This is a genomic window from Subtercola sp. PAMC28395 (genome assembly GCF_018889995.1).
Classification (GTDB): domain Bacteria; phylum Actinomycetota; class Actinomycetes; order Actinomycetales; family Microbacteriaceae; genus Subtercola.
This window is the reverse complement of sequence record NZ_CP076547.1, coordinates 1,545,019-1,657,058: the sequence shown is the minus strand read 5'-3', so window position 1 is coordinate 1,657,058 and position 112,040 is coordinate 1,545,019. Positions and strand designations below refer to the sequence as shown.

At 63.9% G+C, this 112,040-nt stretch carries 114 protein-coding genes and 1 tRNA gene (2 of these 115 only partly in view); 66 read left to right on the top strand and 49 right to left on the bottom strand.

Translation table 11 applies throughout. The annotated features are described in order from the left end of the window. On the bottom strand, nt 1-148 hold the 5' end (the start) of the coding sequence (locus KPL76_RS07690; RefSeq protein ID WP_216331911.1) for an MFS transporter. The gene continues 1,463 nt to the left of window position 1, outside the view; 148 of the gene's 1,611 nt are visible here — the first part of the coding sequence; its start codon is at nt 146-148; its stop codon lies beyond the left edge, outside the window. 138 nt (nt 149-286) lie between these two features. Between KPL76_RS07690 and KPL76_RS07685 the strand changes: the two genes are divergently transcribed. Then, nucleotides 287-1,537: an amidohydrolase gene (locus tag KPL76_RS07685; RefSeq protein WP_216331909.1), complete on the top strand. Its 1,251-nt coding sequence runs from the start codon at nt 287-289 to the stop codon at nt 1,535-1,537. A 24-nt stretch (nt 1,538-1,561) separates the two neighbouring features. Here KPL76_RS07685 and KPL76_RS07680 read toward each other — a convergent pair whose 3' ends face one another. From KPL76_RS07680 to KPL76_RS07670, 3 genes are all read right to left on the bottom strand, one after another. Further along, entirely contained in the window at nt 1,562-4,060 is a 2,499-nt protein-coding gene (locus tag KPL76_RS07680; RefSeq protein WP_371733879.1) for a glycoside hydrolase family 65 protein, read from the bottom strand. 5 nt (nt 4,061-4,065) lie between these two features. Then, nucleotides 4,066-4,917, bottom strand: coding sequence for an HAD family phosphatase (locus KPL76_RS07675; protein WP_216331906.1), 852 nt, complete (start codon nt 4,915-4,917; stop codon nt 4,066-4,068). Between the two features lie 118 nt (nt 4,918-5,035). Further along, entirely contained in the window at nt 5,036-6,055 is a 1,020-nt protein-coding gene (locus tag KPL76_RS07670; protein ID WP_216331904.1) for an alpha/beta hydrolase, read from the bottom strand. Nucleotides 6,056-6,218: 163 nt separating this feature from the next. Here KPL76_RS07670 and KPL76_RS07665 point away from each other — a divergent pair, with 163 nt between their 5' ends. Next, nucleotides 6,219-7,667, top strand: coding sequence for an MFS transporter (locus KPL76_RS07665; protein WP_216331902.1), 1,449 nt, complete (start codon nt 6,219-6,221; stop codon nt 7,665-7,667). 47 nt (nt 7,668-7,714) lie between these two features. Next, complete coding sequence (locus tag KPL76_RS07660; protein WP_216331900.1) at nt 7,715-8,110, top strand: VOC family protein; 396 nt, start codon at nt 7,715-7,717, stop codon at nt 8,108-8,110. A gap of 28 nt (nt 8,111-8,138) precedes the next feature. Here the strand turns inward: KPL76_RS07660 and KPL76_RS07655 are convergent, their stop codons facing one another. From KPL76_RS07655 to KPL76_RS07645, 3 genes are all read right to left on the bottom strand, one after another. Beyond that, a complete protein-coding gene (locus KPL76_RS07655) occupies nt 8,139-8,531 on the bottom strand; it encodes a hypothetical protein (RefSeq protein ID WP_216331891.1) in 393 nt (130 codons plus the stop codon). A gap of 36 nt (nt 8,532-8,567) precedes the next feature. Next, complete coding sequence (locus KPL76_RS07650) at nt 8,568-9,563, bottom strand: GDSL-type esterase/lipase family protein (protein ID WP_216331889.1); 996 nt, start codon at nt 9,561-9,563, stop codon at nt 8,568-8,570. 209 nt (nt 9,564-9,772) lie between these two features. Beyond that, nucleotides 9,773-11,272 carry an MFS transporter gene (locus KPL76_RS07645; RefSeq protein WP_216331886.1) on the bottom strand — a complete coding sequence of 500 codons (1,500 nt, stop codon included), beginning with the start codon at nt 11,270-11,272 and terminating at the stop codon, nt 9,773-9,775. 124 nt (nt 11,273-11,396) lie between these two features. On the opposite strand from KPL76_RS07645, the gene KPL76_RS07640 reads away from it, so the two are divergent. Together KPL76_RS07640 and KPL76_RS07635 are read left to right on the top strand one after the other, a co-directional pair. Next, nucleotides 11,397-12,053: a TetR/AcrR family transcriptional regulator gene (locus tag KPL76_RS07640; protein ID WP_216331884.1), complete on the top strand. Its 657-nt coding sequence runs from the start codon at nt 11,397-11,399 to the stop codon at nt 12,051-12,053. A gap of 237 nt (nt 12,054-12,290) precedes the next feature. Beyond that, complete coding sequence (locus KPL76_RS07635; protein WP_216331882.1) at nt 12,291-13,127, top strand: undecaprenyl-diphosphate phosphatase; 837 nt, start codon at nt 12,291-12,293, stop codon at nt 13,125-13,127. Nucleotides 13,128-13,177: 50 nt separating this feature from the next. Here KPL76_RS07635 and KPL76_RS07630 read toward each other — a convergent pair whose 3' ends face one another. Further along, a complete protein-coding gene (locus tag KPL76_RS07630) occupies nt 13,178-14,569 on the bottom strand; it encodes an NtaA/DmoA family FMN-dependent monooxygenase (RefSeq protein WP_216331880.1) in 1,392 nt (463 codons plus the stop codon). 102 nt (nt 14,570-14,671) lie between these two features. Here KPL76_RS07630 and KPL76_RS07625 point away from each other — a divergent pair, with 102 nt between their 5' ends. Next, nucleotides 14,672-15,817 (top strand): NAD(P)-binding domain-containing protein, encoded by a 1,146-nt coding sequence (locus KPL76_RS07625; protein ID WP_216331878.1) that lies wholly within the window; start codon nt 14,672-14,674, stop codon nt 15,815-15,817. Here KPL76_RS07625 and KPL76_RS07620 read toward each other — a convergent pair. Next, nucleotides 15,768-16,400: a TMEM175 family protein gene (locus KPL76_RS07620; protein ID WP_253201944.1), complete on the bottom strand. Its 633-nt coding sequence runs from the start codon at nt 16,398-16,400 to the stop codon at nt 15,768-15,770. The genes KPL76_RS07625 and KPL76_RS07620 overlap by 50 nt on opposite strands. Nucleotides 16,401-16,495: 95 nt before the next feature. Then, nucleotides 16,496-17,521: an LLM class flavin-dependent oxidoreductase gene (locus tag KPL76_RS07615; RefSeq protein ID WP_216331870.1), complete on the bottom strand. Its 1,026-nt coding sequence runs from the start codon at nt 17,519-17,521 to the stop codon at nt 16,496-16,498. A gap of 62 nt (nt 17,522-17,583) precedes the next feature. Between KPL76_RS07615 and KPL76_RS07610 the strand changes: the two genes are divergently transcribed. Continuing rightward, on the top strand, nt 17,584-18,009 hold the full coding sequence (locus KPL76_RS07610) for a nitroreductase/quinone reductase family protein (protein WP_216331868.1): 426 nt from the start codon (nt 17,584-17,586) through the stop codon (nt 18,007-18,009). Nucleotides 18,010-18,041: 32 nt separating this feature from the next. Here the strand turns inward: KPL76_RS07610 and KPL76_RS07605 are convergent, their stop codons facing one another. The 3 genes from KPL76_RS07605 to KPL76_RS07595 form a co-directional block, all read right to left on the bottom strand. Beyond that, nucleotides 18,042-18,806 carry a hypothetical protein gene (locus KPL76_RS07605; RefSeq protein ID WP_216331867.1) on the bottom strand — a complete coding sequence of 255 codons (765 nt, stop codon included), beginning with the start codon at nt 18,804-18,806 and terminating at the stop codon, nt 18,042-18,044. After that, the gene (locus KPL76_RS07600) at nt 18,803-19,357 is read right to left on the bottom strand and encodes a DUF6114 domain-containing protein (RefSeq protein WP_216331865.1); all 555 of its coding nucleotides are present in this window, start codon (nt 19,355-19,357) and stop codon (nt 18,803-18,805) included. Before KPL76_RS07600 ends, KPL76_RS07605 begins: the two co-directional genes overlap by 4 nt. A 133-nt stretch (nt 19,358-19,490) precedes the next feature. Then, a complete protein-coding gene (locus KPL76_RS07595) occupies nt 19,491-20,084 on the bottom strand; it encodes a DUF6230 family protein (protein WP_216331863.1) in 594 nt (197 codons plus the stop codon). A 194-nt stretch (nt 20,085-20,278) separates the two neighbouring features. On the opposite strand from KPL76_RS07595, the gene KPL76_RS07590 reads away from it, so the two are divergent. Then, complete coding sequence (locus KPL76_RS07590; RefSeq protein WP_253201943.1) at nt 20,279-20,959, top strand: TetR/AcrR family transcriptional regulator; 681 nt, start codon at nt 20,279-20,281, stop codon at nt 20,957-20,959. 57 nt (nt 20,960-21,016) lie between these two features. On the opposite strand, the gene KPL76_RS07585 is transcribed toward KPL76_RS07590, so the two are convergent. Beyond that, nucleotides 21,017-21,472 (bottom strand): SRPBCC family protein, encoded by a 456-nt coding sequence (locus tag KPL76_RS07585; RefSeq protein ID WP_216331861.1) that lies wholly within the window; start codon nt 21,470-21,472, stop codon nt 21,017-21,019. Nucleotides 21,473-21,729: 257 nt separating this feature from the next. On the opposite strand from KPL76_RS07585, the gene KPL76_RS07580 reads away from it, so the two are divergent. From KPL76_RS07580 to KPL76_RS07565, 4 genes are read left to right on the top strand one after another with little or no spacing between them, the layout of a single operon-like run. After that, nucleotides 21,730-23,190 (top strand): MFS transporter, encoded by a 1,461-nt coding sequence (locus tag KPL76_RS07580; protein WP_371733878.1) that lies wholly within the window; start codon nt 21,730-21,732, stop codon nt 23,188-23,190. A 52-nt stretch (nt 23,191-23,242) separates the two neighbouring features. Further along, nucleotides 23,243-23,764 carry an MmcQ/YjbR family DNA-binding protein gene (locus KPL76_RS07575; RefSeq protein ID WP_216331859.1) on the top strand — a complete coding sequence of 174 codons (522 nt, stop codon included), beginning with the start codon at nt 23,243-23,245 and terminating at the stop codon, nt 23,762-23,764. Next, the gene (locus tag KPL76_RS07570; RefSeq protein WP_216331857.1) at nt 23,761-24,519 is read left to right on the top strand and encodes an SDR family oxidoreductase; all 759 of its coding nucleotides are present in this window, start codon (nt 23,761-23,763) and stop codon (nt 24,517-24,519) included. The genes KPL76_RS07575 and KPL76_RS07570 overlap by 4 nt, the downstream gene beginning before the upstream one ends. Continuing rightward, on the top strand, nt 24,516-24,872 hold the full coding sequence (locus KPL76_RS07565) for a hypothetical protein (protein WP_216331855.1): 357 nt from the start codon (nt 24,516-24,518) through the stop codon (nt 24,870-24,872). The genes KPL76_RS07570 and KPL76_RS07565 overlap by 4 nt, the downstream gene beginning before the upstream one ends. A gap of 213 nt (nt 24,873-25,085) precedes the next feature. Here KPL76_RS07565 and KPL76_RS07560 read toward each other — a convergent pair whose 3' ends face one another. Next, nucleotides 25,086-25,439, bottom strand: coding sequence for a hypothetical protein (locus KPL76_RS07560; RefSeq protein WP_216331853.1), 354 nt, complete (start codon nt 25,437-25,439; stop codon nt 25,086-25,088). 137 nt (nt 25,440-25,576) lie between these two features. Here KPL76_RS07560 and KPL76_RS07555 point away from each other — a divergent pair, with 137 nt between their 5' ends. From KPL76_RS07555 to KPL76_RS07540, 4 genes are all read left to right on the top strand, one after another. Then, nucleotides 25,577-26,806, top strand: coding sequence for an HNH endonuclease signature motif containing protein (locus tag KPL76_RS07555; protein WP_216331851.1), 1,230 nt, complete (start codon nt 25,577-25,579; stop codon nt 26,804-26,806). Between the two features lie 252 nt (nt 26,807-27,058). Continuing rightward, a complete protein-coding gene (locus tag KPL76_RS07550) occupies nt 27,059-27,586 on the top strand; it encodes an RNase H family protein (protein WP_216331849.1) in 528 nt (175 codons plus the stop codon). A 105-nt stretch (nt 27,587-27,691) separates the two neighbouring features. Beyond that, complete coding sequence (locus KPL76_RS07545) at nt 27,692-28,864, top strand: acyl-CoA dehydrogenase family protein (protein ID WP_216331847.1); 1,173 nt, start codon at nt 27,692-27,694, stop codon at nt 28,862-28,864. A 24-nt stretch (nt 28,865-28,888) separates the two neighbouring features. Continuing rightward, a complete protein-coding gene (locus KPL76_RS07540) occupies nt 28,889-30,250 on the top strand; it encodes an LLM class flavin-dependent oxidoreductase (protein ID WP_216331845.1) in 1,362 nt (453 codons plus the stop codon). Between the two features lie 27 nt (nt 30,251-30,277). On the opposite strand, the gene KPL76_RS07535 is transcribed toward KPL76_RS07540, so the two are convergent. From KPL76_RS07535 to glsA, 3 genes are all read right to left on the bottom strand, one after another. Then, nucleotides 30,278-32,350, bottom strand: a complete 2,073-nt coding sequence (locus KPL76_RS07535) for a VWA domain-containing protein (RefSeq protein ID WP_253201942.1) — start codon at nt 32,348-32,350, stop codon at nt 30,278-30,280. Beyond that, nucleotides 32,343-33,743 carry an AAA family ATPase gene (locus tag KPL76_RS07530; protein ID WP_253201941.1) on the bottom strand — a complete coding sequence of 467 codons (1,401 nt, stop codon included), beginning with the start codon at nt 33,741-33,743 and terminating at the stop codon, nt 32,343-32,345. Before KPL76_RS07530 ends, KPL76_RS07535 begins: the two co-directional genes overlap by 8 nt. 75 nt (nt 33,744-33,818) lie before the next feature. After that, nucleotides 33,819-34,814, bottom strand: a complete 996-nt coding sequence (gene glsA / locus KPL76_RS07525) for a glutaminase A (RefSeq protein ID WP_216331843.1) — start codon at nt 34,812-34,814, stop codon at nt 33,819-33,821. Between the two features lie 115 nt (nt 34,815-34,929). Here glsA and KPL76_RS07520 point away from each other — a divergent pair, with 115 nt between their 5' ends. Both KPL76_RS07520 and KPL76_RS07515 read left to right on the top strand, forming a co-directional pair. Then, nucleotides 34,930-35,934: a ring-cleaving dioxygenase gene (locus KPL76_RS07520; RefSeq protein WP_216331841.1), complete on the top strand. Its 1,005-nt coding sequence runs from the start codon at nt 34,930-34,932 to the stop codon at nt 35,932-35,934. Between the two features lie 5 nt (nt 35,935-35,939). Continuing rightward, nucleotides 35,940-36,593 (top strand): alpha/beta hydrolase, encoded by a 654-nt coding sequence (locus tag KPL76_RS07515; protein WP_216331840.1) that lies wholly within the window; start codon nt 35,940-35,942, stop codon nt 36,591-36,593. Nucleotides 36,594-36,624: 31 nt separating this feature from the next. Here the strand turns inward: KPL76_RS07515 and KPL76_RS07510 are convergent, their stop codons facing one another. Beyond that, the gene (locus tag KPL76_RS07510) at nt 36,625-37,053 is read right to left on the bottom strand and encodes a YchJ family protein (RefSeq protein WP_216336195.1); all 429 of its coding nucleotides are present in this window, start codon (nt 37,051-37,053) and stop codon (nt 36,625-36,627) included. Nucleotides 37,054-37,198: 145 nt separating this feature from the next. Between KPL76_RS07510 and KPL76_RS07505 the strand changes: the two genes are divergently transcribed. Continuing rightward, the gene (locus tag KPL76_RS07505) at nt 37,199-37,972 is read left to right on the top strand and encodes a ParA family protein (protein ID WP_216331838.1); all 774 of its coding nucleotides are present in this window, start codon (nt 37,199-37,201) and stop codon (nt 37,970-37,972) included. 50 nt (nt 37,973-38,022) lie between these two features. Here the strand turns inward: KPL76_RS07505 and KPL76_RS07500 are convergent, their stop codons facing one another. Beyond that, complete coding sequence (locus KPL76_RS07500) at nt 38,023-38,280, bottom strand: DUF6458 family protein (protein ID WP_216331836.1); 258 nt, start codon at nt 38,278-38,280, stop codon at nt 38,023-38,025. Nucleotides 38,281-38,564: 284 nt separating this feature from the next. On the opposite strand from KPL76_RS07500, the gene KPL76_RS07495 reads away from it, so the two are divergent. Beyond that, nucleotides 38,565-39,989 carry a serine/threonine-protein kinase gene (locus tag KPL76_RS07495; RefSeq protein WP_216331834.1) on the top strand — a complete coding sequence of 475 codons (1,425 nt, stop codon included), beginning with the start codon at nt 38,565-38,567 and terminating at the stop codon, nt 39,987-39,989. A 67-nt stretch (nt 39,990-40,056) separates the two neighbouring features. Here KPL76_RS07495 and KPL76_RS07490 read toward each other — a convergent pair whose 3' ends face one another. After that, the gene (locus tag KPL76_RS07490) at nt 40,057-41,574 is read right to left on the bottom strand and encodes an MFS transporter (RefSeq protein WP_216331832.1); all 1,518 of its coding nucleotides are present in this window, start codon (nt 41,572-41,574) and stop codon (nt 40,057-40,059) included. Between the two features lie 131 nt (nt 41,575-41,705). On the opposite strand from KPL76_RS07490, the gene KPL76_RS07485 reads away from it, so the two are divergent. After that, the gene (locus KPL76_RS07485) at nt 41,706-42,371 is read left to right on the top strand and encodes a TetR/AcrR family transcriptional regulator (RefSeq protein ID WP_216331830.1); all 666 of its coding nucleotides are present in this window, start codon (nt 41,706-41,708) and stop codon (nt 42,369-42,371) included. Nucleotides 42,372-42,405: 34 nt separating this feature from the next. On the opposite strand, the gene KPL76_RS07480 is transcribed toward KPL76_RS07485, so the two are convergent. The 4 genes from KPL76_RS07480 to KPL76_RS07465 all read right to left on the bottom strand — a co-directional run bounded on the left by KPL76_RS07480 (nt 42,406) and on the right by KPL76_RS07465 (nt 45,603). After that, complete coding sequence (locus KPL76_RS07480; RefSeq protein WP_216331828.1) at nt 42,406-43,065, bottom strand: hypothetical protein; 660 nt, start codon at nt 43,063-43,065, stop codon at nt 42,406-42,408. A gap of 186 nt (nt 43,066-43,251) precedes the next feature. Next, the gene (locus KPL76_RS07475) at nt 43,252-44,106 is read right to left on the bottom strand and encodes a patatin-like phospholipase family protein (RefSeq protein ID WP_216331826.1); all 855 of its coding nucleotides are present in this window, start codon (nt 44,104-44,106) and stop codon (nt 43,252-43,254) included. A gap of 73 nt (nt 44,107-44,179) precedes the next feature. After that, on the bottom strand, nt 44,180-45,163 hold the full coding sequence (locus tag KPL76_RS07470) for an SRPBCC family protein (RefSeq protein WP_216331824.1): 984 nt from the start codon (nt 45,161-45,163) through the stop codon (nt 44,180-44,182). 2 nt (nt 45,164-45,165) lie between these two features. Next, a complete protein-coding gene (locus KPL76_RS07465; RefSeq protein WP_216331813.1) occupies nt 45,166-45,603 on the bottom strand; it encodes a helix-turn-helix transcriptional regulator in 438 nt (145 codons plus the stop codon). A gap of 145 nt (nt 45,604-45,748) precedes the next feature. Here KPL76_RS07465 and KPL76_RS07460 point away from each other — a divergent pair, with 145 nt between their 5' ends. Genes KPL76_RS07460 through KPL76_RS07450 form a run of 3 tightly spaced genes read left to right on the top strand, consistent with a single transcriptional unit; the run spans nt 45,749 to nt 48,355 of the window. Continuing rightward, complete coding sequence (locus tag KPL76_RS07460) at nt 45,749-46,711, top strand: VOC family protein (protein WP_216331804.1); 963 nt, start codon at nt 45,749-45,751, stop codon at nt 46,709-46,711. Between the two features lie 55 nt (nt 46,712-46,766). Continuing rightward, nucleotides 46,767-47,654 carry a dioxygenase gene (locus KPL76_RS07455; protein ID WP_216331801.1) on the top strand — a complete coding sequence of 296 codons (888 nt, stop codon included), beginning with the start codon at nt 46,767-46,769 and terminating at the stop codon, nt 47,652-47,654. Further along, the gene (locus KPL76_RS07450; protein WP_253201940.1) at nt 47,651-48,355 is read left to right on the top strand and encodes an alpha/beta hydrolase; all 705 of its coding nucleotides are present in this window, start codon (nt 47,651-47,653) and stop codon (nt 48,353-48,355) included. Before KPL76_RS07455 ends, KPL76_RS07450 begins: the two co-directional genes overlap by 4 nt. 104 nt (nt 48,356-48,459) lie before the next feature. On the opposite strand, the gene KPL76_RS07445 is transcribed toward KPL76_RS07450, so the two are convergent. From KPL76_RS07445 to KPL76_RS07435, 3 genes are all read right to left on the bottom strand, one after another. Then, nucleotides 48,460-50,253, bottom strand: a complete 1,794-nt coding sequence (locus KPL76_RS07445) for an FAD-dependent monooxygenase (RefSeq protein ID WP_216335808.1) — start codon at nt 50,251-50,253, stop codon at nt 48,460-48,462. A 65-nt stretch (nt 50,254-50,318) separates the two neighbouring features. Then, nucleotides 50,319-51,380, bottom strand: a complete 1,062-nt coding sequence (locus KPL76_RS07440; protein WP_216335807.1) for a maleylacetate reductase — start codon at nt 51,378-51,380, stop codon at nt 50,319-50,321. Nucleotides 51,381-51,491: 111 nt separating this feature from the next. Next, complete coding sequence (locus KPL76_RS07435; protein WP_216335806.1) at nt 51,492-52,742, bottom strand: GNAT family N-acetyltransferase; 1,251 nt, start codon at nt 52,740-52,742, stop codon at nt 51,492-51,494. 198 nt (nt 52,743-52,940) lie between these two features. Here KPL76_RS07435 and KPL76_RS07430 point away from each other — a divergent pair, with 198 nt between their 5' ends. Next, on the top strand, nt 52,941-54,185 hold the full coding sequence (locus KPL76_RS07430; protein WP_216335755.1) for an IS256 family transposase: 1,245 nt from the start codon (nt 52,941-52,943) through the stop codon (nt 54,183-54,185). 169 nt (nt 54,186-54,354) lie between these two features. Here KPL76_RS07430 and KPL76_RS07425 read toward each other — a convergent pair whose 3' ends face one another. Further along, nucleotides 54,355-54,687, bottom strand: a complete 333-nt coding sequence (locus KPL76_RS07425; RefSeq protein WP_216335805.1) for a winged helix-turn-helix domain-containing protein — start codon at nt 54,685-54,687, stop codon at nt 54,355-54,357. Between the two features lie 77 nt (nt 54,688-54,764). On the opposite strand from KPL76_RS07425, the gene KPL76_RS07420 reads away from it, so the two are divergent. The 6 genes from KPL76_RS07420 (at nt 54,765) to KPL76_RS07395 (ending at nt 58,866) form a co-directional block, all read left to right on the top strand. After that, the gene (locus KPL76_RS07420; protein WP_216335804.1) at nt 54,765-55,124 is read left to right on the top strand and encodes a single-stranded DNA-binding protein; all 360 of its coding nucleotides are present in this window, start codon (nt 54,765-54,767) and stop codon (nt 55,122-55,124) included. Nucleotides 55,125-55,190: 66 nt separating this feature from the next. Continuing rightward, nucleotides 55,191-55,481: a BrnT family toxin gene (locus KPL76_RS07415; RefSeq protein WP_216335803.1), complete on the top strand. Its 291-nt coding sequence runs from the start codon at nt 55,191-55,193 to the stop codon at nt 55,479-55,481. Then, the gene (locus KPL76_RS07410) at nt 55,474-55,800 is read left to right on the top strand and encodes a hypothetical protein (protein ID WP_216335802.1); all 327 of its coding nucleotides are present in this window, start codon (nt 55,474-55,476) and stop codon (nt 55,798-55,800) included. The genes KPL76_RS07415 and KPL76_RS07410 overlap by 8 nt, the downstream gene beginning before the upstream one ends. 157 nt (nt 55,801-55,957) lie before the next feature. Continuing rightward, a complete protein-coding gene (locus tag KPL76_RS07405; protein WP_216335801.1) occupies nt 55,958-57,052 on the top strand; it encodes a type I restriction endonuclease in 1,095 nt (364 codons plus the stop codon). 30 nt (nt 57,053-57,082) lie between these two features. Continuing rightward, entirely contained in the window at nt 57,083-57,754 is a 672-nt protein-coding gene (locus KPL76_RS07400) for an HIRAN domain-containing protein (protein ID WP_216335800.1), read from the top strand. 236 nt (nt 57,755-57,990) lie between these two features. Then, complete coding sequence (locus KPL76_RS07395) at nt 57,991-58,866, top strand: hypothetical protein (RefSeq protein ID WP_216335799.1); 876 nt, start codon at nt 57,991-57,993, stop codon at nt 58,864-58,866. Here KPL76_RS07395 and KPL76_RS14740 read toward each other — a convergent pair. Next, nucleotides 58,832-59,233 (bottom strand): (deoxy)nucleoside triphosphate pyrophosphohydrolase, encoded by a 402-nt coding sequence (locus KPL76_RS14740; protein ID WP_253202218.1) that lies wholly within the window; start codon nt 59,231-59,233, stop codon nt 58,832-58,834. The genes KPL76_RS07395 and KPL76_RS14740 overlap by 35 nt on opposite strands. Before the next feature lie 22 nt (nt 59,234-59,255). Continuing rightward, complete coding sequence (locus KPL76_RS14735; RefSeq protein ID WP_253202217.1) at nt 59,256-59,597, bottom strand: ribbon-helix-helix domain-containing protein; 342 nt, start codon at nt 59,595-59,597, stop codon at nt 59,256-59,258. A gap of 483 nt (nt 59,598-60,080) precedes the next feature. On the opposite strand from KPL76_RS14735, the gene KPL76_RS07385 reads away from it, so the two are divergent. The 4 genes from KPL76_RS07385 (at nt 60,081) to KPL76_RS14970 (ending at nt 61,087) form a co-directional block, all read left to right on the top strand. After that, complete coding sequence (locus tag KPL76_RS07385; protein ID WP_216335797.1) at nt 60,081-60,356, top strand: hypothetical protein; 276 nt, start codon at nt 60,081-60,083, stop codon at nt 60,354-60,356. A gap of 111 nt (nt 60,357-60,467) precedes the next feature. Next, nucleotides 60,468-60,779 (top strand): nucleotidyltransferase family protein, encoded by a 312-nt coding sequence (locus tag KPL76_RS07380; RefSeq protein ID WP_216335796.1) that lies wholly within the window; start codon nt 60,468-60,470, stop codon nt 60,777-60,779. An 18-nt stretch (nt 60,780-60,797) separates the two neighbouring features. Further along, nucleotides 60,798-60,992, top strand: a complete 195-nt coding sequence (locus tag KPL76_RS07375) for a HigA family addiction module antitoxin (protein ID WP_256438731.1) — start codon at nt 60,798-60,800, stop codon at nt 60,990-60,992. Next, nucleotides 60,962-61,087: a DUF427 domain-containing protein gene (locus KPL76_RS14970; RefSeq protein ID WP_216335794.1), complete on the top strand. Its 126-nt coding sequence runs from the start codon at nt 60,962-60,964 to the stop codon at nt 61,085-61,087. Before KPL76_RS07375 ends, KPL76_RS14970 begins: the two co-directional genes overlap by 31 nt. 45 nt (nt 61,088-61,132) lie before the next feature. Here the strand turns inward: KPL76_RS14970 and KPL76_RS07365 are convergent, their stop codons facing one another. Continuing rightward, nucleotides 61,133-61,360, bottom strand: a complete 228-nt coding sequence (locus tag KPL76_RS07365; RefSeq protein WP_216335793.1) for a hypothetical protein — start codon at nt 61,358-61,360, stop codon at nt 61,133-61,135. A gap of 442 nt (nt 61,361-61,802) precedes the next feature. Between KPL76_RS07365 and KPL76_RS07360 the strand changes: the two genes are divergently transcribed. After that, on the top strand, nt 61,803-62,423 hold the full coding sequence (locus KPL76_RS07360; protein ID WP_216335792.1) for an N-acyl homoserine lactonase family protein: 621 nt from the start codon (nt 61,803-61,805) through the stop codon (nt 62,421-62,423). Nucleotides 62,424-62,531: 108 nt separating this feature from the next. Here the strand turns inward: KPL76_RS07360 and KPL76_RS07355 are convergent, their stop codons facing one another. Then, a complete protein-coding gene (locus tag KPL76_RS07355) occupies nt 62,532-64,439 on the bottom strand; it encodes a potassium transporter Kup (RefSeq protein ID WP_216335791.1) in 1,908 nt (635 codons plus the stop codon). A gap of 277 nt (nt 64,440-64,716) precedes the next feature. On the opposite strand from KPL76_RS07355, the gene KPL76_RS07350 reads away from it, so the two are divergent. The 7 genes from KPL76_RS07350 (at nt 64,717) to KPL76_RS07320 (ending at nt 72,431) form a co-directional block, all read left to right on the top strand. After that, nucleotides 64,717-66,357, top strand: coding sequence for an ABC transporter substrate-binding protein (locus KPL76_RS07350; protein ID WP_216335790.1), 1,641 nt, complete (start codon nt 64,717-64,719; stop codon nt 66,355-66,357). Further along, nucleotides 66,335-67,357, top strand: a complete 1,023-nt coding sequence (locus KPL76_RS07345; protein ID WP_216335789.1) for an ABC transporter permease — start codon at nt 66,335-66,337, stop codon at nt 67,355-67,357. The genes KPL76_RS07350 and KPL76_RS07345 overlap by 23 nt, the downstream gene beginning before the upstream one ends. Next, complete coding sequence (locus KPL76_RS07340; RefSeq protein WP_216335788.1) at nt 67,354-68,214, top strand: ABC transporter permease; 861 nt, start codon at nt 67,354-67,356, stop codon at nt 68,212-68,214. The genes KPL76_RS07345 and KPL76_RS07340 overlap by 4 nt, the downstream gene beginning before the upstream one ends. Beyond that, the gene (locus tag KPL76_RS07335; RefSeq protein ID WP_216335787.1) at nt 68,211-69,917 is read left to right on the top strand and encodes an ABC transporter ATP-binding protein; all 1,707 of its coding nucleotides are present in this window, start codon (nt 68,211-68,213) and stop codon (nt 69,915-69,917) included. The genes KPL76_RS07340 and KPL76_RS07335 overlap by 4 nt, the downstream gene beginning before the upstream one ends. Nucleotides 69,918-70,005: 88 nt before the next feature. Next, the gene (locus KPL76_RS07330; protein ID WP_216335786.1) at nt 70,006-71,394 is read left to right on the top strand and encodes an NtaA/DmoA family FMN-dependent monooxygenase; all 1,389 of its coding nucleotides are present in this window, start codon (nt 70,006-70,008) and stop codon (nt 71,392-71,394) included. A 7-nt stretch (nt 71,395-71,401) separates the two neighbouring features. After that, nucleotides 71,402-71,797 carry a winged helix-turn-helix domain-containing protein gene (locus KPL76_RS07325; protein ID WP_216335785.1) on the top strand — a complete coding sequence of 132 codons (396 nt, stop codon included), beginning with the start codon at nt 71,402-71,404 and terminating at the stop codon, nt 71,795-71,797. 55 nt (nt 71,798-71,852) lie between these two features. Beyond that, a complete protein-coding gene (locus KPL76_RS07320; RefSeq protein WP_216335784.1) occupies nt 71,853-72,431 on the top strand; it encodes a GrpB family protein in 579 nt (192 codons plus the stop codon). Here the strand turns inward: KPL76_RS07320 and KPL76_RS07315 are convergent. After that, nucleotides 72,418-73,113 carry a response regulator gene (locus KPL76_RS07315; protein ID WP_216335783.1) on the bottom strand — a complete coding sequence of 232 codons (696 nt, stop codon included), beginning with the start codon at nt 73,111-73,113 and terminating at the stop codon, nt 72,418-72,420. The genes KPL76_RS07320 and KPL76_RS07315 overlap by 14 nt on opposite strands. Then, nucleotides 73,110-74,720: a sensor histidine kinase gene (locus KPL76_RS07310; protein WP_216335782.1), complete on the bottom strand. Its 1,611-nt coding sequence runs from the start codon at nt 74,718-74,720 to the stop codon at nt 73,110-73,112. Before KPL76_RS07310 ends, KPL76_RS07315 begins: the two co-directional genes overlap by 4 nt. A gap of 161 nt (nt 74,721-74,881) precedes the next feature. Between KPL76_RS07310 and KPL76_RS07305 the strand changes: the two genes are divergently transcribed. The 8 genes from KPL76_RS07305 to KPL76_RS07270 all read left to right on the top strand — a co-directional run bounded on the left by KPL76_RS07305 (nt 74,882) and on the right by KPL76_RS07270 (nt 81,388). Next, nucleotides 74,882-75,745 carry an ABC transporter ATP-binding protein gene (locus tag KPL76_RS07305; protein WP_216335781.1) on the top strand — a complete coding sequence of 288 codons (864 nt, stop codon included), beginning with the start codon at nt 74,882-74,884 and terminating at the stop codon, nt 75,743-75,745. Then, complete coding sequence (locus KPL76_RS07300; protein WP_216335780.1) at nt 75,742-76,650, top strand: ABC transporter permease; 909 nt, start codon at nt 75,742-75,744, stop codon at nt 76,648-76,650. The genes KPL76_RS07305 and KPL76_RS07300 overlap by 4 nt, the downstream gene beginning before the upstream one ends. Nucleotides 76,651-76,772: 122 nt before the next feature. Further along, nucleotides 76,773-77,867 carry an ABC transporter substrate-binding protein gene (locus KPL76_RS07295; protein WP_216335779.1) on the top strand — a complete coding sequence of 365 codons (1,095 nt, stop codon included), beginning with the start codon at nt 76,773-76,775 and terminating at the stop codon, nt 77,865-77,867. A gap of 187 nt (nt 77,868-78,054) precedes the next feature. Further along, on the top strand, nt 78,055-78,627 hold the full coding sequence (locus KPL76_RS07290; RefSeq protein WP_216335778.1) for a hypothetical protein: 573 nt from the start codon (nt 78,055-78,057) through the stop codon (nt 78,625-78,627). 134 nt (nt 78,628-78,761) lie between these two features. Beyond that, complete coding sequence (locus tag KPL76_RS07285) at nt 78,762-79,928, top strand: RtcB family protein (RefSeq protein WP_216335777.1); 1,167 nt, start codon at nt 78,762-78,764, stop codon at nt 79,926-79,928. 8 nt (nt 79,929-79,936) lie between these two features. Continuing rightward, the gene (locus KPL76_RS07280; RefSeq protein ID WP_216335776.1) at nt 79,937-80,413 is read left to right on the top strand and encodes a hypothetical protein; all 477 of its coding nucleotides are present in this window, start codon (nt 79,937-79,939) and stop codon (nt 80,411-80,413) included. Nucleotides 80,414-80,554: 141 nt separating this feature from the next. Beyond that, nucleotides 80,555-81,040 carry a pyridoxamine 5'-phosphate oxidase family protein gene (locus KPL76_RS07275; RefSeq protein ID WP_216335775.1) on the top strand — a complete coding sequence of 162 codons (486 nt, stop codon included), beginning with the start codon at nt 80,555-80,557 and terminating at the stop codon, nt 81,038-81,040. 120 nt (nt 81,041-81,160) lie between these two features. Then, the gene (locus KPL76_RS07270) at nt 81,161-81,388 is read left to right on the top strand and encodes a hypothetical protein (RefSeq protein WP_216335774.1); all 228 of its coding nucleotides are present in this window, start codon (nt 81,161-81,163) and stop codon (nt 81,386-81,388) included. Nucleotides 81,389-81,428: 40 nt separating this feature from the next. Here the strand turns inward: KPL76_RS07270 and KPL76_RS07265 are convergent, their stop codons facing one another. From KPL76_RS07265 to KPL76_RS07235, 7 genes are all read right to left on the bottom strand, one after another. After that, nucleotides 81,429-82,124 carry an HAD family hydrolase gene (locus KPL76_RS07265; protein WP_216335773.1) on the bottom strand — a complete coding sequence of 232 codons (696 nt, stop codon included), beginning with the start codon at nt 82,122-82,124 and terminating at the stop codon, nt 81,429-81,431. An 83-nt stretch (nt 82,125-82,207) separates the two neighbouring features. After that, nucleotides 82,208-82,834, bottom strand: coding sequence for a DUF2461 domain-containing protein (locus KPL76_RS07260; RefSeq protein WP_216335772.1), 627 nt, complete (start codon nt 82,832-82,834; stop codon nt 82,208-82,210). A gap of 100 nt (nt 82,835-82,934) precedes the next feature. After that, nucleotides 82,935-83,711 (bottom strand): 5-oxoprolinase subunit PxpA, encoded by a 777-nt coding sequence (gene pxpA / locus KPL76_RS07255; protein WP_253202216.1) that lies wholly within the window; start codon nt 83,709-83,711, stop codon nt 82,935-82,937. Then, nucleotides 83,708-85,207 (bottom strand): amidase, encoded by a 1,500-nt coding sequence (locus KPL76_RS07250; RefSeq protein WP_216335771.1) that lies wholly within the window; start codon nt 85,205-85,207, stop codon nt 83,708-83,710. The genes pxpA and KPL76_RS07250 overlap by 4 nt, the downstream gene beginning before the upstream one ends. 12 nt (nt 85,208-85,219) lie before the next feature. Next, nucleotides 85,220-86,266 (bottom strand): ABC transporter permease, encoded by a 1,047-nt coding sequence (locus KPL76_RS07245; RefSeq protein WP_216335770.1) that lies wholly within the window; start codon nt 86,264-86,266, stop codon nt 85,220-85,222. A gap of 2 nt (nt 86,267-86,268) precedes the next feature. Further along, complete coding sequence (locus KPL76_RS07240; RefSeq protein WP_216335769.1) at nt 86,269-87,813, bottom strand: sugar ABC transporter ATP-binding protein; 1,545 nt, start codon at nt 87,811-87,813, stop codon at nt 86,269-86,271. A 3-nt stretch (nt 87,814-87,816) separates the two neighbouring features. Beyond that, nucleotides 87,817-88,902 (bottom strand): sugar ABC transporter substrate-binding protein, encoded by a 1,086-nt coding sequence (locus tag KPL76_RS07235; RefSeq protein WP_216335768.1) that lies wholly within the window; start codon nt 88,900-88,902, stop codon nt 87,817-87,819. A 148-nt stretch (nt 88,903-89,050) separates the two neighbouring features. Between KPL76_RS07235 and KPL76_RS07230 the strand changes: the two genes are divergently transcribed. Beyond that, nucleotides 89,051-89,860: a FadR/GntR family transcriptional regulator gene (locus tag KPL76_RS07230; RefSeq protein WP_216335767.1), complete on the top strand. Its 810-nt coding sequence runs from the start codon at nt 89,051-89,053 to the stop codon at nt 89,858-89,860. A 190-nt stretch (nt 89,861-90,050) separates the two neighbouring features. Here KPL76_RS07230 and KPL76_RS07225 read toward each other — a convergent pair whose 3' ends face one another. Both KPL76_RS07225 and KPL76_RS07220 read right to left on the bottom strand, forming a co-directional pair. Beyond that, nucleotides 90,051-90,869: a hypothetical protein gene (locus KPL76_RS07225; protein ID WP_216335766.1), complete on the bottom strand. Its 819-nt coding sequence runs from the start codon at nt 90,867-90,869 to the stop codon at nt 90,051-90,053. A gap of 602 nt (nt 90,870-91,471) precedes the next feature. Further along, nucleotides 91,472-91,544, bottom strand: a tRNA-Glu gene (locus tag KPL76_RS07220). A gap of 206 nt (nt 91,545-91,750) precedes the next feature. On the opposite strand from KPL76_RS07220, the gene KPL76_RS07215 reads away from it, so the two are divergent. Next, the gene (locus KPL76_RS07215) at nt 91,751-92,176 is read left to right on the top strand and encodes a hypothetical protein (protein ID WP_216335765.1); all 426 of its coding nucleotides are present in this window, start codon (nt 91,751-91,753) and stop codon (nt 92,174-92,176) included. Nucleotides 92,177-92,366: 190 nt separating this feature from the next. Here the strand turns inward: KPL76_RS07215 and KPL76_RS07210 are convergent, their stop codons facing one another. Next, nucleotides 92,367-93,305 carry a diacylglycerol kinase family protein gene (locus tag KPL76_RS07210; protein ID WP_216335764.1) on the bottom strand — a complete coding sequence of 313 codons (939 nt, stop codon included), beginning with the start codon at nt 93,303-93,305 and terminating at the stop codon, nt 92,367-92,369. Between the two features lie 149 nt (nt 93,306-93,454). On the opposite strand from KPL76_RS07210, the gene KPL76_RS07205 reads away from it, so the two are divergent. The 5 genes from KPL76_RS07205 (at nt 93,455) to KPL76_RS07185 (ending at nt 97,691) form a co-directional block, all read left to right on the top strand. Next, nucleotides 93,455-94,132, top strand: a complete 678-nt coding sequence (locus KPL76_RS07205) for an MBL fold metallo-hydrolase (protein ID WP_216336189.1) — start codon at nt 93,455-93,457, stop codon at nt 94,130-94,132. Nucleotides 94,133-94,356: 224 nt separating this feature from the next. After that, complete coding sequence (locus KPL76_RS07200) at nt 94,357-94,689, top strand: hypothetical protein (protein ID WP_216335763.1); 333 nt, start codon at nt 94,357-94,359, stop codon at nt 94,687-94,689. 191 nt (nt 94,690-94,880) lie between these two features. Next, entirely contained in the window at nt 94,881-95,675 is a 795-nt protein-coding gene (locus KPL76_RS07195) for an META domain-containing protein (protein WP_216335762.1), read from the top strand. 198 nt (nt 95,676-95,873) lie between these two features. Then, entirely contained in the window at nt 95,874-96,533 is a 660-nt protein-coding gene (locus KPL76_RS14965; protein ID WP_216335761.1) for a lytic transglycosylase domain-containing protein, read from the top strand. Nucleotides 96,534-96,725: 192 nt separating this feature from the next. After that, entirely contained in the window at nt 96,726-97,691 is a 966-nt protein-coding gene (locus KPL76_RS07185) for an intradiol ring-cleavage dioxygenase (RefSeq protein WP_216335760.1), read from the top strand. A 366-nt stretch (nt 97,692-98,057) separates the two neighbouring features. Here KPL76_RS07185 and KPL76_RS07180 read toward each other — a convergent pair whose 3' ends face one another. Beyond that, nucleotides 98,058-98,831, bottom strand: a complete 774-nt coding sequence (locus KPL76_RS07180) for a hypothetical protein (RefSeq protein WP_216335759.1) — start codon at nt 98,829-98,831, stop codon at nt 98,058-98,060. Between the two features lie 294 nt (nt 98,832-99,125). Here KPL76_RS07180 and KPL76_RS07175 point away from each other — a divergent pair, with 294 nt between their 5' ends. Continuing rightward, nucleotides 99,126-101,360 carry a DUF262 domain-containing protein gene (locus KPL76_RS07175; protein WP_216335758.1) on the top strand — a complete coding sequence of 745 codons (2,235 nt, stop codon included), beginning with the start codon at nt 99,126-99,128 and terminating at the stop codon, nt 101,358-101,360. A 151-nt stretch (nt 101,361-101,511) separates the two neighbouring features. Here the strand turns inward: KPL76_RS07175 and bsh are convergent, their stop codons facing one another. Continuing rightward, nucleotides 101,512-102,459: a choloylglycine hydrolase gene (gene bsh / locus KPL76_RS07170; protein WP_216335757.1), complete on the bottom strand. Its 948-nt coding sequence runs from the start codon at nt 102,457-102,459 to the stop codon at nt 101,512-101,514. A gap of 822 nt (nt 102,460-103,281) precedes the next feature. On the opposite strand from bsh, the gene KPL76_RS07165 reads away from it, so the two are divergent. Both KPL76_RS07165 and KPL76_RS07160 read left to right on the top strand, forming a co-directional pair. Then, the gene (locus KPL76_RS07165) at nt 103,282-104,667 is read left to right on the top strand and encodes an IS1380 family transposase (protein WP_216333735.1); all 1,386 of its coding nucleotides are present in this window, start codon (nt 103,282-103,284) and stop codon (nt 104,665-104,667) included. 907 nt (nt 104,668-105,574) lie between these two features. Further along, a complete protein-coding gene (locus KPL76_RS07160) occupies nt 105,575-105,883 on the top strand; it encodes a hypothetical protein (protein ID WP_216335756.1) in 309 nt (102 codons plus the stop codon). Between the two features lie 266 nt (nt 105,884-106,149). Here the strand turns inward: KPL76_RS07160 and KPL76_RS07155 are convergent, their stop codons facing one another. Beyond that, nucleotides 106,150-107,394, bottom strand: a complete 1,245-nt coding sequence (locus tag KPL76_RS07155; protein ID WP_216335755.1) for an IS256 family transposase — start codon at nt 107,392-107,394, stop codon at nt 106,150-106,152. 192 nt (nt 107,395-107,586) lie between these two features. Between KPL76_RS07155 and KPL76_RS07150 the strand changes: the two genes are divergently transcribed. The 5 genes from KPL76_RS07150 (at nt 107,587) to KPL76_RS07130 (ending at nt 111,147) form a co-directional block, all read left to right on the top strand. Beyond that, nucleotides 107,587-108,390 (top strand): hypothetical protein, encoded by an 804-nt coding sequence (locus tag KPL76_RS07150; protein ID WP_216335754.1) that lies wholly within the window; start codon nt 107,587-107,589, stop codon nt 108,388-108,390. A gap of 415 nt (nt 108,391-108,805) precedes the next feature. Further along, on the top strand, nt 108,806-109,489 hold the full coding sequence (locus tag KPL76_RS07145; protein ID WP_216335753.1) for a hypothetical protein: 684 nt from the start codon (nt 108,806-108,808) through the stop codon (nt 109,487-109,489). A gap of 27 nt (nt 109,490-109,516) precedes the next feature. Continuing rightward, a complete protein-coding gene (locus tag KPL76_RS07140; RefSeq protein WP_216335752.1) occupies nt 109,517-109,978 on the top strand; it encodes a hypothetical protein in 462 nt (153 codons plus the stop codon). Nucleotides 109,979-110,014: 36 nt separating this feature from the next. Beyond that, on the top strand, nt 110,015-110,251 hold the full coding sequence (locus tag KPL76_RS07135; RefSeq protein WP_216335751.1) for a hypothetical protein: 237 nt from the start codon (nt 110,015-110,017) through the stop codon (nt 110,249-110,251). A gap of 419 nt (nt 110,252-110,670) precedes the next feature. Further along, the gene (locus tag KPL76_RS07130; protein ID WP_216335750.1) at nt 110,671-111,147 is read left to right on the top strand and encodes a nuclease-related domain-containing protein; all 477 of its coding nucleotides are present in this window, start codon (nt 110,671-110,673) and stop codon (nt 111,145-111,147) included. Nucleotides 111,148-111,810: 663 nt separating this feature from the next. Here the strand turns inward: KPL76_RS07130 and istB are convergent. Further along, nucleotides 111,811-112,040, bottom strand: partial view of an IS21-like element helper ATPase IstB gene (gene istB / locus KPL76_RS07125; RefSeq protein WP_216333198.1) — the end only. Its footprint extends 553 nt past the window's final position; 230 of the gene's 783 nt are visible here — the last part of the coding sequence; its start codon lies beyond the right edge, outside the window — the gene reads right to left on this strand; the stop codon is at nt 111,811-111,813.

Below are 112,040 nucleotides of genomic sequence, written 5' to 3'. Positions count from 1 at the left end.
GCGACGAAATCAACGGGTCGGCAACCTGGATCGCGCCCAGCAGGCCGAGCAGGATGACCGGGCCGCGCTTGAACCCGGTTGCCGGTGCTGAGTCATAAGGAGCCGGAGACGCAGACGGAGCGGATTCAGGGGGGTCTGCAGCTGACATCGGGCTCCTTTGACGAATCGGTCGCCCATTCTTAGCAGCAAACCACCCCCGAGCGGGGGATTTTTTCGAAGATCACGTGCCGATCCGATCTTCACGGCACCGATGCGCACGCTGGGCTCAGACCCTATGCTCAGCAGCATGAACGAGTCGCTCGAAGCGGTCTACCGCGATCTGCACGCACACCCCGAGCTCGGCATGGCCGAACACCGCACAGCGGCAATCATTGCGCAGCTGATGACAGAGGCCGGCCTCGAAGTGACGACCGGCGTCGGCGGCACAGGGGTCGTTGCTGTACTTCGAAACAACGTCGACGGTGATGACGGCCCCGTCGTGGGCCTCCGCGCTGACATGGATGCCCTCCCGATCCTGGAGCAGACCGGGCTCGACTACGCCAGCAGGGCGACCGTACGCGGCGACGATGGCGTCGAAATCCCTGTCATGCACGCGTGCGGCCACGACATGCACGTCACCTGTCTGGTCGGTGCCGTGCAACACCTGGTCGCCTGCCGGCACGAATGGCGAGGAACAGTCGTCGCGATCTTCCAGCCCGCCGAAGAGACTCTCGCAGGTGCCCAGGCCATGGTCGTCGACGGCATTGCAGACCGCTTCCCGCGACCGGAGATCCTGCTGGGGCAGCATGTTGCTCCCCTGCCGGCCGGCGTAGTGTCGCTGCACTCGGGTACCACCCTGGCCAGCGTCGACAGTTTCGACATCACCTTCACCGGCCGGGGAGGGCACGGTTCGAGGCCGCAGACCACGATCGACCCGATCGTCGCAGCGTCGGCCACGGTGATGCGGTTGCAGACCGTGGTGGCGCGCGAAGTGGAGCCCGGCACCCTCGCCGTGGTCACCGTCGGCACGTTCCACGCCGGAACGAAGAACAACGTGATTCCTGCTACCGCGAAGATCGGTGTGAACGTGCGCGCACTCGACGCCGACACGCGGGCGAAGGTGGTCGGGGCGATCCGCCGCATCGCCTCGGCCGAGGCGCTGGCCTCCGGAATGGTGGTCGAGCCGATCTTCACCATCGGGGAGAGCGGCGATGCCACGGTGAATGACGCGGTCTCGACAGAGCGGCTCCGCGCACGGTTCGCGCGTGAATTCGAGCCTGACGGTGAATCAGGAGCGCGCACCGTACTCGACATCGGCGCGGCGTCGGGCAGCGAAGACGTCGGAGAACTGGCCAACGCTTTCGGAGTGCCGCTGGTGTTCTGGTTCTTCGGCGGCAGCGACCCCCAAGCGTTCGCCGCGGCAGTGGCGGCGGGCCGGGTCGACGCCGATGTTCCCAGCAATCACTCGCCGTACTTCGCCCCGGTCATCCGGCCGACCATCGACGCCGGAGTGCAGTACCTGACCGTCGCGGCGCTCGAATGGCTCGCGCCCGTGTGAGGCCTCGCGGCCACCCGCGCGCGCTCACTCCGTCTGGATGTACTCCCCCGGCAGGTCGATGACGTCGGTCGGCATGGTGGCCACGATGACTGACCCGTCTGCGCGGAGGCTGCCCTCGATGTCGCTCGTGCTCGGTGCGCCTTCGAGCGCAGGAGGCTCGTTGGTGAGGGTGACTGTCACTGCCTTCTCGGCGGTCACGACCACTCGTCGGCCACGCACGTAGACTTCGACGCCGTCGCCCGATTGCACGGTGAAGGTCATGTCCTCGGGCGTCAGGGCCACCAGCAGCCTCGAACCGCGGATCGTCACCCGGAAGACGAGCGACTCCCATTCCTCCGGCAAGCGGGGATCGAAGGTGAAGGTCCCGAGGTAGTCCCGCATTCCACCGAACCCGAAGGCCAGCGCACTCCACACGCCACCCGTCGACGCGACGTGCACGCCGTCTGAGGAGTTGTGGTGCAGGTCGCCGAGGTCGACAAAGAGGGCTGCCTGAAAGTACTCCAGCGCCAGGTCGCGGTAGCCGACCTCCGCCGCGACGATCGACTGGGTCGAGGCCGAGAGGGTCGAATCCCCGGTGGTCAATGCGTCGTAGTACTCGAAGTTGCGGCGCTTCTCCTCCTGGCTGAACTCGTCGCCCTGAAGCAGCAGGGCAAGCACGACGTCAGCCTGCTTGATGACCTGGAAACGGTAGATCACGAGCGGGTGATAGTGCAGCAGAAGCGGGTGTTTCGACGCCGGAGTGTTCTCCAGATCCCACAGCTCCTTCTCGAGGAACTGCGAATCCTGCGGGTGGATGCCCAGTTCTTCGTCGTACAGGATATGCATGGCCTCGGCAGCGGCCGCCCACTCGACGACCTCCTCGTCGCGAAGCTCGAGCCGGAAGGCGATGCGAGCGTACTCGTCGGGCGACGTCTCGCGGATGCCGGTGCACCGGCGCACAGCAGCCCGCAGGTTCGCCCGGGCCATGACGTTGGTGAAGAGATTGTCGTTCACGACCGTGGTGTACTCGTCGGGCCCGGTCACCCCGTGGATATGGAACGACTGCTTGCCGTTGCTGCGCCAGAACCCGAGGTCGGCCCACATGCGAGCCGTCTCGATCAGAATGTCGATGGCGCCCCCGGCGATGAGGAAGTCCTCGTCACCGGTGGCAGAGACGTACTGCGAGAGCGCATGGGAGATGTCGGCGTCGATGTGGTACTGGGCGGTACCGGCCGCGTAGTACGCCGAGGACTCGAGCCCGTTGATGGTGCGCCACGGGAACAGGGCGCCCAGCTGGTTGAGCTCTCTCGCGCGGTCTCTCGCCGCGTCGAGCATGCCGTGCCTGAACCGGAGGGCGTTCCGGGCGACAGTCGGCGAGGTGTAGGTCAGAAAGGGCAGCACGTAGATCTCGGTGTCCCAGAAGTAGTGGCCGCCGTACCCCGAACCCGAGACACCCTTGGCCGCGATTCCGCCGCCGTCGGTTCGCGCGGTCGCCTGGGCCAGCTGGAAGATGTTCCAGCGCACCGCCTGCTGGATCGCGGGCTGGCCCTTCACCTCGACATCGGAGCGCTGCCAGAACGCATCGAGCCACTCGCGCTGGCGGTCGAAGACCTCCTCGATCGGCGCTTCAGCGATGCGGTCGAGGGTGCGGTCGCAGCGATCGGCCAGCTCACGCGTAGGCACGGCCTGGGTCGTGTAGTACGTGATCGTCTTCACCAGCCTGATCGGCTGGCCCTTCTTGGCCCGGATGCTGTACACGTGTTTGGCCAGATCGTCGTCGATCTGCGAGCTTTCAATATACTCGTTCCCGGTTTCGAGACGATGGTCGGTGCCACAGGCGATGGTCATGCCTGAATTCGCGGCACGGTAGCCCAGAATGTACCGGCCACCCTCTGCCTTCTTGAACCGTGGCAGCAGCACCCGGTCGGCGAACGCAGCCGCGCGCCGCGGGTCGTCGATCGGATGCTCGGAGTTCGCTGTCGCCGCGTACTCGTCGACCCAATCCTGCCTGTTCAGGGTCTGGCTCGACAAGACGACGGACGCGTCGCTGTCGAGGAGGGTGACCTCATAGTCGACGACGGCCAGGTGGCGGTCGGTGAACGAGGTCAGTCGCTTCGAGTGCACGAGCACCCGCTTGCCTGACGGCGTGCGCCACTCGATCTCACGGTGGAGCACCCCGGTACGGAAGTCGAGGCGACGCTCGTACGAGATGCAGTCCGCCTCGCCGATGATGAAGGGTTCATCATCCACATAGAGCCGGATCAGCTTGGCATCGGGCACGTTGACGATCGTCTGGCCGACCCGCGCGAAGCCGAAGGCCTCTTCGGCGTGCTTGATGGCCCAGGTGTCATGAAAACCGTTGATGAAAGTGCCGTTGGAGTGGCCGCCGTAGCCGCCCTCTGCATTGCCGCGCATGCCCAGGTAGCCATTGCCGACAGCGAAGAGCGTCTCGGTGTGCCCCTGGCTGGCGGACTCAAAGCTCGACTCGGTCAGCGCCCATTCATCGATCGGGAATCGATAGCGGTCGAGTGGATCGGAGGTCACGGTGTTCACTGTCTGGGACCTTCCGGGTACGTCGGGGTGCTGTGGGCGGGTTGAGTGAGTGCGGGTTCTGAGCGTGCGGGTTCTGAGAGTGCGGGTTCTGAGATTTCAGGTTCTGAGAGTGCAGTGACCAATTCCGCCAGATCGCTCACGACGATGTCTGCGCCGGAGTCATAGAGGCCCTGCGCACCGACACCACGGTCGACACCGACCACGAGACCGAAATCGCCTGCTCGTGCGGCCTGCACTCCGGAATGGGCGTCTTCGATGACGGCGCATTCCGCGACAGTGAACCCCAGAAGTTCCGCGGCGTAGACGAAGGTGTCGGGTGCGGGCTTGCCGGGCAGGCCGGTCGCGTCGGCGACCATTCCGTCGACGACTATGGCGAAGTGCTCGCTGAGCTGCGCCGCGATCAGCACGCTCACCGCGTTGCGTGAGCTGGAAACGACAGCAACTGCACGACCGGAGGCGATGGTGGCATCGAGGAAAGCGACGGAGCCCGGGTAGGGAACCACGCCGACGGTGTCGAGAATCCGGAAGAACTCGTCGTTCTTGCGGAGCCCCAGTCCCCAGACGGTCTCGTCGAGCGGTGAATCGTCGGGGGTTCCCTCCGGCAACACGATGCCGCGCGAGGCGAGAAGTGCGCGCACACCGTCAATTCGCGGTCGCCCGTCGATGTACCGGTAGTAGTCGTCGTCACTGTACGAAGGCACGACTCCGCGGGCGGCCAGAAACGGCTCGAAGAGCTTCGACCAGGCAACGACGTGGATGTCGACGGTGGGGGTCAGCACACCGTCGAGGTCGAACAGAACGGCCCGGATCTCGCCGAACCGCGAATGTTGCCCAACCTCGGCCGTCATGCAACTCCCTCGGGTCAAATGAACAGGCTGACGTCACCCGCCGGCTGGGCCTTCACCCATCGACGGGCACAGCCCACTGATTGACAGAATAGTGTCAAACTGCAAGCGCGTTCACGCCCTATTTGTCGAAGCCGTCGACGAACGCCACACTCGCCTCTGAGATGGTCGTTCTGGCGTCGTCGTGCGTCGTCGTGGGCTGGCCGTCTCCGGACTGTGGCCCGTAGTCGCCGAAGAAGGCGTGCACCCCCCCTTCGACCACGACGAACGTCGTATCGGCCGGCAGCAGCTTCTTCGATTCGGCGATCTTCGCCGGTGTTGCGAGGCCGTCGTTCGAACCGGAGATGGACAGCACCTTCGCGTTGAGCGACGTGCTCATGTCGGTCGCGGGGTAGGAGGCGAAGAGCAGCAGGCCGACGACGGGAGGTGACGTGGGAGCCGAGCTGGTGGATGCTGCGCCTGCCGTTGCTGGAGGCGGGGCTGAGGCTGAGACACTGAACGATTGCGCATCGATCGCCGCAACCGTGCCGCCGAGGGAGTGCCCGCCGACCACCCAGCGCGTGACGGCCGGATAGGAGGTGCGGGCCGATCCGAAGGCCGTGATCGCCAGGAACGCGATGCCGAGGGGCTGCTTCGGGATCACCACGATGTGACCGGCTTCGGCCAGCGGCCGGAGCACCGCGGCGTAGGCCCGGGCATCCACCCGCGCACCCGGCTGGAAGAACACTCCCGTCGGGCTCACCGCGCCAGTTGGCGTCAACACGATCTGCAGGGCGTTCTCCGACACGCTGACGCCTGTACCAGACACAGCGCTATCGGAATTCATCGCCGTGAGCGCGGGCTCGACAGCAGACGACGGCACCAGCCATGCTGCGACCGCGATCACCGCCGCCCCCGCGACGATTCCGATGCCGCGCAGAACAACGGCCCTGCGTCGCTGCGGCCGCGCCTTTCTCCGCCAGGACCGGAACGCGACGAGGAACGACACGACGAAGACCACGACCAGGAGGATCGTGTACGCCGGATGACCGTGGATGAGCATTGCCCCGGTCGCCACCGCGGCCCACAGCGACACGATCACGCCCAGCGTCGAAACCACCCGTATTGCCCACAACCCGACACTGTCGACTCTGCTCACCATGCACACATTCTGTACCAGCGGCAGCGCGATACGACACGCAGTGCGACACTCCGCCGAACCTGGCTTTTCATCTGCCGTTTCAAGACGGGTAGGCTCGTCACGCCGAGGACGCGAGACACCCCCCGTTCGAGCGCGGCAGTCGTCTCAACAGAGAGAAGTATTCGTGCCACATCGGCTCGTAGTCGTCGTCATCCTGATCGTCGCTTCGTTCATGGATCTTCTCGACACGACGATCGTGAACGTCGCGCTGCCGTCGATCCAGGAAGACCTCTCGGCCTCGGCCGCCCAGCTCGAATGGATCGTCAGCGGGTACGTGCTCGCCTACGCGGTGCTGCTCATCACCGGCGGCCGGCTCGGTGACATCTTCGGGCGCAAACGGCTCTTCCTCCTCGGTGTGGCGGGCTTCACGCTGGCGTCGGCCGCGAGCGCTGCCGCGGGCACGGGCGACGCACTCGTCACCTTCCGGATCGTGCAGGGGCTGTTCGCGGCCCTGATGACGCCGCAGGTACTGTCGGTCATCCAGGTGCTCTTCTCACCGAAGGAGCGGGCACCTGTCTTCGGAGCACTCGGGGCCATCTCGGGCCTCGCGGCCGTTGCGGGCCCGCTCGTCGGCGGGGTGCTGGTCTCCGGCGACGTGTTCGGTCTGGGCTGGCGCACGGTCTTCCTGATCAATGTTCCCGTCGGGATCGTGCTCTTCATTGCGGCTCTCATCGTGGTACCCGAATCCCGGTCGGCCGACTCTCCACGGCTGGATCTGCCCGGGGTGTTCCTGGTGTCACTCGGGTTGTTCCTGGCGGTCTTCGCTCTCATCGAGGGGCGTGAGCAGGACTGGGCCCTGTGGATCTGGATGATGCTCGGAGCCAGCCCCGTCATCCTGGCCATCTTCGTGGTCTACCAGTCGTGGCGGGACAAACGCGACGGCTCTGCCCTCGTGCCCCCGAGTCTGTTCAACAACCGGGGCTACAGCGCCGGAGTCATCACCCAGTTCGCCCTCTCGTCGTCGATCGGTGCCTTCTTCCTGATTCTCGTTCTGTACCTGCAGGTCGGCCTGCACTTCTCGGCCATCGATGCCGCCCTCGCGGCACTGCCATTCAGCATCGGTGCACTCGTGGGCAGCTTCATCTCGGTGCCCCTCGGGCCGCGGCTCGGCAAAGGACTCATCGCCATGGGCGGGGTGGCGCAGATCATCGGACTCATGTGGATCTCGGCCATTGTCAGAGATACCGGTGACGCGCTGGTCGGCCCCGACCTCATCATTCCGATGGCCCTGGCCGGAATCGGACTGACGCTGGAGATCGTTCCCCTCACCGACGTTGCGCTGGCCAACACCACGATCACCAATGCCGGCGCGGCATCCGGTGTCTTCGGAATGGTGCAGCAGGTCGCCGGAGCCCTCGGCGTCGCCATCGTCGGCGTCGTCTTCTTCGGGCTGATCGGCACCACGTTCACCTCTGCAGTGATACGCGACGCGTTCCTCGGAGGCATCTGGGTGCCGATGATCGCGCTCGCGCTCTCGGCGATAGCCGCCATCTTCCTGCCCAGCGTCGCAGCGGTCCGCCGTCACAAGGCAGACGCCGAACTCGCGATGATGGACGCAGCCGACGTGGCCTGAGACGCCTCAGCCTGAGGCGCACGCGCGCCACCCGGTACCGTTGGTGCATGCAGATACTCGGGGTTCACCACGTTGCCGTCATCGCCAGCGACTACGAAGCCTCGAAGGCGTTCTACACCGATGTCGTGGGCTTCACGCTCGAAGCGGAGTACTTTCGGGCAGAGCGTGACTCCTGGATGGGCAAACTCGCTCTGAACGGCACTTACATACTCGAGCTTTTCAGCTTCGGCGCGAAGCCAGGGCCACCTGCGCGACCCAGCAACCCCGAAGCCCTCGGCCTACGCCACCTCGCCTTTGCCGTCAGCGACGTCGATGCGGCTCACGCAGAACTGCGCGCACGAGGCGTCGACTGCGAAGAGCTGCGTACCGACCCGAACACCCTGAAGAAGATGTTCTTCTTTCGCGACCCGGATGACCTGCCGCTCGAGATCTACGAGGCCTGAACGGCATCCAGTCGCGAGACTGGCACCGTCAGGCTGCCGCCCGGATGTCTGACAATTCGAACACGGCGGGTTCGAGCTTCGTGATCTTGTAGCGCATCCTGATGATCACACCGAAGACGACCGGGTGCTTCTTGCGGATGAGCGACAGCCCGGCCTCGGCATCGGGGCCTTCGAGTCGTCTGGCGGTCGCCAGACGTTCAGGCCCGGTGGTCTTGCCCGAGTTCGTTCCCGCAGCAACCTTCACACCCGGAAAGTTACGGATGCGCTTCGCCTTTCCGGAGTTTGCAGCCGTCAGCAGCAGGATTCGTTCGCCGGTGAGCGTCGGGGTGACCGGTGTGGCCACCCAGCTGCCGTCGCGCTTCTGGGTCTGCAGGATGATCGCCGCACCTGCAGCGACGATCTTCGCGTCGGTCTCAGCCATGTGGTGTCGTCTCCTGACTCAGCCCGCTCGCCGACCTTACCGGCCGAGCGCTGCGGCGATGAGCGGCTGCGCGGTGTCGGCCATGAAATCCATGCCCTTGTAGTTGAGGTGCAGCGAAGCGGGGTCGATCACGGGAACACCGGTCGGCGCCAGGGTCGCGTTCACACCGTTGACGTAGGGGTGGCGAACGCAGAGGCTGTCGTCGCTTGACTGCTCGAACGTCGGCACGTAGGTGAAACCGGCGTTGGTCGCCTCTGTCTTGATCGCATTGGCGAACAGGGTCTCGACGCCGTGCAGGAACGGAGTGTCACTGGTGGTGAACGGGTAGCTGTTCGCCGTGGTGATGGGCGAGAAGCAGGTCGGCGTCGGGGCAGAGGGCGCGATCGTCGGGAAGCCGAGCACGAACACCTTGGCGTTCGGCGCTGCCGCCTTGATGGCTGCGTAGGTGGCGCGCAGATCAGGGATGACGCTGAAGTTCACGACGTTCGCAAAGTTGGTGTGCGCGAACGCGAAGTACGACTGGCAGTTCGAGAACGCCGAGAGCGGGGGGAGCACGAGCGGCCCGGTCGGCGACTTCGCGGCGCAGACGGCTGCGATGTCGGTGAACTTGAGTCCGTTGCCACCCACGGTGATGGTGACGAGGTCGGTGCTCGCGCTCAGCGCGGAGGTCTGGATGGGAACGGTGCTGCCGCCGGCCAGGGTCTCCGGCGTCTTCCAGATGTTGTCTGCAGCAGCGCCATCGCAGGTCACGTCGGTGAGCTTGAGCTTCAGGCTGTTCGCAATGTGGTTCGCGTAGTTGTTACTCGAGCGGGCACAGCCGGCCGGGCCGGTGAAGTTCTTCAGCCCGAGACCCGAGGAGTAGGAGTCACCGAGGGCGACGTAGTTGACGATCGTCTTGTTCGACTTGGTCGAGAGCGGGGCGGCGGAGGCAGAACCCGCAGCACCGACAGCGAACAGCGATGCAACCGCCACCGCCGCGAGAACGGTGATCGCCCTCGCGGAGTTTCGGGAACGGAATCGGGTGAGCTTCATGACATACCTTCCGGGCTGCGGGCATCGCCAGCCAACACTGCGTTGTTGAAAAGAGGCGTACTTGCGTAGCGCTCGTCCGGCTTGTCAGCGGTCGCTCAAGCTTGAGAGAACCCTATCGAAGAACTGACCGTTGACCCTGAAAAAATCGGGTGAAATCCGCAGAAACACGGGCCAGAGAGACGATTCCGGCCATTTGTCCCCCGCACGGGTTACACCGCCAGCGCCCCTGTGGAGGCTTCCGCGGGAGCCTCCGCGTGGGCACCCGAGCGGCCCGCCGGCAGGAGCAGCCCGAACAGCGCGGCGAGCGCCAGGGCAGAGGCTCCCACGAACACCGCCGGAACGGCGGCATCCACATAGCCCGTCGGTGTCAGCTGGCCACCGTGACCAGTGAAGACGGCGGTGAGCACCGCGATGCCGAGCGCCACCCCGATCTCACGCACTGTCGAGTTGGTGCCCGACGCCTTTGCCTGGTCTGCGGGCGCCATGTTCACGAGAACAGCAGACGAACTCGGCGCGAACACCAGGCCCATACCGATTCCCGTGAGCAGGAACGGGCCGACCATGCTGCCATAGCTTGCCGTGGGCGAGAGGATGGCCGCGAGCCAGAAGATGCCCACCGACTGCAGCGCGAGCCCCGCGATGATCAGGATGCGCGTGCCCACCCTCGGCGTGATGAACCCGGTCAGCGGTGCGATCACGAGGGGTGCCATGGTCCACGGCATCGTCATGAGCCCGGCTTCGAGCGGTGAGTGCCCCTGCACGATCTGCAGGAACTGGATCAGAATGAAGATCGAACCGAAGATACCGAAGCTGAAGGTGATGCCGATGATGTTCGCCACGGTGAAACTACGGTCGCGAAAGAGTCGCAACGGCAGCAGCGGGGCCGGCGTGCGCGACTCCCAGAGCACGAAGGCAACGAGCAGAACGGCTCCGAGCGCAATCGACCCTGCCACCTCGAGGCTGCCCCAGCCGGCGTCGTTGCCGCGGACGATTCCGTACACCACACCCAGCACACCGAGCCCCACGAGCACGAGGCCGATGAAGTCGGCACGAACCCGGGCCCCGAAGGTGTTGGGCAGTGCGAACAACGCGAGGGGAATCGACAGGATGCCCACCGGCACGTTGATCCAGAAGATGGCCTGCCAGCTCCAGCCTTCGATGACAGCCCCGCCGATCAGCGGGCCGAGAGCAACCCCGAGGCCCGAGATGCCGCCCCAGATGCCGATGGCGAGCGGGCGCAGTCGGGTACTGACCGAGCCGACGAGAAGGGTCAGCGAGAGCGGCATGAGCGCTGCAGCACCGACGCCCTGGAACGCGCGGCCGACGATGAGCATCCACGGCTCGGTGCTCAGCGCAGAGAAAGCCGAGGCCAGCGTGAAGAGGGCGATGCCGAACACGAAGACACGGCGGCGCCCGAGGCGGTCGCCCAGCGCAACGGCCATCAGCATGAACGTCGCGAACGAGAGCGTGTAGGCGTTGATGAACCACTGCAGCTCGGTGATCGACGCGTCGAGGCTGACCCGGATGACCGGCAGCGCACTGGTCATGATCAGGTTGTCGAGCGTGGCCATGAACATGGGCACACTTGCGGCGACGATGGCGAGCCAGATCGGGATGCGGCGGCGGCCGGGCACGGTGGAGTCGGTTGGCTCATCGGGCGAGGTGAGCGATTCTCTGGTGGGCTCGCTGGTGCGAGGTGCGGTGGCCATGATCGTCTCGATTCATCGGGAAGACGGAGAAAAACGGGGAGCAGAGCAGGAAGGAGAGCGGGAAGGAACGTTAGGTTATCGCGCGATAACTTAGACTTTAGTTATCAACTGATACCATGTCAACATGACGATTTCTGCTCAGCACAACGAAGTGCCGCAAGCAGGTTCTCCCGGCGCGACGCGCATGAAGGCCGGCGAGCGCCGGGAGCAGATCCTCCGAGCAGCCACAGAGACGTTCGGCAAGTACGGCTACTACGGCTCGAGCACGGCGCAGGTCGCCGCAGCGGCCGGCGTGAGCCAACCGTACGTCGTGCGCACCTTCGGCACGAAGGAACAGCTGTTCCTCGAGGTCATCCAGCGCGCACTCACGTTGCTCATGAACGCCTTCAGGGAGGCCGTCGCCGACACCGACTCCCCCATTCCTCTCGACAACCGCCTGGGCCTTGCCTATGTGAACCAGCTCTCGGAGCACGGCACCCTGCTGTCGCTGATGCACGGCTTCATTCTGGGTCGCGAACCCGTCATCGGCATGGCAGGGCGCCGCGGCTTCATGGAGGTCTACCGCTACCTGCGCGACGAAGCGGGATTCAGCGTTCCGGAGGTGCAGAACTTCCTGGCACAGGGCATGCTGATCAACACGATGATCGGGCTGCGCATGACGGAGGAGTTCGAGACCGACGCCGACGTCAGGGAACTGATGGAGTGCGCCTTTCCCAACAAGCTCGACCTCGTGCGAGCTGTCGCGGCCGCCGACTCGCTCGACGCTCCTGAAACCGAATAATCCACGGGCGGCCGACTTCGCCCCGATTTCACGCAATCCCGGGGCGCGTCATCCCGAGGCGCGTCATCCTGAGGCGCGTCATCCTGAGGCGCGTCATCCTGAAGGTGTACGACGGGGATGGTCCGCGCGACTGATTCGCCCGGGGAGCACCGGCCGGTAGCGTTGAGCGCGCGCCTGTGTGTGCCGTGAGCAAACTCCGCGGTCGCAGTGCCTCGAGCGAAACGGACACCACACCTCATGAACATCATCCAGGCGATCATCCTCGGAATCGTCGAAGGAATCACTGAGTTCCTGCCGATCTCGAGCACAGGGCACCTCACGATCTTCGAGAAGCTCTTCGGACTGCAGATCGACGACGCCGGAGTGACGGCCTTCACGGCGATCATCCAGGTCGGCGCGATCGTCGCCGTCTTCGTCTACTTTCGCAAAGACATCGCGCGGCTGTTCCTGGCGTGGATTCGCGGGCTCTTCAACGCCGAAGCCCGCGCAGACCACGACTACCGCTTCGCCTGGTACATCATCATCGGCTCGATCCCCATCGGCATCATCGGTTTCGCCGCCAAGGGATTCATCGCCGGCGGGCTCCGCAACCTCTGGGTCGTCGTCGCAGCGCTGGTGCTCTGGAGCATCGTGATGTACGTGGCCGAGCGAGTCGGCAAGCAGCTGAAGGATGAGAAGTCGCTCACCGTGAAGTCGGCGCTCATCATCGGTCTCATGCAGTGCATCGCCCTGATTCCCGGGGTCTCCCGCTCAGGCGCGACCATCAGCGCGGGCCTCTTCCAGGGCTTCAACCGGGTTGCCGCCACCCGGATCTCGTTCTTCCTCTCCATCCCCGCACTCACGGCCGCAGGCGCCTACGAAGCGGCGACCAGTGCCAGTGATGTGAGCGCCTCGGTCGGCTGGATACCCACAATCGTGGCGACGATCGTCAGCTTCCTCGTCGCCTACGTCGCCATCGCGTGGTTGCTGCGCCTCGTCGCCAAGCACCCGATCACGGTCTTCATCTGGTACCGCATCGCCCTCGCCATTGTCGTGTCAGCCCTCATCGTGACCGGCGTGATCTCGGCGACCTGAGCCCGGTTTGCTGGGCTGGGCGGCCGGGAGCTTGGTGACCCGGGCGTAGCCTACTGGCCCGCGATCGCGGGAACCCCGGCCAGGTACTGGGCACCCGGATGATCGTGAGGCAGTCTCTTCTGCCCGACACCGAAGATCCGTTCCCGCAGTGTCGTTCCCCTCTGGTCAGAGGCCGCGTGGTCTGAATTGATGAGCCCGCGCTCCCGCATCACCGGCATCAGCATGTCGATGAAGTCGTCGTAGGTTCCGTCAGGCCCCGGCTGCACCAGGAAGCCGTCGGCACCGGTCTGAGCGATCACGGCCTCCGCCTGGTCGACGACCCGGCCGGGAGTGCCGATGAAGGGCTGGCCCATCACGCCGTTGCGGCGGAACTCCTCGAGGATCTCCCGCACGGTCGGTGCGGGCTTGCCGTTCTCCCCGGCGAACCGCTCGACGTTCGTGCGGCCCTGCTCGGTCTTCACCGTGGAGAGGGGCTTGTCGAGCTCCATCGACAGCAGGTCGAGACCGGTGAAGAACGCATAGGCGGCGGCGGCCCCCTCGAGGGTGTTGAATCCGATCATCCGTTCCCGGAGCGCGAGTGCTTCTTCTTCGGTTTCGGCGGTGATGAAGGTGCCTGCAATCAAAAACTTGATCGCATCGGGAGCGCGGCCGTGCGAGACGGCCCTCGCGCGCAGGTCGGCGATCTGTTCGGCCATCATCTCGGGTTCGGCAGCAAGGAAGACCGCCTCCGCGTAGCGTGACGCGAGATCCCTGCCCTTCGCCGAGGTGCCGGCCTGGAAGAGCACGGGGGTTCGCTGCGGAGATGGCGGCACCGTGAGCAGACCGTGAGCCTGGAAGTACGGGCCGTCGTGTTCGATCTCGTGCACCATCGACGGGTCAGCGTACATGTTGTTCTCTTTGTCGACCTTGAGTGCGCCGTCTTCCCAGGAGCCCTGCCACAGCTTCAGCGCGAGCTGGAGGTGATCTTCAGCGAGCGCATACCGCTCGTCATGCGGGATCATCTTCTCGCCGAAGAGCTTGGCCGAGGAGTTCTGGCCGGCTCCGGTAACGACATTCCAGCCGATGCGGCCCTTGGAGAGGTGGTCGAGGGTGGCGAATCTCTTGGCGAGAGCCTGTGGCTTCTCGATCGTCGTCGAGGAGGTGACGACGAGCCCCAGTTTCGTGGTCACAGCAGCGAGAGCTGAGAGCAGGGTCACCGGGTCGGCCTTCGGAAACAGAAGCGCCTCCTTGATGGCGACGTCGATGACCTGGCCATTCATGATCGGGTACGCGTAGTCGTCCGCGAAGAAGAGGAAGTCGACTCCGGCCTCGTCGAGACGCTTCGCCATGGTGATCCAGTGGTCGAGGTCGAGAAACTCCGTCGAGGTGTTGCCGGGCAGGCGCCAGGCGCCACCGAGGCCCATAGCCTGGAACATGCCGAGCATGATCGTCTTGTCTGTCATGGCTGAACCCCTCTTGGTGAAGAAAGTGAACTGTTTGGTACAACGTACGCTCCGAGTATTTCAGCGGCGTTTCGGCGAACGGTTCCTGCGTAGATTGGTGGAGTGACCCCACCCGCAGAGACCCGGTCAGCAGAGACCCGGTCGGCAGAGCCGAGAGACGTCGACGTCGTCGTCATCGGTGCCGGGCAGGCCGGACTCTCGGCCGGTTACCATCTGAGACGGCGTGGGTTCGACTCCTCTGACTTCGTCATTCTCGACTCCGAAGACGCTGCCGGTGGAGCTTGGCGACATCGCTGGCAGTCCCTCCGGATGGCGACGGTCAACGGCATCTACGACCTGCCTGGCATGCAGAAACCTCCCTTCGCCCCCCAGGAGCCAGCTGCAGAGGTGTTGCCCCGGTACTTCGCCGAGTACGAACGCGCGCAGCAGCTGCCGATCATCCGGCCCGTCACTGTGACGTCGGTTCGACGGGCCGACGCAGACCCGGGCGGCCGGCTGCTGGTCGAGACGCGCGGTGCTGATTCCGAGGGAACCCCGGGAGAGACCTGGTCGGCGGCAGGCATCATCAACGCGACCGGTACCTGGACAAAGCCCTTCTGGCCGAGCTACCCCGGTCGTTTCGACTTCACGGGTCGCCAGTTGCATGTGGCCCAGTACGTCGCCGCAGAGGAATTCGCCGGCCTCCACGTTGCCGTGGTCGGTGGTGGAATCTCTGCCGTTCAATTGCTCGACGAGATCTCACACGTCGCGACGACAAGCTGGTTCACCCGGCGCGAACCGGTCTGGCGCGGCGCGCTGTTCGATTCACGGGCCGGCCACGACGCCGTCGCCCTGGTCGAGCAGCGGGTGCGTGAGGGGCTCCCGCCGCAGAGCGTGGTGTCGGTCACGGGGCTCATCTGGACGCCGTCACTCCGCGCCGCGGCAGAGCGCGGAGTGCTCGACCGGCACCCGATGTTCACGCGGATGGAACCAAGCGGTGTGCAGATGGCCGACGGCACATTTCTACCGGTCGACGTCATACTCTGGGCAACCGGGTTCCGCCCGGCCCTTGATCACCTGGCGCCGCTGAAACTCCGCAACCACAGCGGTGGCATCGAAATGGATGGCACGGCAGTCGCCTCCGAACCGCGCGTGCACCTGATCGGCTACGGCCCGTCAGCATCGACCGTGGGAGCAAACCGCGCCGGCCGGGAGGCTGTCACTCGCCTGACGGCGACGATTCTGCCTCGAACCACTCCTCGGGGATGACCCCCGAACTGCCCACCAGGTAGTACAGAGCGAGCACGATGAGCCCCACCATCATGACAATCGGCGAGAACAGCCCGATGACCGTGGCCACCGGATAGAGCACCAGCCCCACGCCGAAGCGCCGCAGGGCATCCCGTTGCCTGCGTTTGTCGATGTGCTGCCTGATCAGATTCCTGCTGAGGATGCGCTGCAACAGCAGGGTGAAGCACACGCTCATGGCGAACGAAACGGAACCGTACAGAATCACGGCAACCCGGGCATCCGGGCCGCCGTCCTGGATGAACTCGGCGAGCGTCGAGGTGGTGAAGGGAATCGTGCTGATGAAGAGCAACAACAGCAGGTTGTAGAGCATGATGAGTCGATCGACCACGACCACCCGGCGGAACATCATGTGGTGGTTGACCCAGATCGTGCCGATCACGAAGAAACTCAGAACGTAGGCGAGGAACGACGGCCATTCGTCGACCAGCTGCTGGCCGAGCGGAACACCAGTGGTTGCGCTGGTGTGCAGATCGAGCACAAGCAGCGTGATTGCGACCGCCATGACGCCGTCACTGAAGGCCTCGAGTCTCGCTTTTCCCACGGCAACAGCGTAAAGCCCTGGCTGGCAACGGTCCAGCGTGTCACGTGAACCGTCAGGGCGAGCCCACCTATCGGCTCTGTGCTATCGGCTCCGTGCTATCGGCTCTGTGGCGACCAGCCCAGCAGCGGGCCGAGCGTGCCGGCGATGTCGGTGAGAATCTGCAGGTAATCCGACTGCCCGAAGGTGAACGGCAACGCGAACACCACCTCGTCGACAGCCTGGTACCCCGCGTGCGCCTGAAGCGTCTCTGCGATCGCTGCCGAGGGTCCGACCAGGTCGGGCGCGAACAGCATCCGCGCCGGACCCTGCGGAATCAGTGTTCGCGCAAACCGGCTCTCTGCGTAGGCGTGGTACTTCGCCGACTGCTCGCTCGTCGCACTGTCGGTGGGGATCACGACGAGCCCCTGCGATGCGCGTGCTGAAGCACCGAGCGGGTGCTTGGCGCGGAACAGGTCGATCTGGGCACGCTGGATGCGGGCGAAGTCGTCGTCATCTTCGGCCCGCACCACGCTGCTGCTCAAGAGGCTGAGCCCCTGGTCTCCGGCCCACGCGGCCGACGCGAGACTGCCCGCTCCGTACCAGACCCGGTCGATCAGGCCCGGCGAGTGCGGCTGGATGATCGGCGAATACGCCTCGATCCCCTCCGTTCCCTCGAAGGTGCTCACCGTGTCACCCCGTAGTGCCGCGAGCAACCGGGTGGCGCGCTCGTAGCCGAAGTTCTCGGAGTCTGACGAATCCGGATAGAGGGCCCCTTTGACGTCGTCGAAATGTGTGGGCGTTCCCGTGCTGATGCCGGGGTTCAGCCTGCCGTGCGAGAGCACATCGACCGTTGCGAGGTCTTCGGCCAGCCGGAACGGGTTCTCGAAACCGAGCGGAGTAACAGCGGTGCCGAGTTCGATGTAGTTGGTGCGTTGGCTTGCCGCAGCGAGCACCGCGACCGGCGAGGAGATGCCGTACTGCAGGTGCCTGTTGCGAAGCCACGCGCTGTCGAAACCCAGCTGCTCGCCGAATTCGATGAGCTGCAGAGTGTTCTCGTGCCCGGTGAAGGGGTCGCTCTCGTCGAACGTGCCGATGGTCAGGAACCCGAGCTTCGAAAGGGGCCGCCCGCTGATCTCGCTCATGGTCCATCACACTATCGCCGATGACAGTGGCCCAGCGTGCACCAACGTCATACGCTGAAACCATGACCGACTTCAACGAACAGATCATCGAGGAATTCCGCGCCAACAACGGCAACGTGCAGACTGCAGGTTTCGGGTCGAACCTGATCCTCGTGCACTCCATCGGGGCCAAATCCGGCACCGAACGGGTTCACCCCCTGATGGGAATCGCCCAGCCCGACGGCTCGTGGTTCATCGCCGCGTCGAAGGGTGGTGCACCCGAGAACCCTGCCTGGTTCGCCAACCTGCTCGCGCACCCCGAGACCACAGTCGAAACGCCGGCAGAGAACGGCACGGCGACCGTCGAGGTCGTCGCCTCCGTGCTCGGCGCCGACGAACGCGACAGCGCCTGGGCCCAGTTCACCTCTCGCTCCCCCGGATTCGCCGAGTACGAGGCAAAGGCAGGCGGCCGCACGATCCCCGTGGTGAAACTCACGCCACGAAGCTGACAACTCGGCGCTGAACCCTCGGCGCTGAATCATCAGTGCAGTTCTTCGTGCGACCCCGTGAGAGTGTCGACATCGGCAGAGAGCCCGTAGAGGTCGAGCGTCAGCGCCGTGAGGCCGCCCAGATCGGATGCTGTGGGAGGGGTCACTGCGTCGAACACCGCTGAAGCACCACTGCCGAGCAGCCCGGCGATCGAATCGAGATAGACCACGACCGAGCCATCTGCCGTCATGTTCGTCGCATGGGTCAGCACGCCGTGGCCATCGGGGCCGGCCGCGTCGAGAACAAATCCATCGATCGAGACATGGTCTGCTTCGAGCTTGATCACGCGCATGCTGGAGCCATCGGGCAGGGTCACCGTTACGACGCCCAGGCCCTTCAGCCCTGAGATCGACAGCGTCGAACCCGAAAGTTTGGCCGGGTTCCGCGTGAGCGGCATGGCACCGGGATCAGCCGGGGCGAGCACCGGGATGGGTGACGGAGACGGTGACGGTGTTGGTGTTGGTGACAACACCGGAGCAAGCTGTGGGGCGACCGGCGGCAGCGGATTCGCGAGTGGCGTGGGAAGGGCCGTCGGCAGCGGCAGCACGGGCAGTCCAGACGTAGCGCTGGGCGTCGGGGTCGGCAGAGCCGTCGGAGCCGGGGCCGGCGAACACCCGATGAACCCCAGGAAGCACGTGTCCTGTGGTACGAGCGTCGCCTGCGTCACGCCGGCAGGCGCAGCGCCGAGACCCGAAAAGGCACCGACGGCGACGACGGCAAGCAGAGCAGCACTGCGAATGCCCGAAGCGAACCTCATTCCTTTGTGGCGATGTCGACCGTGGCGACGTCGACTGTGGCGATGTCGACGAGGGCAGGTCGCCGGGGCATCCACGACACGACCATGACTCCCCCGATCATCCCGAGCAGCATGCCGATGAAGAACCCGCCGAGGTTCACGCCGACCAGCGAGTACACAGCCACGACGAGCGAGATGATGCCGTAGAACACGCGGTGCGCTGGCATGACGATGGCCAGCGTGCCGAGCAGCACCATCAGAATCGGCAGAATGGTCGCCTGCAACCCCTCGATGCCCACCTGGATGTGCATGTTGCCGAGGTCGAGCTGGCTCGACAGGAACATCTCGAATCCCGCGAGAATCGTCAGCAGCCCACCGACGAGCGGGCGCTGCCGATACCAGGCAGCGAAGCGAGCGCGTCGGCCAATGGATGCCCGGGGCTGGGCAGTCTCGCCGGCAACCCTGCCAGCGCCGACAGCGACGCCAGCGCCGACAGCTACGGCAGAACCTGCCATAACGCCTGCCACGGCGGCCCGTGTACTCCGGCGGTTCGGAACGATCTCTGTACTCATCGGTGAGCTCCTCGTCTTTCAATCAACTGTTCATGCGATGCCCGGGGGCCGGTGCGCAACGCCGGAGCACAACGCTGCGGGCGCGCGCAGCCACCGGCACCCCGGGCATCCGTGATCTGAATGGGCCGAACTGCTAGAAGCAGGTCGTCCCACCGGTGATCGACATGTGCAGCCCGGTGAGGGTGAACACCGACGCCTGCGTGCTCCAGGCGGTCTGCTGCAGGTTCTTGATGGTGAGCGAGTCCGCGTCCTGCGAGAAGTCGCCCACCGAACCCTTGGCCGAGGTGTTCACCTTCGACGCGTCGACACCGATGCGCATGTTGTTGAAGGTGGCGTCACCCTTGAGGTCCGTCATGCCGAGCTGCAGCCCGGTTGCCGTCGCGGGGTTTCCGCCGCCGCCCGCATTGATGAGCAGGCCCAGCTTGCCGAGGGGTGTGTCTGCGACGACCGACTGGCAGAGGTCGGCGAGGCTGGCCGAGGCGATGTTGGCGATCGCAACGGGGTGCGGCGCACCCTTTGCATCGACCGCGACGCCGGAATACTGCGAGAAACCGGTGCCATCGAGCTGTGATGCACCGATCTGGAACTGGCTGCCCGAGATGGCGAACGACACGGGAACGGCGCCATTTGCCACACTTCCCATCAGCAGGGTTGCGGCGATCGTGACGGGCACAGCGGCGAGGGCGATACGGCCGGGCCTCGAGCGCGTGAGTGAACGGAACTTCATGGATCCTCCTTGATACGAATGAAGTGGTGCGACAGAGCGAGGTTATTCAACCTATTGACCACTTGTCAATAGTTAACTGTGCACTGGTCAGTAGCAGCTGCCCGCTGGTCAGCAGTTTATTGTCCAGCAGTCAGTAGTCGAAGTGGGGTGTCATCGAAGATGCCGGGCGTGCCCGGCGAGCTACGCTGGCTGGTATGGCCCTGCCTGACCACGCAACACAGCCCAAGCCCGCGGCAGAACCCGAGCAGGCGATCCAGGCTGAGCGGCGCACCCGGCTTCTCCCCGACGCGCGCCGGGCGCAGCTCGTCGCCCTCGGCGTTGCCGCGCTGGCCGACCGCACCCTCGAATCCCTGCCGCTCGAGGAGCTCTCGAAGCAGGCCGGCGTCTCCAAAGGCCTGCTCTTCTACTACTTCGGCTCAAAGCAGGGATTTCACCGCGAGATCGTGAGTGCTGCCTTCAACAGCATGCTCCATGCGACAGAGCCGCTCCTCGAACTTCCGCCCGCCGAACGGCTCTGGTCGACGCTACGCAGAACAGTGCGATTCGCACGTGAGCACGAGAGCACCTTCTATTCGCTCGTACGGGGTACAGCAAGTGGCGACGTCGAAGTGCGCGAGGTGATCGAACACGCCCGTGCAACGCAGGCCGAACGCGTTCTGGTCTTGTTCCAGGAACTCGGCATCCCCGATTCAGGCCTTCTGCGCATTGCGCTGCGTTCGTGGGTCGCATTCGCCGAGCAGACGCTCGTGGATGCTGCACTCAACACTGACATGAGTGACGCCGACATCGTGCAGCTCCTGACAAACAGCCTCGTGGCCATCGCCACAGCGATCGACCCCGCTCACCGGGAATCGCTGAGCGGGGTCGTTCTCTAGCCCTGGTTGAGGTGGTGCGTTGGCGGCGGGACTGCTCCGGCGGCAACGCTGAACGGGTTACGCCTGTACGTCACCCCGCCAGGCGCCGTCTGCGGTGCCCTGCGCTTCGATGTACTTCTTGAAGTTCGCCAGATCCTTCTTGATCGCGTGGTTGTCTGCGCCCAGCGCACCGCCCAGCTTCTCCAGCAGCCCTTTGGCTTCCCAGTCGATCTGCACGGTCACGCGGCTCTTGTCTTCGGCGAGCTTGTGGAAGGTCACGACGCCTGCGTGGTCGACCTCGCCACCGGTGCTGTTCCAGGCGACACGTTCGTCGGGGTGCTGCTCAGTGATCTTCGCTTCGAACTCCCGTTCGACGGGGCCGATCTTGACCTTCCAGTGCGTGACGGTGTCGCTCGACTGGGTGATCGACTCGACCTCGTCGAGAAAACGGGGGAACTCCTCGAACTGCGTCCACTGGTTGTAAGCGACGGACACCGGTACGTCGACGTCGATGGTTTCAATGGCCTGAGGCATGAACTGCTCCAATGGTTTCATTTGTAGAACGGATGATCGTTCGAGCCTAAGCTTCGAAATTCTGGGGTCCCAGCCCCTTACCGTCACGCGATCGAGGTGCTAGGCCATCACGTTCGAGAGGGCCCCAGCCCGGAACGAGGCGCACAATACGCCTGTCGCCCGCATTTGTCACCGCCCCCTCGCATCAGGAAATGCGGGGTTAATCTCGAAACTGGAAATTTCGCGACACGCTTTTCGACGAAGAGATGAGGGCTCCCATGACGACCACGAATACATCGTCGGGAGGAAACACCGCCGCAGTGAAGAGCCTGGTGCCTGCACGCATGGATCGCCTCCCCTGGACTCGATTCCACTGGTCGATCGTGGTCGGCCTCGGGTTCTCCTGGGTTCTCGACGGGCTCGAGATCCAGATCGTGGCGTCTGCCGGATACCAGTCTTCGCTCGGCATGTCGTCTGCCGAAGTGGGCGCGGCGGGTACGGTCTACCTCCTCGGCCAGATCGCTGGTGCCCTCTTCTTCGGGCGTCTCGCCGACAAGCTGGGTCGTAAGAAGCTGTTCATCCTGACCCTCGCCATCTATCTGGTCGCGAGTGCCATCGCCGGTCTCTCGTTCAGCATCTGGTTCTTCTACATCTTCCGGTTCTTCGCAGGTATGGGAATCGGCGGCGAGTACGCGGCGATCAACTCGGCCATCGACGAGCTGATTCCCTCCAAGTACCGTGGTCGCGTCGACATCGCCATCAACGGCACCTATTGGGGTGGGGCGGCTCTCGGTTCTTTCGCCAACATCTTCCTGCTGAACCCCGACATCTTCGCCGAGAACATCGGGTGGCGCATCGGCTTCTTCCTCGGCCCGATCCTCGGTCTCGGGGTCATATTCCTGCGGCGGCATATCCCCGAGAGTCCTCGCTGGCTCATGACGCATGGCCGCGAGAAGGAGGCCGAAGAGACCGTCGACGACATCGAAGCGCGGGTCGAACGCGAGGGTGGTGAACTGACGCCCGTTGACGACTCGCAGGCCATCACGGTGAAGGCGACCGGAAGCATCCCCTTCAGGCAGATAGCCCACGTTCTCCTCAAGCAGTACCCGAAGCGCACCCTGGTCGGTGCCACCATGATGATCACGCAGTCGTTCCTCTACAACGCCATCTTCTTCACCTATGCACTGGTGCTGCAGAACTTCTACGGCACCAGCCCGAGTTCGACCCAGTACTTCTTCTTCCCCTTTGCAATCGGCAACCTTCTCGGGCCGCTCCTGCTCGGGCATCTGTTCGACGTGTGGGGTCGTCGCAAGATGATCTTCCTGACCTACGGCCTCGCCGGGGTTGTGCTTGCCGTCTCCGCGGTGCTGTTCCAGGCCGGGGTGCTGAACGCAACGACCCAGACGATCTTCTGGTGCGTGTCGTTCTTCTTCGCAAGCGCCGGCGCATCGAGTGCCTACCTCACGGTCAGTGAGATCTTCCCGCTCGAACTGCGCAGCCAGGCGATCTCGTACTTCTTCGCCCTCGGCCAGATTGCCGGGGCAGGCGCCCCACTGCTCTACGGAATCCTCGTCGGCGACGGCAGCGACCGTGGTCCACTCTCGATCGGGTATTTCGTCGGTGCCGGGGTCATGATCATCGGAGGCGTGGTCGCCCTCATCTTCGGCGTGGATGCTGAACGCAAGTCGCTCGAAACGGTGACCGCCCCGCTGTCACTCGTCACAGCCGACAAAACTTAGGGCAGCAATCACGGCGTAGGCAGTTCCGGCGACTGACGCCTACATTGGATTCATGGAACGAGAGGCACTCACCGAACTCGCGATTCGCGTCGCCGGCAGTTTCCCGGCAGTAACACGCGGCCAGCCCTTCGGCGAGGGAACAGAGGTCTTCAAAGTCGTCGGCAAAGTCTTCGCACTGGTCAACCTCGGTGACCGTCCTGCCTGTCTCACTCTCAAATGCGCCCCGCCCCATGCGCGGTCGCTGGTGGCAGGCTACGAGAGCATCATCCCCGGCTACCACGTGAACAAACAGCACTGGATCTCGATTGTTGCGGGCGAGCCTGAACATCCGGCGGCAGGGCCCGACCCTGCCCCAGACATCGACGAGACCCTCGTCGAAGACCTGATCGGCAATTCGTACGACATCGTCGTCTCACTGTTGCCGCGGGACCGGCGGCCGGTTGATCCCCATGCCGCACCCAGTACCGGTACCGATACCGGTGCAAGTGCCAGTACAGATGCAAGTGCCAGTACAGGTGCAAGTGAAAGTGAAAGTGAAAGTGCACGTGCCGATGAGGGGTTGAAGTCACGATGAAGATCGCCGTTGCTGGGGCGACCGGCACCGTCGGGCGCCACGTTGTGGCCGTCGCTCATGAGCGCGGTCACGAGGTCCTTGCCCTGTCGCGCGCTGCCGGCGTCGACCTCACCTCAGGGCTGGGTCTCGCCGAAATGCTCTCGGGGTGCCAGACGGTCATCGATGTCACTTCGCTCTCGACACAGTCCGCCGACGAATCGAAGCGATTCTTCACTCTCGTCACCTCTCACCTGTTGGCCGCCGAAGTGCAGGCGGGCGTCACCCACCACATCGCACTCTCCATCGTCGGCAGCGACCGAGCACCATTCGGGTACTACGCAGGAAAGGCCGCGCAGGAAAGCCTGGTGACCGAGGCGGCAGTGCCGTGGACCATTCTGCGGGCCACCCAGTTCCATGAATTCGCTCGGCAGATCTACGGCCAGGTGACGATCGGCCCTTTCACGGTCATCCCGACAATGATTTCGCAACCGGTCGCGGCGCGCGAGGTTGCCGAACGCCTCGTCTTCCACGCAGAGTCGGGGCCGAACGGCCTCGCCACTGACCTCGCTGGGCCCGAAGTGCTCCGGATGGCAGACATGGTGTGGCGCTATTCGCAAGCCATCGGCGGCACCGCACGCGTTCTCGAGGTCCCGCTGCCTGGCGGATTCGGCAGGGCCCTGCGCAACTCCACACTGGTCGCAAGCCCGTCGGCCAATCACGGCAAGCAGACGTTCTCCGAGTGGGTCGATTCAGTCGAGCGGCTGTCGTGGCGATGAGGTGGTGGTTTCGACGCAATGCACGCCGGAGTGACATCGAGGTAGCGGAGTACTGCGCCACGATCATCCTGTACCAGGCGATCTCGAAGCTCGACACCCTCGCAGTGATCTCGCTGGTCGTCGATGCGCCCGTCGAGAATGCAAAACTGGGGCGGCCGGTCATCCGACTCGCCGATCAGGCGTGGGTCGAAGTCGAGCTGCCGAAACTCGGAGAGCCACCACCGCTGGCGATCGACGTCTACAGCACGGTCAGCACTGATCAGGCACGGCTCGAGGCTCTGACCCTGGTCGCGGCGTTGCGGCGGCAGACCGCGTGGGATGTTCGGCCCGACTTCGGCGAGAGCGACGACTGAGGGCTGACGGCTGACGGCAGACGGCAGACGGCAGACGGCTGACGGCTGACGGCAGGAGACTTGACTTCTCCTCCACAGGCGTTCGTTCGTGCGAGTTATCCACTGATCAGGAGTTTTGGTCCATCGGTGTCGGGGGTGGGTGGTTGACTGTTCACATGACACGAGCATTACTCACTGAAGACGAGGTGGATCCCGTCCTGGCTGGTTCCACCTTCAGCGGCCCCGACTACTGCGGCTCAGAGGCCGCAGGATCGGTGACCGATGACCCTGCCGCTGATATTGCGTCGTCACCGTCACCGACGTCACCAGCGTCAGGTTCAACTCCACCAGGATCAGACTCGTCACGATCACCGTCGTCAGGATCGCCGTCGCCAGGACCTGCCTCATCAGGATCGGCGTCGTCGGGATCGCCTTCGTCGGGATCGGCTTCGTCAGGACCACCGTCGTCAGGACCACCGTCGTTAGGACCAGCCTCATCAGGACCGGCGTCGTCGGGATCGCCGTCGTCAGGATCACTGTCGTCAGGACAAGCCCCATCAGGATCGCCGTCGTCAGGATCTGCCTCATCAGGATCGGCGTCGTCGGGGTCGTCGTCGTCGTTGCGTCGGGAGCGTTTTGCGGCGGCGGTCGCTGCGGTGCTCGTGTCGCATCGGGCGATCGCAGCGGCGTACGCCTCTCATGCTCTCCTGGTCGAGGAGGCCCGGGTGGCGGGGTTCGCACTTCACACCCAGGACAGTTTCGCCAGCAGCGGGGGCGGGGGCCCGCAGTGGTCCTCTGACCAGATCGTGCAACGCCAAGTCGTCCTCGAGCTCGCCGTCGCCCTGCAGCTCACTGAGGTTGACGCGCGCCGGCTGGTCGATACCTGCGAAGGACTCGCCGGCCCGTTCACCGCCACCCGTGACGCGTTGGCGGCCGGGCGGGTGTCGTACCGGCACACCGAAACCCTCGTTCACCGTTCGCACCCGCTCCCCCGGGAAGCGCTCGGAGCGTACGAGAAGACGGTACTGCCCTGGGCGCGGAAAGTGACCGTGCAACGCCTCGACAAGATCGCCCGCGCCTGTGTGGAAGAAGTGCAACCCCGCACCGACAGCCAACGCCACACCGACGCCGTCACTGGGAGGCGTACGTATCTGGAGCCCGGGTCTGACGGGATGGCGTACCTGACCCTGTACACCGCCGCCGTCGAAGCTGCTGCCATCCACAACCGGGCCACCGACATGGCCAGGTCCGCGAAACACAACGGCGACCCCCGCACCCTCAGCCAACTGAAAGTCGACGTCCTGACCGACCTGATGCTCAACGGTGACACCCACACCCCACGGGTTGCCCCCGGTATCCGGGCCCGCGTGAACGTCACCGTCCCCGCCCTCACACTGCTGGGCCGCGACCACCACGGGAATCCCGACCCCGATCAGTCGTCTGGGCCAGCGAACCTGGAGGGGTTCGGGCCGATCGACCGGCACACCGCCCTCACCATCACCCGCCACGCACACTCGTTCACCCGGATCCTCACCGACCCCGCCACCGGTGCTGTGCTCAGCTACGGCCGGCAACGATACAAACCCCCCACCGACCTTGACGAGCTGATCCGGCTCACCCACACCGAATGCACCTTCCCGACACCCTGCGAACCATCAACCACCGCAGACCTTGACCACACCATCGCCTGGGGCGACGGCGGTGAAACCAGCTACGACAACCTCAGCCCCCTCTGTGCTTCGCACCACAAAGTCAAACACCACACCGAATGGACCATCCTGCAAACCCCGAACACCAACGGGCGACCACCAACCATCACCTGGACCTCACCCGCCGGATACGAATACACCATCGACCCCACACCACTCGCCAAACCCATCGTCCGCTTCGCGAACGCGACAGTTGATGGAGACAACTCAGACCATCGAGACAACTCAGACGATCCGCCTTTCTAACCTCGACCTGCGGGGTGATCGTTCCATCGGACATGAGCACTCCGCCAGAGATCGTCTACCTCTTCGCCGCCACTTCTTCTGTGCCCCTTCGTTTTCTTCTTCTGCGCCTCCTCATCTGCCTCCGCTTCTGCGCCTCCGCTTCTGCGCCTCCTCTTCCGCGCCTGCCTATTCTGGGTCTCCACTACAGCGCCTGCCTCTTGTGCCTCTTCACAGGTCACCGACCGCATTCCTTCGACGGGTACCCTTGATCAGATGACTATCACCGCTTCTGCTGACGGCTCAGCGCTAGGAAATCCAGGTCCGGCAGGTTGGGCCTGGTACATCGACGAGAACACCTGGGGCGCTGGCGGCTGGCCACACGGAACGAACAATATGGGTGAGCTCAAGGCCGTTCTCGAACTCTTCCGGGCGACCGCGCACGTCGACGACGACCTTCACATCCTGTGCGACAGCCAGTACGTCATCAACACAGTGACGAAGTGGATGCCCGGCTGGAAGCGCAAGGGATGGCGCAAGGGTGACGGCAAACCGGTCATGAATCTCGATCTCATCAAAGAGATCGACGACGCCATCGTCGGGCGCCGTTACCGATTCGAATGGGTCAAGGGCCACGTCGGGCACGAGCTGAACGAGGCGGCAGATGTCCGCGCCCGCGGCGCCGCCGAAGCCTTCGCTCGTGGGCGCACTCCAGACAGCGGGCCGGGCTTTCCCGGCGGCCTCGCTCCGGTGACAGAGCCAGTATCCGCGCCCGCCGACGCTTCAGCTGAAACGCTCTTCTAGCGGGCTTGGCCCCACCGCAAGCGGGCGGTCCGAATCCGGCCGGTGTTTACACGCTGGCCACGAAATGGAAAAGAAGCGCGTCACATCACCCCGGATGATCGGACTGTGCCAAGTTCCGACAACCAGCCCGCACTCAGCCCCACGATCGCCCTCGCTGAGACACCCTTTGCCGTTGCCTCGTGGGAGAACGACCTCATCGACGCAGTAGGAGCTTTGTGCGCCGGCTTCGCCACCACGGCAGCCGAGTATGACGACAAGGCCGAAATCGCGGTCGACAATCTGAAGGCGCTTCACGACGCAGGTCTCTCCGAGGCAGTTCTTCCGAAGAATCTCGGCGGTCGAGGGCTGAGCTACCAGGCCTTCGGCGAGATCGTGCGGATGATCTGCGAAGCTGACCCGTCCACTGGCACGATCTTCACTATGCATTCGGGGGCAGGCGTGAGTCTCGCGCAACTGACCCAGGAGACGCTCGGTGCGTTCTATGCCGACGAGCTGCGTTCAGGCAAGCGATTCTCGAATGCTCTCTCAGAACCGACCAGCGGCAACAAGTTCCTGAATCCACAGCAGGAAGCGCTCCCGGTCGACGGCGGCTGGGCACTCGATGGGGCCAAGCGATTCGTGTCAGGAAGCGAGATCGCGGACTACCTGCTCGTCAACGCGCTGGTCGACGGCGAGCCCACGTTCTTCGGTGTGGCCCCGGATGAGTCGGTCACGATCATCCCGATCTGGGACACGCTCGGGCTCCGGGCCACGCGAAGCCAGCTGCTCTCGTTCAACAACACGGTGCTGAGAGTGAGCCAGCGTGGGCGCGCTCCACTGTTCACTGATTTCGCCGTGATTCCTGCCGGGCTGCCGATGATCTCGCTGGGCATCGCCGACGCGGCGCTGGGGGCGATCATCCAGCATGCGACGAACCGCATGATTCTCGGCAAGCCGCTCAGCCACCAGCAGTGGCTGCAGTTCGAGGTGGCCGAAGTGCAGAGCCGGCTCGAATCGGTGCGGGCGTTCATCCGGCAGACCCTGTGGCAGGCAGACCAGGGCGTGCCGGCCTTCTTCGGTAACCTCTCGCGAGCGAAATACCTCGCGAACAAGATCGCGGTCGAGGTGGCCCAGCTCGGCGTGAGGGTGGGTGGGGCATCCGGATTCCTGAAGACCTCGCCGATCCAGCGGCACCTGCGTGATGCCCAGGCGGGCCAGTTGATGGCGTACTCGACCGAGGTGCTCGCGGGCGAGATAGGCAGAGCTGTATTCGGTGTGACTGACGTCGAAAGCAACTGAGCGATGCCTCCACAACGGCCACGCATGATCTTCAATGCTTTCAACATGTTCGCGGCGTCGCACCATGACCAGGGAATGTGGGCCTGGCCGGGAAGTCGGCAACTCGAGTACAACAACATCGACTACTGGGTCGATATCGCCCAGCTGCTGGAACGCGGGCACTTCGACACGCTGTTTTTCGCCGATGTGCTCGCTCCGTATGACACCTTCGGATCGTCGCGCGATGCCGCAGTCTTCAGCGGGATGCAGTTCCCGATCAACGACCCGGGCGAACTCATTCCCGCTCTGGCCTATGCCACGAGAGACCTCGGGTTTGTGCTGACGCAGAACATCCTGCAGGAGCCACCGTATTCATTCGCGCGCAAGATGTCGACCCTCGACCACCTCACGCGCGGGCGGATCTCCTGGAACATCGTCACCACGTTCCTCCCCGGGGCCGGCCGAAACCTCGGGTTCGGCGGGCTACCAGACCACGGCGACCGGTACGCCCGCGCAGACGATTTCATCGAGGTGGTCTACAAACTCTGGGAGGCGAGCTGGGAAGACGATGCCGTGGTACGCAACGCGGCCCTTCGACAGTACAGCGACGCGTCGAAGATCCATGAGATCAATCACGTTGGGCCGTACTACGACGTCGTCGGGCCGCACCTCAGCGAACCATCGCCACAGCGCACACCCTTTCTGATGCAGGCAGGGGTTTCACCGCGCGGGCGCGACTACGCCGGTCGCAACGCGGAGGGCCTGTTCATCAATGCGCTCTCGCCAGAGGAGGCAGCGCCAGTGGTTCGGGATGTTCGTGCTGCCGCTGCCCGGCACGGCCGCTCGCCGAACAACGTCAAACTCTTCGGCATTCTCGGGTTCGTCGTCGGCAGCACAGAGGAGGAGGCACAGCGCCTGCACGAGGAGATCACCGACTTTCAGAACATCGAGGCCAACCTCGCCAAGCAGAGCGTCTTTCTCGACTACGACTTCAGCACCCTCGACCCTGCCGAGCCCATCTTCGAGATCGCCAAGCGACCCGAGGGTACGACGGGAATCGTCGCCGAACTCATCAGGGTGTCGCCGAATCCGCACTTTACGATCGGCGAACTCGTTCGCTGGTACGGCAACCAGCGCATCGTCGGAACCCCGGAGCAGATCGTCGATCACCTCGAGAAGTGGCAGGATGCCGGCATCGACGGCATGAACGTGCAGTACGTTGTCTCACCGGGAACCTTCGAGGATTTCGTGGAACACGTCAGCCCCGAGCTGCGACGCCGGGGCCTCATGCAGGAGTCGTATGCTCCGGGCACCCTGCGCGAGAAGGTGTTCCCGGGCAACGGGCCCCACCTGCCCGACGAGCATCCGGCGAGAGCACTGCGGCGGGCGGCGTTCGGTGAAGACTGACGGCTGGCTGGCTTGCTGGCTGGCTGGCTAATCAGCCCAGCGACCCCAGCCTCTGCCGAACATCTCGTCGAAGCCCGAGGTACCCCCACCAGAACCGGAACCGCCAGCTGGCCCGCGCCTCGAACCGAGGTAGGAACTCACCACAGCCGCACCGAGGTCGTCGAGTTCGGGGGCGACGACCATTCCCCCCGCGCGCCGGGCCATCGAATCGATGAATCGGGCGAGCCCGGGGTCGTCGCCGAGCCTGAAGAACGTCGTCTGGGCGCCCAGGCGCGTGGAGTTGTCGAGTTCGCGAACGGAATACGCCACCGTCACGGGGTCGGGCGGGTAGTTGAAGTACACCTCGCCGTTGGGCTCCAGATGCGAGGTCGGTTCCCCGTCGGTGACGATGAGCAGCACCGGCTGGGCATTCGGATGCTTACGGAAGTGCCGATTCGCCAGCAGCAGCGCGTGGTGCAGGTTGGTGCCCTTGTCCCACATAGCATCGAGGCCCGTGAGTTGTTCGATGTCCATGACTTCAGCGTGACGACCGAAACCGATCAGCTGCAGGTCGTCCCCGCGGAACCGACTTGTGATGAGCGTGTGCAGGGCAAGCGCGGTGCGCTTCATGGGAACCCAGCGGCCATCCATCGCCATCGAGAACGAGGTGTCGACGAGTAGCGCGACGCACGCCTGGGTGCGTGCCTCCGTCTCCTGCACTTCAACGTCGCCGACTTCGATGCGCACCGTCGAGCTCGAGCCCGATGGTCCCCGCTCCCCCGCCGTGCGCGTCAACGCGTTCGTGATGGTTCGGGTGACGTCCCACGGCTCGGTGTCGCCGAAGGCCCACTCGCGGGTCGCGCCCGAACGATCGCCAGCGGCCCCGGCCTGGCGCAGGTCGCGGTTGCCCTGGCGGCCCGACATCCTGTCGGCGACATCGCGCAGAAGCGCCTTGCCGAGCTGGCGCATGGCCTTGGGGCTGAGCTTGAGCTTGCCGTCGGTGCCGCGCTTCAGGGTGCCAGAATCGCGAAGGGCCTTTTCGAGCTGCTGTAAGGCCCGGGCATCCATTGTCGCTTCATCGCCGAGTTGCCGCGAGAGTTTGTCGAGGTCGAGATCGTCGAGTTGCGACCCGTTGTAGGACTGCGACAACTGCTCAGAGAGCTCGTCGAGATCGGCGATGCTCTGAAAGACGCCCGTTCCGTCCCCTAGACCGAGGCCCTGCTCGCCGTTCATGCGCTCAGACCCACTCCAGTTCTCCCCCGGGCGCAACGACTGGAGGTTGTCGTCGAGCTGGGCGAGCGACTGCATCAGCTCGGGCGAGCCGAACGCCTGCTGGGCAAGGGCATCGAGCTCGTCACGCTGCTCCTGGGTCATGGAGTTGCGCATGCGCTGGGCGGCGGCGGCCCGCTCGGCCAGCGCATCGATGAGCTCGTCGACGGTGCCGGGGTTCTCCGGGAAGAACTCGCCGTGCTTGGCCATGAAGTCGTCGAACTGCTCGGGTGTGTCTTCGCCGCGCTTGTGCGCATCGAGCAGCTCATTGAGATCGGCGAGCATGGCGTTGATCGCCTCGCGGTCGGCCTCCGTCGCGTTCTCGAGTGCCTTCTTCATGCCGGCGAAGCGCTGGTCGAGCATCTCCCTGCCCAGGAGGTCCTTGATCTTCTCGAACTCCGCGCGGGCCTCGCTGCTGTGCCATTGGTAGTCGCTCAGTTCGCTGACGGCTGCGGCGGGAGACGGGGGGAGCGCGTCGAGCTGCATCTCTGCGAGGGCCCGGTCGCCATCATCCATCGACGCATCGCGTGCGAGTTGTTTGCGCTCGGCCAGCACCGCCTTGTCGAGGAGTTCTCTGATCTGCTGCAGGGTGCCGTCGAGGTTGTGCTTCTGGGCGAGCTCCCTGCGACGCTCGGCAACACGCCGCGCCAGATCGTCGAGCCCGGCCTGGTTCGCGCCACCCCGCCGAAGGAATTCGTTGAGTGCGCGCTCGGGGGACGAACCGGCCATCACGTCTTCACCGATCGCCTCCAGCGCCTCGGCCAGGTCGACCGGCGGCGCCAGGGGGTCCGGCCCGTCGACGTACTTGCCGTACCGTGCGTCATGCGTGAGGCGGCGGTTGGCCCTAGCCATAGATCGTCTCTCCCCCGCCGCTCTCCTTGCTCAGCTTGCGCGCCAGGTAGAGGCCCTCGAGCGCCAATTCGATAGCTCCCGCCCGTTGCCCGTCGTTCGTCGCACCGAGTCGTTCGCCGATCTCGTCGTAGAGCGGCGACTCCCCCAGTGACGGCAGCCCGGCGAGAAAGTCGCGCGCCGAAACCTGCTCGCCCGTCGTCACCATGACGCCGCTTTCGATCGCGCTCACGAGCGGGCCGAAATCAAGGCCCCGAAAGTGCGCCCTGACGGCCTCGGCCGTAGCCGTGCGCAGCAGATGGTCGAGAATCTCGTCTTCGCGCCCCTCTTCGCCCGATTCGAACTCGATCTTGCCGCCGAGAACGTCGACCGCCGTTTCGAGGTCGACGGGTCTCGCGACCGCCTCGTTCTCACCCTGGCGGGTCGCGCGGTGAAGCGCCGCAGCCGCGATGGTCTCCGCACCCGCAATAGCGAAGCGCGCACTCACCCCACTGCGCTGGTCGACCGCATTCGAACCGCGGAGCGCACGCGTGAATCGCGCCAGGATCTCGACGAGATAGTCGGGCACGTCAGCGACGAGCTCCGCTTCCTGCCGGATGACCGCCACCTCGTCGACGAGTTCCATCGGGTAGTGCGTGCGGATCTCGGCGCCGAACCGGTCTTTGAGCGGCGTGATGATGCGGCCGCGGTTCGTGTAGTCCTCGGGGTTCGCGCTGGCCATGACGAGCACGTCGAGCGGCAGTCGCAGCACGTAGCCGCGAATCTGGATGTCGCGCTCCTCCATCACGTTCAGCATCGCCACCTGAATACGCTCTGCGAGGTCGGGCAACTCGTTGATCGCGACGATCCCGCGGTGGCTTCGCGGAATGAGACCGAAGTGGATCGTCTCGGGGTCTCCGAGACTCCGCCCCTCAGCGACCTTCATCGGGTCGACGTCACCGATCAGGTCGGCCACACTCGTGTCGGGAGTAGCGAGCTTCTCGAAGTACCGCTCGTTGCGACTGCGCCACGTGATCGGCAGCTCGTCGCCCAATTCGGATGCCCGGCGAATGCTCTGCGAGGTGATGGGCTCGAACGGGTGTTCGCCGAGCTCTGAGCCCTCGATGACCGGCGACCACTCGTCGAGCAGCCCGCTGAGCGTTCGGAGCAGGCGGGTCTTACCCTGCCCACGCTCGCCGAGCAGCACGATGTCGTGCCCTGCGATCAGCGCCCGTTCGAGCTGCGGGATGACGGTCGATTCGAACCCGTGGAGCCCGGGCCACGGATCCCGGCCCTCCCGAAGGGCATCGAGGAGGTTGTCACGGATTTCTGCTCGCAGCGTCTTGTAGACGTGCCCCGAAGAGCGGAGCTCGCCGACCGTTGCGGGTGTGGGCATGGACGAGGTAGGGGGCATCATCCATGTAATGCTACGCCGCTGAAACGATGCTGCGCCCCTCGGGAAGAAGAAGCCCTGACCTGATCAGAAGCACACTCACGAAGCGAAGATGTCGAGCCCCAGGGCGGTGGAGAGGAAGCGCGCGGTGCGCTGCCCACGAACGCTGTTGCCCGCGGGGTCGAGCCGGGGTGAGTACGTGCCGAGCCCGCCCTTGCCCGGCGAGACAGCGACAATACCGCCCGAAACGCCGCTCTTCGCCGGGATCCCGACCTCGAAGAGCCAATCGCCAGACAGCTCGTAGAGGCCGGCCGTCGCCATGACCGAGAGCGTGTCCCTCGCCACCCGGGCATCGACGACGCGAAGGCCGGTGACCGGGTTCACTCCCCCGCAGGCCAGGGTGGCGGCCATGATCGCCAGATCGCGCGCCGAGACGAGCAACGAGCACTGTTTTGTGTACACCTCGGTCGTCACAAGGGGGTCGAAGTTCATGCGCCCGTAGCTCTGAAGCAGACGCGCGATGGCCATATTGCGCTGGTTGGTCGCGGTCTCTGATTCGTACGTTGCCTGATCCAGCTCGAGTGGGCGACCCGCGAACGCCGACAGCCCCTGCTTGATGAACGCCCACTTCTCGTCGGCGTCGGCGCCCGGCACCAGGCTCGTGGTCGCGAGCGCTCCAGCGTTCACCAGGGGGTTCATCGGGTTGCCACCGTTGAGCTCGACCGCCATGACCGAGTTGAACGGCAGGCCTGTGCTGTTCACCCCGACGAGCCGTGACACCGCATCGTGCCCGCTGTGCTGACACACGAGGGCGAAGACGAACACCTTCGAAATCGACTGGATGCTGAACTCACGCAGCGCGTCACCGACACTGCTGATGCCGCCGTTCACCCCGCACACGCTGATGCCGAACAGCGACGGGTCGGCCTCACCGAGCGAGGGAATGTAGTCGGCGACATCGCCCTCATCCAGGTGCAGGTATCGTTCGTGGGCCTCTTCGAGAAGCGCGGTGACCTCTGCGATCGACGGCAGGACGCCCGTCGATACCCGCGGTCGGGGCGGGCGGGTGTTGTCGGGATCGAGTTCGGTGCTCATGTCAGTGCCCCACTTTCATGACCACGATAGTGGTCATGTCACGTTGCGGGAATAATCTCAGATTCAATGCGTTTGCATAAATAACCAACCGTCGTTCATGAAACAGGAGAACACCATGACTGCCGAGACCTCCGGATTGCACCACGTCACCGCGATCGGCGGCGACCCCCAGAAGAACATCGACTTCTACATCACCGGCCTCGGCCTCAGGCTCGTGAAGAAGACGGTCAACTTCGACGACCCGAGCACGTACCACCTCTACTACGGCGACGACGCCGGCCGGCCCGGTTCGCTGATGACCTTCTTCCCATGGAAGGGCATCCGCCCCGGCCGAATCGGTGCGGGCCAGTCGACCAGCACAGCCTTCTCGGTTCCTGCCGGAAGCATCGGCTGGTGGAAGTCGCACTTCGCCGGGCTCGGCGTCGAGTCCACGGTCACCACCGAGAACCAGGCCGAAGAACGTCTCTCGCTGCGCGACCCCGACGGCCTGCAACTCGACCTGGTGGCCTCGAGCATCGTCGACCCTCGCGACCCGTGGGATTCAGCATCCGTACCCGCCGAGTTCGCGGTTCGCGGCCAGCACTCCTCTGTTCTGACCGTGAACGACCCGACCGGCACCGCACGCGTGCTGACCGAAGAGCTCGGCATGTCCCTCGTGTCTGAGCAGGGCAACCGCCTGCGCTTCTCGGCCGGTGGCTCCGAGGTCGCTGGGCACATCGTCGACGTGATCGCCGAGCCCACCGCACAGTACGGCCTGACCGCCGGCGGAACCGTTCACCACATCGCATTCCGCGTGCCCGACCACCAGACCCAGCAGCTCTGGCGCGAGCAACTCGTCGACCACGGCTATGAGGTCACCCAGATTCTCGACCGCCAATACTTCACCTCGATCTACTTTCGCGAGCCGGGTGGCGTTCTCTTCGAGATCGCCACAGACACCCCCGGGTTCGAAATCGACGAACCGCTGCTCGAACTGGGCCGCAGCCTGAAACTGCCGCCGTGGCTCGAGCCGTCGCGCGAGGCGATCGAGCACTCCGTCATCCCGGTGACGCTGCCCGCCGAGAACAACCCGGAGCTGAACGATTCTGGGCTCAGCGATTCACTTTCTGCGGGGGCGTAGCGGTGATGGATGCCGGAGAACTCTCGGCGTGGCCGCACGTCTACCGGCCCGCCGGGAGTGAGAACAACGCGCCTATCCTCCTCATGCTCCACGGCACGGGCAGCACCGAGCGTGAAATCCTGTCACTCGCTGCTGCCATCGACCCCGAGGCAGCCGTTCTTTCTCCCCGTGGAAGGGTGAGCGAGAACGGTGCCGGTCGGTGGTTCCGCCGCTTCGGTGAGGGCCAGTTCGACGTCGACGACGTGATCGCGAGAGCGGGTGAACTCGCCGAGTTCGTCATCTGGGCGCGGCACGAATACAGTCTGGGCTCAACCGAGATGGATGCTCGGCCCCTCATTGCGGTCGGCTTCTCGAACGGCGCGAACATCGCCCTCGCCCTCGCCGTTCTGCACTCCGAGACCGTGACCCGCGCCATGGCGTTCTCTGGGATGTACCCTCTCGGCGACCGAGGGCTCCCTTCGCCGCTTCCGAATTCCCGACTACTGCTGCTGAACGGAGAGTCCGACCCGATGGCGCCGTCATCGTCGGTCGATCGGCTCGATAGAGAATTGCTTCGGGTGGGTGCCGGCGTCGAGCGGGTCACTCGCGGGGGCGGCCACGGCATCACCGCCGAGGAGATCGAGAGAGCACAGGCCTGGCTGCACGCCGAAGCCCGGTGAGAAGCGCCGCGACGGCACGCGGCTCGGCAGCTCAGGAATCGCTGTACAGATCTCCGTCGACGTAGAACCAGCGGCCGCCCTCGGAGACGAAACGACTTGTCTCGTGGAGTCGCCCGGCGCGACCGTCGAGTCTGAACCGGGCGACGAACTCGACCGTGCCCGAGCGGTCGAGCATCCCACCGCCGGCCTTCGAGAGAATGTCGAGCCGGTAGAAGCGCTGTGCGGGGTCGAGGCCGAGCGTCACCGGGCGGGTTGAACTGTGCCAGGTGGCCAGCAGGTAGGGTTCGTCGCCCAGAACGAACGCAGAGTATCTCGACCGCATGAGCCGTTCTGCAGTAACCGACGGTTGGGTGCCGGCGTGGGCGGGCGCACAGCATTCGCCGTACGGCAAGCCGCTGAGGCAGGGGCACCGGTCGGTGTCGGCAAGGATAGGCCAGGCAAGGGACGGGTTGGCGGTCATCATCATCTTCCAGAGCACGGAACACCTCAGAATAGCCCGCGTACGGCGCGGTCCCTTCTGCATTCAGGTGAGCCAGCAGTAAGTTCGTCACGTGAACGTTCGCTGAACGAGAGGCGAACACGCATCAAGCAACGGCGGGTGTCGCATGAAGATCGTCGCGGTGTACAGCACCAAGGGCGGAGTCGGCAAGACGACTGCGGCAGTGAACCTCGCCTGGGCTGCGTCAGAAGACTTCCGCGTGTTGCTCTGGGATCTCGACCCCCAGGGTGCCGCCACATTCCTCCTCGAGGTCAAGCCGAAACTCAAGGGCGGCGTCGAGGGGCTCGTCGGTGGCAAGGTGACGGCGAAGAGCGCCATCAAGGCGACAGCGTTCGACCATCTCGACGTGCTTCCGGCCGATGCCAGCTACCGTGACCTCGACCTTGTGCTCGACCACGCCAAGGGCTCGACCAGTCGCATCGCGCGAATTCTGGAGACGGTCACGCGCGACTACGACGTCGTCATTCTCGACTGCCCGCCTGGAGCATCACTGGTCGCGTCGAACGCCGTGAATGCAGCAGACCTCGTCGTCGTGCCGGTGGTGCCGTCTCCGCTCTCATTGCGCTCACTGGAACAGGTCACGGATTTTGTGTCGGGATCCGCCAGCACTGCACCCGTGCTCGGGTTTCTCTCGATGGTCGACCGCCGGAAGACGCTTCATCGCGAAGCAGTGAGAGACCTGCCGCGCGATCGGGGTGTGATCGTCAACGTGATCGTGCCGGCGAGCGTGGTGATCGAACGGATGGGAACCGAGCGTTCACCCGTCGGCATCTACGCACCGCGAACTGAATCTGCAAACGCCTTCAGCGAGCTCTGGGTGAGGGTGCAGTCCACCGTCAAAGCCACAAGCAAGTCGAAACCGCGTAGACGCAAGCGCTGAGCGCCGACCGACGATCGCAGGGGCGCCGCCCGACGCTCGAACCGCTCGGATCAGACCAGCGGGTCGTCGCGGTCGATGGTGCGGCGCGAGACCTGCTCGCCGCTGACGGGGTCGACCGCCGAGCGTGTTGTCATGGTGGTCTGGCGGCGGCGGGTCATGAACACGATACCCAGGATGATCCCGAGTACTCCGGCCGCCATGAGAATGTAGCCCACCAGGTGCAGGTCGATCCACGAGACCTGCACGTCCACAGCGAATGCCAGTATTGCCCCGATGACGAAGAGTACGATTCCTGATCCGAGACTCATGGTGGTTCTCCTTGCTTCGTTCGCCTGACGACGGCACTGAGTAACAGCGGTCCGTAAGGCGTGCCTCACTTGAGGACCCAGCGATCGTAGCAACCCGGTCATTAGGCCGGTAACGGGGTTGACACGGGCGAGTGCTGGTGTAAAGCAGCACTCGGCAGCTCGCTTCAAGGGGTACCCATCAGTCCCAATGACTAGGGTGCGGGTCAGCTTGCCCGGCACACTGGGACGTCACGGAATCTCCGTGGAAAACGGGGATGCCCGGCCCGTCAACCAGAAGGAGAGTCATGTCAGACGCCGAAACGGGGTGGACAGGCAAGACCCTCGCCGGCCGATACACCCTTGTCCGTCGCATCGGCGCCGGTGGGTTCTCGACCGTGTACGAAGCGCTCGACACCCAGCTGGGTCGCAAGGTTGCCGTCAAACTCTTCAACCCGGGTGAAGCACGCGATGACAGCAGGAGGCGCGGTGAAGTCGACGTGCTCGCACGCCTGAATCACCCCAACCTGGTCACCATGTACGACGCACATCTCGCAACAGGCGATTCAACGCTCCCCAGCTTTCTCGTGATGGAGCTCGTCGAAGGGCTCGACCTGCGCTCCGCCCTTGATCGCGGTCCGCTGGCCGGGCCGCTGTCTGGACCGTACTCTGGAGAACTCGTCGCACAGCTCTCCAGCGATGTTGCCGAAGGCCTCTCTGCGATGCACGCGCTCGGCATCGTGCATCGCGACCTGAAACCGGCGAACATCCTGCTGGCACCGACCGGGTTGCCAACTCCTACGCACCGGGCGAAGCTTGCCGACTTCGGCATCGCGTACCTCGTCGGCGCCGATCGCATGACCACCGTTGGTACCGTCGTCGGCACGGCCGCGTATCTCAGCCCGGAACAGGCGGCCGGGGCGACGCCGGGCCCCGAAACCGACGTCTATGCACTCGGGCTCGTCATTCTCGAATGTCTCACCGGCAGACGGGAATACCCGGGCACCGTCGTTGAAGCACTCAGCGCCCGCGCGTTCCGTGACCCCGTTGTCGGCGAGGGCATCCCGGCCAGCTGGATCTCGTTGCTCACCCAGATGACCGCACGCGATCCGGATGCCCGGCCCAGCGCCCTCGACGTGGCCGTGCGAGCACGGGGTATTGCTGCAGACCTGGCCGGGTGGCAGCGCGTCGCCGCCGCTGGAACTGGCGCAGGAGCGGGAGCGATCGATGCCGCCACCGCGGCGATGCTGACGCCCACGGTCAGAATGCCGAACGAGCTTCTGCCCCGAGCGTCGAGCACAGTGCCGAACACGGTAGCGAACACCATCTCGAACACCGCGGCGACACAGAGACTCTCTGGGGCGACTGAACTCCTCACCCAGGACCCGCCCGCTCCACAGGGCAGACGCCGCGCCCCCCTCGTTGCCGCCGCCGTGCTCGTGCTGCTCGGCGGCGCGATCTGGGCTGGCACCGGTCTCGCCGGCTCGAACGCATCCTCGGTGTCTGACCCGGCGCAGACCGGCATTTCCGTTCCCGCGACTACACCGACGCCGGCACCTGAAACGCCTGTACACTCCGCGGCAGCGACCAACTCGCCGGCACCCGTCGAACAGACCGCGGCACCGGTCGACTCGACAACTCCCGCCGATGGTGGAACGTCGGGCAACAACGGGAACGGGAACGGGAACAGCGGCAACAGTAACGGGAAGGACAAGGGTAAAGGGAAGGGCTAGCCCGGTCATCCCCCATGGTTTCGGCAGCCCCTCGGTCAGCGCCGGGGCCGAACCTTTGCAGTGCTATCTAGCGGGCATCCTCAGCTCGGCCCGTGTGCAGCAGGTGCAACTCGTCGGCCTCGTCCGGCAGGTCCTCCACACCCAGCGCTTCGGCCTGTTTGCGTCGCTGGCGCATGGACGGCGCAGCGAGCGCACCCAGGATGGCCAGCACCGCAACGCCGGCGCAGACCCAGAACCCGATCGTGAACGCGTCGTTCAGCGGTAACCCCTGGGGCGTGCTGTGCGAAGAGATCAGGGCTGCGATCACGGCGGTGCCGATGCTGCTGCCGATCGTTCGCGAGATGGTGTTGACGCTGATCGCCTCACCGGTCTGGGTCGCAGGCACACTCTCGATGATCGCGTTGGAGGTCGAGGCGAGTGCTAGACCGATGCCGGCACCGGTCAGAAGGCCAGACACCACGATCTGCCAGATCTGGCTGTGATCGATTGCCGGCAGAATGAAGGCCGCCGTCACGAAGATCGAACCGAGCAGCATGGGCGGTTTCGGGCCGACCTTTCGCACGAGGATTCCCGCAACCGGGCCGAAGATCACCATCATGATCACCGTCGGCAGCAGGAACAGGCCTGCCTCAGATACCGTGTCGCCGAACCCGTAACCCGTCGCGCTCGGGAGCTGGAGCAGCGTCGGCACCAGCACGAAGGTGCCGAACATAGCGAAACCGAAGATGAGGGCGACGACGTGTGCCGTCCAGACCCCGCGAACCTTCATCAGGCGCATGTCGATGAGAGGCTCTTTCGTACGCAGTTCGACCAACACGAAGACAACCAGCGCGATCGCACCCAGGGCGAGCAGACCGACTGTGCCGAACGAATCCCATCCCCAATTCTCGCCCTCGCTGATCGCCAGCAGCAGCGACACAAGCGAGACGCCGAGGATGCCCGCACCGAGAATGTCGAGCCGCCCAGGGGTCTTCACCGGGGACTCCGGCATGCCGAAGATGACGCCGATCAGGGCGATCACGACGAGGATTGCGGGCAGCCAGAACAGCCACTGCCACGACAGGTTCTCGACGATCGGGCCCGCCGCGACGATTCCAACTCCGGCGCCGATACCGAAGATCGCTGAAAGGAGGCCGATGGTGACACCGACCCGCTCTTTCGGAAGCTCGTCACGCACAACACCGATGGAGAGCGGCATGATTGCGCCGGCAGCGCCCTGCAGAGCTCGCGCGATGATCAGGACTCCGAGGTTCGGAGCGAGGGCCGCCAGTACGGTGCCGACCAGCAGGAGCGAGAGCACAATGATCAGCACCTTGCGCTTGCCGACCATGTCGCCCAGACGGCCGAGAATCGGGGTCAGCACCGCTGCAGAGAGAAGGTAGGCGGTCAGGATCCATGACGCATCGCTCGTAGTGACACTGAGGTCTTTACCGATCGTCGCGAGCGCCGGGGCGACCAGTGACTGCAGCACGGCGAATGAGAGCCCACCGAGCGAGAGGTAGATGACGATGAGCGTCGAATTGGGGCGACGACTCGAAGCCGGGTGACCCGACCCTGCTCCGGTGGCCTGGATCGTGTGCGACATGAGACTCCAACGGGTAAGTAAACGGCTGCTGACTTGTCAAGCCTATCCAGACGTTGACATAAGTCAATAAGCGTTTACATTGAGGTCTTGGGGTGTACCGTAACGAATGACGGGAAGAGAAAGAGGACGCAATGACCGCCAATGGCAATGAAGCCGTGAGGGCTCGCGATGAGCCTGATGGCAGCCGGGCGGCCGACAGCCCCACAATCAAGACTCGCGACGCCGGAAACACCCGCCGATTGCTCCTCACCGCCGCACGAACCCGGTTTGCCCGCGATGGCTACAGCGCCACCACCGTCAGAGACATTGCAGCCGACGCCAATGTGAACGTCGCGCTCATCAATCGCTATTTCGCCTCAAAGGAGGGGCTCTTCGAGGCGTGTTTGAACACCGTCGAAGAACTGGATGCCCTCGACGAGACGTCATCGACGCTCGAGCAGATGATCCAGAACATGGCTGCACGGGTGGCAGAGTTGCCTTCCGATTCGTACCCCCTGCAATTACTCCTCCTGCTGCGATCGTCTGGCGATGAGAAGGCCGACGCGATCAGGCGCAGCATCCTGCATTCCTACTCCGAACGCATCGCGGCGACAGCGGGCTGGTCACCCGACGATGAGAGCAGCGAGCACCTCCTATTGCGTGCCCAGATCGCGCTCGCCACGAGTCTGGGCATCGTGCTGCTTCGATCATCATCGGGACTGGAGCCACTGTCGTCAGCGAGTGCCGGTGAACTCACAGACCCGCTGGGCGACCTTCTCGCGTCGCTTCTGGAGCCCCCATCCGTTCAGCGGGAGTAAGTGAGGAACTCGAGCCAGGAACAGGACTCCGATTTCAGCCCCAGATCTTCGCCTCAAGAGTGGTGAGCAGGTCGGGCGTCGAGACGTTCGCCTGACTCACGTGCAGGTAGACATCGTCGCGAAGAAACGCCGTGTCGACAACCTCCACGTTGTATTTCGGATCTGTGGTGACGAGCTGGCACACCTGTCCCGAGCCCTCAGGCGCACAGGTGTAACCCTTGGCCGGCAGGCTGCCCAGGTACGCATTGGCGATCGCCGGGTCGACTGTTGCGACCTCGATCGTCATGTTCGTGATGTCGGCCGTCGGCTCGCGCCAGACACACCGCAACTGCGTTGCCGCATACAGAGTCTGGGCAAGGGTCGCTCCACTCGCCGCAGGGGTCGGAGTTATCGAACCAGCAGGGAACGAGTACTGGCTGCCGGGCGCACCTACGACCGCAGGGTCGTTCAGCGGCCAGACTCCGAAGGAGTCGATGAACGGTGTCGAGGCGATCAATGCCGAGCAATCCGTCGGGATCGATGCAGTTGAAGCGGCAGGGGTCGCACTGGCCGAGGCGCTCGGCGTCTGTGGCACAGCAGTCGGACTTGCACTGACGACGGCACTCGAGGTCACTTGCGCTGGCGTTGAACCCGAACATCCCGTCAGCGAAATGGCCAGCAGGGCGAGCGAAACGGCGGGCAGCAACTTGTTCATGAACACGCTTTCTGAGCGGTTGAGGTCTTCACCCACAGTATTACTCACTCATCGTCGTCAGCCCCGTAATTGGGCTCGCCGATCCGCGATTGTCGCTCGCAACGCAATGTCTGTCGTGTCGGCCCCCAGAAACACTCATCAGTGAGGTTCGCGGATGCCCGTGGTCAGAGATCCTCGGGCGAACGCTCACCCACGCCAGAAGGCGGCAACCTCCGCCGCGATGCTCTGGCCAAGAGTACGGCCGGCGAGCGCCGACGGCCTGCGCACGCCCGGGTCGAGCGGGTTGGCTCCGAAAGCAGCGAGAGAAACATCGTCGGCGTACACCACGTGCACGCGCGACGGCGCAAGAGCTTCGAGTTCGGCCGGGCTGATCGAGGCACCAGCAGGCGTACGCTCGGCCTGCGGAATCAACACCAGCACAGGATCGAAACCGGCAGCCAGATCGGCGTTCGCCATGGTGCGCACGCCGCCGTCGATATAACGGTGACCCGCGATGGGAACGACCGGCCAGACTCCCGGCACCGCCGAGCTCGCCTCAACCGCATCGACGAGCGAGACACCGGAATCGCGGTCGAAGATCAGGGGAACTCCGGTGTCGGCATCGACAGCAGTGATGCGCAGATCACGATTGTTCCACTCCAGATCGCCGAGCCGGGATTCGATCACACCACGACGAATGGCACGGTCGATCGTCTCGGTGTTCATGGCGATCGTTCCGATCCTCCTGCGAGCGTCATCGGCCGAGTTCGCTTCGGCCTGAGCCTCGGCCATGCTCGCCATGAACGAGACGAAGTCCACCTCGACGTAGACTTCAGCAGTCTTCTCCTCGAGTTGCCGGTCGAAAAGACGCTGAAGTGGTGTTCCCGCAGCAAGGTGAGCCGCGACGTTCGAGCCAGCCGAGGTGCCGATCAGCGTCGTCGGTGCACCAATGATGCGGGCCGCCGCCTCAGGCTCGACATCCTGGATGCCAAGCAGCAACCCCGTCTCCCACGCGATGCCCGAGAGACCGCCACCAGCAAGAACCAATGCACCATTTGTCATGGTTCCACGCTACGTCGAACCGGTGACATCAGGCTCAGGCACCACTATCCGCATCGGATGCTCGGACTTCACGCTAGGCGGGCACGTTGTTCCCGATCAGCCCTTCGAGCCGCGCGTAACTCGTCTCCATGCCGTCGGTCATGCCCGTCGCGAGAATGGCGTCGCGTTGCTCGACGTTCGCGTACGTGATCACGAGCGTGAGAAGCGTGCCCGTCTCCACGGGCGTGAGCGTGAGCTCGTTGCGCGTCGCCGGGAAGTCAGTGCCGATCATGGCTTCGGTCGTGACCGCACGGGTCGGCGCTTCGGATTCGAGCAGCTCGCCTGTGAAACCGAAGCCCTGGCCGCCGCCCGCCGGCTCCCACTCATAGCGGTACGTGTCACCGACGTTCGTGGCGATCTCGCACACCGGCATCGTCCACCCGTCGGGGCCGAGAAGCCACTGCTTCATCAGCTCGGCGTCGGTGTGCGCGCGCCAGACCTCGTCGAGCGGGCCCCGGATGACGCGGGCAACGCGCACCTGCGTGTCACTGAGGAACTGGGCATCCACAGCCCTGTCGGCGGCGAAGGCCGCAAGGTCGGCGAGCACGGCGTCGATCTGCGACATCGCCTCTCTGGTGCCCTCGAGCATGCCCATCTCGACGAGCTGCTCGAGCTGTTCGAGTGAGCCGAATTTCGCGATGCTCGTCAGGCGGGAGCCGGTGCCTGTCGCTTCGAAGGTGAGCGTCATGCGGGTCGACGGGAGCTCGGTGTTCGGCGCGCCGGTCGCATCGGCGAACCAGTCGACCACCTCGAACGAGGTGCCTGGGGTGAGCGCCTCCCACTCCCAGCACCCGTAGTGCTCGTCGCCCGTCGGGCCGGTCATCTTGTAGACGCTGCGGCCGCCCGACACGGCGTCGTGGCGAAGGAACGTGGCGGGGTAGGTGGGCGGGCCCCAGAACCGCTCGATCTGCCGGGGGTCGAGATACGCGTCCCACAGCCGCTGGAGTGATGCCGTGAAATCGGCGACGATGGTGATGGTGAGCTGGTCGAGGTCTTTCTCGACGGTTGTTACGGGCATGATCAGCCTTTCTCGTTCTCGTTGGGTTTCTTTCTTTCGAGCTCCGGATGCTCGTGCTCCAGATGCTCGTGCTCCGGATGCTCGTGCTCCGCATTCTCGTTCTGGCGAGGTTCGCCGAGCAGGGCATCGAGGCGGTCGATTCTCGAGCGCCAGAGCTGCTCGAGCTGGTCGAGCAGGCGCTGCGCCTGGCGGATGCGATCGGGCACGCCTCGCACCATCCGCTCCCGCCCCCGCGCTTCTTTGGTCACGAGACTCGCCTCCTCCAGCACGGCCACGTGCTTCTGCACGGCCGCGAATGACATGTCATACGATTCGGCGAGCTGCGACACCGAGACCTCGGCGACGAGCGTTCGGCGAACAATGTCGCGTCGGGTCGCGTCGGCGAGGGCCCGGAAGATGCGGTTCACCTCTTCGTCAGTGAGTTCTATTTCTACAACCATTTGGTTGTATGTTAGACCCGATGCAGCCTCTGCGCAAGCAGCCTGGAAGAGCGCGAATGGCGGATCGCCGTGAGCTGTGTCGGCCGTCTGGGGTGAAGGGTAGCGCCCGTTGCTAAACTTCGATTGATCAAAGGAGATCCAGGCTATGACGTACGTAACCGGCTCGCACCACGTGACACTTTCTGTCGGCCACGCGCAAGAAGACGTCGACTTTCACACCCGGGTTCTCGGCATGCGGTTCATCAAGAAGACCGTGCTGTACGACGGCCACGAGCCGGTTTACCACCTGTACTACTCGAACGCGAATGGTGATCCGTCGTCGGTTGTCACCACCTTTCCGTGGGCGCAGGCCGGGCTGTACGGCATCCGTGGTACCAACCAGGCGCGCGAGGTCATGCTCTCGGTGCCGGTCGACTCGCTCGATTGGTGGGCGAAACGGTTCGCGCAGCACGACATCGAAGCGACTGCCGACGCGGTCTTCGGCCAGCGCCGCCTGAACTTCGCCCACCCCTCGGGCATCGAGTACGTCTTCGTCGAGAACCACGGCGACCCGCGGGAGGGTTTCACCGGCAATGGCGTGCCCAGCGAGTACGCGATCCACGGCATCCATGGCATCGGAATCCACGTCTACGACCACGACCGCATGGTCGACTTCGGCAAAGAGGTGTTCTTCGCCACGGGCGACGTCTTCGAAGAGGGCGACCGCGCCCGCTTCCAGGTCGGCGAGAACATCGGATTCGGCAACTGGGTCGAGCTCACCGGCGATCGCCAGGGCCCGCAGGGCACGTGGAGGTACGGGGCCGGCGCGTACCACCACTTCGCGTGGAACCTCGACACCCTCGAGAACCAGAGCGAGGTCAAGTTCGACATCGAGGGCGCCGGTTACACCGACATCTCCGAACTCAAAGACCGAACCTACTTCAAGTCGCACTACGTTCGCACCCCCGGCGGTGCCCTGTTCGAGCTCGCCGTCACGCACAACGAAGGCGGCTGGGACTGCGACGAGTCGCCCGAAGAACTCGGCCGTGCCTTCATGCTCCCCCCGCAGTTCGAGCACGAGCGCGAGAGCATCATGAGCCGACTCGAACCGCTGCGCGACGAAGACTGAGCGCACTGCCACAATACGACGCCCTGCCCAGCCACCACTCCGAAGGAACCCCGCAATGGATGCCGTATTCGACGACGAAGAGCAGCAGCGCGCTCGCGAAGACGCGGTGACAGAACAGGTCGTGGCCAGTTTCGAAACGTCGACCGACCCGCGCTACGAGCAGGTCATGTCGAGCCTGGTGCGGCACCTGCACGGCTTCATTCGGGATGTTCGGCTCACCCCTGGCGAATGGGACGCCGCCATCGCCTTCCTGACCCGCGCCGGCCAGATCACCGACGAGAACCGGCAGGAGTTCATCCTGCTCTCCGACGTGCTCGGCGCATCCATGATGACGGTCGGCGTCAACTCGCCCCCACGCTCTGACGCCACGGAATCGACCGTATTCGGGCCATTCTTCGTGCACAACGCCCCCCTCATCGGGCTGGGCGACGACATCGGCGAGGGCATGGCCGGCCGACCCTGCTACGTGCACGGTCGGGTCACTGGCACCGACGGCTCCGGGCTGGCCGGCGCCCGCGTCGAGGTGTGGGCCGCCGACGAGGCCGGGTTCTACGACGTGCAGTACGAAGGCCACGCCCTCGCCGGCCGCGCCCACATGTTCACCGACGAGAACGGCCGCTTCGACTTCTGGACGGTTCAACCCGCCGCCTACCCGATTCCGTACGATGGGCCCGTGGGCGACCTGCTTCGCGCCGCCGAGCGGTCTCCCATGCGGCCGGCGCACATCCACTTCATGGTGGTGGCCGAGGGTTACGTGACGCTGATCACGCACATCTTCGTCGCTGGCGACCAGTACCTCGACAGCGACGCCGTCTTCGGGGTGAAACCGAGCCTCATCACCGAGTTCATCGAGCACGAGCCGGGCGAAGCGCCCCGCGGTCACGTCGTCGACTCCACGTGGAGCGAGGCTGTGTTCGATATCGTTCTGGCGCCGGAGCGGTGAGCGGTTCCCCCGCGGGCTGGCTCGATCCGAGCCCTCGGGCCGCCGACACCACCGCGCCCATCAATCCGCACCTCGCGACGGAGTGGCAGACGTGGGGTGCGCTGTCGGCGGATGCCCGGCTCGGGTTGCTCGCCGTACACGGCCGCGGCCAATCGCCCGACTTCATGCGCACCCTGTGCGAGCGCATCGGGGCCGACGGCACGCTCGACGACGTCGCCGCACTGGCGCCCAGAGCGGCAGAGAGCAGCTGGTACCCGAAGCCGTTCATGCAGCCGGTGGTGTCGAACCAACCTCGGCTCGACCAGGCGTTGGCCGCCATCGACGCCGGTCTGGCGCGATTCGACGCAGCGGGCATTGAACCGGCTCGCGTCGTGCTGCTCGGTTTCTCGCAGGGCGCCTGCCTGCTCTCGCAATTTGCCCTGACCAGACCGCGCCGGTATGCGGCACTCCTGCTGATGGCCGGTGGGTACATCGGCGGCGACTCCGCACCGGCCGCGTTCGAGGGCGATCTCGCGGCGACACCGGCGTTGCTGCGCTGCGCGAGCGACGATGCCTGGGTTCCTGCCGCTCGGGTCGAACAGACGGCGGCTGAGCTGCGCCGACTGGGCGCCGTCGTCGACGTCGAGATCGAACCGGGATCTGAACACATCGTGACCGACGCTTCCATCGGGGCCGTGCGTCGACTGCTTCGGCAGCTCTGACGGCTCCAGCACCCAGCCCACGCGCTGACTGCTCCAGCCACTCGGCCATTGGGCGAAGCTGCGACTGCTTGACAGCTCAGCAACGCTCGCGACGGCTCCGCCGCTCAGCCGAGGCTGAGCACACTCCGAAGCGCGGCCTCGAGTGCCGCCTCCGGGTCGCCGACCATCGAGCGCGATCGCCACGCGATGATCTTGTCGGGTCGCACGAGCAGCACTCCGTCTTCGTCGATCTCCCGCAGCCGCGCCCAGTCGAAGTAGAGGTCGCTGAACGCCTGCCCGGGGCCGACGACCACCGGTTCGAGCGTGATACCGAGTCGAGCGGCGATGGCCGGCGCAGCATCCGCCCATTTCTGGCCCGTGATGCCGGTGAACAGGGTGAACTGCGTGCTGGGTGCGAGGTCGAGGGTCGACACCTTGAGGCGTGCGTCACCGACCCAGGCATGCGGAAGCGGCGAACCCGGCACCGTCGACGGCACGAAATAGAGCTCGGGGTCACGCGTGGGTTCGGGCTTGGTCGAGCCGTCGGAGACAACCGCAGTCGACGTGTAGAACTGGCCGAGTTCGACTCCGTGCGCGTTGAACTCGTAGTGCTTCAGCTCCATGGCCTGCTGCAGCGCAGCCCGCTTGGCCGCGCCCGCCGGTGTATTCGCCTTGCGCTCCTCGATGGCGTCGACCATCTGCTGTTCGGTCGTCGCACCGAGGAGGCCGAGGGCGTCGAACAGCTGGCCGAATTCTCTCGACGACTTGTTCGCGCGCGTCACGATCTGCCGGGCGACCGGCGCCCGTTCAGCGCTATAGGTGTCGAGCAGGGCTGCGCCCGCCTGGCCCCGGATGACCGCCGCCAGCTTCCACGCGAGATTGTACGAATCCTGGATCGACGTGTTCGACCCGAGCCCGTTGCTCGGCGGGTGCCGGTGGATCGCGTCTCCGGCCGCGAAGACCCGCCCCTTCTGCAGGTGCGTCGCGAACATCTCGTTGTTGCCCCAGAGCGAGGTACCGGTGATCACCACGTCGAGGTCGGGCACCCCGAGCAGGTTGCGCACGATCTGGGTGGCCATGGCCTCGTCGACCACCGGGGCCGGTTCGTTGATGTCGTACCCCCAGACGATCAGCCACTCGTTCCACGGCCGAACCATGCGCACGAGCCCGGCGCCGATGCCGCCCACATTCGACCCGGGCTGCACGACCCAGTAGAGAACGGATGGCCGGTGCCTCACCAGCTCTTCGATGTCGGCGGTGAATGTGATGTTCATCGAGCCGGCGATGTCCATGGCGCCCTCGTACGGCAGCCCCAGGTCGGCAGCCACGGCCGAACGAGCCCCGTCGGCGCCGATCACGTACTTCGCCCGCACGGTGTAACGCGTGCCCGTGACACGGTCGAGCACCTCGACGTCGACCCCGTCGGCATCCTGAACATGAGAGAGGTACTCGCTCGAGAACCGGGTCTGCGTGCCACGCACGGTGGCATTCTTCACGAGAATCGGTTCGAGGTAGTTCTGCGGCATGTCGCACGGCAGGGTCGGCGAGGCGAGCGTGTAGTCCGCCAAACGGGCCGGGTGCGTGCCCCAGGTGAGAATGCGCCCGAGCTCCTCGCCGGCGATCGAGGTGCAGAAGACGGTGTCGCCGATCAGGGCGTGCGGCGTGGCCTCGGCGAGCACCTGCTCCTCGATGCCCATGTCGCGGAAGAACTCCATCGAGCGCTGGTTCGTGATGTGCGCGCGGGGCGTGTTCGCCGTCCACCGGTACTTCGTGATCATCATGTTCGCGATGCCGAGGGTCGAGAGCGCCAGTGCCGCGGCGGAACCTGCCGGCCCCGAACCGACGATCAGAACGTCGGTGTGCACCACGTTCGAATCGGGGATGGCGGTCAGAGAGATTCCATCGTCAAAAGTCGCCATCGAACATCCTTGTCGTCAACATCGTTGTCGCCGGTACCGCGAGATGGCAGCAAGCCTACCGGCCTCTACCTACCCGCCGCCGGAGAGAAGGCGGCTGTGAGAATGGCCGCGATATCGTCGGGCGTGACCGGTCGGGGGTTTGCAATCGGCAGCTTCGCACTGACGATGGCGATCGCCTCGTCGAGCTGCGATGCCTTCAGCCCCAGTGCCTCGAGGTTGTCGGGCGAGTCGAGTTCGCGCCCGAGGCTCCACAGGCCCTCGGCGGCTTTGGGCGCGCCGAGCGCAGCGGCGATAGCGTCGGCATCCGCGCCGATCGAGCCAGCGTTGAACGCGAGAACGTGCGGCAACATGACCGCGTGCGTCTGCGCGTGCGGCAGATTGAACGCACCGCCGAGCGCGTGGCAGATCTTGTGATGCAGCCCCGAGCCGGCAACAGCGAACGAGCTGCCCGCGAGATACGCACCGTAGAGCAGCTGATCGTAGTCATCGTCGGTGGGCGCGCCGCCGTGAACGCCGCGCATGCCTTCGGCGAGGGCCCGGATGCCCGCCCCAGCGTGCAGGCTCGTCACCGGGTTCTCCCCCGGGCCCCAGAAGGCCTCGACGCAGTGCGCCAGCGCGTTGAACCCTGAGGCGATCGCCAGGTCGAGCGGCAGAGTGCGGGTGAGAGTGGAATCGTAGATCACCGTTCGCGGTAACACCGCGCGGTCGATGCCGGTCTCTTTGCGGGCATCCGTCGTCAGGCCCCACACCGGGGTCATCTCCGAACCTGCGTACGTCGTCGGAATCGCGATGATCGGCAGGTGACTCGTGAGGGCCACGATCTTTGCGGTTCCGGTGGTCGATCCACCGCCGACCGAGAGCAGCCCGTCGGCGCCAGTGGCCAGGGCCTGCGCGCGAGCTTCTTCTGCCACCGCGGTGGGAACGTGGGGCAACACGTTCGTGAAGACGGAGCCGATGCGATCATCCACTTCGCTGGTGAGCCTTCGCGCTTCGGCAAGTGTCGAGCCGCCCGCTACGAGCATCACGTTCTGCAGGCCGAGCGCGTCGAACTGGGCGGCCAACTCGGCCTGGGCCGCGCCCCGCCCGAAGACGACGGTGCCGGGCAGCTGGTCGTAGTCGAATCTCACGAGCGCTCCTTCGTTCGGGTGCGGGACCAACTCTAGCGAGCGACAGTCGGCGCTTCACTTGCGCTTGCTGCAAGCACGACCCGAGTGGCGCGACTCGGGGGCATCGCTCCGTCAGAAGTGAGTGGACCCGTAGACCGACGCGACCGGCGCAAGCAGAGCGCGAAGGCGAAGGGCCGCGTTCGGAGTGTGTTCCACGAGCTGCCCTGCCGCGGCAAGCGTCACCGCGTCGACACCGCCAAGGTAGAGCGAGCCGAGCGTTGGCGCCTCGACAGAGACGTCGGGTGCGGCCGAATCGTCGCGAGTCACCGTTGCCTGACCATCCACCACGGCGAGCCGGTACGTCCCGTTGGCGTAACCCAGAGCATCCGTGACCTGCAGAACAACCGACCCTGAACCGAGATAGGCCCGCGCCTCGAATGCCGCCACGACGTCGAGTACGCGAATCCACAGCAGATCTTCGAGCCCCGTCAGCGCGAGCGAACGCCAGTTGGCAACCGCCCAGCGCAGCGGATCGTCGGCAGGTGCGGCCTGCCACTCGATGCGTTCGACCAGGTCGACGGATGCGAGAAACTCCCAGAGGCCCAGATACGCGTTGTCGTCTGCCGCCACCAGATCGATCACCTCGAGTGTGTGAGGCGCGGTGTCCCATCCCTTGAACAGGTACGACACGTACCCGTCGACCTGCCCTGCCTCGTCGTAGTGCGCAGCCGCATAGATGCCCGGGTTCGCGTCGTCTTTCTCGGTGGCCGTGCCCGTCACACGGTTCCAGGTCGCTGCGTGCCGATCGACCGAGCCGGGATGCGCCGCGTGGAAGGCCGCGAACACCTGCGGGCCCAGGGTGGCGAGGTCGGCGGTCTCGATCAACTCGCACCGCCCGCGAGGTTCGGCGAGCATCCGGAACCGCGTGTCAGTAGTGAGGGCGACGTGGCTGACCCAGGTCGCAACGCCGAAGCCGAACCGCCGGTAGATTGTGGCCTCCGACACCGTGAGGGCAGCAATCGCCATGCCCGCGGCGGCAGCCTCACGCAAATGGTCGGTCATCATGCGGCGCAGAATGCCGTTGCGGCGGTGGGTGGGCCGCACGGTGACGTTGGAGATAAGACTGACCGGCAGAAGCGTGTTCGGCCCGACGTTCAGGGTGCTTTCGAAGGCGGCGAACGTGGCCACCAGCTCGTCACCGCGGTAAGCGCCGGTGAGCTGGCGTCGGTCTGTGACGAGATGGTCGGCCGTCCGCGCGAGCTGCTCGTCGGTGGCTCGGGTGTCGTGAAAGCCGCGGCGTTCGGCCTGGATCCAGGTATTCGTCGCCGGGTCGGCCTCCGCAGCGGGGAAGGTTCGGAAGCCGTAATCGTCGGTGGAGCTCATAGTTCTAAGGTAGCGGGGCTCCTGCTGCCAGCGGCGGGAATCGTTTCTCCCAAAGCATTCGAACCCGAACGGGCAGCAGGAGTAGTGCCCCTTAGAGTGGTGTAGCCCCGGTGGCTTGGCCCCGTCTTGGACGTGGGCGCGGTCACCGTGGTGTTCCTTCGAGAAGTCTCTAACCTCCACTCGAAAGGCATCATCACGATGACCGCTCCACATATTGTCGACCCTTATGGCCTGCTCCGCGAAGCCCTCGGCGACGCGTCTCCGGATCTGCTGCGCAGCCTGCTGCAAACCATGATCAATGCCCTCCTCTCCGCCGACGCCGATGCTGTGGTTGGTGCGGAATGGGGCAAACCCTCGCCCGACCGTACCGCGCAACGCAACGGGTACCGGCACCGCGACCTCGATACCCGTGTTGGCACGATCGATGTCGCTGTTCCGAAGCTCCGTTCGGGCACGTATTTCCCGGAATGGCTGCTCGAAAGACGCAAACGCGCCGAGGCGGCGATGATCACCGTGATCGCGGACTGCTACCTCGCCGGCGTCAGTACCCGCCGGATGGACAAACTCGTGAAAACCTTAGGGATTCACTCGTTGTCGAAGTCACAGGTGTCAAGGATGGCAGCCGACCTCGATGAACATGTCGCCCAGTTCCGGCACCGACCGCTCGGCGACGCGGGCCCGTTCACGTTCGTCGCCGCCGACGCGCTGACGATGAAGGTCCGTGAGGGTGGCCGGGTCATCAACGCCGTCGTTCTCGTCGCTACCGGTGTGAACGCTGACGGACGCCGCGAGGTCCTCGGCCTGCGAGTTGCGACGTCAGAGACCGGTGCGGCGTGGAACAGCTTCTTCGCCGACCTCACAGCCCGCGGCCTTACCGGCGTGCGGCTGGTGACCTCCGACGCGCACCAGGGCCTGGTCGAAGCGATCGCTGCGAACCTGCCAGGAGCTGCGTGGCAACGCTGCCGCACCCACTACGCAGCGAACCTGATGAGTGTGTGCCCGAAGAGCATCTGGCCGGCAGTGAAAGCGATGCTCCACAGCGTCTATGACCAGCCCGACGCGGACGCCGTGCACGCCCAATACGACAGGCTCTTGGACTACGTCGAAGAGAAACTCCCCGCAGCGTTTGAGCACCTTGATGCCGCCAGGGTTGACATCCTCGCGTTTACGACGTTCCCCGACGGGCTCTGGCAGCAGGTCTGGTCCAATAATCCGAACGAGCGCCTGAATCGGGAGATCCGGCGCCGTACCGACAGCGTCGGGATCTTCCCCAACCGCGACGCGATCACCCGACTCGTCGGAGCCGTCCTCGCCGAACAAACCGACGAATGGGCCGAAGGACGCCGCTACCTCGGCATCGACATCCTCACCAAAGCCCGCCTCACCCTCCTACCCAACACCAGAACCGAGGTGACCGAACCAGCACTCCAACTCAGCGCCTAACCAACCAAAACGAAGGAAAACCGGCTACACCACTACCCGGGGCTTGAGCAGGAGTAGCCCGCGCGGTTAGCGAGTGGCCACCTCAGCTCACGTTGGCTCCCTTTGAAGGAGCCCAGAACATCGGTGTTTGAAGGAGCCCAGAACATCGGTGTCCAGGTTCGGGAAGGCTTCAGCGAGCGACTCCAGCAACTCCAAGCGCCAACCCAAGCGCGTTATATGCGGACTCCAGCCTTTGCGCTTCGATGCGGTACACGCTTCGGTGATAATGATCAGGTTCTTCTAGCGGCACGGCAACAACGAGTCCAATCTCCCGCAACGCCACGAGTTGATGCTGAAGCGCGCTAGTGCCCAATCCCAAGCGCTCGGCCAGCTGACCACGTGTCTGAGGGCCATCCACGTTGAGGGTGGCCAGGATTGCGATGCGGGCAGGTATCGCCTGGAATGCGCGAGCCGCATCCTCTGATTGCCGATCAATCTTCAACTGCAGTGCTCGATGCGACATGAACCCATTCTGCCCTTGATCTAAACCGAGGATTACTCTAGAATCATGTAAGGACGCTAGATTAGCGAAAGGAAATCATGGATAGCCGGATATGGGTTCGCGGCAGGGTGCAGTCGGATCCCGTGGAGATGGATGGGACGGGCATCCAGGTTGCGGCCTTTGTGGTCGAGAACGAGCAGACTGTGCCGGGCAAGGATGGGCAGCGGATGGCTCGGGTTGTGCCGTGGTGCGATGTTGTTTGTGACGGGGCGCTGGCGTCTAACGTTCTCGACTGTCTGGCTGAAGGTGACTATGTGGTCGTTGAGGGGGAACTGCGCGTGCATCGGTTGTATCCGGTTGACGATGGGCGCGACTCGGCGATGGTGTCGGTGCGGGCGGAAAGCGTGGGGCTCGACCTGCGGCGCGGGGTTGCGAAGTTTCTGCGGGTGAAGCGGTGAGGACATGTTCCGAAAAAATACACAGCGCTCTTCTCCAGTGTAAAACTCGCGTTATACACTGTCATCGTGGCTGAAATCGAGTGGGATGCCGCCGCCGTGGCGCACATGCGCGACCGGCACGGAGTAACACCCGCCGAGGCCGAAGACGCGATTGATGATCCCGACGCCTTACTGCAGTCGCCCGACCCCGCAAGCAAGTCCGGCAAATCTGACCGTTACATAGGCTGGAGCGAGAGTCGAGGCGAGGTGATTGTCGTCATAGTCGTCAGACACAACGGAAAGCTTTACGGCGGAAACGCCTGGCCTGCGAATGGCGCACACCGGAATCTCTACGAGGGAAGGCGAGACAATGAATGATCGGATCCCCGATGAAGCGAGGGATGCAATAGCTGCCGAGCTGGAAGCCGACACATCGGAGTACCGCGATAACGTTCCGGAAGGCGAATGGGCGAAACCAAATCGCGGCCCGTCACCATTGTTGACTCTGCGTATCCCGCCGGAGACGCTGGAAGCGCTACAGTCGCTGGCTGCGGCGAACGGGCTGCCTGTCTCGACTCTGGCACGCGGGTTTATCCTCGACGGCCTTGCCGCCCACACGGGCGAAGACCTCCGGGTCGCGCTCGAACGGCTCGAGCGAGATCTTGCAGCAGTCAAGGCGCGTGCGCTCGCAAGCTGATATAGCCACCTGCAACCACTGACCTCGATCTAGTCTCACGACCCAGTCGGCCTCGCTCAGTTTACGGATGGCCCTCGAAATGGGGTCACGAGTCGTGATGGATTCTCGGGGCCCGTCCACTAGCGTCGAGAATGCAATGACGCGACCAGGGGGAAGCATGGATTTCGAAGAACGACTCACTGCATTGGCTGCGAAGGTCAAGAACCAACGAGCAGCCATCCAGACGGAAGAGGCGACGAAGAACGCGTTCATCATGCCGTTCATCTCGACAATTTTGGGTTACGACGTTTTCAACCCGCTCGAGGTGGTGCCCGAATTCACCGCAGATGTCGGGGTGAAGCGCGGCGAGAAGATCGACTACGCCATCATGCGGGACGGCGAAGTTCAGATTTTGATTGAGTGCAAGAGCTCGACTTCGGCACTGAGCCTGGAACATGCATCGCAACTTTTTCGATACTTCGCGGTTACGAACGCGCGCATCGCAGTGTTAACGAACGGTGCGGTCTATAACTTCTACACCGATCTCGATGCACCGAACCGAATGGATGAGAAGCCATTCTTGGTTCTGGATCTCGCAGACATTGACGAGACGCTGATTCCGGAGCTTTCGAAACTGACGAAAGAAGTTTTCGATCTTGACTCGATTATCAACGCCGCCGAAGAACTCAAGTATGTCGGAGCCTTGAAGCGCGAGATCGCGACTCAGTTCCGCGAACCTTCAACGGACTGGGTGAAATTCTTCACTTCGAGAGTTTACGACGGGGCCTTCACCCAAAAGGTTAGAGAACAGTTCTCATCGCTCGTTACGAAGGCGGCAAAGCAATACCTCAACGAGCAAGTCAACGACCGGCTCAAGACGGCCTTGGGCGTGGCCGCTGTTCCCTCTCCACCATTGGCAGGCGCCGCCGAATCTATCGCGAGCCACGCGGCCGTCGAGGAGGATCTCGACCGGGATACGGAGATCGAGACGACTCCCGAGGAGCTTGAGGGATACCAAATCATTAAGGCGATAGCCTGCGGCGACGTCAAACCACAACGCGTCACGCACCGCGATGCGAAGTCGTACTTTGCGGTGCTGCTCGACGACAACAACCGCAAACCAATCGCCCGTCTGTGGTTCAACGGCAAAAAACAGAAGTATCTCGGTGTATTCGATGATGCGAAGGTCGAAACCAAGCACCCGATCGAATCGCTCGACGACATCTATGAACACGCCGACTTCATCCGTTCGACCGTCCGCAGCTACGTGTAGCGACGTTTTCCGGTTGTCAGGGGAAAGTCGATGGGACTATTCGGAAACCTGTATCGGCAGGTCAAGGAAGTGTACGGGTCCAAGCCTTCGCCACCAGCAGCCGCGGCAAAGGCCACGGCCACGCCGGCAAAGCGCGGACCATCGTTAGAGCTACGAAAAAAGGTTGCCAGGCAAATCGTCGATGCGGAGGACGGTTCCGAGTCGTTTTGGGTCGTAGGTGAGCGAATTGCCGGCCTTCACGGGCTCAGCATCTTCGACGTGACCGACGAGTACAACTTGTTGAAAGATGAAGTCGAGCAGGCAACAGAAGCGAAGGTTCTGAAGGCGAACAGCTCAACCGTCGAAGAATCGAAGATGACTGTCGGTGACCTCAGAAACCTGGAATGCGTAAGAACCAGAATCAAGGGATCGGCCTACTACGTCACGGACAGCGAGCGAGCCGTGTTTGGTGGAACCGAGTATCTGCTCGTTCGAGAACCCGACAATCAGTATGACGCCAACGCAATCGGAATCTACGGAAAGGGCCGCAAGGTCGGTCATGTGTCCGCAGCCAAGGCCGGATCGATGGCTGAACTCCTCGATCTCGCTGGGGCTGACGCGTACAAGGTCGCGGGCACGTCGGTCAGCGAGACCAGCATGACTCTCTGGATCGATTTGCCCAAGTTGCCAGCGCTGAGGATTTACGTGAAGTCTCGCTCATAGTCGATCTCGAGCCGTTCGCCAGGAAGCGATGGCGACGTCGTTCGACGCACTTCTGCCGGGCATTCATTCGCCTCGGCGTCGTGCTTGTGGTTGTGATCGAGCAGACTGCTGCCGAAATCACTCATTTGTAAGGTGTCTAGCCTCATCGACCTGCGTTAGCGTGGGTTCTCGGGGGCAAAAACGTGGAGTGGGACATACCGATCGGCGACGTCAGGACTAGGCGCGACGTTCAAAGCGTGTGGGGCGGTCAGCGTCAGGGCGGCATCGCTACGCCGCAAAACTCGGACCAGATTCTGATCTTCACTGACCCTGACAGCGGGAAGCGGTACGGCTACGACAAGTTCGAGGGCCTGAGATCAGATGGGAGCTACTCCTACACTGGCGAAGGCCAGGCTGGCGACCAGGTCTTTCTTCGTGGGAACCGCTCTCTGCGGGATTCGGGCGAGGGCGGGAAGGTCATCCGCCTTTTCCGCACCCGCGGGACGCAAGCGACCTACGTGGGCGCGTTCACACTTGCCGATGTGCCTTACGCGATTGAACAGATTCCGGATTTCGAGGGCAACGAACGCGAAGGGATCATCTTCAACCTCGTGCCTCTCGACGCGGACACGAGCGAGCTCCCGACCTACGGCGGAGAGCAGCTCAATGAGCCGCAGGCTTTGCCTTGGACGCCTCCATCCAGCGACTCGTATGAGCTCGAACCATTCGAGCCGAGTGAGCTGGGGCGCACCGTCTCTCGAATAGAGTTCGAACTCCAAGCCGATTTCGGAGCCTGGCTCATGGCACGCGGCGACACTGTTCGGCGCTTGCGCGTGCCCGTCGGCAATACCGTGATGGAGCCCGACCTGTACAACGAGACATCGGGCGAGATCGTCGAAGCGAAGAAGTCGTCGGCGCGCGGGTACGTGCGGAACGCGATCGGGCAGGTGCTTGATTACGTGCACACCGCACAGAAGGTGATGAACGGGGTGCGCCCGTCGATACTTCTTCCGGGCATCCCGACAGCTGACCTTCTGGAACTTTGTGCGGGTCTGGGCATCACCGTTTGGGTCAGGGACGGAGATGGATTTACGTCCGTCAGTCCGACGTCTCTGCCTGCTCTTGAGCGATGAGACGCGAGACTGCGGGGAGGTCTGGCTTGGCCCAATCGAGCGACATCAGGTCGGCGATAGGTAGCCAGACCATCTCATCGTGGTCGGTGCTCGCCGCTGGCGCGTCTTGTTGGAGAGTTGCCCAGTAGCAGGCGAGATCAATCTCGCGCCCGTCTACCGAGGTGGTTGCGCGGAGGACCAGGTCGCCGACGAGGATCGGGACGCCCAGCTCTTCTTGGATCTCACGGGCCAGAGCTTGCTCAGGCGTTTCGTCGGCTTCGACTTTGCCGCCAGGGAACTCCCATAGGCCAGCTGAGGCTTTGCCTGGGGCTCTTCGGCAGCACAGGATTTTTCCCGCGTGTGAGATAACTGCGCCTACAACTAGCACGCGTTCCTTTCCTGGTCGGCGGTCAAGATGCTTTGCCGAGGTATGCGGTGAGTGCCTCCCTGACGATTTCGCTGGGCTTGCGATGTTCAGATGCTGCGCGCTCAACGAGGGCTTGATCGAGGGCGCGCGGGAGGCGCACCTGGCGAACAGGGGACTCTCCCCGACCGGAGACACCACTGAGGTTCGGGCGACCGATTGCTTTGTCAACAGCTTCAGCGGAACCGAGGGCTGCTTCGAGGAGCGCTCGGCCGGAGTCTTTGCCGTTTCCACGCACGACGATTGCATCGGCGGAAACGTGGTCGAGCGTCTCAGCCCACTCGCTGAGTTTTTCGCCGCGCTTGTTCTCCTTCTCAGTCGTGCTCATCTGCGTGCCCCTCTGCTAGGTCTAACATCTTGCGTCTGGCCTCCATGACATGAAAAATCAACAGGTCGGCCGGTGGCGTCACCTCTGCCAACACTTCAATCATCTGCGTGCGACTTCGATTGGGTCCGATCCACAAATCAGGACGCAATCCGCCCTCAAGTCTCGGCTCATCGAACGCCCTCAGCCAGTAAACGTGGAGCTCGATCGCGTTCAAAGCATCGGCCTGATCGACTCCGTGTTTCGCTGCGCTCGGGGTCCACCTGATCGACATTTCAACTCATTTCAGTATTGTAGTACAGAAGTCTTTCGCGAGCTAGGCAAAGTGCCGATCGACCCAACACCCTCGATAATGACGATGTCTCACTATTGTATTCCGGATGGGAATACCCGACGCGCTGCCCACACCGGGCATCCGTTCTCTTCGTGCGGGCAAACGGAGCGTTTCGATCAGCATGGTTCCGAGCATCCATTCGCCTCGGTTTTGTGATTGAGAACAAGCAGACTGCGCCGGGTACGTGGGGGCAGCGAAGGGCTCGGGTTTTGCCGTGGTGCGATGTTGTTTGTGATGGCGAGCTGGCGTTTAACGTTCTCGACAGTCTGGTTGAGGGTGACTATGTGGTTGTTGAGGGGGAATTGCGCGTGCATCGGTTGTATCCGGTTGACGATGGGCGCGACTCGGCAATGGTGTCGGTGCGGGCCGAGAGTGAGGGGCTCGACCTGCGGCGCGGGGTCGCGAAGTTTCTGCGGGTGGAGCGATAGGGGTCGCTGCGGCCACGAAAGGCGCGGCGCAGCAAGAGCACGCGAACACTGCTCCTCACACCGTTCGGGCCTATTCTTGAATCAGGAACAGACGCAGATTGGCGGTGAAGAATGAGCGCGAAAGCACCTAGTGCAGTACTTGATGAGTTTCGTGATGCCATTCGCGCCACCATGACCCGGTTCGGAGTGTCCGAAGCGGGCGTGTTCGGTTCAACAGCCCGCGGGAGCGATCGTATCGGCTCCGATCTAGACCTCATCGTTGAATTCGCTCCTGGGGAACGGCGCGACTTGATTCACCTCAGCGATGCGCTGAGTGATCTCACTGGACTACAAGTTGATGTTGTCGACCATCAGGCAGTGCGGTCACGGGCGGCCAAGACCGGCATCGGCAGCTCTCTTCTACGCGACACTGTTCCTCTATGAATCCTGCCGAGCAACTCCGTGCCGGCTCGTCAGATGGACGAGATCGTGCATGGCAAGCGCGCGATTACGCCCAACACGGCGTCGCGACTTTCTAACGCGCTCGGTACGTCTGATCGGTTCTGGATGAACCTGCAGAGTCGATACGACCTGGATGTTGCGATCGCGGAGCACCGGATGTTCGCATGGATCTGCTCTCGCCGAGCGACACGCTAACCACCTGCGCGTATAAGGGTCACGCGTCATACTGGTCGGCTGTGGTCGGCGAGCAGCGCATCGAGGACGTGGGCTTACACGGAGCCGCTCAATGACGCCGTGCCAGTGCGTGACCTGATCTGCTTCTACGACGATCGCGTTCAGGTCGAGGTCGACGGAACCCCGGTTCGATCGCGCTCGTTCTGAAGCAGCCACACAGGATGATCGGGGCCGGAGTCGAGGAGCTCGGGGGCCCGAACAGAGAGCTCGATTCCGCCGTTCCACTTGGGTACCTTGCGGTCTTTGATCACCAGAACGACGAACACGTAGATCTCGACGACCTGCCAGAGCAGTCGGAAGATCGAATCAGAAACGGTGCGGTCAGGCATCAGGCTCCCCTTCGTCACCACGATGTTATGTTCGCGGCATACGGATGCACGGCAGCGCAGGGCCGCACGCGAGTGAGCCTTCGGTGAACACTGGTTGAACGACGTTCGGTCGGGTGCCACCCGGCCGCGAGCAGAGCCACTGCCGCGATTGCTGCTGCCGAACTGCGCGCTCCGGCCCTGAATCGCACGTTGGCCTACGACCGCTGGGATCAAGTCGAGGAGTCTGGGGCAAAGGTGCAAGGGCTCCGCTCGCGATCCGCGGCGTGGCAGATTATTGCGCGTTTGAATGGTCAGCTCGTCGTGAACGATCAGCACCTCAAAACGGCCTGTGCTCAACCTTGCAAAGGTCTGGCCGTTGTGGTCAGCGCATGAAAGTGTACGGTGTTCACATGAGATCTTCGGCCGTGGCGCCTTCGCTTCTTTTCGCATCGGGCGGCTGCGCATGACAAGTCGCAAACCGGTCACCGTGACCCCGATACGCGTCGCCACGCTTCTCGCCGGCGAGGAGCGGATGACGGTCTACGTGCACGTTATCGAGCATCCAGACGGCCGGGTGCTCGTCGATACGGGGATGACCGAATTGCACCCCGCGGTTGCCGACATGGACCCACGCTTGGAGCCGCTGACCGAGCACGGTATCGAGCTCGACAGCATCACTGCGGTCGTCAACACCCACCTTCACTTCGACCACTGCGGCGGCAACCACTTGTTCGCCGGGCGACCGGTGTACGTGCAACGCCACGAGCTGGAGGATACACGCACGCACGACGACTACACGATCCGTGAATGGGTGGATGCCGCGGGGGTGAACTACATCGAAGTCGACGGTGAGTTCGAACTGCTGCCGGGGGTTCGGCTGCTTCCGGCGCCTGGCCACACGCGCGGCTCGCAGATCGTCGTCGTCGAGACCGACGGAGGCACCGTCGTGATCGCGGGCGATACGGCGGTCTGGTTCGGCGAACTTGACGAACCGGTCACCGAGGGCCAGCGACTCATCCGCTCGCTCAATCCGCACCAGGTGTGGCTGGCCCACGTCGCCGAACCGTGGTCGGCCGGGTCATAGTTCTGCACCGAGGCAGGCCACCGATGACAGGTGCTGCACAGGCAGTGCGCACTGCGGGTCCCGGCTGCTCGAACCGGCGTCACTCGACTCATAGCGGTCGCACAGACCTCAGATGTCGATGTCGCTGCCCATGCTCACGGTGCGGCTGGCCGGCAGGGCGAATCGGGCCGCAGGGTTGGCCGCGTTCTGCGCGAGGGCCGCGAACAGGCTCTTACGCCAGGCGACCATGCCGGGGGCGCGCGTCGTTCGAATAGCCCCTCGCGACACGAAGTACGATGCGGTTTCGAGCTGCTTCGGTCGAAGATCGAGTACGCCGAGCGTGCAGGCCTTGCGAAGGGCCCGAGGGATGTTCGGGGTGTCGGAGAACCCGAAGCGGATCTTGAGGTGGTCGATGTCGTCGTCGGAGTATCCGAGGTCGTGGTACTCGAAGGCCTCTTTCGGGTCGATGTGAGGCACGTTCTCGATGACGACCGTGACAACGATGACGCGCTTGTGCATGACGTTGTTGCGTTCGACGTTCGCCCTCAACGCCAGCGGGGTCGAATCGCGGTTCGGGTGGAGGAAGATCGCCACACCGGGCACCCGCTGCACCTTGCGGGCACGCACATCCTTGACGAAGTCGGGAAGCGAGCCCTCCTTCTTCAGCCGCCCGAGAATCACCAGTTGGCGCCCTCGCCTCCAGGTCGTCATGACGACGATCACGGCGAGCGCGACGATCAGCGGCACCCAGCCGCCGTGCAGAATCTTCGACAGGTTGGCACTGAGAAACGTCAGTTCGAGACCGCCGAAGACAATCGCAGTGATGCCGATCTTCCACCAGCCCCAGCCCCACAGCCGCGGGGCGACGAGCAGCAGCAGAACGGTGTCTACTACGAGTGCACCGGTGACCGAGACCCCATAGGCGGTGGCCAGGGCTGCGGATGATCGGAACACGAGCATCACCGTCATCACCCCGACGAAAAGCAGCGTGTTCACGGCTGGGAGGTACACCTGGCCGCCCTCGTGCTCTGAGGTGTGTCGCACTGTCAGCGGCGGAAGGAGCCCGAGCTGCACGGCCTGCCGAGTCAGGGAGAAGGCACCGGAGATCACGGCCTGGCTGGCGATGACGGTCGCGGCCGTCGCGAGGATCACCATCGGCAGCCGCGCCCAGTCGGGGAACAGTAAGAAGAACGGGTTGGAGCGGGCATCCGGATTCTGCAGGATCAGCGCCGCCTGGCCGAGGTAGTTCAGAACCAGCGAGGGGAAGACGAGAAAGAACCACGCCCGGCGAATGGGAGGGCGACCGAAGTGCCCCATGTCTGCGTAGAGTGCCTCGGCGCCGGTGATGACGAGTACGACGGCGCCCATCGCCACGAACGCCACGAACGGGTGCGCGACGATGAACGTGATGGCGTAGGTCGGTGACAGCCCGAGGAGAACATTGGGGTGTTGCACGATCATGGGCACACCTGCCACGGCGATGACGACGAACCAGAGCACCATGATGGGCCCGAAGAGCCGGCCGACTCGCGCCGTGCCGAACCGTTGGAACGCGAAGAGCCCCGTCAGAATGACGGCCGCGATCGGAACGACGAGGTGCCCGAGCGCCGGCAGCGCAACCTGCAGGCCCTCGACCGCCGAGAGCACGCTGATCGCGGGCGTGATGAGTGAGTCGCCGTAGAACAGCGAGACCCCGACGATGCCGATGACCAGCAGGAGGCCGGCTTTTCCCGCTTTCGCGGCGTAGAGACGCTGGGCCAGGGCCGCGAGCGCCATCACCCCGCCCTCACCGCCATTGTCGGCGCGCATCAGGATCGTGACGTACTTGATCGACACCACGATCGTGATGGCCCAGAACATGAGCGAGATCACGCCGAAGACGTCGTCGGCCGTGGCCTGCACGGCACCATCGTCGATGCTGAACACGGTCTGCAGCGAATAGAGAGGGCTGGTTCCGATGTCGCCGAACACGACACCCAGGGCCGCAACGGCGAGCCCGGCTGCGCCGACCTTCGCCGGCCGGGTCACTGATTGCATCAGGTCATCCTCACCATTTCAGAGCAGTGATGAGTCTACGTCTACCCGGGCGCCGCGACGCCCGGTTGACCACGTCGAACAGCGCCGAACCGCCGGGTCAGCCAGCTGTCGGTATCACCCTGCTGGCATTTTCGCTCCTGTATTACCGCGTGTTTCGGGTCTGTGACAGCTCGTGTCCTCTCGTGTCAGGCGCCCTTCAACGGCTTCATTGCTTCGATTAGGTTCGGTGGCACACAGCGCATTCAGCTGCGCAGCCCGCCTCTACAGGAGCATCGTCATGTCCAAAAAATCCCGTCGGAACAGCACCCTGATCGCTAGCGGGTTGATTGCCGCCTTCGCGCTGTCGGCCTGCGCCGGCAATTCGGCAGCACCCCAGGCAAACGCCACCAAGGTCGACGGAGGCACGATCGTCTACGGCCACCAGCAGGAACCAGCCTGCGTCTTCGGCGGCTGGATCGAGCAGGCCTATCTCTCGTCGAACGTTCTCGATGGTCTGGTCTCGCTCGACAGCGACCACAAGGTCGTTCCGTGGCTCGCCGACTCCTGGAGCGTGTCGAGCGACCAACTGACCTGGACACTCAAGCTCAAGAGCGGTGTGAAGTTCACTGACGGCACCCCGCTCACCGCGGGCGTCGTGGCCTACAACTTCGACTACTGGGTGGGCGGGGGCAACAGCACGGCGAAAGTCTGGCTCGACGGGTACTACAAATCAGCGACGGCCATCGACGACCAGACCGTGCAGATCAGCCTCTCCCAGGCCTACCCGCGCCTCATCGACAATCTCACCCAGGGTTACTTCGGCATCCAGTCGCAGCACGCCCTCGAAACCCGCACCAAGGAGGAGAACTGCGAGGCGCCGATCGGCTCGGGGGCCTTCGTCGTGAAGACCTGGAACCGCGGAACCGACATCATTCTCGACCGCAACAACGGCTATACCTCTCCCCCGGCCAACGCGAAACACACCGGGCCGGCGTACGTCGACAGCATCGACTGGAAGTTCATCGCCGACCCCACCACTCGCTCGGCCTCACTCACCTCTGGTGAGACGAACGTCATCTACGACGTTCCCGCGATCGATTGGAAGAAGCTGGGCGACGCCGGGTTCCAGCTCGAGAAGTACGTGACCCCCGGGCGCCCGCAGCAGCTGACGTTCAACACCCAGCAGGGCCCCTTCGTCGACGAGCAGGTCAGGCAGGCTTTCGCCTACAGCCTCGACCGAAAGACCCTTGTCGACACGATCGGCCAGGGAGTGATTCCCTTCGAGGGCAACGGCGGCGTGAGCCAGGCGACCCCGGGGTACAGCCAGAAAGCGGCAGACACCTACACGTTCGATCTCGACAAGGCGAACTCGCTTCTCGACGCTGCAGGGTGGAGCACGAAGAACTCCGACGGCTACCGCGAGAAGGATGGCAAGGTACTCGAGGTGGTGCTGCCCTACGGGGCGGGCTCGATCATCAACGCTGACGGGGCCTCCATTCTGCAAGGAGTTCAGGAGCAGGCGAAGTCGGCCGGCTTCAAAGTGAAGCTGATTCCCGTGCCGCAGAGTGAACTGTTCTCGGGGGCGTACTCCGCACCCGACCAGAAAGACATCTCTGTCGGCTACTGGACGGCGGTGACCTCCGGAATCCTCTGGATCAACTACCGCCCGAGCACGACCGACAACCCGAACTACAGCAACGACGCGTTTGTGGGCGACCAGACCCTGGCCGACCTCATCACGAAGGCCAACGGCATCTCCGACGTCGCTGAGCAGAACGCAGTGTACGAGCAAGCACAGGAATACATTGCCGACCACGCGCTCTCGATCGGCCTCTACGACCGACTGAGCACCCTGGCTGTGTCTCCGTCTCTCAAGGACGTCTGGCAGGAGAATGCGCAGGGAGGGCCGATCTTCTATGACGCGTACTTCGTCAAGTAGCGTCATCGACTCTGGTTCGGGCACCTCCGTGTTCGAACCAGAGCGGCGCACCCTCCTCGGCACCCGGCTGCGATTCATCGGGGGCAAACTGATCGGCGCGGCAATCGTGCTCTTCGGCGCCGCCACCGTCGCCTTCTTCGCGCAAGTATCACTGCCGGGTGACCGCGCCACGGTCATCCTGAACATTCGCGCAGGGCAGGCGATCCAGAGAACACCCGAAGAGCTGCAGCAGATCAATGAGCAGTACGGGCTGTTGCACCCCCTTCTGGTGCAGTATCTCGACTACATGCGCGGCCTGGTCGTCGGAAATCTCGGCATCTCGTACCAGCAGTACAAGCCCGTCTCAGCGGTGATCTTCGAGCAGATCGGCCCGACGATCGTGCTGACGCTCACGGCACTCGCATTGTCATGGGTCATGCTCATCGTCTGGGTCACTCTGACCGCCGGGCGCGGGCCCAGGATCAGTGCGCTCGGCTCGGTGGTCGACACGACAACCGCCGGGCTTCCTGCCTACTGGCTCGGCATCATCCTGTTGCTGGTGTTCTCGGTGGGCCTCGGCTGGTTTCCCGTCATCGGCGGAACGAACCCGAACGGGCTCTTTCTCCCCGCCCTGACCCTGGCGATCCCGCTCGCCGGGTTCATGGGCCAGGCGACACGAACCGAGTTCGAGCGCACCCTGCAGCAGCCGTTCATCATCACCGCACGGATGAGAGGCATGGGCGATTGGGGCGTCAGGCTCCACCACGTGCTGCGTCATTCCTCCCTGGCAGCGGTCACCCTAACGGGCTGGGCGCTGGGCGCGACCATCTCTGGCGCAGTCATCGTCGAGACGGTGTTCACCCGGGCCGGCATCGGCAAGGTGCTCGTCTCGGCCGTCAACGCCCAGGACCTGCCGGTTGTGACGGGCATCGTCGTTCTGATCGCGGCGCTCTATGTGGTCGCGAACCTTCTCGTCGATGTGGCCTACAGCCTGATCGACCCCCGATTGGCGAAATCATGACACAACTCGACCAGAGCACGACCCCCCTGCCCACCGCACCTCGCAGAGTGTTCAGGCTGCCCATCGGGCTCCTGCTGTCGGCGGCCGCAGCGATCTTATTCGCCGTCGCGCTGTTCTGGCCGTCGGTGTTGGCGACGCACGACCCCTACGCGCTCAACCTGACGCACGCTCTTCACGCGCCCTCGTTCGAGTTCCTGTTCGGTACCGACGAATCCGGGCGCGATCTGTACAGCCGCGTCATCTACGGCACGGGGTTGTCGCTCTCCATCGGGCTCGGCGCCACGGCGGTGAGCATCACCCTCGCGGTGATCCTGGGTTCGATTGCGGCGTTGGCTGGGCGCTTCGCTGCAGGCACGGTGAACCGGATGATCGAGATCCTGTTCGCCTTTCCGACACTGTTGCTGGCACTGCTCATCGTCGCCATTCTCGGCCCCTCAGTGATGTCGCAGATCCTCGCGGTCGGGATCGGCACGGCGCCGGGGTACGCACGCATCATCCGCGGGCAGATCCTGTCGGCGAAGGGCTCCGGCTACGTCGAAGCGGCCACCGCGCTCGGGCACAGCCGCGGACTCATTCTGCGCCAGCACATTCTCCCCAATGCACTTCGGCCACTCGTGGCGATCATCACGCTGTCGGTCGGGCAATCGATTGTCTGGGCATCCGGGCTCTCGTTCCTCGGGCTCGGGGTCGCGCCACCCTCACCCGAATGGGGAGCACTGCTTGACGCGGGCAAGACCTACATCACGCAGGCCTGGTGGCTGACCGTCATCCCCGGGCTCGTGATCGTGGCCGTCGCACTGTCGGCGACGACGCTCGGCAAGTACCTGCAGAACGCAATCGAGAAGGGCGAGAAATGACGCAGACGGCAGGGCGCACAACCGATGCGACCACGAACGCTGTGAGCCTGGGCACACGTGGGGGCCACCTTCGCGTCTCGAAGCTCAACGTGAGCTTCGAGCGGGGCGGCCGGAATCATCATGTCGTGCACGATGTCTCGTTCGATCTTGCTCCGGGATCGTGCATCGCCATCGTCGGCGAGTCGGGCTCTGGCAAGAGCGTGACCGCCCGGTCGATTGTGGGGCTCACGGGCAGGAACGCCACGGTGACGTCTGAGGCCCTTCTGCTCGATGACACCGACCTGGCCCAGACCTCCGAGCGCGAGTGGAAGAGCATTCGCGGGCGACGGATCGGCTTCATCCTGCAGGATGCGCTCGTCTCGCTCGACCCCCTCCGCCCTGTCGGGAAGGAGATCAACGAAGCCCTGCGCCTGCACAACTGGGGCAACAGGAAGACCCGCAAGAAGAAGGTGATCGACCTTCTCGACTCGGTCGGTGTGCCTGCGCCCGAAGACCGGGCGCGCCAGCGGCCCGACGAGCTCTCGGGTGGCCTCAGGCAGCGGGCGCTGATCGCCTCAGCGATCGCTCTCGACCCCGACATCGTCATCGCTGACGAGCCGACCACGGCACTCGACGTCACCGTTCAGGCGCAGGTGCTGTCGCTGATCGAGGGAATGAAGGCACAGGGAACCTCGATCATCCTGATCAGCCATGATCTCTCGGTCGTGGCCCAGCTCGCCGATCACATTCTCGTCATGAAGGGCGGCTTCGTGGTCGAAAGCGGCGAGGCCTCACAGGTGCTGAACGCCCCGACGCACGATTACACGAAGAGCCTCATCAACGCCGTTCCCGGCTCACATACCAGGGACACCCCACTCGGCCCACCCCTCGACATTGTGGCGCTGCCCCACCCGGCCGCTGTGAGGGAGGAGTTTCTGAACTACGAGGGCCCGGTTCTCGAGGCAACCGAGCTGGTCAAGAGCTTCAGAAAGCCCGATGGCACTCACAGCCGCGCTGTCGACCGCGTCTCGTTCACTCTCGAGAGAGGAACGACGCTCGGCATCGTGGGTGAATCGGGGTCGGGCAAGAGCACAACGGCACGGCTTGCGCTTGCACTGTCAGAACCCGATTCCGGCTCGGTGACGCTGCTCGGGCGCCCGTGGACCGCCATTCCTGAGAAGCAAAGGCGGCGCCTGAGAAAGCGCATCTCCGTCGTCTACCAAGACCCGCTCAGCTCGTTCGACCCGCGGTGGACGGCGGAGCGCATCCTGCTCGACAGCCTCCCTGATCAGGAGCCCCTCAACGCCCAGCAGAAACGCGAGCGCGTGCACGAACTCGTGCGGCAGGTCGGGCTCACCCCCGACATCCTCCCGCGGTTCCCGCTGAACCTCTCGGGCGGGCAACGCCAACGTATCGCCATCGCGAGAGCCCTCGCACCCTCACCCTCGATCATCGTGCTCGACGAGGCGGTCTCGGCTCTCGACGTTTCAATCCAGGCCCAGATCCTCGACCTGCTGGTCGAACTTCAGAAGCAACTCGGGTTGAGTTACCTCTTCATTTCGCACGACCTCGGGGTGATCAGCCACATGAGTGACCAGGTGCTTGTCATGAAAGACGGCGTCGTGGTCGAACGAGGCACCCCTGACGACATCTTCGTGCGGCCGCAACACCCGTACACGCAGAAGCTCGTGCAGTCGCTGCTCACCCTCGAATCCAACGGGTGAATCTCCCAGCCCGCCCCTCCCTCACACCCCTGCTCCTCCCTCACACCCCTGCTCCTTCCCACCACTAGTCAGAAACCGGATGCCCGTAATGAGCCACTCGCCCGAAACCCCCAAACCGCTTCACTTCAATGCCTTCGTCATGAACACCACCTCGCACATCCATCACGGGCAATGGCGCAGGCCAGACGCCGGGCAGACGCAGTTCAATGATGTGCAGACCTGGATCGATCTCGCCAAGCTCCTCGAAGACGCCAAGTTCGACGCCATCTTCTTCGCCGACGTCAGCGGTCTCTACGGCGACTCCGACGCGGACTTCGATGTCTACGTCACGGAGGGGTTGCAGATTCCGAGCAACGACCCGACCGTTCTGCTGAGTGCGCTTGCCGTCAACACGACCAATCTCGGGCTCGCGTTGACGTCGAACGTGGTGCAGAGCCACCCGTTCCATTTCGCCCGGCAGATCTCCACCCTCGATCACATCTCCAATGGGCGGATCGCCTGGAACATTGTCACCGGTGTTCAAGACAACGGTGCGCGGAACTTCGGTCTTCCCCAGCTGACAGACCACGCCGAACGCTACGAATGGGCCGCTGAATATGTCGATGTGACGTACAAGCTGTGGGAAGGCTCGTGGGACGAGGGCGCGCTCATCCAGGACCGCGAGAACAGCACGCACGCCGACCCCTCGAAGATCCACAAGATCCACCACGAAGGAAAGCGGTACAAGGTCGAAGGCCCCCACCTGCCCTCGCCGTCGCTGCAACGCACCCCCGTGCTGTACCAGGCAGGGTCATCTGCCTCCGGTCGGGCATTCGCCGCGCAGAATGCCGAGGCCGTCTTCATCATCTCGCCGAGCCCCGCGGTAGCCAAGCAGCAGATCGACGAGACACGCGCGCAGGCCGTCGCTCTCGGAAGGCAGCCAGAAGACATCAAGTTCTTCCAGGGCCTCAGCTTCATTGTTGGTGACACCGCGGAGGAAGCCCAGGCCCTCGCAGCCGAATACGACAAATACGTCAGCGTCGACGGCTACGCCGCCCACGCGGCGATCGTCGACAAGAGCGGGCGCGTCTACGACCCTCAGACTCCGTTGAAAGACGTCGACACGAATACGGCGAAGGGGTTCCTCGAGTGGATCTCCCGCTACATCACCGACCGCGAACCGGTCGTCGCCGACCTCGCCCACCTCCAGGCCCGAAACACGCGCGTGGTCGGCACGGCCGAACAGATTGCTGATCAGCTCGAACTCTGGCAGGCCGCCGGCGTCGACGGCATCAACGTGATCAACTGGGTGATTCCCGGATCATTCGCCGAATTCGCCGAACGCGTTCTTCCCGTGCTTCGCGAGCGCGGCCTGGCCCAGAGCGACTACGCCGAAGGCCCCCTGCGCCAGAAACTGTTCGGGCAGCCGCGACTGAACGACCGGCATCCCGCAGCGAAATACCGTGGCGCGTTCGCCGAATCACGCGTAGGGGTGTGAGCAAGAGATGAGCCGCCCATCATCGACCGAGGCTGAAACCAGAGAGGCTGTAGTCCGCGACCTCGAAGGCGCGCCAGCCACGAATGATGAATCAGAAGCGGGCCTGCTCATCGACGTCTCGCGCCAGCGAGTGGTCATCGACGGTTCGGCCGTGCACCTGACATTTCGAGAATTCGCTTTGCTCTGCTTCCTGGTCGAGCGCGAAGGAATGACCCTGCACCGGAGCGAAATCGCGTCCGCAGACAACGCGTTCATCGGTACCGTCAAGACACGAACCATCGACGTTCACATCAAGCGGCTGCGCAGAAAGCTGGAGCCGTACGGCGACGTGATCCGCACCCAACGCGGTTTCGGCTACCGGTTCGACCGACGGCCCCAGGTTCGAGTCACCAGGTCAGGGTGATTTCAACTCCACGATCATCGCGGTTCTGTCTGCACGGCAATGCGATGATCGTGGAGTGAATGAGAGCAGCAACCCGCGCCGACCAGACACGACAACGGTCGAACTCGTGGGCGGCCCCGAGGCGATCGAAGTCGAACTGCACAGCTACGACCCTCAGTGGCCGGCGATCTACGCCGAGCACCGGCAACGAATAGTGGATGCCCTCGCCGACGTTACCTTCACCATCGAGCACATCGGCTCCACCTCGGTTCCCGGCCTCGCAGCGAAGCCGATCATCGACATCGTGGTGACGGTGGCAGACATCACGGCCGAAGAGCGCTACCTCGACCCGCTCCTTGCGGCCGGCTACGTGTTGCGGGTTCGTGAGCCGGCACACCGCCTCGTTCGCACGCCCGCGCGAGACGTTCATGTGCACCTGCTCGAACGAGGCGACCCTGCCGTCGACGAATACCTTCTGCTTCGCGATCATCTCCGGTCCAATGCCGACGACCGCGCGCTCTACGAGAGCACCAAGAGGAGCTTGCTGAACCAGCGGTGGGCAGACATGAACGACTACGCCGAAGCGAAGACCACGGTCATCCTCGCCATCAAGGCACGGGCGCGAGCACGGGCCGCCCGCCTCAATGCCGAGTGATCGAATACCTGTGCTCGGGGCGCCCGGTCTGGCCGTAGCGGAGTTCGAGTTTGACGGCGCCGATCTGCTCGAGCTGGGCCAGGTAACGCTGTGCTGTGGCTCGGCTGATGCCGACCTGGCCCGCGATTTCTGATGCCGAGAGTCCGGAGCCACTGGCACTCATCGATTTGTAGACGAGCTGCAGCGTCGGGGCGAGGTGTTCGATGTCAGAAGATTGGGGTTCGGCGGGCGGCGGGCGCAGCATCTCGAAGAGCTGGTCGACGTCTGACTGGCCGGCGTCTTCAGGCCAGTCGGCGATAGCGGCACGAGCCGACCGCACGGCAGTGAGTCGCTCGGCCAGCGCTGTGAAACCGAAGGGCTTCACGAGGTAGTGCACAACCCCCAGCTGGATTGCGGTGCGCACGGCATCGATGTCGGTGGCCGCTGAAATGACCAGTACGACGGGCGGTGCGGGGTCATCGAGGATGACCCGGGCGACATCGAGGCCGTCACCGTCGGGCAGGTAGATGTCCATGAGAACCAGGTCGGGGCGGAGTCGCTGTGCCATCTCCAGTGCGTCAGCGGCGGTGTGTGCTTTTCCCACGACGTGGAAGCCCGGCAGCTTTTTGACGAAGCCCTCGTGCACGGAGGCGACCCGGAAGTCGTCATCGACGATCAGGGTTGCGATCGATGCTTCAGTCATGACGACACCGCCGCCGACCCTGCGAGCGCAGGTGAACGCGGCAGAACGATCAGGAAGCTCGCGCCCGGGTCGCCGGCGACACTGATGGTACCGCCGAGCTCGGCTACAGCGCGCTGAACGAGAGACAGGCCGATGCCGCTGTGGCGCATGGCCAGGCCGCGCTTCGTCGAGTAGCCGCTTCTGAACATCTGCGGAATCACGCTCGTCGGCACACCCGGCCCGTTGTCGCTGACGCTCACCCGGAGCTCACTTTCGGATTCCACGATCCCGACCCGAACCCGCCGTGGCGCCGGAATTCCAGCCACAGCGTCGAACGCGTTGTCGATCAGGTTGCCGAGAATCGTCGTGAGCGCCTGCACTCTGTCGGGCGAGGCGCCGACGAAAGTCTCGGGGTCGAGGGTGAGCTGTATGCCCCGCTCGTTCGCCTCCGCGGCTTTACCAAGCATCAGGCCGACGATCTGCGGCGCGGCGATGCGGCTTCGAAGGGTCTGGTCGAGGTCGGCTGCTGTTCCGCGGATCTCGTTGACGTATTCGAGGGCCTCCTCGGGTCGCCCGAGCTCGAGCAGCCCAGCGATGCCGTGCATCCGGTTGCTGAATTCGTGCTGCTGCGCCCGCATCGACTCGGTCAGGCTCCGCTCGCCGTCGAGTTCCCGGCTCAGGGCCTCCACCACAGTTCGATCCTGGAGAGTTACGACCACACCGTGCGGTTGCCCTGAAAGGGTGACCGGCATCCGGTTCACGACGATCCAGAAGTCGTCAGTCAACATGATCTGGTCGGTCACGACACTCGTGCCCGTGAGGGCGTCTCGCACCGGGCCGGGCGGAAGCACGTCTTCCACGCGATGCCCGACGACGTTGTCTGCGAGGCTCAGCAAACGCTGCGCCTCGTCATTGTTGACGCTGATGCGCCCGGCGGGGTCGATGGCGATGACGCCCTCGCGGATTCCGTGGAGGGTGGCCTCCCGCTCTTGCAGCAGGCGGGCGATCTCATCGAGCTCGAGACCGAAGGTTCGCTTCTTCAGCAGCCTCGAGAGGCCGAACGAGGCCAGCCCACCCAGCAGCAGCATCACGACGAACCAGACGCCGTACGAGGGCAACTGGGTCAGCAAGGCGCTCGAGACAGAGTCTTCTTCTATGCCCACGGAGACCTCACCGATGAAGGTGTGATCTGACGAGTACAGCGGGGCGATCGCGTTGGCTGTTGTTCCCGTCGAGCCGTTGTTGACCCTCAGATGCACCTGCCCGTCGGTCGCTACCAGGGGCTCGGAGACGGGTTTGCCGATCAGCGCGCTGTTGGGGTGCGAAACCCGGATGGAGTTCTGGTCGATAACCACGACGTAGGCGGAGCTGGTTGCTTCAGCGGTGGCGAGCGCCAGTTTCTGCACTTCTGCATCACAGGAGGCGTTCCGTGAAGCCAGGCACGATTGCACCGATGTGTTCTGTGCGAAAGTCTGGGCGATGACTGCGGCGCGCGCCTGGTATTCGTCATCGAGATGGCCCCGTGCAGTGGTGGCGAAGAGAAGGAACCCGATCGCCGTCGAGGCGGTCAGAATCACCAGATGTGCCAGGAACATCTGGGTCGAGAGCTTTCTGATCCGCCATTGCATCACTTGATTGTTGCACTCGGACGCGTGAGCGTAATGCGCAGAAGTCACCTCTTATGAGCACAACCGGCGCATGGCGCAGAAGCGCGACAGAGCATGCGGCTCGCTGGCAACCTCGGTACGCACACGCAACGAGGCAGTGCACAGACAGAGAGGTCAAACGCATGGGCACCACAAACAGCATCCCCAAGCGCACACCCGTGGCCCCCGGGGTAGCCGATGACGCGGCACGAATCGACATCGTCAACCTGACCAAGAGGTTCCTAACGCCGAAGGGCGCGCCCTTCACGGCGATCCGGGATGTCTCCCTCACGGTCGAGGCCGGCCAGTTCTGCGCCATCGTCGGGCCGACCGGATGCGGCAAGTCGACTACGCTCGCGCAGGTCTCCGGCCTCGAACGACCCAGCGGCGGCTCGGTACAGGTCGGCGGCCACCTCGTCGATGGCATCACCGAAGGCGTCAGCTACATGTTCCAGGCTGATTCACTCTTCCCTTGGAAGACGGTGCTGCAGAACGTGATGGTCGGGCCGATTCTTCTCGGCACGTCGAAGAAGAACGCGACAGTGCTCGCCATCGACTGGTTGCGTCGAGTCGGTCTCGCCGGATTCGAGGATCGATACCCGCACCAACTCTCCGGTGGCATGCGGAAGCGGGTCGCAATGGCCGCGGCCCTGATCAACAATCCGCGCATCCTGCTCATGGACGAGCCGTTCGGCGCGCTGGATGTTCAGACCAAGGCGATCATGCAGACCGAACTCCTCGGCCTGTGGGAGGAGCTTCGCCCCTCCGTCCTGTTCATCACCCACGACCTCGACGAGGCTGTGGCGCTGTCAGACCGAGTCGTGATCATGACCTCCAGCCCGGGAACCGTCAAAGGCATCTTCGACATCGACCTGCCGCGACCGCGCGGTGACGTGCAGACACTCAGGCATGAGAAACGATTCATCGAACTCCAGACCCAGATCTGGGAATCCCTGCGGGACGAAGTCACCCGCGCCTACGAGCTCTCGGCAGGGGTTGCAGCATGAGCACGATCGTTCAGCCGACAACCGGAATCACCTCGGTCACTCCGAGCCGCCGCGGCGCAGCTGCACCTCAGTCGGAGTCAGAACTGCAGGCCTCCGCCCGTCGGGCACGCACTCGCAACATGATCTGGGTCTGGGTGGGCCGAATTGCCGTCGCGGTCTTCGTGATCGGCGGCTGGCAGCTCTTCACGCAGCTCAAATGGGTTGATCCGTTCTTCTACGGGCAGCCCTCCCAGATCTGGGACGCGCTCGTGACCCTGTTCACGAAGGGCACGGCATTCGGATCGATCTGGGACCAGCTCTGGGTGACGGTGCAGGAGGCACTGTTCGGGTTCCTGTTCGGCACGATCGCCGGAATCATCATCGGCATTCTGCTCGGTTCGAACAGGTACCTCTCCAACGTGTTCAGCCCCTACATCAAAGTGCTCAACTCGATCCCCCGCATCGTGCTCGGATCGATCTTCATCGTCGCTTTCGGCCTGGGTATCTTCCCGAAGATCCTGCTCGCCGCGGTGCTGGTGTTCTTCGCCGTCTTCTTCAACGCCTACCAGGGCGTCAGGGAGGTCGACCAGAACCTGATCGCAAACGTGCGCGTACTCGGCGCATCGCCGCTGCAGATCGCCCGGCACGTCACCATTCCCTCTGCCATGACGTGGATCATCGCCAGCCTGCACACCGCCTTCGGATTCGCGATCATCGGCGCGCTCGTCGCGGAGGTTCTCGGGGCACAGAAGGGCATCGGTCTGATCATCAGCCAGTCCCAGGGCCGCTTCGACCCGAACACGGTGTTCGCCTGCATGGTGATCATGGCTGTCATCACGCTCGGCGCTGAGTACCTCATCACCCTGCTCGAGCGATCCGTTCTGAAGTGGCGGCCACCCGTGCGCTCTGAGTCCCAGTCGATCTGACGCGCTGGTCCGAGCATCCATACCGGCCGCGGCGGAACCTGTCACAGCAACTCTGCCGCGTGCCCACCCAGACCCGCCGTGCGCGCCCGCGCGCGGCGTCACCGAAAGGAAAGTCACACACGATGAAAAAGCACAGCATCGTCGCTGTCGCCTCCGCCGTAGCAGCATTGTCGCTGGTACTCGCGGGTTGCAGTGGCACAGGAAGCCCGAGCGCAACGGGGACGGATGGAGCAGCCCTCCCGACCGCCACCATGATGGTCGGCGGCATCGACAAGCAGATCTACCTGCCGTACCAACTCGCCGAGAGCCTCGGGTTCTACAAGAAGTACGGCGTCAACATGCAGCTGTCGACCGAACAGAACGGCGGAGTCGGCGCTGAAGAGGCCATGATCTCCGGCCAGGTCAACTTCTCCGGCGCCTGGTACATCCACGCCCCCGATTTTCAGACCAAGGGCAAGAACGTCATCAACCTGGTGCAGCTCTCGGGCGCACCGGGCGAGCGGCTCATGTGCAGCCCGGCGGCCAACGTCAAGACGCCCGCCGACATCCGCGGCAAGAAGATGGGCGTGACCGACCTCGGCTCGGGCACTGACCAGCTCACTCAGTTCGTCGCGTCGAAGGGTGGCGTGGCGAAGACCGACTACACGACCGTCGCGGTGCACGCCGGCGCAACCGCGATCGCCGCCATCCAGCGAGGCGAGGCCGACTGCGTCATGACGACCCAGCCGACCGTGGCGGCTCTCGAGTCGCAGGGCCTGGCAGTGTCGGCCCTCGACCTCGCGACCACCGCGGGCGCACAACAGAACCTCGGCGGGGCGTGGCCGGCAGCGGGTCTGCTCGCGCAGGCGGACTGGGTCGCCAAGAACAAGGATGTCACGCAGAAAGTCGTGACGGCACTCGTCGCGACGATGGACTGGATGCACACCCACACCGCACAGGACGTCGCCGACGCACTCCCCCAGGACTTCGTGCAGAACAGCACGGTCTCCAAGGACCAGTACGTCGCGGCCCTGAAGGCCGACTACGGGCAATTCCTGCCCGACGGCCTGATGCCCGCCGGCGGCCCGAAGACGATCTTCCAGATGGAGAACGCCATCGGCACCGATGTCAGCAACGTCAGCTTCGGGTCGACCTTCACCCAGGAGTATGTGCAGGCCGCACTCAAGCAGCTCGGCATCACGCCGACGACCACACCGGCCGACACCACAGCCGGCTGAGCCCGACACCCATAACAACGCGAGTGGCCTGCACACACGCGTGCAGGCCACTCGCCTTCTGTTGTGCGGCAGTACTGGGCCGTCGGTCACGTGATTCACAGCGTTACCGGTGGGTTCGATCATGTCCGCTGGTTATGCTCGCGGATGGCCCAGCGTGGGCCGTGAAAATGCCAGCCGGGGAGGTCCAGTGCGAATCAGAATTCCCGCCGTGATCGCGGCGGCGGCATCAGCAGTGCTTCTCACCTTCACGGCAGGATGCTCATCCCTCCCCCTCTCCACCGGATCACTTGCGCATGGCAGAGCGGTCAGCTGCCCGGCCGTCCCCGCCGTTCAGGTCGGCACGATCGCGGTCCCCGCGGGCCCGATCGGAGGGTACTGCCAGCCAGAGCTCGTCAACGCGGCCCACATCATCAACGCCGGCCGTGATGCCGGAGTCGGCGCGCACACCCAAGCCGTCGGAGTCATGACGGCCATGGGCGAATCCGGTCTTGTCAACCTCGACTATGGCGACGCCGCGGGCGCCGACAGTCGCGGATTGTTCCAACAACGAGACAACGGCGCTTGGGGGTCACTGGCTGATCGAATGGACCCCTACATAGCCGCCACCAACTTCTTCGACGCCCTGATGAGAGTCCCGGAGTGGACGAGCCTCACACCGACCCAGGCTGCTCACGCAGTGCAGGTGAATGCAGACCCGAATTACTACACGAGCTACTGGTCCAGTGCCCAGACAGTGGTGACGGCACTCGCCACCGGGTAGACAGTCACGAGGGTCTACCCCCACTTCGGGTTGGCAGCCGTCACCTCGAATTCGCCGGTCAGCCTGCTCGTCCCATCGGCTATGCTGCAAGGTTGGGCTCTCGTCCAGCCGCCACGGCGACGGAAGGACACCCTGTGGAACACATTTCCAAACGACTCATCAGCTGGGCTTCGATCCTCGATGACCAGACGCGCGCCCAGGCGACCATGGCGTCAACGATGCCGTTCATCTTCCCGCACATCGCACTGATGCCCGACGCGCACCTCGGCAAAGGCGCAACCGTTGGTTCGGTCATCCCGACACTCGGTGCGATCATGCCTGCCGCAGTCGGTGTCGATATCGGCTGCGGGATGATCGCCGTGCGTACACAGTTCACCGATGTTGATCTGCCTGCCGACCGCAAACACCTTCGCGAGGCAATCGAACGCGCTGTGCCGCTGTCTGCGGGCAAATACAACGCCAAGCTCGTTGCCACCGCGCTGCCGCGGATCGCCGAACTCGAAACTCTCGCGACAGCCAGTGGATTCGACCCCGCCGAACGATCGCCGAACTGGCGCCTGCAGCTCGGCACACTGGGGTCAGGCAACCACTTCATCGAGGTCTCACTCGACGAAGAAGACCGGGTGTGGCTGTTCCTGCACTCTGGCTCGCGCGGAGTCGGGAACAGGATTGCGATGCACCACATCGGTGTCGCACAGGAGTACTGCGAACGGCACTGGATCGATCTGCCCGATCAGGATCTCGCCTACCTGGTGGAAGGCACGACCGAATTCGATCGCTACGTTGCCGAGTTGCGGTGGGCACAGATGTTCGCCCTACTGAACCGTGAAGAAATGCTGGAGCGGATCATCCGGCAGTTCGAAGACTGGGTCGGCGAGCCGATTGTCGAGTCTGAACGGGTGAACTGTCACCACAACTACACCGAGCCCGAGCGCCACTTCGGTCGCGACGTGTGGCTCTCTCGAAAGGGTGCCATCGACGCGACCCTGGGCACCCCTGGTCTGGTGCCAGGGTCGATGGGTACGCGTTCATATGTCGTCGCGGGCAAAGGCAACACGCTCGCGCTCCACTCGTCGCCGCACGGTGCCGGGCGCGAATACTCGCGTTCCGCTGCGCGTCGAACATTCACCCGAGCGGAACTCGACATCGCTATGGAGGGCATCGAATGGCGGCCGACAGACGCGTTTCTCGACGAGATTCCCTCTGCCTACAAAGACATCGATGTGGTCATGGATGATGCCAGCAGCCTCGTGGAGGTACGCCACACTCTCCGACAGATCATCAACGTGAAGGGCGATTGAGGAAGATCATGTCTTTTCGAACAGCCCGGCTTTCCGTCGCCTTTGTCGCCGTGCTCGTGCTGAGCGGGTGTGCGAGCGGCACGTCACCAGACGCATCCTCGTCGCCTGGCCACGCAAGAATCGGTTTAGCTGTCTCAGCAGCATGCGTAGCTGGTTCGAGCACAGAGTGCGTCTCGGTGCGCGGCGAGGGTGTTCTGGCACCCTCGAGCTACGAGGATGCGGGCGTTCACGATGCAACTGTCGTCGAAAACGGGGGGCAAACCACGGTGCAGGTCACTTTCACCGACGACGGAGCCGCCGTGCTGAACACTCTCACAAAGCAGGCGGTGCAAGCCGGGAGCGGGGCGCGTCTGATTCTGGAAGTCGGCGGTGAGATCGTCGGCGCCCCTGCCGTGATGGAGCCCATCGAGGGCCGCGAGGTTTCGATCATCGTCGCGCCGGAAGACGACGCCCAAACCCTGGTGCGCTCTATCCTCGGGCGCTGAGAACACAACACTTCAGAAGAAGTCGAGGCGCGGCGCGGCGGTTGTAGCTGATTGGGCGGGAGTTCGCAATCCACCCGCTGAGGTTTGGTGGCCCCGCTCTGCGGGCGCATGGTTGAAAGACGAATACTGAAGGAGTGGCTCATGGCTGAGACAAACGCAGAGATTTCGAAGGTCGCCGAACTGGTGAAGGGTTTCCGGTTCGCGATGATGACGACGATGGATGCGGGGGGCAAACTCGTCTCGCGCCCGATGACGGTTCAGGAGGTCGAGTTCGACGGCGACCTGTGGTTCATCGCCGCCAAAGACGGCAACGAGATCAGGGAGATCGTCTCGAACCCTGTAGTGAACGTGTCGTTCTCCTCAAACGACACCTGGGTCTCTGTTTCTGGGCGTGCCGAGACTGTCGACGACAAGGCACGCGTGAAGGAGTACTGGAACTCCTTCGTCGAGGCGTGGTTCCCTGACGGGCCAGACGACCCCAACGTGACACTCATCAAGGTCACCGGCGAATCGGCCGAGTACTGGGACACCCCCGGTGGGCGCATCGCCACCGTCGTCAGCCTGGTCAAGGCCAAGATCACCGGGTCGACCTACGACGGCGGCGAGAACGAGAAGGTCGAGCTCTAGGCACGTTCTCGATCCCCGCAACGGCACGCTCGAGGGTTCAGCCGCGGTTGTTGAAATGGGGGCACAACGACCCATCCGGCGAAGAACCTCCTATTCTCCTTTCGAAAGGACGACATTCACATGTCAGCAGCAGAAACCTACACCGCACACCTTGTCGACGACTCCGGCACGCAGACGCGGGAGATCGAGATGATCGACGGGCTCCCCCAGAAGTCCTTCGTGCTCAGTACCGACATCGACGGCACCACCATCGACGTCGTCTGGGAACTCGATCTGACAAGCGACGACAACACCTACCGCAGGCTGTCGGGCGACGGCTACGGAGAAGGCGGCGTGACGGAAGCCTGACCCGACGCGTGACCAGGCGGGTTCGTAACCCCGTCGACTGTCAGGCGTCGCCAGGCTTCGGGCCGCCGATCAGGCTCTCGTCAATGCCGTGGAGCAACGCAGCGACGTCGTCGTAAACCGCGGATGCACCGGTCGTGAGGAGTTCTTCGCGCCCGAACCCTCCGCTCAGAACCCCGATACTTCTGACCCCAGCGCGGTTGGCGGCTTCGACGTCCCACACAGAATCGCCCACCATCACGGCCTCGTCTGCCCCGACCCCGGCCTTGTCGAGCGCCGTCTGAATGATGTCAGGGTCGGGTTTCGCTGTGCCCACGTCGCCCGCCGACGTCACAGCCTGTACTGAGTCGTCGGCGCCCAGCACCTCGAGCAGGATCTTCAACTCGTCCTCTGGTGCAGAGGTCGCGAGCACCACCCGCAGACCACGCCGGTTCAGTTCCGCCAGCAGCTCCCTGCCACCGCCGATTGCGCGCAGGCGGTCCGTCGAACCGCTGTAGAAGGTGCTGTGCCCTGACTTCGCGTCGCCGCCGAGCGCTTCTGCGTCGTCGCCGAGAAGGCGTTCGAGCAGCATGGCGGAGTCCATGCCGATGGCCCGGTGGATGCGCCACACGTCAACCGGGTGTCCCACGGCCGCGAATGCGCGATCCCACGCATCGACGTGCAGGTAGTTCGAGTCGACCAGGGTTCCATCAACATCGAACAGCACGGCCTTCACCTGAGAATTGCGACCGTCATCCATGGGTCAAGCCAAGCAGATCAGGGCCCTTCACCGTCAGGGATGGCCAAATGAGCGCGATTGTGCACCGTCGCAGCGACGACCTGTCAGGGCCAGCTCAGCGCCGCGCCGACGTAGGTGTTACCCCAGCCAATGAGCCCCTCGACGGACTTCCAGGCACTCCGGATTTCGTCGGGTGACGCTGTGACCGGGAGTCGCGTGAGAGCGGCGTAGTGCTTCAGCCGCAGGAGTTCGATGTGCGGGTGATCGCGGTCGTACCCTCGCGGGGCTGTCTTGAGAAACGGCCCGGCCATGTCGAAATCCGCTGCAGTGAGGGAGGAGATGACCTCACTCAGCTGGGTTGCTGCCAGCGGTGCCGAGTCGATGGCCGTTCGGGCACGCTCCAACTGGTCGCGGCTCGGCTCGTACATGCCCCCGCCGACCTCGAGGTGCTCGGCGCTGAGACTGAGGTAGACCCCAGCGACCGTGCCTGCCCACATGCTGGCGTTGGTCTTGTAGGGCGCCTTGTCCGCACTGAATCTCACGTCGCGGTTCGGTCGCATCACACGCCCGGGGCCGTACGTGGCCTCGGCCTCACCGAGCAGGTCTTCGAGGGGCTGACGGATCGCGGCGACGTACTCAGCCCGGTGAGCCTCGAAGAACGGCCGCGAATTGTTCTTCGCCAGCTCGTCGAGGAATGCGCTTGCGTCTGGCCCGAACCCGGTGAAAGTCATGACACCACTCTGCCGCTAATTCGTGCCCACCGGATAGCTCCACACCCGACAGAGGCCAGGCGGCAGTCGATGCCGCAGACCGACCACTTGCCGTTCCGAGCTATGACAGCGCAGGTGATTCCTTCCATCGGTTGACAGCAGAGCGAACGGTTTGGGCGACAGCAGTCGCGTTCGGGAGATCGGAATGGATGCAGAACGATTCGACTCGCACCGGGAAGGTGCCGCCACCAATCGAGGTGGCTGCACCACTCTGCAACGCCAGGTCAGCCCGCCGCGCCACGCGCTCGAGATCGCTGGCCGCACCTTGTCGATTGACCACGATGTTGCCGTCGTCGGTGTAGTCCAGGTCGACGTAGAACTCAGAGACGAAGGGCACCCCGCGCCGGTGCGCCACACTTTCGTGGAAGGTGCCGGCCAGGCCGAACACGGGGACTTCGTACTGCACGGCGACATCGCACACAGCATCCATCAGCTCTTCGTCGCGCGACACCATGGCGAAGAGCGCCCCGTGGGGCTTGATGTGATGCAGATTTCCGCCCTCAGAATCGAGAAACCCGACGAGAGCACCGACCTGGTACCGCACGAGATCGCGCACTTCGTCGGCGCTGAGAGCCATCGCCCGCCGACCGAAGCCCGTGAGGTCGGGCAGTCCGGGATGCGCGCCAACAGTGACTCCGGCAGCCAGGGCCTGCGTGACCACGAGCTGCATTGAACCGGGGTCACCGGCATGCATTCCGCACGCGACATTGATCGTGTCGACGAGAGTCAGAAGCTCTTCATCGTTGCCGAAGCTGTGAATACCGATCGACTCACCCATGTCTGAATTCAGGGTGATGTCGGCCGTCGCTGGCCGCAGAGCGGCGGCCGATTCACTCACTCTGCGGCTTCGATGAGGGTGGGGCTGCGACGCGCGCTGACCGCAACTTCGGCGCCGCGGGCTATCTTCAGCAGCAGTGCTTCGGAGTACGGCACCGTCATGAACTCGATGCCGACAGGCAATTCGTTCTCGGTGAAACCCGCCGGCACCGTCACGGCCGGCATCAGAAGCTGCGACGCGATGACCGTGTTGGTCGGGTAGGTCAGGCAGGTCCAGCGGTCAGACATGACGTCTGCGTGGGTCGGTGCTGGTAGTCGCACGTCGGGGAAGACGATGGCGTCGAGACCGTTCGACGCCATGGCACCGATGACACTCCGCTGAAAGGCACCCTGGGCGAGAAGGCGATCCAGGTACTCCGGGTCGTCTTTCGGGTCGACCGGCCCGGCCACAATCGCATCGAGAAGGTCGAGCTTCGGGTGATAGGCACCTTCCGCATGGATGCTCTGCATCGACTCGATGGGAAGCTCTGGTCTGGCACCCACGAAGGCGTTCATGTCTGCCAGCGAGCGCGTCGTGTACAGCGAGGTGAATCCGACCAAGTGGTCGAGGTCGTCGATCGCGATGTCGACGAGTTCGGCTCCGGCCTGGGCGTACTGCTCGAGCGCAGCGTCGATCACCCGGTTGACGGATGCCCCCTCCGCGTCGTTCGCATCACCGAACACCTGCCGCAGCACTCCGAGACGAACGCCTGCGAGCGTGGCTCCCTCAAGACCGTCTGTGTAGCTTCCCTCATGACCCGACACCGTGAAGGCCGCCGTGTACGGGTCTTGCGCGTCGAAGCCGACGAGCACATCGAGCAGTTTGGCCGCATCGAGCACGGTTCGCGCCATCGGGCCAGACGTGTCCTGGGGGGTGACGAGTGACGACATGCCCGTGCGGCTGATCAGGCCGGGCGTCACCCTCAACCCGACGAGGTTGCAGAACGACGCGGGCAGTCGGATGGAGCCGCCGGTGTCTTCGCCGATGCCGACGAGCGAGAGGTTCGCCGCCACGGCCGAGGCGGTTCCGCTGCTCGATCCGCCGGGGTCACGCGAGAGGTCGTAGGGGTTCTTGGTCAGGCCGCTGCGGGAGGAGGTGGAGAACCACGACGTGGCGAAGTCGGGCAACGTGGTCTTCGCGAGAATGATGGCACCCGCATCGCGAAGTCGCTTGATGGCGGTCGCATCGTTTGCCGGAACGTAGTCGCCAGAGGCGATGCTTCCGAAGCTCGTAGCAATGTCGGCTGTCTCGATCTGGTCTTTCACGACGATCGGAACGCCGAAGAGCGCACCGGTCAGCTCGCCCGATGCGGCGAACTCGGCGTCGAGGCGGTCGGCCTCGTCGAGCGCCACGGCAGACACGGTGATGACCGCGTTCAAGTTTGCGCCCTGTTTGTCGATCGACTCGATGCGGTCGAGGTAAGCCTGCACGAGTTCACGAACGGTGAGGGTCTTCGCCCGGTATGCGGCGTGGACCTGATCGATGGTGATCTCTTCGATTGTTTCGCTGATGGGCATTGGATCTCCTTGTTATCTGTGAGCGAGTGTGTCAGAAGCGGGTGTGGGCACGTCGGGGCGGCTGGGGGCGGGCTGCGGCGAAGAACGGCGCAGCATCCGTCTCCAGTCGACCGTCGCGAGTGCGGCGATGATGATGATTCCCTTGATGATGTTCTGGTAGTACGCGTCGATGTCGAGCAGGTTGAAGCCGTTCTGCAGCGTCGCCAGAAGGGCCACACCGACGGCGGTGCGCCAAATGGCACCTTTGCCTCCGCTGAGCGAGGTGCCGCCGACGATGACCACCGTGAGCACATCGAAGACGAGGTTCTGGTTGGTACTGGGCTGGGCAGAACTGAGCTGGGAAGCCGAGATGATGCCCGCCACTCCCGCACACAGACCCGAGAGTGCATAGCTGCTGCCGGTGGTGAACGAGGTACGGATGCCCGCAAGCCTCGACGCCTCTGCGTTGCCCCCCACGGCATAGATCGCCTGCCCGTACGGCGTATACGCGAGAATCAGGCCGGCCACGACCATCAGCACGATGAGCAGAATGCCGGAGAAGGGGATGCCGAGCATCCGCCCCGTGCCGAGAACGGTGAATGGTTCGAAGTCGACGACGAACGCGACATTGCCAGTGAGCACGAGGGTCACGCCCGAGATGATCAATGAGGTACCGAGCGTGGCGATGAAGGGGTTGACCCGCAGGCCTGTCACGACGAATCCGTTGGCGATACCCGCGATGAGCCCGACGAGGATCGCGGCGGCAAAGGCGATGACGGGTGCCTCTGTTCGGCCGAGGGCCGCGGCGACCACCGCGCAGAGCGAATAGATCGCACCGACCGACAGATCGAATCCGCCGGTGATCACGACGTACGTCATGCCGATGCCCATGATGCCCACGGGGGCCCACTGGCTCAGGATGTTCATGAGATTTCCGTAAGCCAGAAAGCCCGGTTGGGCCGCCGCGATGATGACGACGAGAACGCCCAGCGCGACGACGATTCCGTACGAGCGCACGAACCTCAGGGCGCCGGCCTGGCGGGTGGTGGCTGTGGGGTCGGCGATGGTGGGAGATGCCATGGTCAGACCTCGCCTTTCGGTTGGGTGGAATGGGCATAGGAGATTTCTAGAACGTCGTGCACCGTCGAACCTCCGGGGAGTTCGGCGACCACGCGCCCACCGGCGACAACGAGAATGCGGTCGCTGTGCTGAACGACCTCTTCGAGATCGCTGCTGGACCAGAGCACGGCTCGGCCCTCGTTGACGATTTCACGGGCGGTCTCGAAGATCTGCGCTTTGGCGCCGATGTCGATGCCTCTCGTGGGCTCGTCAAGCAACAGGCAGACGATCGGCCTGCTCAGCCAGCGAGCCAGAACGAGCTTCTGCTGGTTTCCTCCCGACAACTCGCCGGCCAGGGCGCCGAGCCGTTCCGGCGCGAAACCGACCCGAGCGCTGGCCGGAGCGGCCCACCGTGACAGTCGTGTGGCACGCACGGCCCGGCGCCCCGCGGCGACAGCGAATCGCCCGAGCGCGACGTTCCAGGCCGCTGGCTGGCCGAGCAGCAAACCTTGGTGTTTGCGGTCTTCTGGGGCCAGAGCGATTCCGAGCGACAACGCCTTGCGCGGCGAACCGGGCCACCGACGGGCGCTCCCATTCACGGCGACCGATCCTGCGTCGACGTGTTCAGCACCGGCGAGCGAACGGAGCAATCTCGTGCGACCCGAACCGACCAGCCCCGCGAGCCCGACGATCTCTCCGGCGTGAAGGTCGAGACGATCGAGGTGCACGCCGGGAGCGCGAAGTCCGGAGAACTGAACGAGCGCAGTGCCCGTCGGCGGTGTGGAATGCCCGGGCGCGACACGCTCGAGGGCGGCTCCCCCGAGCATCCCGCGAATCAGCGATGATTTCTCCCACTCGGCAACCGGTCGCGAGTCGACGACAACACCTTCGCGCAGCACCGTCACCGTGTCGCAGATCTCCAGCACTGCGTCGAGGTCGTGCGACACGTAGACGATCGCGTGCCCGGTGTCTCGCAGGTTCCGGATGACCGTGTGCAGCTTCTGGCTGTCTTCAGGCCCCAGCGAGGCGGTCGGCTCATCCATGATGACAAGCCGTTTGCCGAGAACGAGCGCCCTCATGATCTCGAGCAACTGTTGGGCAGCCGTCGAGAGGCCCCCGGCCCGTGCTGCGGCGGGGGCCGTCAGCCCAACGGTCTGGGCGACCTCGGCGAAGGTTCGCCTGGCGCGGCGGCCGTCGACCACACCGAAGCGATGCGGAAGATGGCCGAGAAAGACGTTCGAGACCGCCGAGAGGTCTGGCACGATCGTCAGCTCCTGGTAGATGGTCGCGGAACCTGCCGCGGAGGCCTGGTGTGGGTCGCCTCCGACGATGTCGGTCCCGCAGATCGTGACTGCCCCGGCGTCCTGCCTGGTTGCTCCTGCGATGATCTTGAGCAGCGTGGACTTGCCTGCGCCGTTCTCGCCGACCAGACCGTGAACCTCACCGGCATGCGTGACGAACGACACGTCGGTGAGTGCCTTCACCCCCGGGTATGCCTTGGTGAGGTGACTCACTTCGAGCAGGGGCTCTGCCGTCATGGTTCGTGGTGTCACGATCTGGTCGGTCACGGTTTAGTACTCCGGGGTGAACTTCGAGGCGTTGTCTGTCGTGATGAAGATCGATCCGGGGCCGTCGGTCACCACGGGCGACTCGGCGAGGTATGTGAACCCAGTGGTGGCGCTACCGGTCTTCAGCGCATTCGCCAGTTGCACGACCCCGTAGTACGACTCTTCGTATGGCAGCAGAACAGAGGTGGAGGTCCAGGTGCCGGCTGCGACTTCTGCCACGCCATTCTTCGTACCGCCGACACTGTAGATGCGAACATCCGTGCCGGGCTTCTTGCCTGCAGCGACAACGGCCTGTTCGACACCGCGGGTCATGTCATCCCATGAGGAGACGACGACGCTCACATCGGGGTTGCTGCTCAGGGCATCCTGAACCACCGTGAGGGCGGTCGCGGCGTCGAAGCTGCCGGGCTGGTCTGAGACAACGGTGACATTCGGGTATTTGGCCTTCGCCGCGGTGATTGCGGTCTCCCAGCGCGTGTAGAGGTCGCTGCCCACGAAGCCGCCGACGGCGACCGCCTTGCACGCCGAGGTGCACGACGCGAATGCGTTCTCGATGTGCTCCTGGAAGAACGACTCGGTCTGCATGGCCACGAAACCAGCGGTTCCCTCGGTGAAATCAGGGTTGCCGCACATCGGGCTGTTGATGTTGACGACCGGCTTGCCTGTCGCTTTCAACAACTGGAACTCGGCGCAGCCGGAGGAGTCGGCGACGGGCGAGAAGACGTAGCCGTCGAACCCTCGCTGGATTGCGTCTTGCACCTGCGGGAGCTGCGCGGCGGGGTCGAAGCCTGCGTTGAAGAGGGTGAGGTCAGCGCCGATCTTCTTCGCGGCATCTTGAGCGCCCGCCAGGCGTGTCTGGCAGAAGGTGTTCTCGGTCGCGCACTCGGCGATGTAGGCGATCTTCTTGCCTGCCATGTCAGGCAGACCGGCCGAGATGTAGCCGAGCGTTGCGGTCATCGCGTCGCTGTTGGCGACCGCGCTCTGAGCCGGGGATGCCGAAACCGGGGTGTTGGAGGGGGCGCTACAGGCTGTCGCCAGCAGGGCGATTGCTACAGCAACACCCGCGAGGGCCAATCGTCTGGATTTCATCAAAATCTCCTAAGGTAGATGAGAACACGGGTTGAAGCGCTAATGTCCAATGTCAGACATTCAACATTGGATGTATTACAAACGCGTCTCTTTGGTGTAACAAACGTGTTTCCAAGGCCCGGCGCCCGCGCCAGAAAGCGAGAAGACAGTGGCCGAGCAGCAATTCGACCCCCAGCCGCTCGAACGTCGCGACGCATCGGGCCAGATCGCTCGCCAGCTTCGAAGCGCCATCAGTACAGGCGTGTGGGCAGTCGGGCAGCGTCTTCCCACAGAGCAGGAACTCGCCGAGCTGTTCGACGTGGCTCGTGCGACCGCCCGGGAAGCGCTGAAGATCTTGTCAGCAACCGGCCTGGTGACCTCAGCGCGTGGAAGCCATGGAGGGACGTTCGTGGCCATCCCCGACGCCTCATTGGTCGCCGAGCAACTCAGCGACTCGATTCAGCTCTGGTATCGCGCCGGCAACGTCTCCCTTCACGACGTCGACGAGGCCCGCTGGGTTCTCGAGATGCAGTGCGTCGACCTAGCCGCGCGCCGACGAACGGATGAGGATCTCGCGGCGATCTCACGCCCGGTGGAGGCCTCGCGTGACCTCGATATGGACATCATCGAGTGGCTCGACCTCGACCTCGAATTCCACACCGCCGTCACCCGGGCTGCCCGAAACCAGATCCTCGAGCTTTCGATGATGTCGGTGCACCTCATGCGCCCGGTCACCAACACGGTCTTCGTCGAGCTCCTCGACCGCCAGTCGGTCACCGATCAGCACGAAGCGATCTATCTCGCAATCGCGGCCGGCGACCCGAAGAAGGCCCAGGACGCCTTCCAGACCCACGTGAGCTATCTCGACGACGTGCGACGGAAGGCCCTCGCCGACGTCGACGCGTCAGAGGTGATCGTGTCATCGCTCCCGGCCGTGCGTCACTCGGCGGGCGCTCGCCCCATCTCCGGAGCGAATTGATCGCACAGTCGCTGAGCTGAACCTCGGGAGAAACATGCTTGAAGTGGTTGTTTGAGACGGAATCGTGTTGAAGCCTCTCGAAACCTGGCACGCCGATGCGTTTGCCGAACACATGAACCGCGCGCGCGACCACATCCTGACCAAGCCCCGGGCATGAAGTCACGAAATTGCCCGGTTCCGAGTCGCCTTATCAGCCTGTGACGCCGATCTCACGCGACTTATACGAAAGGCATTCGACGGTGAAGTTGTCGCGTTCAGCGAAGTATGAAGTGTCGCCGTAGCGCGCTTGCCATCCGGTTGCCGGTCGTCCGGTGAACCCCCACGAGGACATATATGCCGGTGTGAACCCGGGAACCCATTTCGTGTTCGGCCATTCGCCGATGGTGTGCCCGATTGTCTTAAAGCAGCCGTCGTAAACGGCTTGCGTCAGCTGCGCCGATTCAGGAATGGGGTCTTGGATGCTGATGAAGCCCAAGATCAAGCCCGCTCCGAACGTGGTGCAGGGCACCAGATGCGAGTAGAGCGGTTCTCCCGCTTTGCCTGAGGTATCGCTAATGATGCAGTCGCCAATCCTTTCGTCGACTTGGGTGCCGTCGCTGGTTAGTGCAGTGAACCCCAGGTCAGGGAGGTCGGCAGGAGAGGGCGTGACGCTAGGAGTTGCTTGAGTCTGATTTGTCACTGGCAAACCAACCGGTGACGCAACTTCGAGCGATGCGCCGACGGACGGTTGAGAACCGACTGTCGGCGGCGAGACGATCGGGGTGGGCAGAGTGGTCTCGGCCGACGTCGGCAACACTGAGCTCTCGGGCTCGAGGGAAACGGTCCCTGTTTGAGCGATCGCGACAGGAGCCAATGGAGCAGATGCCCATGGTGCCGCGACAGCGATTGCAGATCCGGCAACTATTGTCGTTGCCACCACCGCGGCGGTAATCCAGCCGATTCTTCTGCGACGGCGCTGGTGATAGGCAGCGAAAATGGCTTGCGAAGAGTATCTCTGATCGTCGTTCATAAGGTCGCCCCCGCATTGTCTGATGAGCTAGCCGACATCAACCCGGAACTTAGACCGCCTAGATGAACAGGAGACGTGGCGCCTGGGGGTCGGCCAGACCGCCAAGCACCGTGCTAGCCGAGATCGGTCTCGGGCATCCATGGGTCGTTGAGCCACCATGTGACGGCTGCTGATTTGTCGGCGGCGACGTGTTGGATTTGCCACTCGAAATCGGTGTACATGTAGCACGCGTAGCCTGCGAGTTCCCATCGAACAGCGCGCATGGCCGGCTGGGGCGAGCACCTCAGACGTTTGTCATATCGACTGATTCGGGCGTGTGAAATGTGTGGTCGTAGCAGTCCCGATGTCCAGCGCATGCCGCAGTGTCGTTGAAGTCCACGAATTCAATGCGTTCACGACGTTACGGAGTGACTAACCAGCGCTGAATACTCTCCCGATTGACTACGGAAGCTGTGCTACCCAGAGGCACTTGGGACGGGTCGCGTCGTTTGGAAGTGCATGTCGAGAAAGGCTTGCCAGAAAACCCGGTGCGTTGAGACCCACAAAAAAAGCCCGGTTCCCTTTGCTTGAAAGGAAACCGGGCCTCATTAGCTAATACAGTGTGACCCCAACCGGATTCGAACCGGTGTTACCGCCGTGAGAGGGCGATGTCCTAGGCCGCTAAACGATGGGGCCGATTAGACAACTTAACGAGTATGCCACACGAGTGGAGGGCACGCCAATTCGAGGGCGGAGCGACTTTCTCCGCCGGGGCGATTGCTGTTCCGCTACGCTGAAGCCGCCGAACCTGCGGGGCAGGCCGCCACTCGAAGTCCTCATCGTGAGCGAAGATGCCCCAGCGTCCGGGGCAACACTGGCTCATTCACCGTTGAGAGGCATTGATGAACACCCGATTTGCCCGCACCGCCGTTGCACTCATTCTGGCCAGCATCGCGGGCCTCGGGCTCGCCGGATGCTCGGGCAATTCTGCGGGCACCGCCGCCACACCCGTGGTCACCCCGTCGGCCAGCTCGAGTGGCTCGACCCTCATCGCACCGATCGTCGTGAACCTGTCGTCGGTCAACGGACAGGTCGTCACGGTCGGCTTGAACAACGTGGTCGACCTCAACACCGGCGCCACCATCGTGACCAACTGGAGAGGCGAGGTCGCCGACCCGACCATCGCGAAGTTCGTCGAGGGTCACATCGACGGGGGTGCCACCTTCAACCCGGGGATCACGCCGCTCGCGGTCGGTGCATCGACGGTCACTGTCACGAACCGGATCACTGGCTTTCGAACGACGTTCGACCTGGTCGTCACGCAGTAGTCCTGATTTTGAGTAATCATCACTTCGCTGGTAGTGTCACTTCTGCGCGGTCTGGGTCTTGATTGACCCACAGCTTCGCTGGGCGGCCCGCTCTTTCGGGTTGGGTGGGCCGCCCGCTCCCTCGCGCGCGTTCCATCGCTTCACGCCCGTGTTCGCGAATCGACGGACGCATTCGCGGGTGGGCAGGGTTCTACGCGAGCACCCGCAGCGCACCGGGCACGATCGTGACCTCGACGGGCAGCGGCCCGACCCGCTCACCGTCGGCGTAGGCCACGATTCCGGGGGCATCCAGCCGCACCGACGTCACCCGGCTCAACTCAACAATGGGCAGGCCGGCGTGCGTGCCCTTGAACACGCGCGGAAAGAGGCGCAGAAACTTCAGCCGCGACACGGGCGCCACGATCAGCAGGTCGAGGGCGCCGTCGTCGAGCAGGGCATCCGGAGTGATCAGCATGCCGCCGCCGATCGAGCGGTTGTTCGACACCGCCAGCAGCACCGACTTCACCGAGCGTGGGGCGCCGTCGACGATGAGGTCGTAACTGCGGGCGCGCAGGCGGAGCAATTCGAGCAGCAGCGCGATCGTGTACCGGGAGGCCCCGCGCGGCCGCCGCATGGCGTTCGCCCGCTCGTTGACGAGGGCGTCGAACCCGGCCGAGAGGGCCGACGCGAAATAGAGGGAGTCGGAGACCCCCTCCGCCAGGCGCGTGACCCGGCCGAGGTCGATCACTCGCTGCGGGCGTCGGAGCGCGGACCTCAGAGCGTCGATTGCTTTGTCGAGATCGAAGGGAATGCCCAGGCCTAGGGCGGCGTCGTTGCCGGTGCCCGAAGGGATGATTCCGAGCGGGGTCGGCGTCTCGGCCACGAGGTTGACGCCGAGGCTCACCATTCCGTCGCCGCCGACGACGACCAGGGCATCCGGATGCTCGGCCACAGCCGCGCGCGCCGCCATCTTCAGCGTCTCGAAGTCGGTCGCGATCAGTTCTTCAACCGTGTGGCCGTCTGCGCGCAGGGCGGCCACGACCTTTGCGCCGACCCCGGCGGTGCGCCCGAAGGACGCCGAGGGGTTGATCGCCACGACGAGCCGCAGCGATGTAGCGGGCTGGGGCTGCGGTGCCCCGGAGTCGGTCATGCCCTGATTATCTCGCATCTGGCACGCGCCGACCTCCCCTTCGCCGCCGACTTGCAGACCGGCACCGCCGGGTATTAGCTGAAGGTATGAGCGACAACACGCAACCCACGACCGCAACCGACTCCTCCTCCACCGACGCCCTCGCACCGCTGAAGCTCACGAAACTCGAGCACGCCGCTCTGGTGCTCGAGCTCGACGGCTCGAAACTGATCGTCGACCCCGGGGTCTTCACCCGGCCGCTCGCCGACTCGGTCGACGGGGTCGACGGGCTCGAGAAGACAGTCGCAATCGTGTTGACTCACGAGCACGGTGACCATTGGACGCCGGATCAGCTCAGCGGCATTCTCGCGAAGGCCCCGGGCATCCCGATCTTCGCGCCCTCGGGTGTCGCCCAGGCCGTCGGGCCCGACTTCGACGTCACGATCGTCAACGGCGGCGACGAGGTCACGGCCGGACCCTTCACTCTCACGTTCTTCGGAGAGAAGCACGCCGTCATCCACTCGAGCATTCCCGTGATCGACAACGTCGGCGTGCTCGTCAGCAGCCCGCTCACGGCGAGCACTCTCTATTACCCGGGTGACTCGTTCACCGTGCCCGTCGGCGTCGACGTCGACGTTCTCGCCGTTCCGGTCGGGGCGCCCTGGCTGAAGATCGCCGAGGTGATCGACTTCGTGCTCGAGGTGAAGCCACGTCGCAGTTTCGCGACGCACGAGATGGTGCTCTCCGACGCGGGCAAGGGCATGGGCGGCGACCGCATCACCTGGGCCACCGAGCAGAACGGCGGTTCGTTCATCACGCTGACTCCGGGCGATTCGGTCGACCTCTAGGAACGGTGGCTGTCGGCGGAGCGACGAGCCCAGCGGTTTCGCGTCACCGCGCGCGGGCCCGGGCAATCTCGGCGCTCGCCGCCTCGCTCACAGCGCCCACCCGCCAAAGGCGCACCGATCTAACCGTCCACCAGCACACACCCGCCGCGCACGCTCACAGCTCCTCTCACCAGCGTGCCTTCACAGAGCCGCGCTAGGCTTCGCCTGTGAATACCGCCGGGTCAGTGAACTCAGAACTCGCGGCAGTCGGCGTCTTCGTGCTCTGCGTTGCCATCCTCATCCCGCTCGCCATTCTCGGGTACCGGCAATCGAAGCGAGCGCGAGCCGTCAGCGACGACGAGATCGGCTCGAGCTTTCTGGCCGGAGTAGCCTTTCTCTTCGCATTTCTGGCCTCGCCGCTCGGCATTCTCTTCGCGCACATCTCACTTCGGCAGATCATCCGGACCGGCGTCTCTGGCGCACGACTGGCTACCGCCGCACTCTGGATTGCCTACGCCCTGACCCTGTTGCAGCTCGTCGCCCTGCTGTGGGGGTCGCTCACGGGGTACTTCCGCTGAGTTGGTGATGCCCGCACGACGCACCCACTCACGTGCCCGCTTCTCCCTCACAGCCGCACCACACCGCCCTCCCGATCCCCACTGCTGTCAACCTCAAGCGTGTTCGCAGCCGTATTGAGTACGCTCAGGTAAGCAGCACCCCCGCGCCCGTAGCGCGCGACCGTCTCGTTCCCCTTCCTTCGGAGAGCCCCTTGTCAGCGTTGAAGCCTCTCGCAGCCGCCACCCGTGCGGTCACGGCCGGTGTGACGCTCGGCCTGACCGTAGTGATGGTTCTGGCGCTGGCGGCCTGCTCCTCCCCTGTCGTGGTCGTTCCGATTCCGGATGCCCCGCAGTTCACTCCCGCATCGAGCAGCACTCTGCCCGGCCGATGGGTCGTGGCCGACACCTACAGCTCGCCCGACCAGCCGTACCTGGCGTTCGAGCACGACGGAACCTGGAAGGGCTCCGACGGCTGCAACAATGCCAAGGGCACCTGGTCGATGGACTCGAGCGGGGCGTTGACGACGACTTCTGGCCCCGTGACCCGCATCTACTGCGACGGCGCTCCGCTGCCTCTCTACCTGATCGACGCCACCTCGGCGAAGTTCGACGGCACGACGCTCACTCTCGTCGGCCACAAGAGCGAAGAACTCGTGAAGCTGAAGCGCCCCAGCAGTACCGAGAGCCCGGCACCTGGCGGAACGCAGGTCGTGGTGGGGCTCTGGACGAGCGTGGAGAACGGTCGATCCCGGCTGGTGAAGCTCAGCATGGCCGACGATGGCACGGTGGCTGGCAACGACGGGTGCAATGACTTCACCAGTACCTGGAGGTTCGCCGAAGACGGCACGGTGTCGTTCGGCACACTTGCCATCACGGGCCGCACGTGCGAGGGTGTTGTGACGTGGTTGAGCGGCGCAGCATCCGCCGTGCTCGACGGAACCACCATGGTGATCCGCTCGAAGTATGGCGGGCAGCTGGGCACCCTGACTTACCATGGCGCGGCGTAGTGCAGGATGCTGCGGCGCGGTGGGCTGAGACTGCGCGCCTGTACTTCCACACAGGGAGTCGTGCATAATAGAAGATCACGTTTGTATAACGCAGAGAGTCGACTATGAGAGCCGTATCAGGCTCTTGCGAATCGGGCTCAGGCAGCAGCAGAAGAGCCTGAACACCAGTCGAACCGGCAGAGAGAAACGGAATCCCGTATGGCAGTGCTGAACACCACGGTGCGTCGACGCCTGGCACAGGCGTTCGCAGTGACCGCCGCGATCGGCCTCGCCGGTACCGTGGCGCTCCCCCTGGCGAACGCGACGACGCTCGGGCAGGCCGCACCGGTTCAGCACGCAATGTCGTCGGGGCAGACCCTCGTCGTGCAGGGAACGGGCGTCATGCTCGCCGAGCGCGACGACTACCAGGCCACCGACCCGGCTGTTCTCAAAGCCAAGAAGGCCGCCGAAGCTGCAGCCGCCGCTGCAGCAGCAGCCGCCGCCGCCGCGAAGACCACGGCCCAGGTCGCGTCATCCTCGACCGGCTACAGCGTTCCCGCCGCCGCGACGCCGAACCCCGGTTCTGCCCAGGCCATCGCCCAGCAGATGCTCTCTGACCGCGGCATGGGCAGCGACCAGTTCTCGTGCCTGGTCTCACTCTGGGCCCGCGAATCGGGCTGGCGTATCAACGCGTACAACGCCTCTTCTGGCGCGCAGGGTATTCCCCAGGCCCTCCCCGGCAACAAGATGGCTGCGTTCGGTTCCGATTGGGAGACCAACCCCGCCACCCAGATCGCCTGGGGCCTCAGCTACATCACGGGCCGCTACGGCACGCCGTGTGGGGCGTGGGCGCACAGCCAGAGCAGCGGCTGGTACTAAACCAGGGTGTTCGACGAGCTTGAGCTTTCGGCGAGCCTGAGCTCTCCACGCGCCTGAGCGTTCGGCGAGCCTGAGCTCTCCACGAGCCTGAGCGTTCAGCGGCTCATAGGATTCGCATAGCGGGCTCAGAGATTCTCGCGATGCCTGTCGGGTTGGGTGTACTCAGACATTCATTCTGAGAGGATCCACATCATGCACTCCCCTGAGCCTCGCAAGCACAGCGAGCACAGCGAACAAGGCGATTCACCCGAGGTTGAGACGACCGTGCCGGTCGGAGAGTGGCGCGAATCCGACGGCACCGAGATCGACGAAGAAGACCGCGGGCTCGTCTACGACATCCGCACGCTCGTCAATCGACGGCGTGCACTGGGTCTGTTCGGGGGCATCGCGGCCACGACACTGCTCGCGGCCTGCTCGAGCACGCCGTCGAGTGCATCGGTAGCGAATTCGGCCACCGGAACGGCTTCGGCGACCGCAACAAGCACGCCCTCCGCGAGCGCCGCAGCCAGTGCTACAGCCGAGGCGAGTGGGCCGCTAACCGAGGTCCCCGACGAGACGGCGGGCCCGTACCCCGGCGACGGCTCGAACGGAGCGAACGTGCTCGACGACTCAGGCGTGGTGCGCAGCGACATCAGGTCGAGTTTCGGGTCGTCGACGACGACCGCCGCCGGGGTGCCGCTGAGCATCCAACTCACGGTGCGTGACGCCGCGACCGGAAACGCCCTCACCGGTGCCGCTGTGTACCTCTGGCACTGCAATCGCGACGGCAACTACTCGCTCTACAGCCAGGGTGTGACGAATGAGAACTATCTGCGCGGTGTGCAGGAGGTCGACAGCTCGGGAACGGTCACGTTCACGTCGATCTTCCCGGCGTGTTACTCGGGGCGGTGGCCGCATATCCACTTCGAGGTGTACAGCGATGTCGCCACGGCGATTGCATCTGGCCCGATCGCGAAGACTTCGCAGATCGCCCTGCCGAAGGAGGCGTGCGACCTGGTCTACGCCACTGCGGGGTATGAGAAGAGCGTGAGCAACCTCGCGTCGACGAGCCTCGCCCGAGACAACGTGTTCGGCAACGACGGCGGCATCTACCAGATCGCGAGCATGTCGGGCTCGGTGGCTGCGGGCCACACGGCGGCGCTCACCGTGGGCGTATAGCCCGCGAGATCGAGTTGCCCGAAGGTGCAACACCAGCGCTGAAACCGTGCGCCATCGGGAAAGTGGATGCTCGGTGCCGGGCCGCGCCGACCGAGGTGCGTGCCGCGTGGGCGCGGGGCGAGATCGAGTTGCCCGAAGGTGCAACAAATTCGGCGAAAACGTGCGCCACCGGGAAAGTGGATGCTCGGTGCCGGGCGGCGCGCAAAGTAGAGGTGTGCCGCGTTGGGCATAGCGACATCGAGTTGCCCGAAAGTGCAACAAATTCGCTGAAAACGTGCACATTCGGGAAAGTCGATGCTCGGTGGGGACAGCGAAGGCCCCCCAGGTCGTGAGACCTGGGGGGCCTTCGGGGGGTGTGCGGGGCTGTTACGCCTCGCTCATGACGAGCCACTCGGCCTTGCCCTGCGCGGCGAGCGCAGCAGCACGGGCAGCGAGGCGACGGGACTGCTCGGCCTGGCCGGCGTCGAGCTGCTCCTGCGGAACCTCGAAGTTCGGCACCCTGGGGTTGCCGTTGTACTTCTCGATGTAGGCGTCGAGCTCGGGGCCGGAGGTCCACGAGGTGATGAGGCAGTAGCGCGGGTCGGGGCCCGGGTGGGTCGCCGCGTGCCAGAGACGCTGGGTGTCGACGATCAGCTGTGCACCCGCCGGAAGGGCGATACGGTACTCGACGCTCGGGTCGGTGCGGTTCTCACGCAGCACGAAGTAGCTGTCTTTGTCGTCGGTGAGGTTGAAGAAGCCACGCACGACCCAGCCGGTGCCATCGGGGTTCAGGCGATTGTTGTCGTCCTGGTGGAGGTTGTAGAGGCAGTCGGCGTAGGTGTTCGGCTGCAGCTCGATGACGCGGCAGCGGCCGACGTTCGCTCCGGGCTCCTGGGCGCGACGGGTGAGGTTCGGGGCCTTCGCGGTCTGCGAGTCGATCCAGACACCGTCTTTGTCGGTGCGAGGAGGTGTGTGGTTCCAGAACCCGTTGCACTCGATTTCGCCGAAAGCACTGGCGAGAGGTGCGAAACGGGTGTCACCCGACGACTTCCAGTCGTTGTACTCGATGTCGAGCCATTCCTTGGGGTCGAGTTCCTGGTTGTAGCGGTCGAGGACCACGTATCCGGTCTCTTCGAGAGCAGCAGACTTGATATATCCCATGACGTGAATCATGCCCTTTCGTTGGGGGCCAGCACGTTTTAACAGGCCCAACTTAGGTAAGCCTACATTGGGCCTCCTGTGAAGGGACTTTAGTCGTGTCTCCCAACTCCGCGTCGAAACGCGCAGCGCAGTCGGCGCGGAGTTGGGAGACACGACTGTGGTCACTCGGTGACGTGCGAATCCGTCGATCGGCGCGCGCAATCCTGCCGGCAAACACTCTCGCGTAGACTCGACGGCTGCGAAACCCTTTTGTTCTGAGGGGCGGAGTCGTTCTGAGAGGCTGAAGCGAAACCCATGGTCACTGCACTGCCCGCCGCACTTCCCACGGCCACGAACATCGATGCGACAGCGGTCAATACGATCGGCTGGCTGTCTTCCCCACAGACAACCATCGTCGTACCGGTCTACCAGCGCCAGTACCGCTGGGACATCGGCGGGTGCGAGAAGCTGCTGGCTGACATCCGGGCGGTGTCTGATTCGGATGATCGGCACACCCATTTCATCGGGTCCATCCTGTGCACCGCCAGCACCGCCAGCACCGGCGACAGTGGCGACACCGACGGCGACGACTCGTCCGAACTCGTGCTCATCGATGGGCAGCAGCGCATCACCACGCTGATGTTGCTCGTCGCGGCGCTGCACCACACGGTGCTGCAGGGTGCCAGGGCAGTGGCTGGCACGGATGCAGGCGCGGATCTCGACGCCGGGGAGGCCATCACTGCGGCGGCGGCCGACGATGGGCGTGGGGGCGGGGGCGACGGGCTCGCCGGACAGCTAGAGGGTGTACTGGTTCGCGGTGAGGGGAGCCGGGCATCCGGAGCGTCTCGAACGAAGTTGCGACCGCACAGGGCCTGGGCCGAGGTGTTCGAGAGTGTGGTGCTGGGGCGGCGCCTGCCGGGAGACGAGCTGCGCGATTCGCGGTTCGACGACAACTACGCGTTCTTTCGCAGCCAGATCCGGCCTGACGAAGTGGCGCGCATCTGGCGGGGCCTACAGAAGCTGGAGCACGTGGCCATCACGCTGGGGGCCGATGCGAATGCGCAGCAGATCTTCGAGAGCCTGAACTCCACGGGCGAGCCGCTGCGCGACCACGAACTGATCCACAACTACGTGCTGATGGGGCTCTCGCACGCGGAACAGAACGAGATAGAGAATTCGTTCTGGCTGCCGATCGAGCAGAACACCGGCGAGCAGATCGCGAGTTTCTGGCGGCACTACCTCGTCATGACGACGGGGCGCGAAGTGACGGTCGCCGGTGGGCGCGGCGTATACGACGAGTTCAGGCAGCAGTTCCCGCGGCTCGACCTCGAGGCGTTGCGCGTGCACGCGGCCGAGTGGCGGGAGTACTCGTCCGCGTACCGCGTGCTTCTCGAGCCGGCCTCGGCAGCCGACGCGGAGATCGGGCAGCAGCTCGGGTTCGTCAACACCTTCGGGCGCGGGATGTACCCGCTGGTCATGCGGGCCTACTGCGATTACGAGCGCGGAACTGTGACGAAGGCGGCACTCATCGAGACCCTGGAGCTGGTGCAGTCGCTGCTGCTGCGAAGGACCGTGGTGGGCGTGAGCAACGATCGCCTGGTGGCTCGGCTCTGCCGGGCGAGGGCCGCGGGGCACGCGGAGCTGGTCGCGGCGGTGGCGCGGATCACGCCGTCGAATGAGCGGGTGCGCGTGGCGCTGAAGTACTCGGAGCTGCCGCACGCCGCGTACGTGCTCGGGCGACTGGCCGGGGCGCGGGCGGCGGCGGCCGGTGCGGATGCTGCGGGTGCGGGCACTGCGGGCGTGGGCACTGCGGGTCTGGATGCTGCTCCGCTCGATCTCGAGCACATCTTCCCCGTGGCACCCGCCGACTCGTGGAGCGGCGACGGCGTTCGCGAATGGGCGGACTACAGCGACGACGAACAGAACAGCCACCGGGCACTCTCGGGCACTCTCGGCAACCTCACCCTGCTCGAGCGACCGCTGGCCGAGCGCGCAGCAGACGCCTCCTTCACAGAGAAGCAGTCCGTCTACGCGAAGAGCGCGGTGGCGACGACCACGGAGCTCGCCGAGGTCGACGTCTGGGGCACTTCCGCCATCGCCGAACGCACGGCCCGGCTCACCGATGTCTTCCTCAAGGTGTGGGGGCGACCGACCGCGGCTGGAATCGACGACGACGACCTCACGCCCATTCTCGATGCGAAGCGCCGTCGCGGCTGGCCCCGGGGCTGGCAGCGCGAATTCGAGTACGTCGAGTATCGCGGCGAACACTGGGAGGTCTACGACGTCAAGTACCTCTTCAACCGTATCTTCAAACGACTCTGGAACGACTCACACGAGAGCGTCGTCGCCTTCAGCGCCCGGCGCGGCGGGCCGATCTACGACGCGCAGGCGTGGAACGGCCACTGGGACCAGCTCGATGACTCGAACTTCCTCTACATGGGCTGGGACTCGCGATACATGTTGACGGCCGTGCAGGGCGTTCTCGAGGAGGCCGGTCTGGCCGCGGAGGTGTTCGTCAAGTACTCCTACCTCGGTGCTGCGATGCCGTAGAGAGCGCAGCTCGGCGAGGTGGCGCCCTATGCCCTCCGACGGCAGTCGCCGAGTGAATCGACGAGTAAAACGGCTCCGCTTGATTTTATCGCTCACGCCGAAAGGAAGGTCGAGGACTGCGGCTGAGACACATCCGGCCGCGCGTGTTCCCTCACAGCACGATCACCTCAGTGCCGCCGGGCTGGTGGTCAGAGAGCGTCTCGCTGCGGAGCGTGGGGTCGTCGTAGCTGTTCCAGTAGTAGCTCGCCGTGCGTGACGAGAAGAGCCCCGTGTAGATGGTCTTCTCGAACTCGCCCGAGCCCATCTTCGCCGCCCCTTCGACCATGGCCACCTGCTGCAGGGTGTGGAAGGCGCGGCTCACGTTCTCCTCTTCGCTCGCCTTGTCGGGGTAGTGCGCGTTGACGTAGGCAGCGCGCACAAACCGCGACGGCGAGTAGTAGTCCCCGGGAATGCCGCGCATGTGCAACCCCGAGCCGAACGGAGTCAGGCGCGCTCGGCCCAGCACGCTCTCCTCGGGGAATTCGGGCGAGGCATTGAGGTAGTTGCGCAGGTTCTCGTGGTGCCACGCGAAGCCGGGTTGGTTCGCCAGGACGTCGACGTCGTCGTCGAAGACGTGCAGGCCGTCACCCGTGTGCTCCACGACGATTGCCCGCGTCGCGTCGGCGATGATCCAGTGCAACAGGGAGCTCGGGTACTTCTCATTGATCGGCCGGTCGACGATCACCACGTTTCTGAGCGCCTCCTCGGCGTCGTCGACGCTGCTGAACTGCGAGGCGACCCAGAGCGGGAACTCGAACGCGGCGACGTTCGTTGCGCCCTCGACGGGCTCCGACGCGTACTGGGCGTATCCCGGGAAGTTCAGCCCCGCGACCGCGAGGCCGGCGTCGTTGCCGCAGTCGAAGTACAAGGGCGTGCCCTCCTCCACGATGCCCATGCCGATGATGGCATGGCGGATGCTGGCCACGGCACCGAACGGCGACGTGGCGCTGAAACCGGTGGGAGTGACGACGACTCGTTCACCGTATCCGAAGGTCCAGTCGAGATTTCGCGCCAGGTACGCGTGGCCGTTTCCGTCGGAGAATCTGACCGCTGTGCACATGGGATGGCCTTCCTGTGCGATACGCTCGCGTCGCGGTACCGTACCCCAGCCAGTATCGTCCCTGCGCCGACTGAACGCCAGAGGCTTTGGCCTATGGTGCGATCCCTTGCTTTCATTCCTCGACGGAGGTATACCGATGCAGTGCGCGGGACGGGGCAAGTGCGTCGAACGCCGGCCGCCGTCTACGGAAAACAGCACGGTAGAGATGGGTGAGGGTGTGCCGCGAGCGCGTCGAGAGCACCAACGCTCATCGCGCGGTCGTCATCCGCACAACTCTCCGATGGATCTGAACCGCAGGCGGGCCAACCCGACCTGACGATCGAGAATCCCCCACCTTCCGCAACGGACCGAGTCGATTTCGACCTGGAAGACTTTAGCGGTTTACAGACGAAGTTCGTGGCTGTGCATTTCGACGAGGGTCAGGGTCCAAGCGTCCCGATTGACGTCTCCGGCTATCGTTTTCATTTGCGAGACCGGCATCCGGGTATGACTTGGGAGGAGAGATCGATTCCTCGGCCATGCTGCTTGGAGCGGACGGCCATACTTACGTCGCCGAAGTAAACACCCGTTTCTGGGAACTGGATTCGGATGCTCGGTCCGTTTCAACCACCGGTCCTACGTCGTCGCCCGCGCTCACATCCTCAGGCCCAACGGTGACCGCCAACCGCGCTCCAACAGATGAAATATTCGAACCGACTAAGCCTGGATCCACCGATGGAGTATGAGTTGAGGTCGGCGCGTTAAACGGAGAATGCCTGTCTGATCAGGGAAAATAGAGCTTGTCTAAGGTCCTATTACTCTGAAAAGAGAGGCATCTCGCAGGTGCAAGTTTCTCACGTCTCCCGGTCCGCTGCCTGGTCATTCGATGACCCGAATCTCGTGTCGTCCGTCGGCTTACTCCCGGTCATGCGCCTCGCCGAGAACGCAGGCCTCCGTGACCTCGCCGACCAGTGGTTGAGCGTCCCGACAGACAAGGGCGCGAATGCCGGGTTGAAGGTGTCCTCGCTGGTGGCCGGGATGGTCGCCGGCGCGGATTCGATTGATGACATGGCGGTGCTGCGCCACGGCGGGATGGGGAAGATCTTCACATCGATCTACGCCCCCTCGACGTTGGGGTCGTTCCTCCGATCGTTTACGTTCGGGCACGTCCGCCAACTCGACGCCGTCGCGTCCCGGCTGCTGATCAACCTCGCCGCTGAGGCTCCGATCGTGTCACCGCCCGCCGACGGCGGGCTGGTGTTCGTTGATGTCGATGACACGATCATCGAAGTGCACGGCCCGAAGAAGCAGGGCGCCGGGTTCGGATACTCCGGTGTCCGCGGCATCAACGCGCTGCTCGCGACCGTATCGACCGACACCACCGCTCCCGTGGTCATCGGGCAGCGCCTCCGCAAGGGTGCGGCCGGGTCCCCACGAGGCGCTGCCCGGATCGTCGCCGACGCGCTCAAGACCGTCACCCGACTCCCCGGGATGAACGCTGCACCGGTGCTGCTGCGCGCGGACTCCGCTTACTACGGACACGCGACGGTGAGCGCCGCGCTCCGCGCGGGCGCGAACGTGTCGATCACCGCCCGGCAGGATCCCGCGGTGAAACGCGCGATCCACGCCATCCCGGATGATGCCTGGACGAAGATCGAGTATCCGAACGCGATCTATGACCCCGACACCGCCACCTGGACCTCTGTCGCGGAAGTCGCCGAGGTCCCGTTCACTGCGTTCGCCTCCAGACCGAAGAAGGACCACGTGCACGGGCGCCTCGTGGTGCGGCGGATCCCTGAACTGAACAAGAAGAAGCTGTCTCAGCCGACCCTGTTCGACACGCACCGCTTCCACGCGTTCTTCACCACCAGCACCCTCGACACGATCACCGCCGACCAGATCCACCGCCGCCACGCGATCATCGAGCAAGTCAACGCAGACCTGAAGAACTCCGCACTCGCCCACATGCCCTCAGGCGTCTTCACCGCCAACGCCGCCTGGCTCGTCCTCGCCGTCATCGCGTTCAACCTCACCCGCACCGCCGCGACCATCACCGGCTCCGCTCTCGCGTCCGCGACGACCGGGACGATCCGCCAGAAACTCATCAACATCCCCGCGAGGATCGCGACGTCCGCGCGCCGCATTCGACTGCATCTCCCCGAGAACTGGCCCTGGGAAACCGCATGGACCACGCTCGTCACGCATTCGCTGGCTCCACCACGACGCTGACGAACCCGACCAACATGCCACCCCAGGCAACGACGAAACGAACCAGTGGAACACCGCGGCCAGCGAGGGACGCAACACCAGCACGCCCAGCAACACCGAACTGCCCAGAAACCGTCAACGGCTCACCACTCAAAAACATCGGTGAATCCAGGCTAAGGCGCAGACCGACGATGGCTTGAGTCTCCCTTTCTAAATATGGGCGGCGATCTTCACGGGAATCTTTCTTGCTGCGGTGATCTTGATACGCAGACGCCGAAACCGAGCTCGGACAGAAAGCACGGAGGTCGATACGACGGAAAACCAAGAAGTGCCGTGAAGGTCAGGCTGCACCCTCAGTGCTTCCGATTCGCAAATGGCATCTGGCCGTAGTTCTCCTCGAACGCATATATATATATTCGTGCTCCACCAGACGCGCGTCGTGCTCGGGAGTTTCGACCCAAGCCGCGACCAGGTCGTCCGCATCCGCTAGTTGCCAAATCGCGCGGCCTCTGGAATGATTCACCGCTTGGCGTCTAAAGGCACCGAGCCGGCCGCGTATGCCTGACCGAACGACCGTCGTTCCGATGTAAACAACGGGGCAGCCCGGTATCCACCTTCCCTTCAAATCAGCGGGCGCGAAAGCCACTAGCCTCTTGCGGCTTTTCACCGAGAACGAACGTTCGGATTTGTCGCGCCGAAGAATCACGTAGAGCCCCGAGCTCGTCGGCAAAAGATGAGGTTTGGCGTCCGCTAGCAGGACGAAACCGCGGAATCCGACCGCACTGAGTCCGCCTTCATCCCACACCTCGGGAATCGGAAAGCCACTTCGGGGAGCAATGGGCATTGCCACGCAAACTCACATTTCTATCGAACATTGTTTCGAATAGGCTCAGCTGATATGGGAACGAGTAAGCGTTACGCAAATTCCGTGAGCAGGGATATGGGCAAGCGTATCGATCACATCGTCACGCGGCCTATGCCAATTAGCCTGACACCTGAGGAGCTCGATCTGGAGAACCACCCAATCAAAAGGGCAAGCTCGGTCATTCCAGTTCGCGCTTGGACTCGCTTCTACGAAGCCACCGTTCGAGTCGATGCCGAGGCGTTCGAATGGACCGACAAGGCGGTGCACATTCGATGGGTTGGTTCGGACGGACAGCCCCGCAGTGCCTGGTATGGGCGAATGCAGTTGACCGAGCGTGATCGGTCCGTTAGTAACAATGTGGTGGCCGAATAGTTAGTCTGGCCTTGTGGTACGACAGAACTTTTCCATGCCCGTGAAGCGGCAACTTGCAACACGCGCCGGTTACAAGTGCTCGTATCCGGGATGCTCCAACGCTACTGGCGGTCCGCGTTCTGACGGACTCACGGTGAACACTGGCTATGCGTGCCACATCTATCCTGCGTCGAGTCAAGAGACTGGCCCCCGAGCAGACCAAATCGCCAAGCGCGGTGCTCAAGCCCCGGGTAGTGGTGTAGCCGGTTTTCCTTCGTTTTGGTTGGTTAGGCGCTGAGTTGGAGTGCTGGTTCGGTCACCTCGGTTCTGGTGTTGGGTAGGAGGGTGAGGCGGGCTTTGGTGAGGATGTCGATGCCGAGGTAGCGGCGTCCTTCGGCCCATTCGTCGGTTTGTTCGGCGAGGACGGCTCCGACGAGTCGGGTGATCGCGTCGCGGTTGGGGAAGATCCCGACGCTGTCGGTACGGCGCCGGATCTCCCGATTCAGGCGCTCGTTCGGATTATTGGACCAGACCTGCTGCCAGAGCCCGTCGGGGAACGTCGTAAACGCGAGGATGTCAACCCTGGCGGCATCAAGGTGCTCAAACGCTGCGGGGAGTTTCTCTTCGACGTAGTCCAAGAGCCTGTCGTATTGGGCGTGCACGGCGTCCGCGTCGGGCTGGTCATAGACGCTGTGGAGCATCGCTTTCACTGCCGGCCAGATGCTCTTCGGGCACACACTCATCAGGTTCGCTGCGTAGTGGGTGCGGCAGCGTTGCCACGCAGCTCCTGGCAGGTTCGCAGCGATCGCTTCGACCAGGCCCTGGTGCGCGTCGGAGGTCACCAGCCGCACGCCGGTAAGGCCGCGGGCTGTGAGGTCGGCGAAGAAGCTGTTCCACGCCGCACCGGTCTCTGACGTCGCAACTCGCAGGCCGAGGACCTCGCGGCGTCCGTCAGCGTTCACACCGGTAGCGACGAGAACGACGGCGTTGATGACCCGGCCACCCTCACGGACCTTCATCGTCAGCGCGTCGGCGGCGACGAACGTGAACGGGCCCGCGTCGCCGAGCGGTCGGTGCCGGAACTGGGCGACATGTTCATCGAGGTCGGCTGCCATCCTTGACACCTGTGACTTCGACAACGAGTGAATCCCTAAGGTTTTCACGAGTTTGTCCATCCGGCGGGTACTGACGCCGGCGAGGTAGCAGTCCGCGATCACGGTGATCATCGCCGCCTCGGCGCGTTTGCGTCTTTCGAGCAGCCATTCCGGGAAATACGTGCCCGAACGGAGCTTCGGAACAGCGACATCGATCGTGCCAACACGGGTATCGAGGTCGCGGTGCCGGTACCCGTTGCGTTGCGCGGTACGGTCGGGCGAGGGTTTGCCCCATTCCGCACCAACCACAGCATCGGCGTCGGCGGAGAGGAGGGCATTGATCATGGTTTGCAGCAGGCTGCGCAGCAGATCCGGAGACGCGTCGCCGAGGGCTTCGCGGAGCAGGCCATAAGGGTCGACAATATGTGGAGCGGTCATCGTGATGATGCCTTTCGAGTGGAGGTTAGAGACTTCTCGAAGGAACACCACGGTGACCGCGCCCACGTCCAAGACGGGGCCAAGCCACCGGGGCTACACCACTCTAAGGGGCACTACTAGCGCGGTATCCCGGATGCCTATCGAGAGTCAGCGAAGAACGGCGTATGGATGTGCGGCACCCATGCAGCGTTAGTGGACAAGGACGATGGTCGCTTCACGGTGGAGACCCTCGAGTCCTACAAGAAACGAGCTGACGATCGCCAGGAAATAGCTCTGGCTGGCACTCCGGAGCAGCGAGGCTTCGAACTCATCCCAATGGTCTGCGAGCTGCGGGCGCCAGAGTTGATCAAGACCGAGCATGGTCGCTACACGCTGACATCGGAGGACCGGGATACTGTCATCAACTTTCTCCAAGATTCGGGCGCGGGCGAAATCTGGTCAGACGAGACTTCTTATGCGGCGGCCGTATGGTTTATCGAACTGATTCAAAACGGCCTCATGCACGGCCAAGCCACTAGCGCTCGTGTCGCCGCCAATGCCAATTCGCTCGAATTGACTGTGATTGGCGATAACTTTACGATCAGCAACCTCGAGCAAGCAACCGTACCCGGTGGAGCTGCCTTCAGTCTCGACATTATCCGTGGATCCCATGCACACTATGTCACCGTAAACGCGCGCAGCAACCCGGAGGGTGCCGGCTTCATGGTAACGGGCCTGCGGGTTGCCGAGGGGGATCCATGCGTCGTCACGGTCGGAGGGGCTATTCGGCTTAGCGACAGCCAGCTGCTCGAACTCGATTCGTGTGCGACGGTGCACGTTAAGGTGATAGGTAACATGATCATGTCTGATCGTGGATCACTGTCTCAAGCGATTGAAAAAGCGGCCGAAGCCAACTCCCGCGTCATTGTTCACTGTTCACCCGGACAAGTTGCCTACGTAAACCACATGCTCAAAATGACCGGCGCCGACCCCACAACGGTCACCGTCACTCGATAAAGTCATGTTTCTGATGAACAGTTGAGTCGGCACAGTTCATCAGAACTGAAACCATTGCGGGGTCGAAGATCGAAGCTCAGAGTCGTCTGTCACGGATCGAAGACACCTTGCCATCGATTCGGCTTCCAGTTCACCTGGTGCCGAACTACAGTCGACGGCTGGTGCCGAGTCGCTCCGAATCATAATGAGGCCAGAGTCCAGTTTGACGACCGCGACATAATGCTGAGCCGAGCTATCCGCACTCGCAGCAATCCAGTAGGCCTGTCCAGGCCGGAAGACCGTTCCGTCGACGTCGACCGCCGAAATACCCGGCCTCGATTCGAGTGCCGAACTCTGGACGGTGTGGTCGAGGGTTCAGGGAACAAGGTCATATCCGGCCGCACTCTCGATGAGGCACAAGGGGTTCCGATTGGGATTGGATCCGAATTCGGTCCGGAACTTCATCGGGCGCCACATCGCGGAGCGAACCGCAACGAGCGATGTCGGTATGAATCCGCAGGAATTCGGAGTGGGGTCGCAATGTCCGACCCACGGAGACCCGAAGCGGTTCCATAGCGACATGCACATACTTCTCGGCAGCGTGACGAAACGGAGGGAGATCGAGGGCAAGGCGAAGGCCTATCGCATTCACTCTTCAAAGCTGGGCGCGAGCGTGCGTGACTCGAACATCGGGATCGTGAAGAGGATCTACGCCGGTCTCCTCTTGCCGTTTCCAAACTCTCCCCAAGGCAAGTCCCTCAACGTTCGGACGAATACTTATGCGCGAGCAGCGCTCGTCACTCTCGGCTTGATCCTTACCGAACGTGGTGAAGGTCGCGATAGCGGCATGATCTCTCAAGCTGACATTGCTGCGAGGCTCGGCTGGCGAAACAACACGGTCCTCGATGCTCTCAGGTTTCTCGAGAGCCAGTCGCTCATCGTCCGACTGGACAATCGTCAGGGCTGTGGTGGCGTGACTTCCATGTACAGACTGACAAAACCCGCGGATAGTCGCATCGGTTCCGTTGAGCGGTTCTCCTGGAGTGTCGAACAGTTTTATGGAGACTCATCCAAGGGAGATAACATAAGGGCCGATGAAAATGCAGGTGTGAGCAGCTGAGACTCGCTGGGCCTGTTCGTCCAAAGCGTGACACATCCGATCTGGTGGAAGAGTGCGCTATTCACGAGCAGCCATGTTGCGAATGCCATTGTGGAGTCGGCGCAGATCTCGGCGAACGTGTTTGACATTTCACTCGCGGTGGAGATCAAGTGTCGTAGGCAGCTTTGGAGCGAAGTCGTGCGCGCTACGGATGAACTTCGAGAGATGGGTGTGCCCGTGCAATCACTCGTTCAGGTACTCGACCACCTAACCGTCGATGAGCGCCACGCAAGGCGCGATAAAGCGACCGGTTGTCTCATCTCTCCTCACGATGCGGCTGAGAGCACGAACTCAAAACGCTCGGCGGTAGCTGCTCAGCAGAGAGACAAGTTCGCCGCGGCGCGACGACACAAGCATGCGGCGAACGCGGTCCTGGCAGATCTGATCTACAACCCGACCACCAGGAGGTACGGCGAACTTCGAATTCCCGCACCCGCTCGTGTCGACTGAAGTGAGACCGAATTCGAAGACGCAACAGAGACGCTTATGAGCTGGGTACCGAAGTTCCGCAGTTACATCGCGGGCGAGAATCCGGGTCAAGTGTTCTTCCAATACGGCGAACAGATGCTGCGTAAGCGGATCGAGAATCGGCGCCATAGTCCCAAGTTTGCTTCGGACGCGGCGCGTTTCATCATGTACGGAGAAGCAGACGGAACGTTTGCTCTGTTACTCCAGCAGCAGGAAAGCAACGTCGAATATACGCGGCACCTAGCAGTCGTCTAGACGCACACACGATTCTTCAGAGCTTCATCAGGCAGAGATTTCTAGTCGTACACTCGCGCTAGCTGGTCCACGTAATACCTGATCAGGCGCCAATTAATGAATCGCCGATGTGAACTCAATGACCAATTCGAGCAACACAGCTTTCCGCCGAGAACGGAGCCGTGCCTCGACTCGGCGATCTCGCTGACCACCGCAATGGCAACCATACTGAGCGGCTCGTCCGATTCCGAAACTCTCAACACCCATGAGTTGCTTAGGGCCGGGGTCAGCATTTGCCTTGGCGATTTGGTTGACATCCCCTGCTTGATGATGGGCACCTTCCCGACCAAGGATTTCGAAGATCAGCTCATACGTAGCGCAACGTCACTTGCGGTGTCAATCGATTCCAAGACGACTGCCGGGGCCGAGGTGTTGGCGATATGACCGATCCCCGCGAGCACCTCGACCGATTCGGAGCGAAGGGTGAGCAAGGCAGCGTGGGCGAACGAATCTATGTCGATCGCATCCGCAGGCGCTTTGGTGACAGATATGAAGTGTTCACCTCGCTATCCATTCCAGGGTTCGCGGGGGACGTCGATCTGTTTCTACTCAACGGCGATCGCCTCGTCATTTTGGATATCAAGTACTGGCGTAGTGCTTTCTACTGTTCGATCCCGTGGTGGCCACGTCCGATCTACCCGCGGCGAGATCTTGTGCCGCTCCTCAAAGACGGCATGTGGGAGCTCAGCCGCAACATGGTGCTCGCGCTCAACACGCCCCGCGCCCTACTACCCGATCTCGTAATCCATGCCGGCGTCGTATTTGCTCCCATGCCGAGGCAACCAGAACGACTCTTCGTGAATCTTCTCTTCTGGCCGGGACCGGTGCTGCCGATCTTCTCCGTGACTCAGCTCTAGAGCTACTGGCTGATTGAGCGGCTAGTGGGCAGCGACAAGAAGCACACGTCGAAGTGAGCCGTTGAAGCACTCACGAGTCTGAAACACCGCGAGGGCTGAGCCTTCGCGGTGTAAGCCAATTATCTGTACACATCATTGGACGGGAAAACCAATCATGACAATTCAAATCGCAAGGCGTCATCGCAAAGAGGTCGAGAAGTTCGCGGAAGCCGAGTACGGCATCTGGGCAGACGTCATGGCCGAGATACTCATTGAGGAGCGAACGATGCCAGAACATCTCGCACCGTTTGACCGGGGGCTCTCGGCTGTTGAACTCCGAGGCGAATCAATGGAACTGTTCATCTACTGGATTCTCCGAGTCGAGTTACAGGGAGCCCCTATGCCGTTAGACGCGCCTTTGGCGTGCGCCGAGATGCCGGAAGTCTTCTTCCCCGACGGGCCAGAAAACAGCAAAAGAGAGCCCGTCGCCCAATTCGCGGCAGACGTGGACGCAGCGATCGCGAGGAGCATCTGCCACGGGCGCCCAGTCCGCCTTCAGTGCATGCTGAATGACTTCCTTTTATGGACGCCGGATCGCAGGCATTTTCGGAGGGCGAGGACTGTCAGCGACGGTCTAAGAGTGGGCCATTTTCGACGGTGTAAAAGTCGGCCACGTGTGTGTTGTTATTCTGCCGTGTTCTCGGGTCTGGTGGATGGGAGGGTTTTGATGCCGGTGTCTTTCAGCCGGTAACTGGCGCCTTTGAGGGTGATGACTTCGGCGTGGTGCACGATCCGGTCGATCATTGCCGCGGCGACGACGTGGTCGCCGAAGGTGTCGCCCCAGCCAGCGAAGGGCAGGTTGCTGGTGAGGATCAGAGAGGCGTGTTCGTAGCGGGATGACACGAGTTGGAAGA

What these genes read in the sequence shown, in the direction of transcription:
- KPL76_RS07685 (WP_216331909.1), top strand. Translation starts at nt 287, where the DNA reads ATGAACGAGTCGCTCGAAGCGGTCTACCGCGATCTGCACGCACACCCC.
- KPL76_RS07675 (WP_216331906.1), bottom strand. Translation starts at nt 4,917, where the DNA reads ATGACGGCCGAGGTTGGGCAACATTCGCGGTTCGGCGAGATCCGGGCC.
- KPL76_RS07670 (WP_216331904.1), bottom strand. Translation starts at nt 6,055, where the DNA reads ATGGTGAGCAGAGTCGACAGTGTCGGGTTGTGGGCAATACGGGTGGTT.
- KPL76_RS07660 (WP_216331900.1), top strand. Translation starts at nt 7,715, where the DNA reads ATGCAGATACTCGGGGTTCACCACGTTGCCGTCATCGCCAGCGACTAC.
- KPL76_RS07655 (WP_216331891.1), bottom strand. Translation starts at nt 8,531, where the DNA reads ATGGCTGAGACCGACGCGAAGATCGTCGCTGCAGGTGCGGCGATCATC.
- KPL76_RS07650 (WP_216331889.1), bottom strand. Translation starts at nt 9,563, where the DNA reads ATGAAGCTCACCCGATTCCGTTCCCGAAACTCCGCGAGGGCGATCACC.
- KPL76_RS07645 (WP_216331886.1), bottom strand. Translation starts at nt 11,272, where the DNA reads ATGGCCACCGCACCTCGCACCAGCGAGCCCACCAGAGAATCGCTCACC.
- KPL76_RS07640 (WP_216331884.1), top strand. Translation starts at nt 11,397, where the DNA reads ATGACGATTTCTGCTCAGCACAACGAAGTGCCGCAAGCAGGTTCTCCC.
- KPL76_RS07635 (WP_216331882.1), top strand. Translation starts at nt 12,291, where the DNA reads ATGAACATCATCCAGGCGATCATCCTCGGAATCGTCGAAGGAATCACT.
- KPL76_RS07630 (WP_216331880.1), bottom strand. Translation starts at nt 14,569, where the DNA reads ATGACAGACAAGACGATCATGCTCGGCATGTTCCAGGCTATGGGCCTC.
- KPL76_RS07615 (WP_216331870.1), bottom strand. Translation starts at nt 17,521, where the DNA reads ATGAGCGAGATCAGCGGGCGGCCCCTTTCGAAGCTCGGGTTCCTGACC.
- KPL76_RS07610 (WP_216331868.1), top strand. Translation starts at nt 17,584, where the DNA reads ATGACCGACTTCAACGAACAGATCATCGAGGAATTCCGCGCCAACAAC.
- KPL76_RS07605 (WP_216331867.1), bottom strand. Translation starts at nt 18,806, where the DNA reads ATGAGGTTCGCTTCGGGCATTCGCAGTGCTGCTCTGCTTGCCGTCGTC.
- KPL76_RS07600 (WP_216331865.1), bottom strand. Translation starts at nt 19,357, where the DNA reads ATGAGTACAGAGATCGTTCCGAACCGCCGGAGTACACGGGCCGCCGTG.
- KPL76_RS07595 (WP_216331863.1), bottom strand. Translation starts at nt 20,084, where the DNA reads ATGAAGTTCCGTTCACTCACGCGCTCGAGGCCCGGCCGTATCGCCCTC.
- KPL76_RS07590 (WP_253201943.1), top strand. Translation starts at nt 20,279, where the DNA reads ATGGCCCTGCCTGACCACGCAACACAGCCCAAGCCCGCGGCAGAACCC.
- KPL76_RS07585 (WP_216331861.1), bottom strand. Translation starts at nt 21,472, where the DNA reads ATGCCTCAGGCCATTGAAACCATCGACGTCGACGTACCGGTGTCCGTC.
- KPL76_RS07580 (WP_371733878.1), top strand. Translation starts at nt 21,730, where the DNA reads ATGACGACCACGAATACATCGTCGGGAGGAAACACCGCCGCAGTGAAG.
- KPL76_RS07575 (WP_216331859.1), top strand. Translation starts at nt 23,243, where the DNA reads ATGGAACGAGAGGCACTCACCGAACTCGCGATTCGCGTCGCCGGCAGT.
- KPL76_RS07570 (WP_216331857.1), top strand. Translation starts at nt 23,761, where the DNA reads ATGAAGATCGCCGTTGCTGGGGCGACCGGCACCGTCGGGCGCCACGTT.
- KPL76_RS07565 (WP_216331855.1), top strand. Translation starts at nt 24,516, where the DNA reads ATGAGGTGGTGGTTTCGACGCAATGCACGCCGGAGTGACATCGAGGTA.
- KPL76_RS07560 (WP_216331853.1), bottom strand. Translation starts at nt 25,439, where the DNA reads ATGAGGCAGATCCTGACGACGGCGATCCTGATGGGGCTTGTCCTGACG.
- KPL76_RS07550 (WP_216331849.1), top strand. Translation starts at nt 27,059, where the DNA reads ATGACTATCACCGCTTCTGCTGACGGCTCAGCGCTAGGAAATCCAGGT.
- KPL76_RS07540 (WP_216331845.1), top strand. Translation starts at nt 28,889, where the DNA reads ATGATCTTCAATGCTTTCAACATGTTCGCGGCGTCGCACCATGACCAG.
- KPL76_RS07535 (WP_253201942.1), bottom strand. Translation starts at nt 32,350, where the DNA reads ATGGCTAGGGCCAACCGCCGCCTCACGCATGACGCACGGTACGGCAAG.
- KPL76_RS07530 (WP_253201941.1), bottom strand. Translation starts at nt 33,743, where the DNA reads ATGATGCCCCCTACCTCGTCCATGCCCACACCCGCAACGGTCGGCGAG.
- glsA (WP_216331843.1), bottom strand. Translation starts at nt 34,814, where the DNA reads ATGAGCACCGAACTCGATCCCGACAACACCCGCCCGCCCCGACCGCGG.
- KPL76_RS07520 (WP_216331841.1), top strand. Translation starts at nt 34,930, where the DNA reads ATGACTGCCGAGACCTCCGGATTGCACCACGTCACCGCGATCGGCGGC.
- KPL76_RS07515 (WP_216331840.1), top strand. Translation starts at nt 35,940, where the DNA reads ATGGATGCCGGAGAACTCTCGGCGTGGCCGCACGTCTACCGGCCCGCC.
- KPL76_RS07510 (WP_216336195.1), bottom strand. Translation starts at nt 37,053, where the DNA reads ATGACCGCCAACCCGTCCCTTGCCTGGCCTATCCTTGCCGACACCGAC.
- KPL76_RS07505 (WP_216331838.1), top strand. Translation starts at nt 37,199, where the DNA reads ATGAAGATCGTCGCGGTGTACAGCACCAAGGGCGGAGTCGGCAAGACG.
- KPL76_RS07500 (WP_216331836.1), bottom strand. Translation starts at nt 38,280, where the DNA reads ATGAGTCTCGGATCAGGAATCGTACTCTTCGTCATCGGGGCAATACTG.
- KPL76_RS07495 (WP_216331834.1), top strand. Translation starts at nt 38,565, where the DNA reads ATGTCAGACGCCGAAACGGGGTGGACAGGCAAGACCCTCGCCGGCCGA.
- KPL76_RS07490 (WP_216331832.1), bottom strand. Translation starts at nt 41,574, where the DNA reads ATGTCGCACACGATCCAGGCCACCGGAGCAGGGTCGGGTCACCCGGCT.
- KPL76_RS07485 (WP_216331830.1), top strand. Translation starts at nt 41,706, where the DNA reads ATGACCGCCAATGGCAATGAAGCCGTGAGGGCTCGCGATGAGCCTGAT.
- KPL76_RS07480 (WP_216331828.1), bottom strand. Translation starts at nt 43,065, where the DNA reads ATGAACAAGTTGCTGCCCGCCGTTTCGCTCGCCCTGCTGGCCATTTCG.
- KPL76_RS07475 (WP_216331826.1), bottom strand. Translation starts at nt 44,106, where the DNA reads ATGACAAATGGTGCATTGGTTCTTGCTGGTGGCGGTCTCTCGGGCATC.
- KPL76_RS07470 (WP_216331824.1), bottom strand. Translation starts at nt 45,163, where the DNA reads ATGCCCGTAACAACCGTCGAGAAAGACCTCGACCAGCTCACCATCACC.
- KPL76_RS07465 (WP_216331813.1), bottom strand. Translation starts at nt 45,603, where the DNA reads ATGGTTGTAGAAATAGAACTCACTGACGAAGAGGTGAACCGCATCTTC.
- KPL76_RS07460 (WP_216331804.1), top strand. Translation starts at nt 45,749, where the DNA reads ATGACGTACGTAACCGGCTCGCACCACGTGACACTTTCTGTCGGCCAC.
- KPL76_RS07455 (WP_216331801.1), top strand. Translation starts at nt 46,767, where the DNA reads ATGGATGCCGTATTCGACGACGAAGAGCAGCAGCGCGCTCGCGAAGAC.
- KPL76_RS07445 (WP_216335808.1), bottom strand. Translation starts at nt 50,253, where the DNA reads ATGGCGACTTTTGACGATGGAATCTCTCTGACCGCCATCCCCGATTCG.
- KPL76_RS07435 (WP_216335806.1), bottom strand. Translation starts at nt 52,742, where the DNA reads ATGAGCTCCACCGACGATTACGGCTTCCGAACCTTCCCCGCTGCGGAG.
- KPL76_RS07430 (WP_216335755.1), top strand. Translation starts at nt 52,941, where the DNA reads ATGACCGCTCCACATATTGTCGACCCTTATGGCCTGCTCCGCGAAGCC.
- KPL76_RS07425 (WP_216335805.1), bottom strand. Translation starts at nt 54,687, where the DNA reads ATGTCGCATCGAGCACTGCAGTTGAAGATTGATCGGCAATCAGAGGAT.
- KPL76_RS07420 (WP_216335804.1), top strand. Translation starts at nt 54,765, where the DNA reads ATGGATAGCCGGATATGGGTTCGCGGCAGGGTGCAGTCGGATCCCGTG.
- KPL76_RS07410 (WP_216335802.1), top strand. Translation starts at nt 55,474, where the DNA reads ATGAATGATCGGATCCCCGATGAAGCGAGGGATGCAATAGCTGCCGAG.
- KPL76_RS07405 (WP_216335801.1), top strand. Translation starts at nt 55,958, where the DNA reads ATGGATTTCGAAGAACGACTCACTGCATTGGCTGCGAAGGTCAAGAAC.
- KPL76_RS07400 (WP_216335800.1), top strand. Translation starts at nt 57,083, where the DNA reads ATGGGACTATTCGGAAACCTGTATCGGCAGGTCAAGGAAGTGTACGGG.
- KPL76_RS14735 (WP_253202217.1), bottom strand. Translation starts at nt 59,597, where the DNA reads ATGAGCACGACTGAGAAGGAGAACAAGCGCGGCGAAAAACTCAGCGAG.
- KPL76_RS07380 (WP_216335796.1), top strand. Translation starts at nt 60,468, where the DNA reads ATGAGCGCGAAAGCACCTAGTGCAGTACTTGATGAGTTTCGTGATGCC.
- KPL76_RS14970 (WP_216335794.1), top strand. Translation starts at nt 60,962, where the DNA reads ATGGATCTGCTCTCGCCGAGCGACACGCTAACCACCTGCGCGTATAAG.
- KPL76_RS07365 (WP_216335793.1), bottom strand. Translation starts at nt 61,360, where the DNA reads ATGCCTGACCGCACCGTTTCTGATTCGATCTTCCGACTGCTCTGGCAG.
- KPL76_RS07360 (WP_216335792.1), top strand. Translation starts at nt 61,803, where the DNA reads ATGACAAGTCGCAAACCGGTCACCGTGACCCCGATACGCGTCGCCACG.
- KPL76_RS07355 (WP_216335791.1), bottom strand. Translation starts at nt 64,439, where the DNA reads ATGCAATCAGTGACCCGGCCGGCGAAGGTCGGCGCAGCCGGGCTCGCC.
- KPL76_RS07350 (WP_216335790.1), top strand. Translation starts at nt 64,717, where the DNA reads ATGTCCAAAAAATCCCGTCGGAACAGCACCCTGATCGCTAGCGGGTTG.
- KPL76_RS07345 (WP_216335789.1), top strand. Translation starts at nt 66,335, where the DNA reads ATGACGCGTACTTCGTCAAGTAGCGTCATCGACTCTGGTTCGGGCACC.
- KPL76_RS07340 (WP_216335788.1), top strand. Translation starts at nt 67,354, where the DNA reads ATGACACAACTCGACCAGAGCACGACCCCCCTGCCCACCGCACCTCGC.
- KPL76_RS07335 (WP_216335787.1), top strand. Translation starts at nt 68,211, where the DNA reads ATGACGCAGACGGCAGGGCGCACAACCGATGCGACCACGAACGCTGTG.
- KPL76_RS07330 (WP_216335786.1), top strand. Translation starts at nt 70,006, where the DNA reads ATGAGCCACTCGCCCGAAACCCCCAAACCGCTTCACTTCAATGCCTTC.
- KPL76_RS07325 (WP_216335785.1), top strand. Translation starts at nt 71,402, where the DNA reads ATGAGCCGCCCATCATCGACCGAGGCTGAAACCAGAGAGGCTGTAGTC.
- KPL76_RS07315 (WP_216335783.1), bottom strand. Translation starts at nt 73,113, where the DNA reads ATGACTGAAGCATCGATCGCAACCCTGATCGTCGATGACGACTTCCGG.
- KPL76_RS07310 (WP_216335782.1), bottom strand. Translation starts at nt 74,720, where the DNA reads ATGCAATGGCGGATCAGAAAGCTCTCGACCCAGATGTTCCTGGCACAT.
- KPL76_RS07305 (WP_216335781.1), top strand. Translation starts at nt 74,882, where the DNA reads ATGGGCACCACAAACAGCATCCCCAAGCGCACACCCGTGGCCCCCGGG.
- KPL76_RS07300 (WP_216335780.1), top strand. Translation starts at nt 75,742, where the DNA reads ATGAGCACGATCGTTCAGCCGACAACCGGAATCACCTCGGTCACTCCG.
- KPL76_RS07295 (WP_216335779.1), top strand. Translation starts at nt 76,773, where the DNA reads ATGAAAAAGCACAGCATCGTCGCTGTCGCCTCCGCCGTAGCAGCATTG.
- KPL76_RS07280 (WP_216335776.1), top strand. Translation starts at nt 79,937, where the DNA reads ATGTCTTTTCGAACAGCCCGGCTTTCCGTCGCCTTTGTCGCCGTGCTC.
- KPL76_RS07275 (WP_216335775.1), top strand. Translation starts at nt 80,555, where the DNA reads ATGGCTGAGACAAACGCAGAGATTTCGAAGGTCGCCGAACTGGTGAAG.
- KPL76_RS07270 (WP_216335774.1), top strand. Translation starts at nt 81,161, where the DNA reads ATGTCAGCAGCAGAAACCTACACCGCACACCTTGTCGACGACTCCGGC.
- KPL76_RS07265 (WP_216335773.1), bottom strand. Translation starts at nt 82,124, where the DNA reads ATGGATGACGGTCGCAATTCTCAGGTGAAGGCCGTGCTGTTCGATGTT.
- KPL76_RS07260 (WP_216335772.1), bottom strand. Translation starts at nt 82,834, where the DNA reads ATGACTTTCACCGGGTTCGGGCCAGACGCAAGCGCATTCCTCGACGAG.
- KPL76_RS07250 (WP_216335771.1), bottom strand. Translation starts at nt 85,207, where the DNA reads ATGCCCATCAGCGAAACAATCGAAGAGATCACCATCGATCAGGTCCAC.
- KPL76_RS07245 (WP_216335770.1), bottom strand. Translation starts at nt 86,266, where the DNA reads ATGGCATCTCCCACCATCGCCGACCCCACAGCCACCACCCGCCAGGCC.
- KPL76_RS07235 (WP_216335768.1), bottom strand. Translation starts at nt 88,902, where the DNA reads ATGAAATCCAGACGATTGGCCCTCGCGGGTGTTGCTGTAGCAATCGCC.
- KPL76_RS07225 (WP_216335766.1), bottom strand. Translation starts at nt 90,869, where the DNA reads ATGAACGACGATCAGAGATACTCTTCGCAAGCCATTTTCGCTGCCTAT.
- KPL76_RS07215 (WP_216335765.1), top strand. Translation starts at nt 91,751, where the DNA reads ATGAACACCCGATTTGCCCGCACCGCCGTTGCACTCATTCTGGCCAGC.
- KPL76_RS07210 (WP_216335764.1), bottom strand. Translation starts at nt 93,305, where the DNA reads ATGACCGACTCCGGGGCACCGCAGCCCCAGCCCGCTACATCGCTGCGG.
- KPL76_RS14965 (WP_216335761.1), top strand. Translation starts at nt 95,874, where the DNA reads ATGGCAGTGCTGAACACCACGGTGCGTCGACGCCTGGCACAGGCGTTC.
- KPL76_RS07185 (WP_216335760.1), top strand. Translation starts at nt 96,726, where the DNA reads ATGCACTCCCCTGAGCCTCGCAAGCACAGCGAGCACAGCGAACAAGGC.
- KPL76_RS07180 (WP_216335759.1), bottom strand. Translation starts at nt 98,831, where the DNA reads ATGGGATATATCAAGTCTGCTGCTCTCGAAGAGACCGGATACGTGGTC.
- KPL76_RS07175 (WP_216335758.1), top strand. Translation starts at nt 99,126, where the DNA reads ATGGTCACTGCACTGCCCGCCGCACTTCCCACGGCCACGAACATCGAT.
- bsh (WP_216335757.1), bottom strand. Translation starts at nt 102,459, where the DNA reads ATGTGCACAGCGGTCAGATTCTCCGACGGAAACGGCCACGCGTACCTG.
- KPL76_RS07155 (WP_216335755.1), bottom strand. Translation starts at nt 107,394, where the DNA reads ATGACCGCTCCACATATTGTCGACCCTTATGGCCTGCTCCGCGAAGCC.
- KPL76_RS07135 (WP_216335751.1), top strand. Translation starts at nt 110,015, where the DNA reads ATGAGCTGGGTACCGAAGTTCCGCAGTTACATCGCGGGCGAGAATCCG.
- KPL76_RS07130 (WP_216335750.1), top strand. Translation starts at nt 110,671, where the DNA reads ATGACCGATCCCCGCGAGCACCTCGACCGATTCGGAGCGAAGGGTGAG.